General features: G+C 60.0%; 95 protein-coding genes, 1 pseudogene and 1 riboswitch (2 of these 97 running past the window's edge). Of the genes and pseudogenes, 36 read left to right on the forward strand and 60 right to left on the reverse strand.

Translation table 11 applies throughout. The annotated features are described in order from the left end of the window. Together rsxG and NPX02_RS00540 are read left to right on the forward strand one after the other, a co-directional pair. Positions 1 to 16: the final stretch of an electron transport complex subunit RsxG gene (gene rsxG, locus NPX02_RS00535; RefSeq protein ID WP_260291156.1), read on the forward strand. 635 nt of this gene lie to the left of the window's left edge; only the last 16 of its 651 coding nucleotides appear in the window; its start codon lies off the left edge, out of view; it ends in the stop codon at positions 14 to 16. Next, a complete protein-coding gene (locus tag NPX02_RS00540) occupies positions 9 to 707 on the forward strand; it encodes an electron transport complex subunit E (RefSeq protein ID WP_260291157.1) in 699 nt (232 codons plus the stop codon). The genes rsxG and NPX02_RS00540 overlap by 8 nt, the downstream gene beginning before the upstream one ends. Before the next feature lie 170 nt (positions 708 to 877). Here the strand turns inward: NPX02_RS00540 and NPX02_RS00545 are convergent, their stop codons facing one another. Continuing rightward, positions 878 to 2962, reverse strand: coding sequence for an ATP-binding protein (locus NPX02_RS00545; protein WP_260291158.1), 2085 nt, complete (start codon positions 2960 to 2962; stop codon positions 878 to 880). A 172-nt stretch (positions 2963 to 3134) separates the two neighbouring features. On the opposite strand from NPX02_RS00545, the gene nth reads away from it, so the two are divergent. Further along, on the forward strand, positions 3135 to 3770 hold the full coding sequence (gene nth / locus NPX02_RS00550; RefSeq protein WP_260291159.1) for an endonuclease III: 636 nt from the start codon (positions 3135 to 3137) through the stop codon (positions 3768 to 3770). A gap of 13 nt (positions 3771 to 3783) precedes the next feature. Then, positions 3784 to 4215: a DUF1841 family protein gene (locus NPX02_RS00555; RefSeq protein WP_260291160.1), complete on the forward strand. Its 432-nt coding sequence runs from the start codon at positions 3784 to 3786 to the stop codon at positions 4213 to 4215. Between the two features lie 7 nt (positions 4216 to 4222). Here the strand turns inward: NPX02_RS00555 and NPX02_RS00560 are convergent, their stop codons facing one another. Genes NPX02_RS00560 through pomA form a run of 3 tightly spaced genes read right to left on the reverse strand, consistent with a single transcriptional unit; the run spans position 4223 to position 6505 of the window. Then, positions 4223 to 4831 (reverse strand): PilZ domain-containing protein, encoded by a 609-nt coding sequence (locus NPX02_RS00560; RefSeq protein ID WP_260291161.1) that lies wholly within the window; start codon positions 4829 to 4831, stop codon positions 4223 to 4225. Positions 4832 to 4883: 52 nt separating this feature from the next. After that, on the reverse strand, positions 4884 to 5738 hold the full coding sequence (gene tssL / locus NPX02_RS00565; RefSeq protein WP_260291162.1) for a type VI secretion system protein TssL, long form: 855 nt from the start codon (positions 5736 to 5738) through the stop codon (positions 4884 to 4886). A gap of 5 nt (positions 5739 to 5743) precedes the next feature. Then, positions 5744 to 6505: a flagellar motor protein PomA gene (gene pomA / locus NPX02_RS00570; RefSeq protein WP_260291163.1), complete on the reverse strand. Its 762-nt coding sequence runs from the start codon at positions 6503 to 6505 to the stop codon at positions 5744 to 5746. Positions 6506 to 6689: 184 nt separating this feature from the next. On the opposite strand from pomA, the gene NPX02_RS00575 reads away from it, so the two are divergent. Further along, positions 6690 to 7568 (forward strand): SDR family oxidoreductase, encoded by an 879-nt coding sequence (locus NPX02_RS00575; protein ID WP_260291164.1) that lies wholly within the window; start codon positions 6690 to 6692, stop codon positions 7566 to 7568. Between the two features lie 283 nt (positions 7569 to 7851). Here NPX02_RS00575 and gshA read toward each other — a convergent pair whose 3' ends face one another. Further along, positions 7852 to 9426 (reverse strand): glutamate--cysteine ligase, encoded by a 1575-nt coding sequence (gshA, locus tag NPX02_RS00580; protein ID WP_260291165.1) that lies wholly within the window; start codon positions 9424 to 9426, stop codon positions 7852 to 7854. Between the two features lie 548 nt (positions 9427 to 9974). Here gshA and NPX02_RS00585 point away from each other — a divergent pair. Then, positions 9975 to 10877, forward strand: coding sequence for a serine hydrolase (locus tag NPX02_RS00585; protein WP_260291432.1), 903 nt, complete (start codon positions 9975 to 9977; stop codon positions 10875 to 10877). 346 nt (positions 10878 to 11223) lie between these two features. On the opposite strand, the gene NPX02_RS00590 is transcribed toward NPX02_RS00585, so the two are convergent. The 4 genes from NPX02_RS00590 to mazG all read right to left on the reverse strand — a co-directional run bounded on the left by NPX02_RS00590 (position 11224) and on the right by mazG (position 16782). Continuing rightward, complete coding sequence (locus NPX02_RS00590; RefSeq protein ID WP_260291166.1) at positions 11224 to 13314, reverse strand: carboxy terminal-processing peptidase; 2091 nt, start codon at positions 13312 to 13314, stop codon at positions 11224 to 11226. 88 nt (positions 13315 to 13402) lie between these two features. Beyond that, positions 13403 to 14278 carry a DUF4743 domain-containing protein gene (locus NPX02_RS00595; RefSeq protein ID WP_260291167.1) on the reverse strand — a complete coding sequence of 292 codons (876 nt, stop codon included), beginning with the start codon at positions 14276 to 14278 and terminating at the stop codon, positions 13403 to 13405. A 138-nt stretch (positions 14279 to 14416) separates the two neighbouring features. Next, positions 14417 to 15988: a M48 family metalloprotease gene (locus NPX02_RS00600; protein ID WP_260291168.1), complete on the reverse strand. Its 1572-nt coding sequence runs from the start codon at positions 15986 to 15988 to the stop codon at positions 14417 to 14419. Further along, positions 15985 to 16782: a nucleoside triphosphate pyrophosphohydrolase gene (mazG, locus tag NPX02_RS00605; RefSeq protein ID WP_260291169.1), complete on the reverse strand. Its 798-nt coding sequence runs from the start codon at positions 16780 to 16782 to the stop codon at positions 15985 to 15987. Before mazG ends, NPX02_RS00600 begins: the two co-directional genes overlap by 4 nt. A 336-nt stretch (positions 16783 to 17118) precedes the next feature. On the opposite strand from mazG, the gene NPX02_RS00610 reads away from it, so the two are divergent. The 9 genes from NPX02_RS00610 (at position 17119) to NPX02_RS00650 (ending at position 29771) form a co-directional block, all read left to right on the forward strand. After that, positions 17119 to 19041, forward strand: a complete 1923-nt coding sequence (locus NPX02_RS00610) for a PrkA family serine protein kinase (protein ID WP_260291170.1) — start codon at positions 17119 to 17121, stop codon at positions 19039 to 19041. A gap of 56 nt (positions 19042 to 19097) precedes the next feature. Further along, positions 19098 to 20363 carry a YeaH/YhbH family protein gene (locus tag NPX02_RS00615; RefSeq protein ID WP_260291171.1) on the forward strand — a complete coding sequence of 422 codons (1266 nt, stop codon included), beginning with the start codon at positions 19098 to 19100 and terminating at the stop codon, positions 20361 to 20363. A gap of 70 nt (positions 20364 to 20433) precedes the next feature. Then, a complete protein-coding gene (locus NPX02_RS00620; RefSeq protein ID WP_260291172.1) occupies positions 20434 to 22014 on the forward strand; it encodes a SpoVR family protein in 1581 nt (526 codons plus the stop codon). Between the two features lie 48 nt (positions 22015 to 22062). After that, a complete protein-coding gene (locus tag NPX02_RS00625; protein ID WP_260291173.1) occupies positions 22063 to 23256 on the forward strand; it encodes an MFS transporter in 1194 nt (397 codons plus the stop codon). Between the two features lie 98 nt (positions 23257 to 23354). Further along, entirely contained in the window at positions 23355 to 24089 is a 735-nt protein-coding gene (locus tag NPX02_RS00630; protein WP_260291174.1) for a TetR/AcrR family transcriptional regulator, read from the forward strand. A 109-nt stretch (positions 24090 to 24198) separates the two neighbouring features. Continuing rightward, positions 24199 to 26526 (forward strand): efflux RND transporter permease subunit, encoded by a 2328-nt coding sequence (locus NPX02_RS00635; RefSeq protein WP_260291175.1) that lies wholly within the window; start codon positions 24199 to 24201, stop codon positions 26524 to 26526. Further along, positions 26516 to 27310, forward strand: coding sequence for an outer membrane lipoprotein-sorting protein (locus tag NPX02_RS00640; RefSeq protein WP_260291176.1), 795 nt, complete (start codon positions 26516 to 26518; stop codon positions 27308 to 27310). Before NPX02_RS00635 ends, NPX02_RS00640 begins: the two co-directional genes overlap by 11 nt. Positions 27311 to 27431: 121 nt before the next feature. Further along, positions 27432 to 28685 carry a hypothetical protein gene (locus tag NPX02_RS00645; RefSeq protein ID WP_260291177.1) on the forward strand — a complete coding sequence of 418 codons (1254 nt, stop codon included), beginning with the start codon at positions 27432 to 27434 and terminating at the stop codon, positions 28683 to 28685. A gap of 339 nt (positions 28686 to 29024) precedes the next feature. Then, positions 29025 to 29771, forward strand: coding sequence for a DUF6901 family protein (locus tag NPX02_RS00650; RefSeq protein ID WP_260291178.1), 747 nt, complete (start codon positions 29025 to 29027; stop codon positions 29769 to 29771). Positions 29772 to 30153: 382 nt separating this feature from the next. Here the strand turns inward: NPX02_RS00650 and thiH are convergent, their stop codons facing one another. The 5 genes from thiH to NPX02_RS00675 form a co-directional block, all read right to left on the reverse strand. Further along, entirely contained in the window at positions 30154 to 31266 is a 1113-nt protein-coding gene (gene thiH / locus NPX02_RS00655) for a 2-iminoacetate synthase ThiH (RefSeq protein WP_260291179.1), read from the reverse strand. 7 nt (positions 31267 to 31273) lie between these two features. Next, a complete protein-coding gene (locus tag NPX02_RS00660) occupies positions 31274 to 32053 on the reverse strand; it encodes a thiazole synthase (protein WP_260291180.1) in 780 nt (259 codons plus the stop codon). A gap of 43 nt (positions 32054 to 32096) precedes the next feature. Then, entirely contained in the window at positions 32097 to 32294 is a 198-nt protein-coding gene (thiS, locus tag NPX02_RS00665; protein ID WP_260291181.1) for a sulfur carrier protein ThiS, read from the reverse strand. Positions 32295 to 32302: 8 nt separating this feature from the next. Beyond that, a complete protein-coding gene (thiC, locus tag NPX02_RS00670) occupies positions 32303 to 34186 on the reverse strand; it encodes a phosphomethylpyrimidine synthase ThiC (protein ID WP_305792682.1) in 1884 nt (627 codons plus the stop codon). Positions 34187 to 34270: 84 nt separating this feature from the next. Beyond that, positions 34271 to 34366: riboswitch (TPP riboswitch) on the reverse strand. Between the two features lie 278 nt (positions 34367 to 34644). Further along, the gene (locus tag NPX02_RS00675; RefSeq protein WP_260291182.1) at positions 34645 to 34980 is read right to left on the reverse strand and encodes an MGMT family protein; all 336 of its coding nucleotides are present in this window, start codon (positions 34978 to 34980) and stop codon (positions 34645 to 34647) included. Positions 34981 to 35540: 560 nt separating this feature from the next. On the opposite strand from NPX02_RS00675, the gene NPX02_RS00680 reads away from it, so the two are divergent. The 6 genes from NPX02_RS00680 (at position 35541) to NPX02_RS00705 (ending at position 40540) form a co-directional block, all read left to right on the forward strand. Next, a complete protein-coding gene (locus NPX02_RS00680; protein WP_470423636.1) occupies positions 35541 to 36314 on the forward strand; it encodes a ParA family protein in 774 nt (257 codons plus the stop codon). 238 nt (positions 36315 to 36552) lie between these two features. Then, the gene (locus NPX02_RS00685) at positions 36553 to 37233 is read left to right on the forward strand and encodes a thermostable hemolysin (RefSeq protein ID WP_260291183.1); all 681 of its coding nucleotides are present in this window, start codon (positions 36553 to 36555) and stop codon (positions 37231 to 37233) included. After that, positions 37224 to 38708 (forward strand): AMP-binding protein, encoded by a 1485-nt coding sequence (locus NPX02_RS00690; RefSeq protein ID WP_260291184.1) that lies wholly within the window; start codon positions 37224 to 37226, stop codon positions 38706 to 38708. Before NPX02_RS00685 ends, NPX02_RS00690 begins: the two co-directional genes overlap by 10 nt. After that, entirely contained in the window at positions 38705 to 39394 is a 690-nt protein-coding gene (locus NPX02_RS00695; RefSeq protein WP_260291185.1) for a TenA family transcriptional regulator, read from the forward strand. Before NPX02_RS00690 ends, NPX02_RS00695 begins: the two co-directional genes overlap by 4 nt. A 211-nt stretch (positions 39395 to 39605) precedes the next feature. Beyond that, positions 39606 to 39737 carry a hypothetical protein gene (locus NPX02_RS00700; protein ID WP_260291186.1) on the forward strand — a complete coding sequence of 44 codons (132 nt, stop codon included), beginning with the start codon at positions 39606 to 39608 and terminating at the stop codon, positions 39735 to 39737. Further along, positions 39734 to 40540 carry an SDR family oxidoreductase gene (locus NPX02_RS00705; protein WP_260291187.1) on the forward strand — a complete coding sequence of 269 codons (807 nt, stop codon included), beginning with the start codon at positions 39734 to 39736 and terminating at the stop codon, positions 40538 to 40540. The genes NPX02_RS00700 and NPX02_RS00705 overlap by 4 nt, the downstream gene beginning before the upstream one ends. A 274-nt stretch (positions 40541 to 40814) precedes the next feature. Here NPX02_RS00705 and NPX02_RS00710 read toward each other — a convergent pair whose 3' ends face one another. Both NPX02_RS00710 and htpX read right to left on the reverse strand, forming a co-directional pair. Next, a complete protein-coding gene (locus NPX02_RS00710; RefSeq protein WP_260291188.1) occupies positions 40815 to 41513 on the reverse strand; it encodes a tetratricopeptide repeat protein in 699 nt (232 codons plus the stop codon). 7 nt (positions 41514 to 41520) lie between these two features. Next, complete coding sequence (gene htpX, locus NPX02_RS00715; RefSeq protein WP_260291189.1) at positions 41521 to 42399, reverse strand: protease HtpX; 879 nt, start codon at positions 42397 to 42399, stop codon at positions 41521 to 41523. Positions 42400 to 42813: 414 nt separating this feature from the next. Between htpX and NPX02_RS00720 the strand changes: the two genes are divergently transcribed. Further along, a complete protein-coding gene (locus NPX02_RS00720) occupies positions 42814 to 43875 on the forward strand; it encodes a lipid A deacylase LpxR family protein (protein ID WP_260291190.1) in 1062 nt (353 codons plus the stop codon). 298 nt (positions 43876 to 44173) lie between these two features. Here NPX02_RS00720 and NPX02_RS00725 read toward each other — a convergent pair whose 3' ends face one another. Both NPX02_RS00725 and NPX02_RS00730 read right to left on the reverse strand, forming a co-directional pair. Next, entirely contained in the window at positions 44174 to 46765 is a 2592-nt protein-coding gene (locus NPX02_RS00725; RefSeq protein ID WP_260291191.1) for a putative bifunctional diguanylate cyclase/phosphodiesterase, read from the reverse strand. Positions 46766 to 47027: 262 nt separating this feature from the next. Continuing rightward, complete coding sequence (locus NPX02_RS00730; protein ID WP_260291192.1) at positions 47028 to 47477, reverse strand: CBS domain-containing protein; 450 nt, start codon at positions 47475 to 47477, stop codon at positions 47028 to 47030. A 263-nt stretch (positions 47478 to 47740) separates the two neighbouring features. On the opposite strand from NPX02_RS00730, the gene NPX02_RS00735 reads away from it, so the two are divergent. The 3 genes from NPX02_RS00735 to nuoI all read left to right on the forward strand — a co-directional run bounded on the left by NPX02_RS00735 (position 47741) and on the right by nuoI (position 49249). After that, on the forward strand, positions 47741 to 48145 hold the full coding sequence (locus tag NPX02_RS00735) for a hypothetical protein (protein WP_260291193.1): 405 nt from the start codon (positions 47741 to 47743) through the stop codon (positions 48143 to 48145). Between the two features lie 3 nt (positions 48146 to 48148). Then, positions 48149 to 48550 carry a hypothetical protein gene (locus NPX02_RS00740; RefSeq protein ID WP_260291194.1) on the forward strand — a complete coding sequence of 134 codons (402 nt, stop codon included), beginning with the start codon at positions 48149 to 48151 and terminating at the stop codon, positions 48548 to 48550. Between the two features lie 204 nt (positions 48551 to 48754). Continuing rightward, positions 48755 to 49249: an NADH-quinone oxidoreductase subunit NuoI gene (gene nuoI / locus NPX02_RS00745; protein ID WP_260291438.1), complete on the forward strand. Its 495-nt coding sequence runs from the start codon at positions 48755 to 48757 to the stop codon at positions 49247 to 49249. 263 nt (positions 49250 to 49512) lie between these two features. Here the strand turns inward: nuoI and NPX02_RS00750 are convergent, their stop codons facing one another. From NPX02_RS00750 to NPX02_RS00775, 6 genes are all read right to left on the reverse strand, one after another. Then, on the reverse strand, positions 49513 to 49806 hold the full coding sequence (locus NPX02_RS00750; protein ID WP_260291195.1) for a hypothetical protein: 294 nt from the start codon (positions 49804 to 49806) through the stop codon (positions 49513 to 49515). 303 nt (positions 49807 to 50109) lie between these two features. After that, entirely contained in the window at positions 50110 to 51540 is a 1431-nt protein-coding gene (locus NPX02_RS00755; protein ID WP_260291196.1) for a sigma-54-dependent transcriptional regulator, read from the reverse strand. 376 nt (positions 51541 to 51916) lie between these two features. Next, the gene (locus tag NPX02_RS00760; RefSeq protein ID WP_260291197.1) at positions 51917 to 52273 is read right to left on the reverse strand and encodes a PilZ domain-containing protein; all 357 of its coding nucleotides are present in this window, start codon (positions 52271 to 52273) and stop codon (positions 51917 to 51919) included. A 446-nt stretch (positions 52274 to 52719) separates the two neighbouring features. Further along, positions 52720 to 53895: a transaldolase family protein gene (locus NPX02_RS00765; protein ID WP_260291198.1), complete on the reverse strand. Its 1176-nt coding sequence runs from the start codon at positions 53893 to 53895 to the stop codon at positions 52720 to 52722. A gap of 416 nt (positions 53896 to 54311) precedes the next feature. Beyond that, positions 54312 to 54719, reverse strand: a complete 408-nt coding sequence (locus NPX02_RS00770; RefSeq protein WP_260291199.1) for a DUF5335 domain-containing protein — start codon at positions 54717 to 54719, stop codon at positions 54312 to 54314. 179 nt (positions 54720 to 54898) lie between these two features. Beyond that, positions 54899 to 55504 carry a DUF502 domain-containing protein gene (locus NPX02_RS00775; RefSeq protein WP_260291200.1) on the reverse strand — a complete coding sequence of 202 codons (606 nt, stop codon included), beginning with the start codon at positions 55502 to 55504 and terminating at the stop codon, positions 54899 to 54901. Between the two features lie 313 nt (positions 55505 to 55817). Here NPX02_RS00775 and NPX02_RS00780 point away from each other — a divergent pair, with 313 nt between their 5' ends. Both NPX02_RS00780 and NPX02_RS00785 read left to right on the forward strand, forming a co-directional pair. Beyond that, positions 55818 to 56090: a hypothetical protein gene (locus NPX02_RS00780; RefSeq protein ID WP_260291201.1), complete on the forward strand. Its 273-nt coding sequence runs from the start codon at positions 55818 to 55820 to the stop codon at positions 56088 to 56090. 541 nt (positions 56091 to 56631) lie between these two features. After that, positions 56632 to 56928: a DUF1540 domain-containing protein gene (locus NPX02_RS00785; RefSeq protein WP_260291202.1), complete on the forward strand. Its 297-nt coding sequence runs from the start codon at positions 56632 to 56634 to the stop codon at positions 56926 to 56928. A 202-nt stretch (positions 56929 to 57130) separates the two neighbouring features. On the opposite strand, the gene NPX02_RS00790 is transcribed toward NPX02_RS00785, so the two are convergent. Continuing rightward, complete coding sequence (locus NPX02_RS00790) at positions 57131 to 58327, reverse strand: methionine gamma-lyase (protein ID WP_260291203.1); 1197 nt, start codon at positions 58325 to 58327, stop codon at positions 57131 to 57133. 122 nt (positions 58328 to 58449) lie between these two features. On the opposite strand from NPX02_RS00790, the gene NPX02_RS00795 reads away from it, so the two are divergent. From NPX02_RS00795 to NPX02_RS00815, 5 genes are all read left to right on the forward strand, one after another. Further along, the gene (locus NPX02_RS00795) at positions 58450 to 58926 is read left to right on the forward strand and encodes an Lrp/AsnC family transcriptional regulator (RefSeq protein WP_260291204.1); all 477 of its coding nucleotides are present in this window, start codon (positions 58450 to 58452) and stop codon (positions 58924 to 58926) included. Between the two features lie 365 nt (positions 58927 to 59291). Then, positions 59292 to 59726 carry a heavy metal-responsive transcriptional regulator gene (locus NPX02_RS00800; RefSeq protein WP_260291205.1) on the forward strand — a complete coding sequence of 145 codons (435 nt, stop codon included), beginning with the start codon at positions 59292 to 59294 and terminating at the stop codon, positions 59724 to 59726. Between the two features lie 29 nt (positions 59727 to 59755). After that, entirely contained in the window at positions 59756 to 62278 is a 2523-nt protein-coding gene (locus NPX02_RS00805; protein WP_260291206.1) for a heavy metal translocating P-type ATPase, read from the forward strand. Positions 62279 to 62514: 236 nt separating this feature from the next. Then, a complete protein-coding gene (locus NPX02_RS00810) occupies positions 62515 to 62715 on the forward strand; it encodes a CopZ family metallochaperone (protein ID WP_260291208.1) in 201 nt (66 codons plus the stop codon). Between the two features lie 331 nt (positions 62716 to 63046). Next, positions 63047 to 64465, forward strand: coding sequence for a protein adenylyltransferase SelO (locus NPX02_RS00815; protein ID WP_260291210.1), 1419 nt, complete (start codon positions 63047 to 63049; stop codon positions 64463 to 64465). Positions 64466 to 64715: 250 nt separating this feature from the next. On the opposite strand, the gene NPX02_RS00820 is transcribed toward NPX02_RS00815, so the two are convergent. From NPX02_RS00820 to NPX02_RS00855, 9 genes are all read right to left on the reverse strand, one after another. Further along, complete coding sequence (locus NPX02_RS00820; protein WP_335342496.1) at positions 64716 to 65168, reverse strand: hypothetical protein; 453 nt, start codon at positions 65166 to 65168, stop codon at positions 64716 to 64718. Further along, complete coding sequence (locus NPX02_RS21435; protein ID WP_335342497.1) at positions 65153 to 65389, reverse strand: hypothetical protein; 237 nt, start codon at positions 65387 to 65389, stop codon at positions 65153 to 65155. Before NPX02_RS21435 ends, NPX02_RS00820 begins: the two co-directional genes overlap by 16 nt. A 17-nt stretch (positions 65390 to 65406) precedes the next feature. Continuing rightward, entirely contained in the window at positions 65407 to 65961 is a 555-nt protein-coding gene (locus tag NPX02_RS00825) for a hypothetical protein (protein ID WP_260291212.1), read from the reverse strand. Between the two features lie 410 nt (positions 65962 to 66371). Next, positions 66372 to 68255 (reverse strand): AsmA family protein, encoded by a 1884-nt coding sequence (locus NPX02_RS00830; RefSeq protein ID WP_260291213.1) that lies wholly within the window; start codon positions 68253 to 68255, stop codon positions 66372 to 66374. A gap of 373 nt (positions 68256 to 68628) precedes the next feature. Then, positions 68629 to 69651: a GSU2403 family nucleotidyltransferase fold protein gene (locus NPX02_RS00835; RefSeq protein WP_260291214.1), complete on the reverse strand. Its 1023-nt coding sequence runs from the start codon at positions 69649 to 69651 to the stop codon at positions 68629 to 68631. Between the two features lie 329 nt (positions 69652 to 69980). After that, positions 69981 to 70538, reverse strand: a complete 558-nt coding sequence (locus NPX02_RS00840) for a HipA domain-containing protein (protein ID WP_260291216.1) — start codon at positions 70536 to 70538, stop codon at positions 69981 to 69983. Beyond that, positions 70525 to 70782 (reverse strand): helix-turn-helix domain-containing protein, encoded by a 258-nt coding sequence (locus NPX02_RS00845; protein ID WP_260291217.1) that lies wholly within the window; start codon positions 70780 to 70782, stop codon positions 70525 to 70527. The genes NPX02_RS00840 and NPX02_RS00845 overlap by 14 nt, the downstream gene beginning before the upstream one ends. Before the next feature lie 206 nt (positions 70783 to 70988). Beyond that, on the reverse strand, positions 70989 to 71897 hold the full coding sequence (locus tag NPX02_RS00850) for a nucleotidyl transferase AbiEii/AbiGii toxin family protein (RefSeq protein WP_260291218.1): 909 nt from the start codon (positions 71895 to 71897) through the stop codon (positions 70989 to 70991). A gap of 16 nt (positions 71898 to 71913) precedes the next feature. Then, positions 71914 to 72525: a type IV toxin-antitoxin system AbiEi family antitoxin domain-containing protein gene (locus tag NPX02_RS00855; RefSeq protein WP_260291219.1), complete on the reverse strand. Its 612-nt coding sequence runs from the start codon at positions 72523 to 72525 to the stop codon at positions 71914 to 71916. Between the two features lie 75 nt (positions 72526 to 72600). Here NPX02_RS00855 and NPX02_RS21665 point away from each other — a divergent pair. Then, a pseudogene (locus tag NPX02_RS21665) lies at positions 72601 to 72774 on the forward strand (AAA family ATPase); the annotation flags it as partial. A 178-nt stretch (positions 72775 to 72952) separates the two neighbouring features. Further along, the gene (locus tag NPX02_RS00865; RefSeq protein WP_260291220.1) at positions 72953 to 74827 is read left to right on the forward strand and encodes a DNA phosphorothioation-associated putative methyltransferase; all 1875 of its coding nucleotides are present in this window, start codon (positions 72953 to 72955) and stop codon (positions 74825 to 74827) included. A gap of 104 nt (positions 74828 to 74931) precedes the next feature. Here NPX02_RS00865 and NPX02_RS00870 read toward each other — a convergent pair whose 3' ends face one another. The 6 genes from NPX02_RS00870 to NPX02_RS00895 all read right to left on the reverse strand — a co-directional run bounded on the left by NPX02_RS00870 (position 74932) and on the right by NPX02_RS00895 (position 84530). Then, positions 74932 to 75924, reverse strand: a complete 993-nt coding sequence (locus NPX02_RS00870; RefSeq protein ID WP_260291221.1) for a hypothetical protein — start codon at positions 75922 to 75924, stop codon at positions 74932 to 74934. An 11-nt stretch (positions 75925 to 75935) separates the two neighbouring features. Continuing rightward, positions 75936 to 77666 carry an ATP-binding protein gene (locus NPX02_RS00875; protein WP_260291222.1) on the reverse strand — a complete coding sequence of 577 codons (1731 nt, stop codon included), beginning with the start codon at positions 77664 to 77666 and terminating at the stop codon, positions 75936 to 75938. A 28-nt stretch (positions 77667 to 77694) separates the two neighbouring features. Further along, on the reverse strand, positions 77695 to 78561 hold the full coding sequence (locus NPX02_RS00880; protein WP_260291223.1) for a phosphoadenosine phosphosulfate reductase domain-containing protein: 867 nt from the start codon (positions 78559 to 78561) through the stop codon (positions 77695 to 77697). 2 nt (positions 78562 to 78563) lie between these two features. Then, positions 78564 to 82049 carry a glycoside hydrolase family protein gene (locus tag NPX02_RS00885; protein WP_260291224.1) on the reverse strand — a complete coding sequence of 1162 codons (3486 nt, stop codon included), beginning with the start codon at positions 82047 to 82049 and terminating at the stop codon, positions 78564 to 78566. Next, positions 82046 to 82969, reverse strand: coding sequence for a DUF4007 family protein (locus NPX02_RS00890; protein ID WP_260291225.1), 924 nt, complete (start codon positions 82967 to 82969; stop codon positions 82046 to 82048). The genes NPX02_RS00885 and NPX02_RS00890 overlap by 4 nt, the downstream gene beginning before the upstream one ends. Before the next feature lie 388 nt (positions 82970 to 83357). Beyond that, complete coding sequence (locus NPX02_RS00895; RefSeq protein ID WP_260291226.1) at positions 83358 to 84530, reverse strand: Fic family protein; 1173 nt, start codon at positions 84528 to 84530, stop codon at positions 83358 to 83360. Positions 84531 to 84741: 211 nt separating this feature from the next. On the opposite strand from NPX02_RS00895, the gene NPX02_RS00900 reads away from it, so the two are divergent. Continuing rightward, on the forward strand, positions 84742 to 85074 hold the full coding sequence (locus NPX02_RS00900) for a hypothetical protein (protein ID WP_260291227.1): 333 nt from the start codon (positions 84742 to 84744) through the stop codon (positions 85072 to 85074). A gap of 43 nt (positions 85075 to 85117) precedes the next feature. Here NPX02_RS00900 and NPX02_RS00905 read toward each other — a convergent pair whose 3' ends face one another. From NPX02_RS00905 to NPX02_RS01000, 19 genes are all read right to left on the reverse strand, one after another. Beyond that, positions 85118 to 86326, reverse strand: a complete 1209-nt coding sequence (locus NPX02_RS00905; protein ID WP_260291228.1) for a type II toxin-antitoxin system HipA family toxin — start codon at positions 86324 to 86326, stop codon at positions 85118 to 85120. Beyond that, positions 86323 to 86592, reverse strand: coding sequence for a helix-turn-helix domain-containing protein (locus tag NPX02_RS00910; protein WP_260291229.1), 270 nt, complete (start codon positions 86590 to 86592; stop codon positions 86323 to 86325). Before NPX02_RS00910 ends, NPX02_RS00905 begins: the two co-directional genes overlap by 4 nt. A 343-nt stretch (positions 86593 to 86935) precedes the next feature. Next, the gene (locus NPX02_RS00915; RefSeq protein ID WP_260291230.1) at positions 86936 to 88387 is read right to left on the reverse strand and encodes a nickel-dependent hydrogenase large subunit; all 1452 of its coding nucleotides are present in this window, start codon (positions 88385 to 88387) and stop codon (positions 86936 to 86938) included. A gap of 4 nt (positions 88388 to 88391) precedes the next feature. After that, the gene (locus NPX02_RS00920; protein WP_260291231.1) at positions 88392 to 89396 is read right to left on the reverse strand and encodes an NADH-quinone oxidoreductase subunit B family protein; all 1005 of its coding nucleotides are present in this window, start codon (positions 89394 to 89396) and stop codon (positions 88392 to 88394) included. Positions 89397 to 89849: 453 nt separating this feature from the next. After that, on the reverse strand, positions 89850 to 91208 hold the full coding sequence (locus NPX02_RS00925; protein ID WP_260291232.1) for an ATP-binding protein: 1359 nt from the start codon (positions 91206 to 91208) through the stop codon (positions 89850 to 89852). Between the two features lie 792 nt (positions 91209 to 92000). Next, on the reverse strand, positions 92001 to 93497 hold the full coding sequence (locus tag NPX02_RS00930; RefSeq protein ID WP_260291233.1) for a sigma-54-dependent transcriptional regulator: 1497 nt from the start codon (positions 93495 to 93497) through the stop codon (positions 92001 to 92003). Next, entirely contained in the window at positions 93494 to 95200 is a 1707-nt protein-coding gene (locus tag NPX02_RS00935; RefSeq protein ID WP_260291234.1) for a hydrogenase maturation protein, read from the reverse strand. Before NPX02_RS00935 ends, NPX02_RS00930 begins: the two co-directional genes overlap by 4 nt. Before the next feature lie 11 nt (positions 95201 to 95211). Beyond that, positions 95212 to 96255 (reverse strand): hydrogenase expression/formation protein HypE, encoded by a 1044-nt coding sequence (gene hypE / locus NPX02_RS00940; RefSeq protein WP_260291235.1) that lies wholly within the window; start codon positions 96253 to 96255, stop codon positions 95212 to 95214. Positions 96256 to 96550: 295 nt separating this feature from the next. Further along, positions 96551 to 97684: a hydrogenase formation protein HypD gene (hypD, locus tag NPX02_RS00945; protein ID WP_260291236.1), complete on the reverse strand. Its 1134-nt coding sequence runs from the start codon at positions 97682 to 97684 to the stop codon at positions 96551 to 96553. Positions 97685 to 97802: 118 nt separating this feature from the next. Beyond that, positions 97803 to 98039 carry a HypC/HybG/HupF family hydrogenase formation chaperone gene (locus NPX02_RS00950; RefSeq protein WP_260291237.1) on the reverse strand — a complete coding sequence of 79 codons (237 nt, stop codon included), beginning with the start codon at positions 98037 to 98039 and terminating at the stop codon, positions 97803 to 97805. A gap of 241 nt (positions 98040 to 98280) precedes the next feature. Then, positions 98281 to 99210, reverse strand: coding sequence for a hydrogenase nickel incorporation protein HypB (gene hypB / locus NPX02_RS00955; RefSeq protein WP_260291238.1), 930 nt, complete (start codon positions 99208 to 99210; stop codon positions 98281 to 98283). Then, positions 99210 to 99551: a hydrogenase maturation nickel metallochaperone HypA gene (gene hypA, locus NPX02_RS00960; RefSeq protein ID WP_260291240.1), complete on the reverse strand. Its 342-nt coding sequence runs from the start codon at positions 99549 to 99551 to the stop codon at positions 99210 to 99212. Before hypA ends, hypB begins: the two co-directional genes overlap by 1 nt. Positions 99552 to 100035: 484 nt before the next feature. Beyond that, the gene (locus tag NPX02_RS21310) at positions 100036 to 101241 is read right to left on the reverse strand and encodes a nickel-dependent hydrogenase large subunit (RefSeq protein ID WP_305792685.1); all 1206 of its coding nucleotides are present in this window, start codon (positions 101239 to 101241) and stop codon (positions 100036 to 100038) included. 734 nt (positions 101242 to 101975) lie between these two features. Beyond that, a complete protein-coding gene (locus tag NPX02_RS00975; protein WP_260291241.1) occupies positions 101976 to 102491 on the reverse strand; it encodes a winged helix DNA-binding protein in 516 nt (171 codons plus the stop codon). Positions 102492 to 102830: 339 nt separating this feature from the next. Beyond that, positions 102831 to 103454, reverse strand: a complete 624-nt coding sequence (locus NPX02_RS00980; RefSeq protein WP_260291242.1) for a LysE family translocator — start codon at positions 103452 to 103454, stop codon at positions 102831 to 102833. Positions 103455 to 103690: 236 nt separating this feature from the next. Next, a complete protein-coding gene (locus tag NPX02_RS00985; RefSeq protein WP_260291243.1) occupies positions 103691 to 107335 on the reverse strand; it encodes a hydantoinase B/oxoprolinase family protein in 3645 nt (1214 codons plus the stop codon). A gap of 26 nt (positions 107336 to 107361) precedes the next feature. Continuing rightward, complete coding sequence (locus NPX02_RS00990) at positions 107362 to 108666, reverse strand: TRAP transporter large permease (protein ID WP_260291244.1); 1305 nt, start codon at positions 108664 to 108666, stop codon at positions 107362 to 107364. 1 nt (position 108667) lies between these two features. Then, complete coding sequence (locus tag NPX02_RS00995) at positions 108668 to 109189, reverse strand: TRAP transporter small permease (protein ID WP_260291245.1); 522 nt, start codon at positions 109187 to 109189, stop codon at positions 108668 to 108670. Positions 109190 to 109236: 47 nt separating this feature from the next. Next, a complete protein-coding gene (locus NPX02_RS01000) occupies positions 109237 to 110214 on the reverse strand; it encodes a TRAP transporter substrate-binding protein (RefSeq protein ID WP_335342498.1) in 978 nt (325 codons plus the stop codon). A 185-nt stretch (positions 110215 to 110399) separates the two neighbouring features. On the opposite strand from NPX02_RS01000, the gene modA reads away from it, so the two are divergent. Then, positions 110400 to 111155, forward strand: a complete 756-nt coding sequence (gene modA, locus NPX02_RS01005) for a molybdate ABC transporter substrate-binding protein (protein WP_260291246.1) — start codon at positions 110400 to 110402, stop codon at positions 111153 to 111155. A gap of 79 nt (positions 111156 to 111234) precedes the next feature. Here the strand turns inward: modA and NPX02_RS01010 are convergent, their stop codons facing one another. Then, positions 111235 to 115343, reverse strand: partial view of a malto-oligosyltrehalose synthase gene (locus tag NPX02_RS01010; RefSeq protein WP_260291247.1) — the 3' portion only. 988 nt of this gene lie beyond the right edge of the window; 4109 of the gene's 5097 nt are visible here — the last part of the coding sequence; the start codon falls outside the window, past its right edge; it ends in the stop codon at positions 111235 to 111237.

Consider the following 115343-nt stretch of genomic DNA (forward strand, 5'->3'; position numbering starts at 1 on the left):
ACCCAAAGATGAGTGAGACAAGCTACGGCCGACTGATCCGTGATGGCCTCTGGAGCAACAACCAGGCCCTGGTGGCACTGCTGGGTCTGTGTCCGCTGCTGGCGGTGACCAATACCGCGATCAATGGCCTCGGCCTGGGCATCGCCACCACCGCGGTGCTGGTGCTGTCCAACGCCACCGTATCGTTGATCAGAAACCTGGTACGTCCGGAAGTCAGGCTGCCGGTGTTCGTCATCGTCATCGCCTCCTTCGTCACCGCCGTGGAACTGAGCATGAATGCCTGGTTCCATGACCTCTACAAGGTACTGGGCATCTTCATCCCGCTGATTGTCACCAACTGCGCCATCATCGGTCGCGCCGAGGCCTTCGCCTCGAAGAATCACCTGTTGCCGGCGATTGTCGATGGTCTCTCCATGGGCCTGGGATTTACCTGTGCACTGGTAGCGCTCGGTGCCATGCGGGAGTTGCTCGGTATGGGCACGCTGTTCTCACAGGCCGATCTGATGTTCGGCGCAATTGCTGCCGACTGGTCTTTCAGTCTCGGGGCGAATTTTCAGGGCATGCTACTGGCCATCCTGCCGCCCGGCGCCTTTCTGGGCATGGGTCTGATGATCGCGCTGAAGAACATCATCGACGGCAGACAGCGGAAAGCCCAACCGGCCAAGGCTGAGGCCGCGCCGGCCGGACTGGAGTCCGGGGCCACCTGATTCGAACCACGGATACACACAGATGGACACAGATGGGGTAGGTCACACAGCGCGTGGCCATGCACGTTCATGACCTCCAGCGTACGACAGTCGGGCTGTAGCGATGCTTGCTTAACCAAGAATCCGTGTTTATCCGTGGTTCTCCTTGAGAAAGTACTGAATCCGCAGCACTAACTCCTATAATCCTTAGGGCCGCCGATCGTGGTGTAGCGTTCTATGGCCTGGCGCAATAACGACTCGTCCACCGGCTTGGCGAGAAAATCATCCATACCCGCCTCGGCACAGGACTTGCGAATATTGGAGGTGGCATTGGCGGTCAAGGCGATGATCGGCAGCCGCCGGTCGCCCTGCTCCTGGCCCCGATATTCACGGGTAAACAGGATGCCGTCCATTTTCGGCATGCGCAGATCGACAAAGGCGATATCGAAACGCTGGCGCAACGCCAGCGCCAACGCCTCCTCGCCGTTCCGCGCCCAGCTTACCCGGCAGCCGATCCCGGCCAGCAGCGTACTCAGGACCCTGGCATTGATTTCATTGTCCTCGGCCATCAGCACATTGATCGGCAGCTCCAGCGGCGGCGATGAAACGCGCTGCCCGCCCTGCTCCGGACAACCGCCCCGCCGCAACAACCGGCCGACATGGTTCAGCAGCTCGGATGATATGAAGGGCTTGATCAGGAAGTGGCTGGCCGGGTGGTTATCCGACAGCTTCCGTTCCATGTAACCGAGATAGATGACGATCAGCTCACTCCCCAGGTGCTGGCGCAGAATCCTGCCGATTCGATAGACATCCTGCCCACCGGGAGAGTCCGCGATAATGGCAAAGTTCAGACCGCCCCCCCGCTCGGCACGTTGTATCAACTCGGAAAGCTCGCCAATATTGGATACACCATGGCAATGGATGCCCCGGGCAGCACACGACCGCCTGATGATTTCAAGAGAGCTCCTGTTGCGCTCGTATATCAGGGCACTGAAGCCGTCAAACCGGCATGTGCGATCGGTTGCCGGTGCGAGCGTCTGCCCAGCGAGCGGCAGTTGTACGCGAAATGTACTACCGGTTCCCGGACTGCTTTCCAAAGTAACCTCCCCATCCATCAGCTGGATCAGGCGCTTGGTGATCGTGGTGCCGAGCCCCAGCCCCCCATGGCCACGCGTTGAGGAGGCATCGGCCTGCCAAAACCGCTCAAACAGCTTCTGCTGCTGCTCCTGCGGGATACCGATGCCGGTATCCCTGACCGCGATCACCAGGCGCTGATGGCCCTCTTCGCGGTCATCCGCCAGGGTTGCCGACAACTCAATCTCACCCGACTCGGTGAACTTCAGGGCGTTGGAAAGCAGGTTGCAGAGTATCTGGCGTAATCGCAGTTCATCATAATAGAGCTGTGCCGGAACCGCTTCATCGACACGGCAGATGAGTTCCAGCCCCTTGTCCAGCGCCTGATGGGAATGGGTCAGGCTGATATCCCGGAGCAGTCCGCGGATATCGAACAGCTTTGGCTTCAGCACGAAACCCTCCGCGTCCATCTTGGAGAGGTCCAACACTTCGCTGATCAGGGAATCGAGAATATTTGCCGACGAGGCGATGGAGTCCAGATACTCCCGCTGTTCCAGATTCAGCGTGGTGTTCCCGAGCAGTTGCGACATCCCCACGATGCCGCTTAGCGGGGTGCGCAACTCATGGGTCATGCTGGAGAGGAAGATGCCCTTGGCCCGGTCGGACTGCTCCGCCTCCAGTCGTGCGGCATGCAGCTTGCGCAACAGGGAGTATTGATAGAGCGGCAGCAGAATCAGCAGCAGCAGAAAAAATATCACCTCGAAGGTGTATTTCTCCCACTGCCCCAGGACGGTCAGCAGCAGGGTGTAGGCGAGGATACTCAACAGCGAGGCCGCCTTCAGATGCCGTTTGCCATAGCGTGTTCCATAGGAGATGAAAATCCAGATATAGAGCAGGTAAAAAGGGCTCACCACCTCCTTGGTCAGATAGATACACAGGCTGGTGGCGGAGACGTCGAGCAGCAGGGAAAGATAGCGCCTGGCCTCCCACTCCGCCCGGTAGAATATGCTCACCAGCAGTAACAGAAACAGCAGCAGAAAACCGCCGAACAACAGGGAGTAGTCTCCCAGGTCGATGGCGTAATAATCCGACGCCGCGCCCAGGCCGATGTAGACGACGGCAAACAGCCAGATCGCCAGCCGCACCAGTGCGGACTGGAACTCGGGGTTCCTGAAAGTTGGAAGGTGCGGCCGACTGAGCATCCCATGCCTCGGTTGATGGTTCAGAATAAAGTTTCGCAAAGGGGGTATACTACTTTATATCTGTTGATTACTGAAATATGCTTATCCCCGAGCTTTCGGCGGGGTTGCGGAACGGCCAACCAGTGCACATTTAGCGGTCCCTGAAGCGGGTCGGCATGGTAAAATCCTCCCCATGAACCAGGCAACCAGACGCGCCATCTTTGAACGCTTTCGGGAACAGAACCCTCATCCCACCACCGAGTTGAATTACCGCTCCGCCTTTGAACTGCTGATTGCGGTGATCCTCTCCGCACAGGCCACCGACAAGGGGGTAAACAAGGCCACGGAAAAACTCTATGCCGTGGCCAACACCCCCGAGGCGATGCTCGCTCTCGGTGAAGCGGGACTCAAGAACTATATCAAGACCATCGGTCTGTTCAACGGCAAGGCGAGCAACATCATCAAGACCTGCGAACAGCTGCTGCGGCGCCATCACGGCCAGGTGCCACGGGACCGGGCGGCACTGGAAGCGTTGCCTGGCGTCGGCAGAAAGACCGCCAACGTGGTGCTCAATACCGTATTCAGGGAACCCACCATAGCGGTCGACACGCATATCTTCCGGGTGGCCAACCGCACCCGGATAGCCACCGGGAAAAATGTACTCGAAGTGGAAAAGAAGCTGCTGAGAAACATACCCGGGGAGTTTCTGCTGGATGCGCACCACTGGCTGATCCTGCATGGACGCTACACTTGCCTGGCTCGCAGCCCACGCTGTGGTTCATGCATCATCGAAGACCTGTGCGAATTCCGCGACAAGCGTCTGGACTGAGGGTTTCGGGATAATGTTTGGCAATGATCGAAATCAGATGCGCCGTTTCTATACCGAATCCTGGCGCAAAGCCCGTGCCGGGGAGGAACTCATCCCGCTGGAGCGGCTGCTGGCCGGAGTCATCCAGCAGCATCCGGAATATCACGCCCTGCTGGAGGCCCCGGAGAGCGCACTGGAGAAGGACTTCCTCCCCGATGCTGGCGAGACCAACCCCTTTCTGCACATGGGGATGCATATCAGCCTGCAGGAACAGATCGGCACTGACCGCCCGCCCGGAGTACGTCAGCTCTATCAGCAGGTGGTGCGGCGGATCGGTGACAGCCACGAGGCGGAACACCGGATGATGGAGTGTCTGGGCAGGATGCTCTGGGAGGCACAACGGGAAAACCGCCTGCCGGACGAACAGGCCTACCTGCGGTGCCTGCGGCGGCTGGCGGAAAAATAGCCGGCCATCAACCGCCGCCGTTCAACTCCAGCGCCTGGCGTGCCTTGCGTAGCTGTGCACCCTGTTTCTGGATGACATGCTGAATCAGTACATCCCGGTCCCGGCCCCGGATATTGAGGAAATTGGTGCGCAAACGGTGGGCACGCCCGGAAGCGTCGGCCTCCACGGCATCGCAGCCCACCACCTCGGCAAAGCAGAGGATGCCGGCATAGGAGGGCATCAACAGAATCTTCAGTTCCAGAATCGACCCGGGCTCAACAAATCGGGAAGTCTGGAAGGAGATACCCGAGGCACTGAGATTGACCGCCTGGGTCGGCTGACTCAACAGTTCGGTGCTCTGGGTCAACAGTGCGCGCCCCAGGATCTCGATCTTCTTGTCCAGCGACTTCAGATAGGCGGCAATCTCCGGGCGACTCAGCTCGATTTTATGCAGCGTCCCCGTCATCTCCTGGGTCACGGCGGTCAGGCTGCTGAGCACGGTGAAATCACTGTCCACTTCATTTTCCAGACGCTCAACAGCGGCCGGCAGGCTGTCCGCCGGAATCTGCCGATAACTCAGACTGAGGCTATCGTCGATACGAAAAAACTCTCTGCGCTCATCCCGCTTGTAATTCAACGCCCGCTCCCGAATAGACCATTCCTTAATTTAGGACCTGACGCCGTTTGTATCACCGCGCAAGCTCCAGCACCTCAGCACTCTCCCTATCCTCGCCCCGCTGAATGATCAGTTCAACCCGCCGGTTGATGGCCCGGTTTTCCCGGGAATCATTCGGCACCAGGGGAGCGGAATCCGCATGCCCCTCCACCGCGATGCGCTTGGGATCGATATTGGGATCATCCAGCAGGGCGTGGACCACGGTCACGGCGCGGGCGGATGAGAGCTCCCAGTTGGAGCGGAACCGATTGGTGGAGATCGGCACATCGTCGGTATGCCCCGCTACCACCACGTTGCCGGGGGTGCGTGCCACCGCCTCGCTGATGCGCACCATCACGCCATAGAAGTCGTCGTTCAGCTTGGCGCTGCCGGAAGGGAAGGAGCCCTTTTCGTTGATGCGGATAATGATCTTGGTCTGTTCCGTCTCCACGCTGACCAGACTCTCCTCGATTTCCAGCTTGAGTGCCTCGCGGATCTCCTCCGCCTGCCGGGCCACCTCTTCCAGCAATTTCTCCTTCTCGGCCTCGACCGCCGCCTCGGCCAAGCCGTCAGGCACCTCCAGATGCTGCTGCTCCACTTCCGTGGTCTGTTGCCTGACCTCATCGATAATGGCGGGGTCCGGAATGGTGGAGGGTGTGAACTCCTGCTTGATCACACTGGTGCCCATGACAATATCGGGTACCGGCACCTCACGCTGCACGCCAAAGGCGTCCTTCATCGATTCCGCCATCTTCTTGAAGCGGATCGCATCGATCTCGGCAAATGAGAGCAGCAGCACGAAAAAACACATCAGCAGAGACATCAGGTCGGCAAAGGTGGCCAGCCAGGGGGGCAGACCTGGATCACATTTTGGGCAATCGTCCGCCATATCGCTTACTCGGTCTCTTCCTTGGCGCGTTTATTCGAGGGCAGGTAGGTGGAGAGCAACTGCTCCAGTACCCGGGGGTTCATGCCTTCCTGGATCCCGGCAATGGTCTCGATGATCAGGGATTTATTGGTCTTCTCCAGGGCACTGGCCCGTGCCAGCTTGTCTGCCAGCGGCTGGGCAAAGGCGTTGGCGATAACCGCGCCGTAGAGCGTGGTCAGCAGCGCCACCGCCATGGCGGGGCCGATACTGGCCGGATCGGACATATTGGCCAGCATCTGTACCAGACCGATCAGGGTACCGATCATGCCCATGGCCGGGGCCATGGTGGCCATGTTCTTGAACATGGTCTGACCCACCTCATGACGATCTATCGTCAGATCGATATCCTTGCTCAGGAGCCGATTGACCAGGGCCGGATCATGCCCGTCGACACAGAGATTGATACCCTGTTTGAGAAAAGAGTTGCCGATCTCCTGCCCCTCCAGGGCCAGCAGACCGTTCTTGCGGGCCACATCGGCCAACCTGACCGCCTCCTCAATCAGCGTGGCCGCATCATCCGTTTTGTAGAAGAAGGCCTTCATGCCGATGGTGAAGGAACCGAGAAAATCCTTCAGTGAAACCTGCATCAGGGTCACCATGAAGGTGCCGCCCACCACAATCAGAATTGAGGGTATATTGACAAACAGCATGATATCACCGCCCGTCGCGATCGCGCCGATGATGATACCGATACCGCCAAGCAACCCGACCAGTGTCGCTATATCCACAAATACTTCCTCGTCACTCTACATAAAATCCAGGCACGCAATCCTGTAGCGGACAACCGCGGCGAAACTTTAGATATGGAGAGTGCAATATATTCGGTTAATTCGCTACAATCGGCCATCGATACCGCCCGCTTACAATTCCACGGGTTTCCGCCGGCAAATTGTCCAGACCCACCCGCGCTGGATGTCGCCAAACCCGCAAATCCACAACAGAAGGAAGGTTGAATTGAGTGCCCCATCCACGAAACCGATTCTGATCACCGGCTGTTCGAGCGGTATCGGCCTCTGTGTAGCCGAGGGTCTGAAACAGAGAGGTTACCGGGTGATCGCCAGCGCCAGAAAGAACCGGGATGTGAAGCGGCTTGCTGCAGCCGGGCTGGAAGCCGTGGAGCTGGATCTCGCCGACTCCGACAGTATCCAACGCGCAGTCGACCGGGTGCTGAGCATGACAGATAATCGGCTCTACGCGCTTTTCAATAATGGCGCCTATGGTCAGCCGGGGGCGGTCGAAGATTTGAGCCGTGAGGCGTTGCGCGCCCAGTTTGAAACCAACCTGTTTGGCTGGCACGACCTGACCTGCAAAATCATCCCGGTGATGCGCAGGCAGGGCGAGGGCCGGATCATTCAGAACAGTTCCGTGCTGGGTTTCGCCGCGTTGCCTTATCGCGGCGCCTATGTCGCCAGCAAGTATGCCCTGGAAGGTCTGAGCGATACCCTGCGGCTGGAACTGCAGGGCAGCGGGATATCGGTCAGCCTGATCGAACCGGGACCGATCGAAAGCCGTTTCCGGGCCAACGCCTACGTCATGTGGCAACGCCATGTCGATCCGACCGGCAGCCACCATCAGGCCGCCTACCGGGCGATGCAGGAACGGCTGACCCGGGATGGCCCGGCGGTGCCGTTTACCCTGCCACCGGAAGCGGTGCTGAAACGGGTGATCCATGCCCTGGAGAGTCCCCGGCCACAGATCCGTTATTACGTCACCTTTCCCACCTATCTGTTCGGCACCCTGAAACGACTGCTCCCGCATCGGCTCATGGACTGGGTGCTGAAGCGGGTGTGAGGATTCGGGAAGTCGCCCCTCGTTGGGGTTGCCTTGATTCGGAGCAGAGCCCCGGGGAATCTGTAGGATGCGGTGAGTGAAGCGAACCGCATCAAAGGGGCGCTGCCGTTTCCAGCGCGGTTTGGTGCGGTTCGCAAGCTCACCGGCACCCTACGTCCCACAAACACCCGCTGAATGACAGATGAGCTCCCGCCAAGGCACCAAGAGCGCGGAGTTTAAACTAGAGCACCTGCTTTCCCCGACACTCTTGGCATCGCTGCAGTCGTTGCCCGGAATACTCGATCTAACGCTGGGCGAAATAGTCCGCCAGGAACCGGGCAAAATCGCCCTTGTCCTGCTGTTCCATCTCCTGCTGGCGAATCAATGATGCCTCGGTTTCCTGCCGAAACATCCGATACCGCTCCGCATCCGGAATAAAACCGTTGAAATAGTCCCGGTGCTGCAGTGATTTACGCCGGGCAAAGTGAAAAAACCCCTCGCCCTGTTCGCGCATCTCCTGCAGCATCCGCGCGGAGGGTGTGCGATCCGGCTCCGCAACGCATGCCTGCTGCTGCAGAAGCGCCTGACGGTAGGGTTGGTCCGCGTCCCATTTATCCAGCAGTTCGCATACCGGCTCCATCGCCTGCAACAGCTCCCCGGCCCAGTCGTTCAGCCGGATATCCCGCCCCAGACGCGACAGGTAGAGCAACGGATCACGCCCCCGGTGAGCGGCGCCGCCAATGTTCTGATCGATCTCCCGGCGCTCCTGGACATTGATCGGCGGACTCTCAAGCAACAGGCAGAACACCATGAAGGCACGCAGGAAATGCAACTGCTCCTCGCTCACCCCCAGCGGGTCGAAGGCGTTGACATCCAGGGAGCGCAGCTCGATGTAGCGGACCCCGCGGCGACGCAGCGCCAGGGTGGGCTTCTCCAGCCCCTCCAGGACCTGTTTGGGTCGCACCGTGGAGTAGTACTCGTTTTCGATCTGCAAAATGTTGGCATTCAGTTGCTCGTAGCGGCCATTCACCTCCACGCCGATCTCCTCCCACATGGGGCAGGGCGTCTCGATGGCATGGGTCAGACTGCGGATATAACTCTCCAGGCTGTTGTAGTTGGCCTTGATGCCGACGCCCTTCTCCTTGCTGTTGGTGTAGCCGATGTCCCCCATGCGCAACGAGGTGGCGTAGGGTTCGTAATAGGTATGGCGATCGAACTCGAGCAAATCGGTCGGTTTGTCGCCCAGGAAGGATTTGCACACCGCCGGCGAGGCGCCGAACAGGTAGGGAATCAGCCAGCCGAAGCGCTGCAGGTTGCGGATCAACCCCAGGTAGGCGGCATCGGAGAACTCCCGCTGCGTCAGCCGGCTCCGCCGGAACTCCCGGTACAGGGGCCAGAAGGCCTCGTCGAAGGAGAAGTTGAAATGCACCCCGGCGATCACCTGCATGGTGCGGCCGTAGCGATGACCGAGGCCGCGACGATAGACATTCTTCATGATCCCGGCATTGGAGGTGCCGTAATAGGCCAGGGGGATATTATCCCCGCCATCCAGCACGCAGGGCATGCTGGTGGCCCACAGGTACTCGTTATCCAGGTGATCGTAGACGAATTTCTGGGTGTCGCGAAGAAAATCCAGCGCCTGCCCGGAACGCACGAAGGGCGGCGTTATCAGCTCGGCAAGGGCCTCGGAGTAGTCGGTGGTGATGTAGGGATGGGTGAGTGCCGAGCCCAGTGCCGGCGGGTGCGGCCGCTGCGAGATGCCGCCGTCCTCCGAGACCCGCAGGCTCTCCTTCTCAAGACCTACCGCCCCACCGCTGGCGAGATAGCGTCCAATATCATCCGGCAACTGGCGGATACGGTTTTCTACTGATTGATACAATCGCTTGGTCCCAGGTATGGTCTGTTCTGGTTGTTCGTCCCACCGGCACCGGAAACGACGCTGGATTGTCTGGCAGGGCGGCTGCTGGCATTATAAGGGCCTGTCAATAAATAACTACTACGTCTCGCTGGTCTTTTCGTCCGCCTTCGGCGTTACGGCAAGGCTTACATAGAGCGGCTATGCGCGCCTTGCCGTGCCTTGAAGGCAAACGAAAATCCGGCGCAATACATAGCAGTTATTTCTTTCCAGGCCCTAACCGGCGGGGCGGCCTTCTGTCCGATACGTGACCGCCACTGCCGCAGGACACCCCCTGGGTGTTATGTGTTCAGGGCTCGCGCAAGAATAATTTCGTAGTACCGAGGGCGTCACTGGACCACGCCGGCAAGGCACGCTTTGCAGGCAATGGCCGCTCCCTTGCCAAAAAGCGTAACGCCGGCGGCGGGGTGCAGTGGCGACCGAATACCGGAACTTATTCTTGCGCGAACCCTTAGCCTCAGGTTGGGCAAAGATAAGCGAAAATCAATAGCCAGGATAATCCAACTTTGAAGATGTCCATTTTTTTCGCCCTGCTTCTGGCCTTCAGTCAGTTGCAGGCAGGGGAGGAGCATCCCGGGCGAATCAAGCCGCAACCCGGGGCGCCAGGCCAAACATCCGCCACCCTCTCCCCAGCCGGCAGCGAAGCCTGGAACGGACTGGACCACAAGAAGCTGAAACTGCGCTCCGCCTCCGCGCTGATCGTGGACGGCAGTGGCAACAGAATCTACAGCAAACAGAGCCAGACCCCGCTGCCGATCGGTTCCATCACCAAGCTGATGACGGTCATGGTCATACTCGATGCCCAACTGCCCCTTGAGGAGAAGATCCGTATCACCAAGCAGGACCGGGACCTGATCCGGTTGACCGGTTCAAGGCTTCGCTATGGCGCCACCCTGAGTCGCGGCCGTCTGCTCGATCTGGCACTGATGGCTTCAGAGAACCGGGCCGCCAGCGCCCTGGCGCGGACCTATCCCGGCGGCACCGGGCGGTTTATCCAGGCGATGAATGCAAAGGCCAGGCAACTGGGAATGAGAGGTAGCCGGTTCACCGATGCCGCCGGACTGGATGCGGGTAATGTCGCCAGCCCCGAGGACCTAGTGAAAATGGTCAGGGCGGCCAGCAAATATCCGGAAATCGTGCAAGCCACCACCCGCCTAAAGCTGGATGTCCGTCCCTATCCCCGGCTTGGGCCGCTGACCTATGGCAATACCAATCGCCTGCTGAAGAACCAAGCCTGGGAGATCTCCCTCAGCAAGACCGGTTATATCAATGAGGCGGGACGCTGTCTGGTAATGCTGGCCAGGGTCAACGGACGTGAACTGATCTTTGTGCTGCTCAATTCATTCGGCAAGCTGACCCCGTTCGGCGATGCCAACAGGGTCAGGAAATGGATCGAACGGGGTGTTTCGGGATAGACTTAGGGCTCGCGCAAGGTAACTACTCACCCGGTCGGTAGGTGATTGGCCTGCCTTGTTGGCCGATCTTGATGGCGCCTCGAATCCGGCCCCTTTTTCAGATTCAAGCCTGCCCTTGTTTGAGCGAAGCGAGTTTGGGCAGGCGCTGAAAAAGGGGCCGGATTCGAGGAGGCAAGCCATCGTGTGAGGCCGGCAAGGCAGGCCAATCATCCCGTGAGCATTGGTGAGGAGTGGTACATGGATGTACCGTTTACGGACCTGAGGATGGCATGCGCCTACCGGCTTATCCACCCTACATCCTTACCCCGTGAGTAGTTACTACCGAAACTTATTTTTGCGCGAGCCCTTAGTTGACCATGGCCGCCCGGGTCTGCCCACCGATATAATCGGCCAGGATATGCGCCGCCTCGTTAAGCATGATGCGGGCGACCGGATCGTCCCGATCAGCCGCCGGATCGGCACGCTCGGCCTCCGCATCCACATCATCGGGTTCCGGATCGAGACCGATGGCCGTCAGGAAACGGTTCTTCTCCGCCTTGCGGCGTTGTTCCCTCTGGTTCCACTCGATCTCCCGATCCTTTTCCAGCAGCGACACCGTCTCCTGGGCCTTGATCTCCTTCAACATCGCTTCGACCTGCGAGAGGTAGATAAAGCCGGGATCCTCCTTGATCCGTAACTGATGCATCTGGCGATAGCGCTCCAACTGGTCCAGACCTTCCACCTGATAGTTCACCGCCGCAATTTTGGCCCAGGGGAGTGCATTCTCCAGGCTCCGCTCACCCTGGTCATCAGACTGCACCGCGGAAGGATAAACAATATCCGGGACAACGCCCTTGAACTGGGTGCTGCCGCCGTTCACCCGGAAAAACTGCGCCATGGTGAGGCGCAGACGGCCCAGGTTTTTGTCGCCGTAGCGGACAAACCGTCCGAGATCGACCAGGGTCTGCACCGTTCCCTTACCAAAGGTGGGCTCGCCGATGATAATCCCCCGGTGATAATCCTGAATCGCCCCGGCGAAGATCTCCGAGGCGGAAGCACTGTGCCGGTCGACCAGGACCGCCAACGGTCCGGCATAGACCAGACTCGGATCGGGATCGCGCTCGATATCCAGATCGCCGGTGGCATTCTTCACCTGCACCACTGGGCCGGACGGGATAAACAGCCCGGTCAACTCGGTGGCTTCAACCAGGGAACCACCGCCATTGCCACGCAAGTCGATGACAATACCGTCCACCCCTTCCGCTTCCAGTTCGTCGATCAACCGGCGTACATCGCGGGTGGTGCTGGTGAAATCCTCTTGCCCCTGGGAGTAGCCCTGGAAATCCCGGTAGAAGGCGGGGATATCAATCACCCCAATGCGCAGGTTTCCCGTGTTGCCCAGGTCCGGGATAATGAACTTCTTGGCCGCCTGATCCTCCAGCTTGATCTGATTGCGCACCAGCGTCACCTGTTTGGTGCGGCCCGCGGACCCTTCGTCCTCGGGTAACAGCTGTAATTGCACGGTGGTGCCCTTGGCGCCGCGGATAAGATCGACCACATCCTGCAGTCGCCAGCCGATCACGTCCTCTATCTCCCCGTCGGCACCCTGCCCGACCCCGACGATCCGGTCACCCGCACTGACCTGTCCACTCAGCGCTGCCGGGCCGCCGGCGACGGTACGTTGCACCACCGTATATTCGTTCTCATTACTCAGCACGGCGCCGATCCCTTCCAGGGAAAGCCGCATGCTGATATCAAAATTCTCCGACACCCGCGGCGACATATAAGAGGTATGGGGCTCCAGGCTCAGGGTGTAGGAGTTGATGAAGACCTGGAACACGTCATCCGCATCCATCTGCCGGGTACGGCGCTGTATGCCGGTATAACGTTTTTCCAGGGTACTCCTGATCTCATCCAGCGGTTTATCCTTCAGTTTCAGGTTGAGGATATCGCTCTTCACCTTCATGCGCCAAAGCTCATTCAGTTCCGCGGCATCGGCGGTCCACGGCGACTCCTCGCGATCGAATCGATAGTTTTCGTTGATGGTGAAATCGTAATCCCTCTCCAGCAGCTTCAGGGCGTATCCGACCCGTTCGTCGACCCGCTGACGATAGACCCGGAAGATATTGAAAGCGGAATCGAGCCGGGCATCCTTCAGATCGTCATCCAGCTGATCGCTGACCACGTTGAAGCGCTCTATATCGCTCTGGGTGAAGAAACTCTTGTTCGGGTCCAGCACCTCCAGATAGCGATTCATGATCGCCCGGGACATCTCGTCGTTGAGGTGCTGCTTCTTGTAATGATATTCGTTGATCACCTTAAGGATGATCAGTGTGGATTGTCGCTGCGAGCGATTCGGCTGCAGCTCGTCCAGCGGTACTTCCCGGACACTTGCCAGGACGGGCAGCAAGCCCAGGAGCAGGAGCAATGCCGAAAGCAGTAGATATCTGATTTTCATAGAGTTAGGTCACATTCGCTAATCACCCGTTGGACCCCGGTTCTGTCCATTAGGTTTCATCACATCTTTAATGCAGTGTAACACGACGTTATAAGAAGTGGCGGGGAAGTGGCGGCATTGAGGGATGCAGTGCCCCGAGCAGCGCCAGGTACTCCTCATCTTCGGGACCGATATAGCCGTGGCGAATGAGGAAATCGATTATCACCAGATTGCAGTTCAGCTTGAACTCACTGCTGTGCCTTACCAGCTCCATCACCTGTTCGACCGGCCAGAGATAGAATGACTGCACCTCGCCGTCCATGCAGTGAGGGACAAATTCCTCGGGCAATTCAAGGTCATAACAGAACAGGGTATCGGGCTTGAAGCCCGTTGCCGTATCCATATGGTAGGTTACCGTCCCCACCGACGTCGCCTGCCGGGCCAGCTGCGCGGGGATCCCCGCCTCTTCCCAGCACTCCTTGGCCAGGTTCTCGGCCAGCGAGAGGCCATAAGGCAGTCCCCCCGCCGCCAGATTGTCCAGCCGGCCGGGGGCGTGCCTGCGGTCGTCGGCGCGGCGGCCGATCCACATCTTCAGTCCCGCCCCGGTGCGCACGAATCCGTTGACATGCTGGCCGTAGGCGCGGATGCCGAAACAGGGTGCCATGGCGCGATCGATCAGCAGCAACGGCTCCCCTCTACCCTCCGCCACGGCCGCGTAGCGCTCGCCATGAAATTGACCCAACGCGCCCTGGGCGATCAGTTGTTCGAGGACCCCGGCCACCAGGGCGGAGCGTTCCTGCAGCCCGCCACCCCGGCAGTGGAGGGCGACAGCCTGCCCGGTGGTGGAAAAAATTTCCGGCCAGGATTGCAGCAACCCGGCAAACGCGGGCCGTACCCGCCCTACCGGTTGGTTCTCTATCGCAAAGGGGATAAAGCCGCTTGCGTCATGGTCGTTGCAGGCGGCCACATGATGCATAAAACCCATACGCATACTCCAGTGCTCCGTCAACGTGATAATTGCGAGTTCAGTAATTATCACGTTCACGGAGCACTAAACAGGCCGGCTTTTCATGCCGGCAAACTGGCTCGCAGCTTACCAACAAGCCGGATACAGGTCTGGTAATCACTCCACAACAACCGCACCGACGATGCGACTCTCCCAGCGGTTGAGCTGGCCGCCGTCGGTCAGCCGGATATCGGTGCGCAGCGCCGCCGTTTTTCCGGCGCCCAGCGTCCCCGGGAGCCGGTATTCCCCACGCACGGCTACCCCGCCGCCGCTCCCCCGCTCGCCCAACTGTATGCGAATATCCCGGGTCGCGACAGGGGTCGGATTTTGCAGCTGGATCACCACCACGCCCGACCTGTCGATCCCCAGCCGGCTCCTCAGATAGCGTTGCGGATTGGCCGGCAGGTCCAGCCGGACCAGCGCACTGGACGCCGCCTTGCCGGTCGCGGTCGAAGCCCCCGAGGCATGCTGAAAATGGGCGATGGCCGCCGGGCGATCCCCTCCCCGCAGCGCCAGTCCACCGAGCAGGTAATGGGCATCCGCCGTCGGCAGCAGTTCCAGGCTGCGATTGAGATCCTGGCGGGCGCCGGATCTGTCACCCAACTCGGCCCTGAGTGCGCCCCGTCTCAGGAAGTGACGGAAGAAACCATCATCCAGGGCGACCGCCTTGTCATAGGCGGCCAATGCCTTCGGATAGGCCTTCCGCTGCTCCAGGGCATCGCCCCTGAGTCCGTAAAACAGCGCCTCGCGCGGCTCCAGGGCAATCGCCTGGCCGGCCAGTTCCAGCGCCCTGTCAGGCTGCTTTTTGCTCAGCGCCGCCACTCCCTTGTCGTAGGCGTCGTAGGCCGGGGCGGTTTTTTTCAGCACATCGACTATCCGCCGATAACGCTCCGTCCCCAGCTCCCCGCCGTTACCGAGTTCCCGCGCCCGCTGGCGGTTCTTCTCCACCCGTTCGGCGGAGGGGGGATGGCTGGCGAACAGCCCGCTCAGCCAGTTCTCCTTGCGATCCTTGGAGAGGCGGACAAAGGTCTCCTGAAGCCCGACCGCGGCCAGCGGATCGTAACCCGCCCGGGCCATATAGCTCATGCCGTAATAATCGGCCTCCAGCTCGGCATCCCGGGAATAGCTCTGGTTGAGCAGGTTGGCCCCGATCGCCGCCCCCCCCACCGCCAGCTGCGAATAATCGCTGTCGCGGGTGGCAACCCCGGCCGCCAGCAGCACGCCCTGCAGCACCACCCCGCGCTCAATGCCCTTGGCGCCATGCCGCGCCGCCGCATGCACGATCTCATGCCCCAGCACGGAGGCCAGCTCCGCCTCATTGTTCAGCTCCAGCAGCAGCCCGCGGTTGACCGCGATCTTGCCCCCCGGCAGGGCCCAAGCATTGGGAGTGGAGTCGTTCAGCACCGCGAATTCGTAGGGGAGCTTGCGATCGCTGACGGCTCCCAGGCGCTGCCCCACCTGTTGCACATAGCGGGTCACCTCCGGTTCCAGCTTGTAATCACCGCCCTGCATCTGCCGACTCGGCGCATACTGCTCGCGGCCGATCTCCAGTTCGGTCCGTTCCGAGACCAGGGAGAGCTCACTCTTGCCGGTGACGGGATTGGTGGCACAGCCGGCGAGACCGGCCAGCAGCAGCGCGCCCCACACGCCCCGCGATACGATTTTAACGAGTTCCAATCGTCCGTTCATGTTTCGCCCTCCTTCCGTTTGGCCTCGTCCCAGGCCGCATCCATGACCGCCAAGTCCGCCGCCGCCAGTGGCGTTCCCTGCTCTTGCAGGATAGCCTCCATGACGTTGAAACGTGCCTCAAATTTATCGTTGGTCGCCCGCAGCAGGCTCTCGGCATCGAAACCGAGATGCCGCGACAGGTTGACACAGCTGAACAACAGGTCGCCCATCTCCTCCGCGACCCGCGCCTGCGCCGCCCCGGCCTGGTTGAGTTCGGCCTCCAGTTCCGCCAGCTCCTCCCGCACCTTGGCCAGCACACCTGCCCGGTCCGGCCAGTCAAAACCGACCTTGGCCGCCCGCTTCTGCAATTTGCTCGCGCGTAGCAGGGCCGGCAGGGCCTGGGCCACGCCCGCCAGGTGACCGATACGCCCTTCCGCGGCACCTTTGCGCCGCTCCTCGGCCTTCAGTTGTTCCCAGGCGACACTCTGCTCCTCGGCATCCGCCACCCGGGCATCGGCAAACACATGGGGGTGCCGCCGGACCATTTTTTCGCAAATGCCGCGGACCACATCATCGAAGTCGAACTGCCCCCGCTCACTGGCGATCCGGGCATAAAAAACCACCTGGAACAGCAGATCCCCCAGCTCCCCGCACAGCTCTCCCATATCACCCCTGGTGATGCTGTCGGCCACCTCGTACGCCTCCTCGATGGTATAGGGAACTATAGTCTCCAGGGTCTGCTCCCTATCCCACGGGCAGCCGCCTCGGGGGTCACGCAGTTGCGCCATGATCGCTACCAGTCGCTGTATGCTCATCTCTTTTCCGGATAATCGCCACGGATGGCGGAACGGATGGAAAACAGCCCGTTTCCAGGCCATTCATTGCGCTTGAAACTTATCCCGTCAAGCAGCGGTCTTTATATAAAACCCACGTTTTTTTTACAAACATTCGCGGCAGACCAAACAAACATAAACTAAGCTTCGTGTGTAAGGTAGTACCGAAAACAAATCGGATAATACTAACAACAAGGTTGCGCTGACTGCGCAAAAGGAAATCAGGCAGCGGACAATCTGGGCGAGGAGACTACTGACACCATACTGCGGTAAATGCGGATGGCGGTGCCGTATAACACTATCAGGAGGGACGACTCCATGACCATATTTGACCATTATCAGGGCCGCTACGAGGCCGTCCAGGAATCCGAAATACCACTTGAAACCTATCTCGATCTCTGCAGAGAGGATAAATCGGTATACGCCTCCGCGGCGGAACGGCTGCTTATCGCAATCGGCGACCCGGTTCTGGTCGACACCAGCAAACACCCGCGCCTCAGCCGCATTTTCTCAAATAAGGTAATCAAGACCTACCCCAGCTTCAACGGATTTTACGGTATGGAAGATGCCATCGAGTCGGTGGTCTCCTTCCTACGTCACGCAGCCCAGGGTCTGGAAGAGAAAAAACAGATCCTGTACCTGTTAGGCCCAGTGGGTGGTGGCAAGTCGTCCCTTGCCGAGCAACTCAAATACCTGATGGAGAAAGTTCCCTTTTATGCCTTAAAAGGTTCTCCGGTAAACGAGAGTCCACTGGGCCTATTCGACCCCGAGGAGGATGGCGAACTGATCCTCGAACGCTATGGCGTCCCGCGCAGATACCTGGACCATATCCCCAGTCCCTGGGCGGTCAAGCGCCTGCGCGAATATGGCGGCGACATCTCCAAGTTCAAGGTGGTCAAGCTGTGGCCGAGCCGGCTCAGCCAGACCGGTATCGCGAAAACCGAACCGGGCGATGAAAACAACCAGGATATCTCCAGCCTGACCGGCAAGGTGGATATCAGAAAGCTAGATGAGTTCTCGCAGGACGATCCGGACTGCTACAGCTTCTCGGGCGGGCTCTGCCAGGCCAACCAGGGTCTGCTCGAGTTTGTCGAGATGTTCAAGGCGCCGATCAAGGTGCTGCATCCGCTGCTCACCGCCACCCAGGAGGGCAATTACAAGGGCACCGAAGGGATTTCCGCGATCCCGTTCGAAGGTATCATCCTCGCCCACTCCAATGAATCCGAATGGCAGAGCTTCAAAAATAACAAGAATAATGAGGCATTTCTCGACCGGGTGAATATCGTCAAGGTGCCCTACTGCCTGCGGGTCACCGAAGAGATCGAAATCTATAAAAAACTGATTGCCAACTCCAGCCTGGCCGATGCCCCCTGCGCACCGGACACCCTGAAGATGATGGCCCAGTTCGCGGTCCTGACCCGACTGAAGGAGCCGGAGAACTCAAACATCTGGAGCAAGATGCGGGTCTACGATGGCGAGAATCTGAAGGATACCGATCCGAAGGCGAAAAGCCAGATGGAGTACAAAGACTACGCCGGTGTCAACGAGGGCATGAGCGGCCTCAGTACCCGCTTCTCCTACAAGATACTCTCCAAGGTATTCAACTTCGACAATACCGAGATCGCCGCCAACCCGGTACATCTGCTCTACGTGCTGGAGCAGCAGATCATGCAGGAGCAGTTTCCGCCGGAGTTGCAGGAGAAGTACCTGGAGTACATCAAGGGACATCTGGTACCCGAGTACATCAAGTTCATCGGCAAGGAGATCCAGACCTCCTACCTGGAGAGCTATTCCGAGTATGGCCAGAACATCTTCGACCGTTATGTCACCTATGTGGATTACTGGTTGCAGGATCAGGAGTTCCGCGACCCGGATACCGGCGAGTTCCTCAATCGGGCCGCCCTCAATGATGAGCTGGAGAAGATCGAGAAACCGGCCGGCATCTCCAATCCAAAGGATTTCCGCAACGAGATCGTCAATTTCGTACTGCGGGCCCGGGCCAACAACAACGGCAAGAACCCGAACTGGACCAGCTATGAGAAGCTGCGCACGGTGATCGAAAAGAAGATGTTCTCCAACACCGAAGAGCTGTTGCCGGTGATCAGTTTCAATGCCAAGGCCTCTACCGAGGATCAGCAGAAACATGAGGACTTCATCAACCGAATGATAACCAAGGGTTACACACGCAAGCAGGTCCGCCTGCTCTCCGAGTGGTACCTGCGGGTACGTAAATCGAACTAACCAGCGAGGTGGCGCAAGCGAACAGCCGATAATATTTCAGTGTAAGGAAGTAATCTATGGCCATGATCATTGACCGAAGACTTGACGGGCGCAACAAAAGTGCCGTAAACCGTCAGCGTCTGATGCGCCGGTACAAACAGCAGATAAAAAAATCCGTATCGGATGCCATCAATAAAAGATCCATCACCGACACCCAGTCCGGTGAAAAGATCAATATTCCCGCCCGGGACGTCAAGGAACCGATCATCCATCACGGTCGCGGCGGCATTCACGAGCATGTGCACCCGGGCAACAAGCAGTTCAGCCAGGGCGACCGGGTCAAGCGCCCGGAACAATCGGGCCAGGGCGGAGGCGGTAGCCAGGCATCCAACTCCGGTGAAGGCGAGGATGATTTCGGTTTCGAGATCTCCAAGGACGAGTATCTCGACCTGCTGTTTGAAGAGCTGGCACTGCCCAACCTGGTGAAGACCAAGGTGGTGGCGCAGTCCGCCAAGACGCTGGTCAGGGCCGGGTTCTCCAACACGGGTGTCGCATCAAACCTGAATCTGCTGCGCACCATGCGCCGCGCCAAGGGGCGTAAAATCGCCATTGCCTCGCCCTACAGCAAACGCTGCCGGGAGCTGGAGCAACTGCTGGAACAGGAGCTTGAAAGGAAGCCGCACAACGAAGAGAAGATCAAGAGCCTGCGGGAAGAGCTGGCACTGCTGCGCGCCCGCATCGAAACCATCCCCTTTATCGATACCTACGACCTGAAATTCAATCAGTTCATTCCGCAGCCCAAGCCGATCACCCAAGCGGTCATGTTCTGCATCATGGACGTCTCTGGCTCCATGAGCCAGGCCACCAAGGATATCGCCAAGCGGTTTTTCATCCTGCTCTATCTGTTTCTCAGCCGCAGCTATGAAAGGACCGATGTGGTGTTCATCCGTCATCACACCTCGGCCAAGGAGGTGGACGAAGAGGAGTTCTTCTACTCGCGGGAAACCGGCGGCACCATCGTCTCCAGCGCCCTGAAGCTGATGCGTGATATCGTCCGTGACCGCTACCCCACCGAGGACTGGAACATCTACGCCGCCCAGGCCAGTGATGGCGACAACTGGGAAGATGACAGCGCCACCTGTCGCGATCTCATGATCGACTCGATCATGCCTTATCTGCAGTACTACGCCTATGTGGAGATACACAATCAGGAGCATCAGGGTTTATGGAGAGAGTACGAGAAGGTCGGCGCGCTGTTCGAAACCTTCTCCATGAAACAGATCCGGGATACCGGCGAGATCTATCCGGTCTTCCATGAACTCTTTAAAAGGCAAGAGGCATGAAAAATTGGCAGGACAGGCAATTTTCACGGCCGCAGGCCGCCCGTCAGGGTGCGGCACAGGGAGGTGCCGCATGAACACCCCCAGCGGCAAACCGGGCGCCGATGGCAATAGGCGGACCGATACCCCTCCCGGGCGACGGGTCTTATCCACCGAGTCGGACTGGACCTTCGATCTGATCGAGGAGTACAACCAGGAGATCGAACGCATCGCCAAGGAGGTCTACCACCTGGACTGCTACCCGGTGCAACTGGAACTGATCTCCAGCGAACAGATGATGGATGCCTACGCCTCGGTGGGCATGCCGATCGGCTATAACCACTGGAGTTTCGGCAAACAGTTCGTCATTACGGAAAAGAACTATAAACGGGGCCAGATGAATCTGGCCTACGAGATCGTCATCAACTCCAATCCCTGCATCGCCTACCTGATGGAGGAGAACACCATGACCATGCAGGCGTTGGTGATCGCCCACGCCGCCTATGGCCATAACAGCTTTTTCAAGGGCAACTACCTGTTCAAGATCTGGACCGATGCCGAGGCGATCATCGATTATCTGATATTCGCCAAGAACTATGTCGCCGAATGCGAGGAGAAGTATGGCATCCAGGAGGTGGAGGAGATTCTCGATTCCTGCCACGCGCTGATGAATTTCGGTGTCGACCGCTACAAGCGCCGCGCCGGCGAGACCCTGGAGGATGAGCCCCGGGTTCAGTCGGACCGGGAACTGATACTGCAGCACCATGTGAATGAGTTATGGCGTCAGCTGAACATCAATGAGCCGGAAAAGAAGGAGAATCAAACCAAGCGGATTCCACCCGAGCCGCAGGAAAACATTCTCTACTTCCTGGAGAAAAACGCACCTCTGCTGAAACCGTGGCAGCGCGAGATCATACGCGTCGTGCGCAAGATCGCCCAGTATTTCTATCCGCAACGACAGACCCAGGTGATGAACGAGGGCTGGGCCTGCTTCTGGCACTACACCATCTTGAACCACATGTATGACGAAGGGCTGATCAACGATTCAGCCATGCTGGAATTCATGCACACCCATACCAATGTCATCTCCCAGCCGGATTTCGACAGCCCCTACTATTCCGGTATCAACCCCTACGCCCTGGGGTTCAAGATGATGATGGATATCCGGCGCATCTGCGAGGACCCGACGGAAGAGGATCTGCAGTGGTTCCCGGACATCGCCCATACGAACTGGCGGGAGACCCTCGACTTCGCCATGCGCAATTTCAAGGACGAGAGCTTTATCGGCCAATACCTGTCACCGCGGCTGATCCGCGAGTTCCGTCTCTTCTCGGTGCTGGATGACGACCGCGAGGAGACCCTGGGCATCTCGGCCATTCACGATGAAGTGGGCTATCGGGCGGTACGGGAAAAACTGAGCGCCCAGTACAATCTGAGCCATCGGGAGCCCAATCTTCAGGTGTTCAATGTGGATCATCAGGGGGACCGGACCCTGACACTCAGGTATTATCAGGATAAGAACCGACCACTCTCGGACACCACCGAAGAGGTAATCAAGCACCTGCACCGGCTATGGGGCTTCAAAGTGGAGATCGAAACGGTCGAGGAGGATGGCGGCACCGAGATCACCCACCGCTGTCCCAAACCGGTCAGCGAGGAACTGACCATCAATTAACGCCATTCTGCCGTAGCACGCCAATCCGGAATGGGCGACAATCTGCCCATGAACACCACGATCACCCGCCCTTGGCAACGCCCCGACATCCTGCTGATGCTGATGGCCGCCGCTGTGCCCATCAGTTTTGCCGCCTGGCAGGCACTGCTGAACAACTTCGCCATCGAGATGGCGGCCTTCACTGGCAAGGAGATGGGCATACTGCAGAGCCTGCGCGAAATTCCCGGCTTTCTCGCCTTCGGCGTCATCTTCCTGTTGCTGCTGTTCCGCGAGCAGACCCTGGCCTTTATCTCCCTGCTGCTGCTTGGCATCGGCACCGCCCTGACCGGCTTCTTCCCCTCGGTGATCGGCCTCTACCTCACCACCATCGTGATGTCGATCGGCTTCCACTATTACGAGACCCTGCAGACCTCGCTGGCCCTGCAGTGGCTGGACAAACAGGCCTCCGCCGAGGCCCTGGGACGGCTGATCGCCACCGGCTCTTTTGCCGCCATCCTCACCTTCGGCCTGATCTGGCTGGGCAACGACCTGTTGCAACTCGACTACCGCTGGCTCTACCTGCTGACCGGTGGCATCACGGTGGCCATCGGCCTCATCGCCTGGCGGGCCTTTCCACGCTTTCCGCAGCACACCGAGCAGCACAAGCACATGGTACTGCGGCGCCGTTACTGGCTCTTCTACGCCCTCACCTTCATGTCCGGCGCCCGGCGCCAGATCTTCGTGGTATTCGCCGGCTTTCTGATGGTGGAGAAATTCGGCTACTCGGTCAGCGATATCGCCCTGCTGTTCCTGCTCAACGCCTCGCTGAACGTGCTGTTCGCCCGGCGCATCGGCCGGCTGGTGGGACGGATCGGGGAGCGCAATGCCCTGCTGATCGAATATACCGGACTGATCCTGGTGTTTAGCGGCTACGCCCTAGTCGAGCAGGCCGGACTGGCGGCCGGGCTCTATGTCCTGGATCACCTGTTCTTCGCCATGGCCATCGCCCTCAAGACCTATTTCCAGAAGATCGCCGCCCCCCAGGATATCGCCGCCACCGCCGGGGTCAGCTTCTCCATCAACCATATCGCGGCGGTGGCAATTCCGGCCAGCTTTGGCCTGCTCTGGCTGGCCTCGCCGGCGCTGGTATTCTATGCCGGGGCGGCCATGGCCCTGGTCTCGCTGCTGCTCTCGCTGCTGATCCCGGATACCCCGGAGATCGGCTGCGAACACCGCTTCTCCCGCCTGGTGGCGGAACGCTGATCCGACGTCCGATCGATTGACAGATCTGTTTCTTTGACTAGAATTGACGATTCGTCAGTGACGAATCGTCAACTTACCAGCAGATACCAGGTTTTTTCATGGGCCCAAGAACGGTCAAATCGGAACAACTGCAGGCACGCGAGCGGGAACTGATCGAGACCGCCCTGGGCATCATGGAGCAGGAGGGTACTTCCGGGCTGACCATGGACAAGGTGGCCGCCCGGGTCCCCTACTCCAAGGGCACGGTCTACAACCACTTCCGCAGCCGCGAGGATCTGCTCACCAGCATCTGCAATGCCAGCATGGAGACCCTGGTGGAACTGTTCACCCGAGCCATCGGATTCCAGGGGAGTACCCGGGAGCGGCTGCTGGCGGTGCACTACGCCTATCTGTTGCACGCCCTGCTCGACCCCACCCAGTTCATGCTGGTGATCTCGGCCAAGACCGCCAACCTGATCGAGCGCACCTCGGAGCGCCGACTCGCCGCGCACCACGAACTGGAGGGACGGCTGATGGGTCCCATGCTCGAACTGGTGGACGAGGCCATTGCCGCGGGAGAGCTGACGCCCGCCCCGCACCTGGATCGCCGGCAGATCGTGTTCACCAACTGGGCGGGGAGTTTCGGTGTCATCTCCCTGCTGATCAACAGCCAGGACCAATGCAGCGCACGGGAAGACCTGGATGCCGGAACCGAACTGTTCAACCACGTCAACCTGCTGCTGGACGGCATGCAGTGGCGACCCATGAGCTCCGACTGGCACTATGACCAGACCCTGAAACGGATCGGGGCGGAGATATTTCCCGGAGAATCGACGCTGATCGACACGCCGTGAAGCCAATTGTCCCGGCAAGCCACCAGGGCCGAGTAGCGGCTCCCGGATCAACCCAAACCGCACAGGCGTGACCGCCGCATTCAGGTGCACATTCAAGGAGAAAGCGCATATGCACCAGAAGTTGACACAATTCATCCTGAAGCATCCGGTACGGGTTATCGTGGCCACCCTCCTGCTGGTCGCCCTGGCGGTACCCGGCGCCCAGCACCTGGTGTTCAAGAGTGACTACCGGGTGTTTTTCGGCCAGGACAATCCGCAGCTGAACGCCTACGAGGCGATCCAGAGGATCTACAGCAAAAGCGACAACGTGGCCTTCGTCATCGCCCCGAAGGATGGCCGGGTATTTACCGCCCGGCGGCTGGAGGCGATCAGGAAGCTCACCGAGGACTCCTGGCAGATTCCTTACTCCACCCGGGTCGACTCCATCACCAACTACCAGTACAGCTATGCCGACGGCGACGAACTGATCGTCGAGGACCTGGCCCTGGAGCCCCGGGCAATGGATGCGGCCGCGCTGGAACGGGTGCGCGAGATCGCCGTCAATGAACCGTTGCTGCGAAACAAGCTGATCTCGCCCCGGGCGCACGTGACCGTGGTCAACACCACGGTACAGCTGCCCGGAATATACCCGGTACAGGAGGTACCGGAGGTTGCCGCGAAGGTCCACGAACTGCGCGACCAGTTCGTTGCGCTGAATCCGGACCTGACGGTCCATCTCTCCGGCCTGGTGATGATGAACAACAGCTTTGCCGAGGCCTCCCTGAACGACAGCGCCACCCTGGTGCCGGTAATGTTCCTGATCGTGATACTGACCATCGGCCTGTTGCTGCGTACTATAACCGGTACCCTCTCCACGGTACTGGTCATCCTCTTCAGCATCGCCGTCACCATGGGGATTGCCGGCTGGACCGGCTTCTACCTGACCGGACCCTCCGCCAGCGCGCCGACCATGATCCTGACCCTGGCGGTGGCCGACTGCATCCATATACTCACCACCCTGTTCCACGAAATGCGCCAGGGGGTGGAGAAACGCCAGGCCATTCTCGACAGCCTGCGTATCAACTATCAGCCGATCTTCCTCACCAGCATCACCACCGCCATCGGTTTCCTGAGCATGAACTTCTCCGACTCCCCGCCGTTCCGGGATCTGGGCAATCTGGTCGCGTTGGGGGTGATGCTCGCGTTCGTCTTTTCCGTCACCCTGTTTCCGGCGCTGCTGGCGCTGCTGCCCCTGAAGGTGAAACCCCACCGCGCCCGCGGCGACCGGATGCTGCACTTTGCCGACTTCGTGGTGCGCGGCCGTCGCTGGCTGCTGCCAGCCACCTCCCTGGTCATGCTCTCCGTCATGCTGTTCCTGCCGCAGAACCAGCTCAACGACGACTTCGTAAAGTATTTCGACACCTCAGTGCCGTTCCGCCAGGCCACCGACTTCATGCAGGAGAACATCTCCGGCATGACCACCATGGAGATCTCCATCGACAGCGGCGAGTCCGGCGGTATCAACAACCCCGCCTTCTTGCGCAAGCTGGAACAGTTGAGCAGCTGGTTGCGCGCGCAACCGGAGACGGATCATGTCAATACCCTGAGTGACACCCTGAAACGGCTGAACCGCAACATGCACGGTGATGATCCGACCTGGTATCGCCTCCCCGACAGTCGGCAACTGGCAGCCCAGTACCTGCTGCTGTACGAGATGTCCCTGCCCTACGGTCTGGACCTCAATAATCAGCTCAACGTGGATAAATCCTCCACCCGACTGGTCGCCACCTTCGAAAACCTTACCAGCAACGGGCAGATCGAGTTGGAGCAACGGATCCGTCACTGGCTCGAACTCAACCTCCCCGAATACCGCGTGGACATCGCCAGCCCGTCCCTGATGTTCGCCCATATCGGTCAGCGCAATATCCAGAGCATGCTGCTGGGCGTCACCGTGGCGCTGGTATTGATCTCGCTGCTGCTGGGTATCGCCCTGCGCTCGGTCCGGTTCGGACTGATCAGCCTGCTGCCCAACCTGACACCGGCGGCGGTCGGCTTCGGTGCCTGGTATTTTATCGACGGACAGGTGGGCCTGGCACTGTCGGTGGTGGCCGGCATGACCCTCGGCATCGTGGTGGACGACACGGTGCATTTCCTCAGCAAGTACCTGCGCGCACGCCGCGAACGCAACGCCAATCCCCATGAAGCGGTACGCTACGCCTTCAGCAGCGTCGGCCGGGCGCTGTGGATCACCACCCTGGTGCTGGTGTGCGGCTTCATGGTGCTGGCCCAGTCCACCTTCAAGCTCAACGCCGACATGGGACTACTGACGGCCCTGACCATCCTGATCGCACTGGCCATCGACTTTCTGTTCCTGCCGCCGCTGCTGATGAAACTCGACACCCATCCTCTCACCACCAAAGGAGCAATAGAGCATGAGGAGGCAAAGAATGCCGCTTAGAATGATCCCGGGAATTTTCCTGGCACTGGCGCTGCTCGCCGTACAACCGCTGCTGCATGCCGAGACCGCGGAACAGAAAGGCCGCGCCATCGCCGCCGAGAGTATCGCCCGCGATAGCGGCTGGGGCGACATGGAGGCGGACATGCAGATGATCCTGCGCAACCAGCAAGGCGAGGAGAGCCTGCGGGAGATCCGCATGCAGTCGCTGGAACAGGCCAACGACGGCGACAAGAGCCTGACCGTCTTCGACAAGCCCCTGGACGTCAACGGGACGGCGTTCCTCAGCTTCTCCCACGCCCTGGGCGCGGATGACCAGTGGCTCTACCTGCCGGCCCTGAAACGGGTCAAGCGCATCTCCTCACGCAACAAGTCCGGCCCCTTCATGGGCTCCGAGTTTGCCTACGAGGACCTCAGCTCCTTCGAGATCGAGAAGTACAACTACAAATACCTCCGGGACGAGCAGATCAGCGGTGTGGACTGCTTCGTGGTGGAACAGTACCCGGTGGATAAAAACTCCGGCTACACGCGCCGCGTGGTGTGGAACGACAAGGCGGAGTACCGGGTTCAACGCATCGAGTTCTACGATAGAAAGAATAGTCTGCTGAAGACCCTCGATTACTCCGGCTACCGGCAATATCTTGGCAAATACTGGAGACCCGACCGCATGGATGTGGTCAATCACCAGACCGGCAAGAGCACCGAACTGCGCTGGACGAACTACCGCTTCGGCAACGGCCTGAGCGACGCCGATTTCAACAAGAACAGCCTGAAACGTGCCCGCTGACATGGGGCGTCATCCCGGAGCAAGGCACTGGCTTAGGGCTCGCACAAGAATAATTTCGCAGTACCGAGGGCGTAACTGGGTCACGCTGGCAAGGCACGCTTTGCCGGCAATGGCCGTTCCCTTGCCAAAAAGCGTAACGCCGCCAGCGGGGTCCAGTTGCGACCGAATACCGAAACTTATTTTTGCGCGAGCCCTTACCCTCGCCCTGCTGCTGTTCCCGGCCGTCGGTGCCGCGGATAACCGGCTGGAGACCAGCGGCAAGGCGGGTATCGAGTTGCGCCTGTTCCCCCAGTCGCCGCAGTTCGCCGGACAGTACGACACAGCCAATCTCTCCGGATTCATCGAGCCACAGTTTTTCTACAGCTGGAACGATGAGGCGGACTACGTGAAATTCATCCCCTACCTGCGCTGGGACCAGCACGACCGGGAACGTCGCCACGGTGACATCCGCCAGCTGACCTGGAGCCATGTCGGCGAGGGCTGGGAGGTGCACAGCGGCATCAGCAAGGTGTTCTGGGGCGTCGCCGAGTTTCAGCACCTGGTGGACACCATCAACCAGACGGACGGGGTCGAGGATGTCGATGGCGAGGACAAGCTGGGGCAGCCCATGGTCCATCTCTCCCTGGCGCGGTCGTGGGGCATCCTGGATCTGTTCGCCCTACCCGGATTCCGCGAACGCACCTTCCCCGGGGCCGACGGGCGCCTGCGTAGCGGCCTGGTGGTGGACACTGACCAGGCGGCCTACGAGTCCGCGGCCGGCGACAGCCATCTGGACCTGGCGGCGCGCTGGAGCCGCACCCTGGGGGACTATGATATCGGCCTGCACTGGTTCCGCGGCACCAACCGGGAGCCGCTGCTGCGCGCCGGCACCGATACCGGCGGCAACCCGGTCCTGACCCCCTATTATGAGCAGATCAACCAGTTTGGCATGGACCTGCAAGCCACCCTGGATGACTGGCTGTGGAAACTGGAACTGCGCTGGCGCGACGGCCAGGACGACCCTTTCTGGGCGCTGCAGGGTGGCTTCGAGTACACCCTGTACGGCATCGCCGAAAGTGACACCGATCTCGGCCTGCTGCTGGAGTACGGCTGGGACGAACGCGGCCGCGACGCCACCGCCCAGGTGCAGAACGACCTCTTTTTCGGTACCCGCCTCGTCCTCAATGATGCCGACGGCAGCGAGCTGCTGGCCGGTATCGGCTATGACCTGGATTACCACAGCCACAGTCTGCAGGTGGAAGCCAGCCGTCGCCTCGGCAGCGGCTGGAAGGCCAGTCTCGACCTGCGACTGTTCTCCGGTGACGAGGCCAATGACCCGATCTCGGCGCTGCGCCGCGACGATCACCTTCAGCTTACCCTGGAACGCTATTTCTGATTTCCCACCGCGGAACAGGCTACAAGCCGCAAAACCCAGGGTAGGATGCCGGTGAGGCACGAACCGCATCAAGCCAGACCTGGAATGATGCGGTTCGCAAGCTCACCGGCATCCTACATCGCGGGGGAGCCCGGGAAAACCCCGGCCTACTCGCGGAAATCCCGCCGATTTTGTGAATTCACACAGGAAAATATTCAGCTCCGCCACACTTCAGCCGCTAAATTTAAAACAGAGAGACAGGGATCCACTACGGGGCCGGAGTCAAACCACGCATACACATGGACACATATGCTGGTGCCGAACGGTTTGACTCCGACTCCCTGATCATCGGGAGCCGCCATGGGCACCATTGATATCCAATACCGGTTTGGTCTGAAGAACGGGCACTCCGAGACCATTGATATCCGGCTGGATGACCGGACACTGGACCGGATCAATCTCGACGGGACGCCCCCGCCGGAATGGGCCGCGCTGGGCTTCCAACAGTGCCCGCACTGTCCGTTGGCGGGCCCGGAACATGCCCACTGTCCGGTGGCCGTCGGGCTGGCGGACATCGCCCACCGCTTCGACCACACCGTCTCCTACGACGAAATCGATCTGGAGGTGATCACCCAGGAGCGGCGGGTCACGCAGCACACCACGGTTCAGCGCGCCATCAGCTCGCTGCTGGGGCTGATCATCGCCACCTCCGGCTGCCCGCACACCGCCTATTTCAAACCCATGGCGCGCTTCCATCTCCCGCTCGCCTCGGAGGAGAACACCATCTACCGGGCGGCGGGCATGTACCTGCTGGCCCAGTTCTTCCTCAGAAAGGAGGATTCGCCCAACGACCCGGGGCTGCAGGGCCTGCGCCGGATCTATGAAAACCTGCACCAGGTGAATCTGCATATCGCCCGGCGCCTGAAGAGCGCGACCCTCACCGATTCCTCGGTCAACGCCATCGTGCTGCTCGACAGCTTCACCAGCACCCTGCCCTATGTGATCGAGGACCACCTCGACGAAATCACCTACCTGTTCACCGCCTATCACAGCGAGGCGTACCAGCAGATCCTGGCCGAGATCCATCCGGACACCGATCCGGAATAACCCTACATTCCTCGATTCAACCGCGAAGAACGCAAAGTGCGCAAAGAGATACAACGGCTAACTAATCACCCCATCCGCACAACGGAGACAGAGAGCACGGAGAAATCATAAAATTGCCTACTCCCTCGTCCGCGGGTCCGTAAACGGTGCATTGCCTCCTCAACTCCGTAAGCGGTACATCCTTGTACCACTCCTCCTGCACCACTCCTCCGGTCCAACCCGGCAGGTGAAGGACCAGAGGAATACGAGCCGGTATGTTCCTTCGCGTTCCTTGCGTCCTTGGCGGTTGAAATAAAGTTTTCAGGATAACGGGTTCGAGGTTCGAGCTACGGAACCCGCTACCTGCATCGCGGCGGGCATGACCCTACATAGATTGGACAGGTCAACCCAGCACCGAATCCCAGTCCTTCCATACCGGCTCGAATCCCTGCCGGCGGATCATCGCCGCCACCTCTTCGGGGGTGCGTTCATCGCTGATCTCGAACTGCTCCAGCGCCTCCTCCTCGATGGCGTAACCACCCGGTTCGGTCTTGGAGCCGGCACTCATGGAGGTGACCCCAAGCTTCAGCAGTTGATCACGGAACTCGGGCCGCTCCCGGGTGGAGAGGGAGATCTCCACATTTTCGCTATAGATCCGGTAAGCGCAGATCAGCTGCACAAAATCCCGGTCCGTGACGTCCACGTTGGGCGCCTGCACCCCGGCCGCCGGGCGCAGGCGCGGCAGCGAGACCGAGTACCTGGTCTGCCAGTACTGGCGCTCCAGATAACCCAGATGCAGGGCGACAAAGCCGGCGTCGGTGCGCCAATCCTCCAACCCCAGCAGGGTCCCCAGGCCGATCCGGTGAATCCCGGCCCGGCCCAGCCGGTCGGGGGTCTCCAGCCGGTAGACGAAGTTGCCCTTCTTGCCCTTGGGGTGGTACTGCCTGTAGTTGTCCCGGTGGTAGGTCTCCTGGTACAGCAGCACGCTGTTGAGGCCCTTTTGGATCAGCCGCTCGTAGTCGGCCTGCTCCAGCGCCTGCACCTCCATGGTGAGGTTGGCGAAATGGGGCCGGATCCACTCCAGCACCTGCTCGAAATAGTCCACCCCTACCGTGCGGTTGGCCTCGCCGGTCACCAGCAGCAGGTGCTCGAAGCCGTGGGCCTTGATCGCCGCCACCTCCTGCATGATCTGAAATCGATCCAGGGTGCGCCGCTCCAGCTTGTTGTGCACGCTGAAGCCGCAGTAGGTGCAGATGTTGTGACACTCGTTGGAGAGGTACATTGGGATATAGAGCTGGGTGGTGTTGCCGAAACGCTTGCGCGTCAGCCGGTAGCTGAGCTGCGCCATCTGCTCCAGGTAGGGTACCGCCGCCGGCGAGACCAGGGCACAGAAGTCATCCAGGTCACGCTTCCCTGGCCGGTTCAGCGCCCGCTCCACATCGGCGGCCTGCTTGCCGTTGATGCGCTCCGCCATCCCCTCCCAGCTATGCTGCTCAAAGATCGGTAAAAAGCTCATCACGTTCTCACTCCTGGCCGAGGAAGGCGGTCAACGGGCTGCTCGCCCTGGCTGCCTTGCCGACGCTGCCCAACCGGGCCTCGTAGGCCATGCGCCCGCACAGGGTGGCCATTCTGAACGCCGCGGCCATGGCCACCGGATCGCCGGCCACGGCAATGGCGGTATTCACCAGCACCGCGTCGGCGCCCATCTCCATCGCCTCAGCGGCCTGGGAGGGCGCGCCGATACCGGCATCCACCACCACCGGTACGCCGCTCTGCTCGATAATGATCTCCAGCATGGCGCGGGTCTGCAGCCCCTGATTGCTGCCGATGGGCGCCCCCAGGGGCATCACGGCGGCGGCACCGGCATCTTCCAGGCGCTTGCACAGCACCGGGTCGGCGTTGATATAGGGCAGCACGATGAAGCCCTCCCTGGCCAGGATCTCGGTGGCGGCCAGGGTCTCGATCGGATCCGGCAGCAGATAGCGCGGGTCGGGGTGGATCTCCAGCTTGAGCAGATTGGTCTGCAGCGCCTCGCGCGCCAGTTGCGCCGCCAGCACCGCCTCCTTGGCGGTGCGTACCCCCGAGGTGTTGGGCAGCAGCTTGACGCCGGGGATCTGCAGGTGGGAGACCACCTCGTCCTCCTGCTCCTGCAGCCGCACCCGGCGCAGCGCCACCGTCACCAGTTCGCTGCCGGAGGCGACCACCGCGTCGTGCATCAGTTGATTCGAGCCGAACTTGCCGGTACCGAGAAACAGCCGGGACTGAAAGGTGTGCCCGGCAATGTGTAAAGGTTCAGTTTTCATGGTTTACCCGTTCCTTGAATAACGAGAGAGACGTCGTCCCCGCTCAGCCGCCCTGCACTGGGGCGATCACCAGCACCCGATCCCGGTCCTGCAAGCGGTAATCGGACCATGCATCCTGACGGATCACGGTGTCGTTAACCGCCACCGCCACCTGGCGGCCGCCGGTCAGGCTGGCGAGTAGCGACGCAAGGGTCTGCCCGGAATCGATCCGGGTCTCTTCGTCATTCACATAGATATTCATACCCAGCCTCAGGCCTCTTTGTAGATCTCGCTGCCACCGGCGGTGAACTCCTGCGACTTCTCGCTCATGCCCACCTCGACGGCCATCGCCAGGTCGTCCAGCCCCTTCTTGTTGGTGTACTCGCGCACATCCTGGGAGATCTTCATGGAGCAGAACTTGGGCCCGCACATGGAGCAGAAGTGAGCCACCTTGGCAGAATCCTTGGGCAGGGTGGCGTCGTGATATTCCCGCGCCCGCTCCGGATCCAGGCCCAGGTTGAACTGGTCCTCCCAACGGAACTCGAAGCGCGCCTTGGACATGGCGTTGTCGCGGATCTGCGCGCCGGGATGCCCCTTGGCCAGATCCGCCGCGTGGGCGGCGATCTTGTAAGTAATGATGCCCACGCGCACGTCCTCCTTGTCCGGCAGGCCCAGGTGCTCCTTGGGGGTGACGTAGCAGAGCATGGCGCAGCCGTACCAGCCGATCATGGCGGCGCCGATGCCGGAGGTGATGTGGTCGTAGCCGGGGGCGATATCGGTCACCAGCGGACCGAGGGTGTAGAAGGGCGCCTCGTAGCACTCCTGCAACTCCTTGTCCATGTTCTCCTTGATCATCTGCATCGGCACGTGGCCCGGACCCTCGATCATCACCTGGACATCGTGCTCCCAGGCCTTCTTGGTCAGCTCGCCCAGGGTCTCCAGTTCGGCGAACTGGGCCTGGTCGTTGCCGTCGGCAATGGAGCCGGGGCGCAGCCCGTCACCCAGGGAGAAGGCGACGTCATAGGCCTTCATGATCTCGCAGATCTCGTCATAGCGGGTGTAGAGGAAGTTCTCCTGGTGGTGGGCCAGGCACCACTTGGCCATGATGGAGCCGCCACGGGAGACGATGCCGGTAACCCGCTGTGCGGTCATCGGCACGTAGCGCAGCAGCACCCCGGCGTGGATGGTGAAGTAGTCCACCCCCTGCTCCGCCTGCTCGATCAGGGTGTCGCGCATCACCTCCCAGGTCAGATCCTCGGCGATCCCGCCCACCTTCTCCAGCGCCTGGTAGATCGGCACGGTACCGATCGGCACCGGTGAGTTGCGCAGGATCCACTCCCGGGTCTCGTGGATATTCTTGCCGGTGGAGAGGTCCATGATGGTATCGGCGCCCCAGCGGATGCCCCAGGCCATCTTCTCCACCTCCTCCTCGATACTGGAGCCGAGCGCGGAGTTGCCGATATTGCCGTTGATCTTGACCAGGAAGTTGCGGCCGATGATCATCGGCTCCAGCTCGGTGTGGTTGATGTTGGCGGGGATGATGGCGCGGCCGCGCGCCACCTCGTCACGGACAAATTCCGCGGTGATCTCTTTTGGAATGGCCGCACCGAAGCTGAAACCGGGATGCTGTTGCTTGAGCAGCCCCTGCTCCCGCGCCTCCTGCAGGCGCATGTTCTCGCGCAGGGCGATGAACTCCATCTCCGGCGTGACGATGCCTTTCCGGGCATAGTGCATCTGGGTCACGTTGGCGCCGGATTTCGCCCGGCGCGGTTCACGCAAATGCTCGAAACGCAACGCATCCAACTCCGGGTTGGCTTTGCGCTGGCGGGTGAACTGGGAGCTGACCCCGGTCAGCCGTTCGGTGTCGCCCCGCTCCTCGATCCAGGTGCGACGAATCTCCGGCAGGCCGGAGCGCAGGTCGATGCTGACATCGGGATCGGTATAGATGCCGGAGGTGTCGTAGACCAGCACCGGAGCGTTCTTTTCGGCACCGAAACTGGCCGGGGTATCGGTGAGGGAGATCTCACGCATCGGCACCCGGATATCGGGGCGACTCCCCTGCAGATAGATCTTGCGGGAGCCGGGAAACGGCTCGACCGCCATGTTGGCGGTATCGACGGCGTGCACGGACTGCGTGTTGTCTTTGGATTGCATGGCGTTGCGTCCTCCACTAAGGATGGGTCAGACGAAACGGGGGAACTTGAATAAATAAGGAAGGAGTGTCGCTCTTGTTGAATCTGCCTAACAGAGCCAGCTTCCCTACGCCGGTATGACCCGGATCAGGTTCAAAGGGTATTTCTCAGCCACCTCCCGGTGGCACCCCCGCTTCTATCAGGACGGAGTATCCGCCCACATGCGGCACATGGTACAGCAAACCGCCGCGGCGCGGCAATGTGCAAACAACCCGGGCATCCGCGTGGGCACACACGATCGGGAGGGGTCGGAGTGACTCGTTCCCACGCTCAGAGACTGTGCAAGAATTCAGCGATCTCGCAGAAGCGGGTAGAATACGCAGAGAATTGTAGCCTGCCATAGGGTGGGCCGTGCCCGCCGACGGCGCCCGCAGGGCGCCCTATACCTGAATTGACTCCGACCCCTGAGTATATAGTCCATCAGAACTCCAGCCGCATCAGCAGTTCCGCCAGATCCGGCCGCCAGCCGAACTCCCTCAGTTTGACCCGGTTGTTCAGCACCACCACATCCTCCTCCTGCAGCCGCTGCTTCTGCCGCTCAGCCTGGGGCGACCCGGCCGGGAAGGCAATCCGCCCGTCACTCCGGAGCACCCGGTACCAGGGCACGGTCATGTCGTCCGGCACCTCGCCCAGGGCACGACCCACCAGGCGGGCGCGCCCCGGCAGACCGGCCAGATCCGCCACCTGCCCGTAACTGGCCACCCGCCCTTCCGGTATCGCCTCCACGGTGCGCCAGATACGTTGATAGTTATTCACCTGCCTACCCATTCCCGGTTCCATTCAGGTCGATAATATTAGCCGCGAGGAGTGGTGCAAGGAAGCACCGTTCGCGGACCTAAGGATGGAATGAACGCAAATCTGGACAATTCGCTCCACGAGGTCTCCTCCCGGTCCCGGATTGGTAAAGGATCATTACTCTCGCCATCTGTGAGCGGGTATAGTCGCGTAGGGTGGTCACCTGGCACCTTCCGCATCCGGGCGTAGGATGGGTGGAGCGCCCCCATGAACTCTCCGCCGGCTCCCACTCCGGCGCGCAACCCATCGCGCACCTGCATCCGCACCCGAAGATGGGTTACGGCGCGCCCGACCGCCGCGAACAGCCGTCAACAAGGGTGCCGCGCCTCCACCCATCCTACACGCTCAGTTGCAGACACCGGGCAGAGCCGGGGAATTAGCCCAGGAATTTATTCGCGTTCATTTGCGTTCATTCGCGGCTAACAAAGGGCCATGGAACACCCAACGGCTCTTTTGTTGCAGCGCACAAACATAGGCGATACACTCACCGGAACAAGACTAACCGTTCGCTGGGAGCGACTATGATGCGTCGAGTGGTGTTCAATCAGAAGGGCGGCGTGGGCAAATCCACCATCACCTGCAACCTGGCCGCCATCAGCGCGGCCCGCGGCAAGCGCACCCTGGTGATCGACCTGGACCCGCAGGGCAATTCGACCCGCTACCTGATGGGCACCCATCCGGCCGAACTGAGCGACACCCTGGTGGATTTTTTCAAGGAGATCCTCTCCTACACCTTCAAGCCCAAGGGGCCCGCCGGGTACATCCATGAGACGCCGTTCGAGCATCTCTACCTGATGCCGGCCCATCCGGAACTGGAGGAGCAGCAGGGAAAGCTGGAGTCGCGCTATAAAATGTTCAAACTGCGGGACGCCCTGCAGACGCTGGAGGGGTTCGATGAGATTTACATCGACACGCCACCGGCCCTCAACTTCTACACCCGTTCCGCGCTGATCGCCGCCAATGCCTGCCTGATACCATTCGATTGCGACGACTTCTCCCGCCATGCACTCTATACCCTGCTCGGCAATGTGCGGGAGATCCAGGATGACCACAACGGCGAGCTGGCGATCGAAGGTATCGTGGTCAACCAGTTCCAGGCCCGCGCCCGGCTGCCCCAGACCCTGGTCGATGAACTGGTCGCCGAGGGGCTGCCGATCCTGCACACCTATCTCTCCCCATCCATACGCATCCGGGAATCCCACCAGAGTGCGCGCCCCATGATCCACTTTGATCCGCGCCACAAGCTGACCCGGGAGTATGAAGCGCTCTACGCCGCACTCGCCCAGGAGGGGTGATAGCAACCGGCTTCCCAAAATGTCAGCCTGACCACGGGAGCCACCCTCCGACACCGTATCGGCCCGGTTTTAGCGATCATTATAAGTGACCGGCCTCACACCCTCGAACCGTTCGACTCCCGGGGTTTGTGACGCGTCACAAAATACGGCCTCCTGCCCGCGGACCTGACCCGGGGTTAAGTTTTTCTTAAGTTTGTTTCTTTAGAGTGCCTCGCGACACAGCAGAGAGGTACCAGCCATGAAACAGACTCTACGGGACTATCGCTCACCCGGCTCGGCCGTACCGACCCAGATCGGACTCAGGAAGCACCAGGACAAAGGTCGTGTGGAGGCCGAACAGTTCGTCCGGGACATTTTTTATCGACTGCACAATGCCCGGGTGACCCAATTCATGCCGATCCTGATGGATCTGCGCGATGACGCCGGCGAGTTGCTCGGGGTATTGGGACTTCGCGAGGCAACCGACACGGAACTGTTCCTGGAGCATTACCTGGAGCAGCCGGTGGAGCGGGTGTTGGGCGTCGTGCTGGATGAACCGGTGGAACGCCACGACATCGTCGAAGTGGGCAACCTCGCTGTGGCCTCGAGCGGTGGCGGTCGCTGGTTGATCACGGCCCTGACATCATTCCTGTATGCCATGCACCGGGGCTGGGTGGTATTTACCTGCGGTCCGACACTGCGCAACTCCTTCCGGCGCATGGGAATCCGGTTGCACGATCTGGGTCCCGCCAACCCGGACCGCCTCTCCGCCACCGAGGCGGCGCGCTGGGGACGCTACTATGAGCAGTCTCCCCGCGTCATGGCCAGCCGGGTATCCCAGGCCTACCAGGTGCTGGCAGTGCTGTTCGACCGGGAGTGCGCCTTGAACGCCCTGTGGCAATGCGCGGCGGTGACAGGCGGGCGTACCCGGTGGATCTGATCGCCCGCATTCGCCAGCATGCCGCTGAAACCCCACAGCGCAACGCGCTTGAAGGGCCGGAAGGCCACATCGGTTACGCGGAATTGGCCCGGCGCATCGAGCACCTGGCTGGGGAACTGCGCCAGCGGCGGGTCATTACTCTCGCCCTGGCCCTGGAAAACGGACCCGCCTGGGTGCTGCTTGACCTGGCCGCCCTGCTGGCCGGTGTCTGCCTGGTGCCACTACCACCGTTCTTCTCCACCGGCCAGATGCGCCATGCCCTGAGCCTCTCCGGTGCCCAGGCGCTGGTCACCGACCGGCCGGAACTCCTGTGCGGACGTCTCGACCTGCCCCCGGCCGGGGATCCGCTGAACTTGACCGGCCCGCCACTGACCTGGATCAACCTGCCCGGCAACGGGGATCTGGTGCCTGCGGGGATATGCAAGATCACCTTCACCTCCGGCACCACCGGCGAACCCAAGGGGGTGATGCTGGGTTGGCAACACATTCAGCCGGTGGTGCGTTCGCTGGCCGAGGCGGTGGAGGTAACCAGGGATGACCGCCATCTGGCGCTGACCCCGCTTGCCGTGTTGCTGGAAAACATCGCCGGCGTCTACGTCCCGCTCTGGAGCGGGGCTACCGTCGTCGTACCGGATGGCGCCGCGGTGGGACTGGCCGGTTCCTCCCGCCTGAACGCGGCGGCCATGATCGGTGCCCTGCAACAACACCGCGCCAGCACCGCCATCTTCTCGCCACAAACCCTGCAGGGGATGGTCGAGGCGATTGAGTCCGGCCTGCCGGCACCGGACCGGCTGCGCTTTGCTGCCATTGGCGGCGCCCCCCTGTCCCCCAGACTGCTGCAACGGGCCACCCGACTCGGTCTGCCGATATACGAGGGTTACGGTTTGTCCGAATGCGCCTCGGTGGTCTGCCTGAATACCCCGAAACACAACCGGCCGGGAACGGTTGGTCGCGCCCTGCCGCACGCCCGCATCAGAATTACCGGAGATGGCGAGGTGCGGATTGCGGGGGCGGGATTTGCCGGCTACCTGGGAGACACAACCACGCCCCCTGCTCCCTGGCCCAGCGGTGATATCGGCGCTCTGGATGCCGACGGGTTTCTCCGTTTACGCGGCCGGCGGCGAGATGTATTCATCACCGCCTTCGGCCGCAATATCTCGCCGGAGTGGGTGGAACGCGAGTTGACCCTGGAGTCGCCCATCCATCAGGCGGTGATTTTCGGCGAAGCCAGACCCCGCAACATGGCAATCATCCATCCCGCCCCGGGCGCCACCCCGGACGCCCTGACCGACGCTATTGGAAAGGTCAACGCCGACCTCCCCGATTATGCCCGCATCGCCGGCTGGATCACGGCATCCGAATCCTTCACCCCGGCCAATGGCCTGCTGACCGGAACCGGGCGGGTTCGCCGCCAGGCGATCTACAACCAGTACCGACAACAGATTGAAAATCTCTATGAGGAGCACGCAACATGAGCGACTTTTATCAACGACTGCTGACCGAGACAGAGCAGGAACGCGAGGAATTGCTGGCCATCCCCTTCGTGCAGCACGGCTGGAGAGGCGAGCTGTCGCTGGAGAGCTATGTCGCCTTCCTCACCCAGGCCTACCACCATGTAAAGCAGACCACACCGCTGCTGATGGCCTGCGGCTCACGCATTCCCCACGACAGCGAATGGCTGCGTGACGCCATGGCGGAATATATCGAGGAGGAACTGGGCCATCAGGAGTGGATTCTCAACGACATCCGCGCTTGCGGCGACGATCCCGAGACGGTGCGCCACGGCGCACCGGGCATGGCCGCGGAGCTCATGTGCGCCTATGCCTATCACATCATTGACCGCCTCAATCCGGTCGGTTTTCTGGGCATGGTACTGGTGCTGGAGGGCACCAGCGTGCGCCTGGCCACGGAGGCGGCCGCGGCGCTGCAAGAGAACCTCGGGCTGCCAAAAGAGGCATTCAGCTATCTCAACAGCCATGGCTCGCTGGATATCTCGCACATGAATTTCTACCAGGGGTTGATGAACCGCCTGGAGAACAGCGCCGATCAGGCATTTGTCATCCACACCGCGAAACGCTTTTACAAACTGTACGGCGACCTGTTCCGCACCCTGCCCCTGTCGCTGAATCCGCGAACCCGGGCCCATGCGGGCGTCGCATGATGGATACGGGCATTTTTCCATCCCTATTCCTGCATCACCTCCTGTCCGATCCGGCATCCTGGAGTGGACTCTCAACCGCCCTGCTGCAAAGCCTGCAGGTGGTGGTGATAGTGGCAGGCCTGTGCGGACTGGTTTTACCGCCGTTCAGGCGAGCCGCATCCCGGTGATGCCGAAAAGCGAATCGCATCCACAACCACAGGAAGTAGGGAACATGATGGACAAGAACTTGAAAACCGTCCGCCCCGGCCCGGGACTGGTCCTGCTGACACGGCTGTTCCATCTGCCGTTCGGTTTCGGCTCGGTCGCTGTGGCAGGAAGCGAGCTGCAGGATGTCACCACATGAAGCTCACGGGGAAGAATGTACTGCTCACCGGGGCGGCCGGTGGTATCGGCGCTCGGCTGGCGCAGGAGTTGGTCAGACGCGGTGCACGGGTGGCCCTGGTCGGTCGCAAGGCAAATGCCCTGGCGCAACTGCAGGCGCGGATAGCGGACAGTGGTGGAGAGGCGGTTGTGGTGACGGCCGATCTGTCGGACACAGCCCGGCTTGGCGAAGTGGTGGCCCGCTGCCACGACGCCCTGGGTGGCATCGACCTCCTGATCAATGTAGCCGGCCAGCTCAGCTTCCGCCCGTTCGACGAAGAGGACCCGGCGGTGCTGGAACGGATCATCCGCCTCAACCTGGTCACCCCCATGCTGCTGACCCGCGCGCTGCTACCGCAACTGCGGGAGCGGGGCGGCCGGATTATCAATATCGGATCGACCTTCGGCGCGATCGGGTTCGCCTGGTTCAGCGCCTACTCGGCAAGCAAATTCGGCCTGCGCGGTTTCTCCGAGGCGCTGCGGCGTGAACTGGAGGGGAGCGGCGTGGGGGTTAGCTATATCGCCCCCCGGGCCGTGCGTACCCCGTTCAACACGGGAGCCATCTACCGCATGGCCGAGGCGGTGGGGATGCATATGGATGAGCCGGCCTGGGTGGTGAAGCAGATCGTTAGCGCCATTGAGCGCGATACGCCGGAGGCGCACCTGGGCTTTCCGGAGAAGCTGTTTGCCCGCATCAACGCCGTACTACCGCGCCTGGTGGATGCCGCCCTGCGCAAGCAGAACCGGGCCATGGAGGCCTTTGCCAGGGGCGTCGATCAGGAATGAGCGGATCGGCGTCCGCGGGGGTGATAAATGCGGGTTCACTGCTGTCCCATAAACTCCCTCTCCCTCCGGGAGACGGTTGGGGTGAGGGGATTGGATAAGGTAACTCGTTGATTATTTGAACCCCCTCATCCTGTCCTTCTCCCTGGGGAAGAAGGGACGCACTCATTGCCTTTGCCTGTCTTCGAGTTTCGTTGTTGATTTCAATATCATTCATAAACAACGGGGCGTAATGGCACAATGCAGGATTTTGTGGGACAGCAGTGATGCGGGTTAATTAATGGACCGGTTCCGGAAAACGGGCGGACAGCGTCTGGATAAAATCCCTGGAAAACCGGTCCACACCCAGCTGCCTGGCCTGCCGTATCGTCTCCCAGGCGGCCGCATAATCCCCCTGCCGATAGAGCGACCACGCCCAGCGTTGCCAGATCGGGGCAAAGCGGTCATCAAGCGCCACGGCCTCGGCAAACCGGGCGTTGGCCGCGGCGAACAGGGTTGTGGCCTCGCCCGATCCGGCACGCTCACCCAGCAGTGAATAGACCGTTCCCAGGTCGCCCAGCAGCGCCGGCTTCGGGTAGGGGTCATCGAGTATCGCCAGGGCCTTTTGCAGATGCGGCAACGCCTCCGCCGGCTGCTCCCTGACCACCAGCACCTGGGCGAAGCCCCAGTAGACCTGGTAGTTGTCCGGGTTCAGCAGCCAGGCCTGGTTGAGACGTCGCATGGCGCCATCGGCATCGCCCAGCCCCAGGAGATCGAATGCCTGTTGCGACCACTCCCGGCCGGCCCGTGTCAGGTCGCCCCGGTAACGGTATGAAATCTGTCTGATAAAGGCCGCATCCTCCCGTTGCAGATAATCGGAGCGCACCAACTCGGGCTGACCGTACATCGGCAGGGCCTCGATCGCCTCCTTCTCCGCCACCGTCATGCAGCCGGCCAACAGCAGCACGATCAGCAGCCAGGCAGGGTTTCCATGCATGCTCAACTCAAGCCTGTTCGCGCAGGCGCGCGATACGGTCTTCTATTTTCGGATGGGTGCGGAACAGATCGCTCAGCCCCTTGCCGCCGGAGATGCCGAAGGCCGCCAACTGGTCCGGCAACCCCTCGGTCTGCTGTACCCCCCCGAGCCGGGCCAGGGAGTTGATCATACTGTTGCGGCCGGCCAGTTTGGCACCCCCCGCATCGGCCCGGTACTCGCGCTGGCGCGAAAACCAGAAGACAATGATGCTGGCCAGGATGCCCAGCACCAGTTCGGCCACGATGGTGGTGATCCAGAAGGCCGGCCCGTGACCACGTTCGGTCTTGAACACTACCCGGTCCACCAGGTGCCCCACCACCCGCGAGAGCACGATCACGAAGGTGTTCACCACCCCCTGGATCAGCGCCATGGTCACCATGTCGCCGTTGGCCACGTGGCTCACCTCGTGCCCCAGCACCGCCTCCACCTCGGCGCGGTCCATCTGTTGCAGCAGCCCGCTGCTGACCGCCACCAGGGCCTTGTTGCGGTTCCAGCCGGTGGCGAAGGCATTCATCTCCGCCCCGTCATAGATCGCCACCTCCGGCATGCCGATGCCGGCCTGTTGCGCCTGACGTTGCACCGTGCTTACCAGCCACTGCTCGGACGGGGACGCGGGGGTCTCGATCACCCGCAGCCCCATCATGCGCTTGGCGGTCCACTTGGAGATGAACAGCGAGATCAGCGAACCGCCAAATCCCAGCACGGCGGCAAAAATGATCAGGGCGTTCATATCCAGGCCCACCCCCTGCTGGTCCAGGATCCGCTCCACGCCCAACAGGCGCAAGGTCACGGACAGCACCGCGAGCACGGCCAGGTTGGTGGCGAGAAAAAGAACAATGCGCTTCATCTGTCGGAACTCCATGTTATCAAGGACGACACAGCAAATAGGGCTTGAGCCGGGTGTTCGCAAGAATGTATCAGGGGCTTGCCGCAGGAGGCAACGGTTTGCGTTTGGATTCAGGGGGTGGGTTGGTATGTTGGGGTGCAAAAAACATTGACTGCTTATGAGAAATAACACCGGCGGTTAACCCGGTCCGCCCCCTGCCCCCGCGGGCCGGTAAAGCGGCAAACTCCGAAGGATCATTTCGATGCCTCAAACGCTATGCTATGCTGCCGTAAGATCGCAAAATCGGTGTCGATATGGAATGTTGCTCAAGGAGACCGTCCGGGATCACCCGCCACTCGTATGCCCCTTGCCTCAAGCGTCGGGCCTGTGCGCACCTCAATAACCAGCCCGGCCTGTCGCCCCGGGGATTGAACAATGGTGGCTGATACCGGTTCGACCCCGGCCAGTCGCGCAAGCACCGATCGCGGTGCGCGGCTCCTGGCGCTCATCCTGTGCCTGCCTTTCGCCACCGCCGCCCAGGCGGCCGCCCCACCCGAGGCGTTGAAGAACGGCGGTTTCTGGAGCATCCAGTTCGAGAACGACCTCTGGGGTAGTGGCGGCGACCAGTCATACAGCCACGGTACCGAGATCGCCTACCTCTCCCTCGACGGCCCGCCGGACTGGCTGACGCGCCTGGGAAGGGGGCTCCCGTTCTTCCGCATGGGAGATGTGACCGCGGTGCAGTACGCCGTGGGGCAGAAAATATTCACCCCCGAGAATATCGAGAGCCGGGAATTGCTGGTCGATGACCGGCCCTATGCCGGCTGGCTGTACGGCCACGCCACGCTGTTGTCACGCTACGTGGATGAGCCCGATCTGCAGGTGGGCAACATGCTCGGCATCACGCTGGGTATGGTGGGTCCCAGCGCCCAGGCCGGTGACGTGCAGAAGGGTTTTCACGAACTGATCGGCAGCAACAAACCCAATGGCTGGCATAACCAGTTGAAGGACGAACCGGGCATCCTGCTCACCTACACCCGCCGCTGGCAGTATTTCCACCGCTTTCCGGGGGGACTCGAATTCGAGACCTCGCCCCACCTGGTCGGCGCCCTGGGCAATGTCTACACCTATGCGGGCGGCGGCATGATGCTGCGGCTTGGCAAGGGATTGCGCAACGATATCGGCCCGCCCAACATCGGCCCCGGGTTCCCCGGCATCCCCTACCTGCGACCATCCCGGGAGGCCAACTGGTACCTCTTCGCCGGGATCGAGGGCCGCGCCGTGGCGCGTAATATATTCCTCGATGGCAACAGTTTCAGGGACAGCCACAGCGTCGACAAGAAGCCCCTGGTGGCCGATCTGCAGTTCGGCTTCGCCTTCCATATCGACAATATCCGCCTGGCCATCAGCAATGTCTGGCGCAGCCGTGAATTCGAGGGGCAGCCGGAGCACGTGCGCTTCGGTGCAATCAATATTTCTTTTTTCGTGCCTTATTGATCCCCGGGCGTAACTACTCACGGGGTGATTGACCTACCTTGCCGGCCTCACGTGATGGCTTTTCTCCTCGAATCCGGCCCCTTTTTCAGCGCCTGCCCAAGCCGCTCCCGGCCATCCATGGCCTCCGCGGCATAAGTCCATCCGTGGACAAAACTCGCTTCGCTCAAACAAGGGCAGGCTTGAATCTGAAAAAGAGGCCGGATTCGAGGCGCCATCAAGATCGGCCAACAAGGCAGGCCCATCACTTGCTACAGACCGGATGAGTAGTTACCCCCGGGCGACACACCGCGAAATATGCTCAGGCGTCGTCGGCGACCACCACGCTATCCGGCTGGAGCAGCGGCGACGGCTTGCCGATATGGTAGCCCTGGGAGTAATCGATTCCGGCATCCGCCACCGCGGCCATCACTTCGGCACTCTCGACAAATTCACCAATGGTGCGGATACCCAGCTGCCGCGCCAGCAGCGCAATGCTCTGTACAAACGCCATATCCCGATGGTCGTTGATCATATTGGCGATGAAATCGCCCTCGATCTTGATGTAGTCGACCGGGAAGCGCTTAATGTAGTGGAATGAGGAGAAACCGGAGCCGAAGTCATCGATGGCAAACTTGTAACCGTCGATGTGCAGGCGGTTGACAAACTGCTCCAGCATACCGACATTGCGCACGGTATCGCGCTCGGTCAGCTCGAATACGATCTGATCCGTACGCAGCCCCGAGGCCTCAACCAGACCACGAATGCCGTCGAAAAACTCATTCAGCACCAGCGCCTTGGGCGACAGGTTGACAAACAGGAGCCCGTCGTAGCCCTGTGCGGCGGCCAGGCTGAAGGCCTTCTCCATGACGATCAGGTCCAGCTTGTGGATGATCCCGAGCCGCTCTGCCACTTCGATAAATTCACCCGCGGCGACCAGGCGCCCATCCGGCAGGCGGATCCGGCTCAGCACCTCATAGGCGTGGATAGTGCCATCGCCCGACTCCACGATGGGCTGGAAGAAGGGCACCACCCAGCGCTCCTCCACCGCCTGGGTGACCAGCTGGGTCTTCTCGCTGATCTCGCGGAACGTCTCCAGCAGGTCATCCTGATCGGGAATGGCCAGCCGGTGCTTACCCTGGGCCTTGGCCTTGTACATCATGTGATCGGCGAACAGGAACAGGTCGTTGGCGTTGTCGGCATGATCCGGATAGATACCCACGCCGATGGAGACGGATGCGCGCACCGGCTCATTCTCATCCGTGGTATAGAGCACGCTGTCGGCCGCCTCCAGGATGCGTTCGGCCGCCACGTAGGGACTGTCCTCATCCAGCTCGTTGAGCAGGATGACGAACTCGTCGCCACCGTATCGGGCGAAGACATCACCTACCCGCAGGCCACTTTTGATGGTGTCGGCAAAACGCTGCAGAAACTTGTCGCCCACCAGGTGCCCGTAGCTGTCGTTGATCGACTTGAAGTTGTCCAGATCGATCACCAGCAGGGCAAAGCGGTGACCGTGGCGTTCGGCGCGCCCGGTCTCGTATTCCAGCAGCTCGCGGAACACGCGCTGGTTGTAGAGGTTGGTCAGGGGGTCACGGGTGGCGTAGTACTCCAGATCCTTGGTGTACTTGGAGATCACCTTCACCGAACCGATCACATTCAGCAGGGTGGAAAGGATGCTGTCCACCACCAGGGCGCGGGTCGGGTCATCCGCCAGTTCGGCATGTACCCCGACACCGACAATACCGCCGATCTTGGGTTCATCCACGATCAGCGACTTGACCTGGACCCGCAGATCTTCCGCCGTCAGCTGGAGCGGCTCCACATGGGTACGCGCCACGTGGTGATTCACCCGATCGATGGGCGAACCGACAAAACGCGGGTGCCCGTCCAGCGCCTCCCGGGCAACATGCTCCAGCACATCCCGGGTATCGCCCCCGGGCGGTGAATACCAGAACACCTCCAGGTCGAACACCTCGCTGTCCACCTTGAACACGGAAAACAGCGCATAGGTGGGGATGATCTGGTTGATCTCCAGCAGCAGCTGCCGCACATAGTCCTGCCAGTCGCGCACCACGTCGGAGGTGATCACAAAACGTTCCAGCAGACGGATCTCAAATTCCAGCAGATCCTTGTCCACCGCCACGTCGCGCAGCTTGGTAACCAGGGTGGTGACCTCGTCGAACACCTGGCGCAACTCCTTAAAGGCGGGACGCGGCGCGGCGTCGCTCAGCGCCCGCAGATCGGCCACCCGGTTGATATTGCCGATATGATTGCGCAGCCCGGCCAGCGGCTCCTCGATGCGCCGGGTGATGAACAGGGTGACCAGAAACGCCACCACCAGGGGCAGGGGCGCGAGCAGGGCAAACACAGTCAGGAACTGGGAGCGTGCCTTCTCCAGGGTCGGCCTCAGGTCCTGGCGGAATTCGATGACGCCGAGCGTATCACCGACCTCCGCGTTGCCATGACACTTCAGACAGACCTCGCTCGCCTGCAGCGGAAACAGGTCCCTGATACCGCCGGTCTGGTGCAGCGTGAGCCGCTGGCCGTCACGGAACAGGGTCTCCAGCGAGGCATCGAATGCCGGCTGTTCGATCTCACCATAGCGGGCGCTCACCAGGGGGCCGCGGTATATCTCCAGGCTGTAGCTGGTGTCGTCGGTGCTGTCGCGCAGCCCGGCCAGGAACTGTTCCAACTCCTCCCGTGACCAGCCCCGGCTCATCACCTGGTACATGGCGGAAAAGACCTGGCCGGAGACGATACGCGCCACCTGCCGGGCATCCTGACGCAACGACTGGTCATAGACCTTGGAGACCACCAGATAGGAGACCCCGAACAGGGCCAGCGAGACCAGCACCGCCGCGGTAAGAATAAAACTTTTTATCGACCGGGCCGGATTGAAGAGTGCACGCACAGCAGGAGTTATCCGTTGTTGAAGGGATCAATGGATTCCCTATCGGTCGGCTGGGGAATTTCTTTAGTGCTTTTTCGGCCCGGGCTGTTCGCAGCGTGGGATGGCGTGACGACCCACCCGGCAACTCCACGCCCGGGAGCCTGACGGGCTTCATACCAATGGGTCGGTCAGGCCGTCCCATACCAAGGGGTCAGAGTCAGGCCGCCCCGTCCTGCCGGCCTATTCTGCAGGTTTGCGCGGTCTGACTCCGACCCCTCTTATTCTAGAACGAAGTACTCTGGTCTCCACGGACCCGGTGCACGTACTCCATCTCCGGCCCGGCGGCTTCTTCCGGCACCAGCTCGAGCAACAGATCAATCAGTTCCAGCGCCGTAATCAGGCCGGTAAACTCTCCCTCGCGGTCAGACACCAGCAACCAGCTTTGCTGATGCTGCTGCATCAGCTGCAGTGCGGTCTTCAGTTGAACCTGCCTGGAACAGACCAGCGGATTCCGCCGGTAGAGATCGGCCACCCGGGCATTTTCCGAGTCGGCCGGGGAGCGGCTGCCGTTGAGCAGGATGTCACGCTCGCTCAAGGTGCCGGCCAGGCGCCCCCCTTCGATCACCGGCAGAACCCCGGCATTGGACTTGCGCATCGCCGTAACGGCCTCCTGCAGCGTGTCGGTGGCGTCAATGGTCGGGACCCTGCGTATCGCGATATCGGTAATTTTCATGATCTCTGCTCGTTGACCGATGCCATATTCCGTGCCGGGTGGATCTCCGCATGGCCCGCTCCTTGCCTGATAATTATCCTCATACCAAGCATACCAAGGGGTCGTAGTCAGGCCGCCCCGTCCTGCCGACCTTGCCTGTGGGCTTGTGCGGCCTGACTCCGACCCCTCGCTATTATCCAATTTTCGCAGGTCTGCGGTTGAGATCCACCATCTCTGGTTGATTTGGACCGCCCCCGCAGAGAAAAACCACGGGAGGAGATGTCATGATGCTTGTGCAAAGATTAGCACCGATCTTTTTGGTCAGTGGCATCTTATTGACCACCACAGCGGTCCAGGCGGTATATCACGGCACTTCGGGCGGCAGCAGGCCGGAGACCGGCGGCGAGATGGAAGACGCAGCCTCGGTGACCATCCACGCACCCAAGGACGGTAGCGAACTGCAGGCTGACCAGCCCGTGAAGATCAGCTACCAGGTGACTCCCGGCCCCCGGGGGGACCATGTGCATTTGTATGTGAACGGAAAAGAGGTGGCCATTCTGCGCCGCCTGGAGGGCACCCATGAGACCAGTCCCCTGAGTGCCGGGCGCCATGAAATCGCCATCAAGGTCGTGAACCGGGCGCATGTGCCGATCGGCGTGGAGGCCTCGGTCACGGTGGATCTGTTTTGACCGGTGGCGATCGATAGCCTGATCTATTCCCTGATCCAGGTGCTGCATAACCTTGGGGCGGCGCTGGTACTCGGCGCCCCGGTGTTCTGGCTGCTGCTCGCGCCGCCGCTTCAACGGGCCCGCCCGGCGCTGCTGATCCTGGCGGCGGCATGGGCCTTACAGGGCATTACCGGCGCCGGGTTCGGCGGTGCAAGCTGGTGGCTTTACGGTCGCTTGCCCGATCTTCATCCCATCGCATTCGTGGCACTGCTGATCAAGATCGGCTGCATGACCTCCGGACTGTTGTTCACGCTTTACCTGATCTTCACAGCGCACGGCGCACCCGGACGCCTCGCCTGGGGGGCGCTCGCGGCGTTGTCGGCCATTGCCTTGTCCGCCGCGGCGGTGCTGCGTTGGAATGCCTGAGCGTGCTCACGACCTACCACTTGCTTCCTTCGGCCGGCGGTGAATAGGGCGCGATGGGGCAACCAACACTCGACACCATTCGCGTCGCTGTTCACCTGGCCGGTTGTTGAAAAAACGCACAGGGAACAGTCGTTTGTTCCCTGTGCTGGAACCACCCGGCCGATTTCCAATCATAACCAATGGAGAAACCGTGTAATGCACAGTCTGATCAAACAGCTCAAGGATTTCCTGAACACCTACCTGCTGGTGGAGCTGTGGCGTGGCCTGCGGGTTACCGGGCGCTACCTGTTCAAAGAAAAATTCACCGTCCAGTACCCGGAGGAGAAGATTCCCAAGTCCCCACGCTTCCGGGGGTTGCACGCACTGCGCCGCTACCCGAATGGCGAGGAGCGCTGCATCGCCTGCAAACTCTGTGAGGCGACCTGCCCGGCGTGCTGCATCTATATTGAAGCGGGACCGCAGGGCGAGGACGGTATGCGCCGCACCACCCGCTACGACATCGACCTGTTCGTCTGTATCTACTGCGGCTATTGTGAGGAGGCCTGCCCGGTGGATGCCATCGTCCTGACCCGTTTCAGCGAATTCTGTTTCGAGAGTCGCGAAGGTACGCTGATCCATAAACAGCAGCTGCTGGAGATGGGCGACCGGTTCGAGGCGGAGATCGCCGCCGACCGGGCCGCCGACGCCCGCTACCGTTAGGAGTTTGCCGGGCTTGACGCTGATCTACGCGAAAACCCGACAGACTCCTGGTACTACTTCAATTTGATAAAGTACTTTTGTAGGGTGGAGAAGCCGGTAGGCGCATCCACCATTGCTGCGGTGAGGAGTGGTACATGGACGTACCGTTTACAGACCGGAGGATGGCATGCGCTGTCGCTTATCCACCCTACGAAACTGAAACAGCTTTACCCGGCAATATTAACTTGGAAGATTCCCGGCGCGGAAACCGCCCCGACAGCTGTTCATCCAGGGTACGGCTGCTCCTGCCGCTCATCCCGCGGTTTCATGCACAACGTGGATTCCAGCTGGCCATGATGATCCGCCGGGAGGATATCGCCGATAACAATCACCCTGACCTCGAACTCCCGTAACTTGTTTGTCAGGAGCATCAACAGCGCGCGTCCCGAATCGAACACCCGGACCACCCGGCTGCAATCAATCACGCACACCAGCAGGTTGTCATCCACCTGGGCACAGACCCCCAGCATCGGTCTCGTCAGCGTCAGGTCGAGATTACCGTCCACTGTGATTTGCAAGCCTTCCCCATGCGAAACATATGAAATATCCATTCCCATAATAACGTCCTCTGTTGTAGTCGGATTTACCTAGTTAGTGCCTATCCAGAAACTACAGAAATCGTCATTCCGGCGAATGCCGGAATCCAGTAGCTTGTTGAATCCTCTGGACCCCGGCCTTCGCCGGGGTGACGACAATTTAAATTACGTGCGTTTCTGGATGGACACCAGTTATGCTCATTTCCCTTGCTGGGCGGCGTTATTGAACCAGGAGTGACTTTGCCGCGAATTCGGCCCCGGGTGGGCCTCCTGCATTCCCTGGATTCATTGATGAACCCCGGTTTCATTGACCACATCGAGCTTCGGTGGTTCAGTGCTCAGGTGGTATTTGTGGATTCGATACCTGAGGGTCTCGCGCGTGGTTCCCAGCACACGCGCGGTGGCGGTGACATTGTAACCGTACCGCTGCAGGGCGGTCTGGATGATAAAGCTATCCATCTCATCCAACGCCATCGATCCATCCAGGGGAATGGTCAGACGGGCGCCATCGATGCACGGCTGGTCGGGTGCGCCGCCGGGTGCGCTGTCGAGCTGCAGCCAACGGTCGGGAAACAGCTCCCCGTCGGATAGCAGCACCGCCCGCTCGATCACGTTGCGCAACTCGCGCACATTGCCCGGCCAATCATAACTGCGCAACTTGCGATAGATTTTCTCGGGAACGATCTTTACATGGCGCCCGGCCGAGGCATTGAACTCAGCAATTATCAGGGGCAGCAGATCATCAAGATCTTCAAGTCGTTCACGCAATGGCGGAAGGTCCAGCCGAAACACACTCAGACGATGGTAGAGATCACTGCGGAAGCGGTTCTCCTTCACCTGCCGCTCCAGGTCACGGTTGCTGGCGGCCACCACCTGCACGTTCACCCTAACCTGTTGCTCGCCCCCCAGTCGGTGCAGGGTCTTGCCCTCGATCGCGGTCAACAGTTTCGCCTGAAGATCCATATCCATCTCACCGATCTCGTCAAGAAACAGCGTACCGCCATCCGCCTGTTCAAGAAACCCGCGGTGACGCCCCTTGGCGCCGGTAAATGCACCGGCCTCATGTCCGAACAGTTCCGACTCCAGCAGATCCCGCGGTAACGCGGCACAGTTGACTTCGATAAACGGTCCATCCGCGCGGGGGCCGGAGTGGTGGAGTATGCGCGCCACCAACCCCTTGCCGGTGCCGGTCTCGCCGGTGATGACCAGGGCACTGAAGGGGACTTCAACAATACGACACAACATCCTGCGAACCTGTTGCGCGATCTTGCCGCGGCCGACAAAGGCATCCGGCGGATAGGCGCGCCCGCCCATCTTCGGTTGATCATGCAGCAGTTGCTGGACACGCGCGCTGCGCCGGGCGTCATTCACTATGGTCCTCAACCGCTCCGGGTCACAGGGTTTTTCCAGGAAATCATAGGCTCCCAAACGCAATGCCCTGACCGACTCCGGGACGCCGCCGAAGCCACTCAGGAATATCCATTCACCGGTATGCCCCTGCTGGCGCGCCAGTTCGAAAAGATCGATCGAATTGCCGTCGGGCAAGAGGGTATCTGCCAAGGTAACCAGGGGATCGAGGTCCTGATCGATGAGCTTGTGTCGCGCCTGCTCGAAGTCGGTCGCCAGATCCACCTCCCAATCCAGATGGCGGAAATATCGTGCCAGTTCTGCTCCCAATAATTGATCGTCTTCGATAATCATGAGCAAATCAGTCATATCTCTCCTCCTGAGGCAGGAGCACCGAAACGTGGATGATCGGGCTCGCCCTGGGTCAGTGGTTTTACTGGGGCATACCCTGTTGCAATCGGTATCGCAACACCAAGCGATTCGGCTCCTCACTCTCCATTGTAATCGATCAACACCATCCCCCTTTGCAACGGGGACAAGAACCTCCCGTAATGATTGCAGGGATAGATCGCTGAAGCGGATTGCCCTTGGGACGGATGGGTCCGGGTCCATGCCCGCCGCATGCCGCAGCCGGGCGGTATATCCATTCACCGGCGGGGACACTATCGCAGTTCAGCGAACCCGTTCGCCTCGCTATCGAATGGTGACCGCCTGGCTGAAAGCACGACCCATTAATGTGGGTTGGTTATGACCCGGTACGGGCCAGAGATTCCCGTTGCCAATGATCTCCTGACTTGGTTGAACTGGATCGCAGGCGCCGAACAAGCTTGACCATCTCCTTCATGAACATTACTCCGATCAGGCCTTTTTGCAGTCGCACCACAAATCCCTGAATCCTGAACTTTTCCGGTTCTCTGCCATCACCGGATTCAAGCAGGACTTCAACGGGAGTATAGGCATTAAAGACATTCCAATCCTTGCACTTGATCGCCGCGCCCGAGAGGCTGATATCCATTAACCGGCCATCAATCCGGCACCGATCCGTTAGCCTTAAGACCACTTTTCGATCCACTTCAATGCGTTGACCTATTCTGTGTTCCATTCACTCCTCCTACTACTCGGTTATTTCTTATATAGTTATTGGGGCTATAAAAGGACACCCTTCAATAATTATAAGTCAGCTGCGGATTTTTCAACCCCGGACTCGCCGATATTGTGATGCGTCTATCTCTTGCACCAATAAAAAACCGGCGGATAAAAACGACGGGGAGAAGCAACCGAGGCCGACCAATAAACATTACTACTCACCATAGGCGACGGCCGGACACTCTGCTGGATTTTTTCACTTCGAGCGGGTCATATTGGCAACATGACAAGCCAGGAGTCGGACGGCTTCACAGAAGATTTTTTCGCCTGTTCCGGACCCATCCGCGACTTGGCGACAAAGCGCGCACGCCCCCCCCCGGGCCCGGACAAGGGGGAATTCTTCATTAGTGTCCTGAACAGGGTTGGCCGGCGCTACCGGCGGCCACCCGGGTGAGCCGGTCATCAGCCGAAGAGACCAGAGTCTTGCCGCCACCCACCACCCTGAAGCTGCGCCAGCATCCGGTCGTACTGTTCGGTAAAGTCCCGCACCCCCTGGTCAACGAGTCCGGCGGTGATGCGATTGAAATCGATGCCCAGCTGATCGAACTCCTTAATGACCCAGCGCGCATCGTCCCGCCCTTCCTCGATGGTCGCCGCCGGCGTGCCGTGATCGGCAAACCCCTCCGCGGTCGCCGCCGCCATGCGCGAGATCGTGAGGGGTCCGATCAGGGGCTCCACGTACCGCACATCCGCAGCGACGCTATCCCCGGCGTCCTTGTCGGTACCCTTGTCAGCACGGGTGTCGGCAGCGGTATCAGCCCAGGCGATGCGTTGGGGTCGGGCCCCGTGAGACTCCAGGCGGTTCCAGCGGTCACTGCTCAGCAGTGCCAGGCAGGAGGCATAGGCGAGCTTGGCATTGGCCACGGCCGTCCTGCCGAGCAGTGCCGCCGCCACATCGCCAGCCTTCGACGCGGCCCCCTCCTCGCTCAATTTTTCAAGCTGTCGGTCAACCGCCAGATCGATACGATGGAGGAAGAAACTCGCCACCGAGATCACTTCGTTCAGGGACTTGCCCTCGGCGAACCGGCGCTCCAGTGCGCGCATGTAGGCATGGAAGGCATCCCAATAATCCTGCAGTCCGAACAGCAGCGTGATATTGACATTGATGCCGCGATAGAGCAGTTCCTCGATTGTCGGCATGCATTCACTGGTGGCGGGCAACTCGATCAACAGATTGGGCCTGTCCACCAGACCCCACAACTCCTGTGCCTGCTGCAGACTGCCCGAGGGATCACGGGCGAGGTGGGGGGAGATCTGCAGGCTCGCATACCCCTCCTCTCCCTTGCTCGCCAGGTAGACCGGGCTGAGTAGATCGCAGGCCGCCGCCACATCCTCGATGACCAGGTCACGATAAATGCTCTCCGCCGAACCCCCACGTTCCCAGCCGTCGAGTATGCGCGCCTGGTACATCGGCGAATCGCTGATATTCGCGAGATAAACCGCGGCATTGGCGGCCACGCCGCCGAGCCGCTGCTGGGCGATACGCTGCTGCAGGGAACCATCCTCGAGCATGGCCCGCGACAGGCCATCCAGCCAGAAGCTCTGTCCGTATTTATGCAGTTGAGATAGCCGAGACATGTGTACCCCTCGGTTGAGTGGTATTTTTAACCGGTATTCGGCAAGACAGTCCGTTATGTAATCTGCAATTCAAATGCCAAGCACCGCCGCACCGGGTCAGCGTTTCGCCAAGCGGATCAAGCGGACCCGAATCCAGGAAAACCGGGGCTTAGGACCCGCGCAAGGATAATTCCGTAGTACCGAGGGCGTTCCTGGGCCACGCTGGCAAGGCACGCTTTGCAGGCAATGGCTGTTCCCTTGGCAAAAAGCGTAACGCCGCCAGCGGGGTCCAGGGGCGACCGAATACAGGAACTTATTCTTGCGCGGGTCCTTTTACACCATATCCGGTTGAAAATAACCCAAGCCCTCGGGAACCCAATATCCGACTGAAATCCGCCGCCTGTTTGATTTTTTGGCGGCGCCTGGTGGAGCGTCTGTCAGGGAAGCTCCCCCGGGGCCAGGCCGTCGAGGGACTCGGGATTGGCCGGTACGCGGAAACGCACCAGGGCGGTCTTGTTATCATCCGAATCGATACGCAGGCCGTTCGCCCTGCCATCCGTATCCCGTTCCACGCTCACTGCGACAACCCCCCTGATAATGTGATCGGCATGGGTCTGATCGCCTCGTGTCATTACCACCATATCGGTCCGTTGGCCGTGTCGTTCAACGGTGATTTCACCCAGTTCGAGATCGCGTATGGCCTTGTCGGTATTGTCCGCCAAGCCTGCCTCCAGGTTTCCGGTATCGACCACCCAGAGACAGATCAACCAGCCGCGGTGGGTGCGGCTGAAGCCTTCACATACATTTCGCCACTGCTCATGCGGTATGATTTCGAATTCTTCCACGATGTTTACCTCCTTCGGCTGGAAGTGAATGGGGTTCCGGTGAGATCCCGGCATCAGATCCGGAACGGGCTGACTCGATTCCGTTACGCTTTTCGCCGGCGTTTCCCGCTATAGTGCCATTTGGATACCCGGGCGCCGTACCCGGTTCCACAATCCTCCGACCGGCACGGATCCGGGCGTCAACCGGGCGGTGCGCCCGTCGACCCCGAATCGTTCAGTCCGGCCGTCAATGCCAGGCGGAAAGCGTCCTCAAAGGGGATATCGATCGGCTCCACCCATGAGCTGGGTACATACACAGTGTAGCCCCCCACCTGATAGCTCAACGGCAGGTAGACCGCCACCATCCCTTCCGGCAGTGACAGCAGCTCCATTGCGGCGGCCTGGTCGGCCGTCTGGAAGCCGATCAGACGCAGCTCGGTTATGGATACCATGACCACCCGGTGCAGATTTTCCTGCCGTTTATCGACCGAAAAATAGTTGGTGAAATCACGCAACGAGCGGTAAACAAACTTCACCAGGGGTATTCGCACCAACAGCCGTTCACCCAACCGGAACACCTGCTGGAACAGCCAGACATCGGCGACCAGGCCGATCAGATAGAGCAGGACCAGGCCGAACCCCAGGCCAACCCCCGGCAGGTAGTAGCTCTCTGAAACCACGGAAACGATGACCGACCGGATGCCGGTTTCTATGCTGATGACCAGCCAATAGATCAGGTAGAGTGTCAACGCCACCGGCAACAGCGTCGCCAGGCCCTTGAGCAGGATATTGGATAGATGGTGCATGTCACGCTCTCATCGATGGAAGATGCCTGTGCGTGGAGGCATCGGTCGGCCTGGCGGAAGCTGCCGTTGGCAGGCCGGGTCGGGATTCAGATCGGGCAACCGCCGCCGCGCACCCCGTTCAACCTGCATATAGCCTGCCAGCCATCGCGGTCGGGAAAGGCCTGTCCGGTGCGTCCCGCTCCCCGAGGACGCGGGCGTCTCGTTGGGCCCGTTGCGTGCTGGCATGAAACTTGATGCTCGTTTAATCGGTGATCCGGAAAAAGGAGTGCCACCCGGTATCCGGGTGGACAGGGTATGGAACCGAGGAGGAGATATGAAAAACACCGACCAGATGCGACGTAGTGTGCTCAAGGGCATCGCCGTTACTGTCTGCTATTGTGGCGCACCGCAACTGCTGATCGCCCAGGGGGCATCGAACGAAGCAAAAGTACCCAAGGAACAGGCCAAGTACCAATCCAGTCCCAACGGCGAGATGCGCTGTGGCAACTGCATGCATTTCCTCGCCGACACCAGTACCTGTCGCCTGGTCGAGGGACCGGTGGAAGAGTCGGGTTACTGTACCCTGTGGGGCTCCGCCACCAAATAACCCGATCGTTGCAAAAATCAACCTGTAGGAGCGGCGCCTCACCGCGAAATCGGCCCGGGGGCGGGCCTCCTACAGGGTGCAATGCTGGACTCCACCAGCAGTGCATTCCAGGAAACCATGCAACCTATCTATTTCATCCGGCAGATAACGGGGTGAAACAAATCATTGGGTCATGATCAATGCAACTATTGGGTTAATACCTGGGACTTGGATTAGCCGTCCCGCGCGGACCGGGGTCGCCAACCGACGACGGCCAGCACCCCGATCGAGAGCGGAGGCGGTGGATATGCTCCGGGACTTGGGTGATTTAAACCGCTCTGCGGCGTGGGACGGGTTTGCCCGGCGTCACGCCGCCCCGCCCGGGCTATCCGCAACAGCCTGAAATACCCGCACTTGCCCTGGGTCGATCCGGCCCGGATGAGAACGCCGCCAGCGCGGAACAGGGTTGGCACAAATAACGCAGGAATAGGCCACCGCAATAATCCGGAATGGTGAATCTCCGTTCCGGTTTATCTCGCTAAAGGCCATAGGAGGAACGATCATGAAAGTGACTATTGATATGCCGATGGTGCAGCGCTGCTCTGTAGATGAGTGCGCCTATAACCAGGATTCCTGTTGTCATGCCAAGGCCATCACCATCGGTGATGGAGTGCATCCCGGTTGCGATACCTTCCTGAACGGATCCGCCGGCCATACCCGGGCATCGATCATGGCCGGGGTCGGAGCCTGCAAGGTCAGCGATTGCGAATACAATGACGATTTGGAATGTTCGGCCGACAGCATCGAGGTGGCTATTACCGGTGACACGGCTGAGTGTATGACCTGTAAGCTGCATTAAACCCGCACGGGAAAGCGTCAGGGTTGTCGCGTCCGTGACCCCGTAGGGGCAACCCCTCGTGGTTGCCCGGCTCGCCGTCGTGCATCCCATCCCCGGGCAGGCACGGGGGCCTGCCCCTACATGGCCCCGCCATCGTTCCCGGTTGCGGCATCCGTGACCCCGTAGGGGCAACCCCCCGTGGTTGTCCGTTTCGTCGTCGCTCTCAGACTTTCGACAGCGCCCCGTCAACATCCCCAAGTAGATCGTCGAGATCCTCCAGCCCCGCCGACAACCGGACCAACCCCTCGCTGATCAGGTGCTCGGCCCGCTCCTCGGGGGTGTACACGGAATGGGTCATGCTGGCCGGGTGCTGCGCCAGGCTTTCCGCATCACCCAGACTGACCGCGCGGGTAATCAGGCGCAGCGCATTCATGAATCGACAACCGGCCTGCAGACCGCCCTTGAGTTCGAAGGCCACCATCCCGCCCGGCGCCGCCATCTGGCGCTCGGCCAGTTCGCGCTGCGGAAACGTCTCCAGTCCCGGGTAGTGACAGAGCTCCACCTTGGGGTGTGCCGCCAGCAACCCGGCGATCCCCCGGGCGTTCCGGCAATGCCTGTCCATGCGCAACGCGAGCGTCTTCAACCCGCGCAGGATGAGGAAGGCATCCTGCGACGACAGCACCGCCCCGGTCATGTCCTTGAGGCCGGAGAAGCGCACCTGATTAAGCGACTCCGCGGGTCCGACGATGGCGCCGGCGATCAGGTCACCGTGCCCGCCCAGATACTTGGTGGCGGAGTGCACCACGTAGTCGGCGCCAAGTTCGAGCGGCCGCTGCAGGTAGGGGGTGCAGTAGGTGTTATCCACCACGACCCTGGCATCATAGGGCCTGGCGATAGCCGAGATGGCTGCGATATCGACCAGCCGCATATTGGGATTGGCCGGCGACTCGAAGAAGACCAGGCGGGTCCTGTCGCTGATCGCATTGGCCAGGTTTTCAGGCTCGGTCAGATCGACATGGGTGATCTTTACGCCAAACCGGGCCAAGCCGTGATTGAAATAGGCATAGGTGCAACCGTAGAGCGTCTTGTCCGCGATCACCTCATCGCCCGGCTGGAGCAGGGTCCACAGCAGCGAGGTGGTGGCCCCCATGCCCGAGGCGGTGACCAGCGCCGCCTCCCCACCCTCGAGATCGGCAATGCGCTGTTCCAGCAGCGCCGTGGTCGGGTTGCCGACGCGGGAATAGACATACCCCGCCTGCTCGCCGGCAAAGCGGGCGCTGCCGTCGCCCACGGTCGGGAAGGTGTAGGTCGAACTCAGATAGAGGGGGGGATTCAGGGCCCCGTGGCCCGCGTACGGGTCATAACCGAGATGAATCGCCCGGGTGGAAAAGCCCGCTTTGCCTTGTGTTGATCCGCTCATGGGTCTGCATCATTCCTAAGTTTGTCTGATCAAAATAATATTCGTCTATCTGACGAGTAATCAGTATATTACTCGTCAATCTTTGATTACCATGAAATGGTTTTCGGCAAATAGGGATCGAAATGACACTCGACCGAATCGACATCGAAATTATCAGGCTGTTACAGAACAATGCTCGACTGTCCAACAAACAGATCGCCGCCGAGGTGGGACTGGCGCCCTCCAGCGTGCATGAACGGTTGAAGCGGTTGTGGGAAAACGGGGTGTTGCGCGGAACCCATGCCGAGGTGGACCCGGCGAGCCTGGGCATTGGGCTTGAGGCCCTGTTCATGATCGAGCTGGCCAAACACGAACGAACGACCGTCGATCAGTTCATGGATGACATGTTAACCATCCCCGAGGTGCGCTCGGCCCACCTGATCACCGGCCGGTATGACCTGGTCATCCACGTGGCGGTGCGCGATACCCGCCACCTGAAGAACCTCGCCCTGGACCAGTTCACCAACCGGCCTGGCGTCACCCGCATCGAGACCTCCATCATCTATGACACCCGGGTGAATCATGAACTGCCGGACCTGCGGAATAGCCATCAGGAGTAGTACCCGCCGCATGCCCTCCGGCAACCGTTAGCGGTTGCGGCACAGGACCACAGGTGTCGCGGACCAAGACCACAGGTGTCGCGGACCAAGACCACAGGTGTCGCGGACCAAGACCACAGGTGTCGGAGTCAAACCGGCCCCCTGCCGTGCGTCGGTTCACCGGATCAAGCCCGGTTTGACTCCGACACCTCCATAGACCGAGCCCGGTTTGACTCCGACACCTCCGTGGACCCGACGCCTCCGTGGCTCAGGGATATTAATTTCTCCACACAAACCCTTGACCCTGTAGTCGACTACAGGGTTTATACTGTCGTAAAATTGGCACAGGGCGCTGCCCATCGCGACCCATTTCACGGGGACAGATCATGGAAAACCTCACCATCGGCAAACTGGCCAGGCAGGTAGACCTGGGGGTCGAAACCCTGCGCTACTACGAGCGCAGGGGACTCATCGAGCCCCAGAGCCGCACCGATTCCGGTTACCGGCTCTACAAGGAAGATGCCCGGCAACGCCTGCAGTTCATTCGCCGCGCCCAGGTGCTCGGCTTCTCGCTGGACGAGGTGGCGGAGCTGCTCTCCCTGAGCGACCGCCCGGAGCAGAGCGCCGCCGAGGTGAAACGGCTCACCCGCGCCAAGATCGCCGACATCGAGACCCGCATACTCGATCTGGAAAGAATGAAGTCCGCCCTGTCGGCGCTTGAGGAGCAGTGTCCCGGTCACGCCGGCACCACCGCGGAATGTCCCATCCTCTCCGCCCTGAATCAGCAAGCGCCCGAACCAGAGCAAGGAGAGCCCGCATGAAAAATTGGGATCCCACAGGGAGGTGCCGTATGAACCAGCTTGAACTCGGCATCAAAGGAATGACCTGCGCCAACTGCTCGGCACGGGTGGAGCGCACGCTCGGCAAGCTGGAGGGGGTAAGCGAAGCCCCGGTCAACCTGGCCACCGAGCGGGCCAGCATCCGCTACGACGCATCACTGATAACACAAGCCGCACTGATTGACGCGGTACGTGACGCCGGCTATACGCCGGTGGTCGATGAACTGGAGATCGGGGTCGGCGGCATGACCTGCGCCAACTGTTCCGCGCGGGTGGAACGCATCCTCAACAAACTGCCCGGGGTCATCCAGGCCAGCGTCAACCTGGCCACCGAACGGGCCACGGTGCGTTTCGTGCCGGCCACCCTGGGAGCGGACGAGATCGCCGGCGCCATCCAGGAGGCGGGCTACGAGCCGCGCCCCCTGGAGGAGGATGGCGACGCCGAGGAGCGGGAGGAGGCAGCCCGTGAGGCAGGCCGCCGGGCGATGCGCCACGACCTGTGGCTGGCGGTAGCCCTGACCCTGCCGGTAGTGATTCTGGCTATGGGCCCCCACTTCCTGCCCGGCTTCCAGGAGATCCTTGACGCGCTGGCGCCCAAGGGTCTGTGGGAGTGGCTCCAGGCGCTGTTGACCACGGTGATCATCCTCGGCCCGGGCCGACGCTTCTTCCGTCCCGGCTGGATCGCCTACCGTCACCTGTCACCCGACATGAACAGCCTGGTGATGACCGGCACCGGCGCCGCCTGGCTCTACAGCCTGCTGGTATTGCTGCAACCCGGACTGTTCCCGCCGGACGCCCGCAACCTCTACTTTGAATCGGCGGCGGTGGTCCTGACGGCGATTCTGATGGGCAAGTACCTGGAGGAGCTGGCCAAGGGGCGCACCTCCGCCGCGATCCGCAAGCTGGTGGGACTGCAGGCCAAGACCGCCCGCGTGCTGCGGGACGGCATAGAGGAGGAGGTGCCGCTGGGCCAGGTGCAGCGCGGTGACCGGGTGGTGATCCGGCCGGGCGAGCGGATCCCGGTGGATGGCGATGTACTGGAGGGCGAGAGTTACGTCGACGAGTCGATGCTCACCGGCGAACCGGTGCCCGTCGCCAAGCACCCGGGCGACAGCGTGGTGGGCGGTACGGTGAACCAGCACGGCCAGTTACAGGTCACGGCCACCCAGGTGGGCAAGGGGACCGTACTGGCGCAGATCATCCGCCTGGTGGAACGAGCCCAGGGGGCCAAACTGCCGATCCAGGGGCTGGCCGACCGGGTGGTACGGGTATTCACGCCGGTCGTCCTGGTCATCGCGGCCGTCACCTTCGCGGCCTGGCTGGCGCTGGGGCCCGACCCGTCGATCACCCTGGCGCTGGTGAGCGCGGTGGCGGTGCTGGTGGTTGCCTGTCCCTGTGCCATGGGCCTGGCCACGCCGGCCGCCATCATGGTGGGCACCGGCCGGGCCGCCGAACTGGGAGTGCTCTACCGCAAGGGCGAGGCGCTGGAACGCCTCTCCCACGTGACCCGGGTGGTATTCGACAAGACCGGCACCCTGACAGCGGGCCACCCCGAACTCACCGACCTGGAGGCGGTGGATGGCGACCGGGATACGGCCCTGCGCCTCGCCGCGGCCGTCGAGGCGGGCAGCGAACACCCGCTCGCCACCGCCATTGTGAACGCGGCGCGGGAGCGCTTCCCCACCCTGCCGGCGGTGGAGGCATTTAGCGCGATCCCCGGCTATGGCGTCACCGCCCGGGTGGAGGGGCAGCTGGTTCAGCTCGGCGCGTTGCGCTACATGACGCGCGAAGGGATCGATGTCGGCGCCCTGGCCGCCAATGCGGACGGCTACTCAAGCGACGGAAAAACCCCCATCTACCTCGCGGTGGACGGCAACGTGCGCGCCGTGCTGGCGGTCGCCGACCCGCTGAAGGCCGAGGCGGCGGCGATGGTGGTGGAGCTGCACCGGCGGGGGCTGCAGGTAGCCATGATCACCGGCGACACCCGCAAGACCGCCGAGGCGATCGCCCGCCAGGTCGGCATCGAGGAGGTGCACGCCGAGATCCTGCCGGACGGCAAGGCCAACACCGTCCAGGAGATGCAGGCCCAGGGCCAGAAAGTGGTGTTCGTCGGTGACGGCATCAACGACGCGCCGGCACTGGCCCAGGCGGATGTAGGTATCGCGGTCGGCTCGGGAACCGATATCGCCATCGAGGCGGCGGACGTCACCCTCACCCGCGGCGATCTCGGCGGGGTGGTTACCGCCCTGGATGTGGCCCGGCGCACCCTCTCCACCATCCGTGGCAACCTGTTCTGGGCCTTCATCTACAACATTCTGCTGATCCCGGTGGCCACCGGGATCTTCTACCCGGCCTTCGGCCTGCACCTCGATCCGATGGTGGCGGGCCTGGCGATGGGGCTCTCCAGCGTCTTCGTGGTCGCCAACAGCCTGCGGCTGCGCCGCTTGCGCGCCACCCGGCTGGACGACCCATCCCCGTCGGCCACCCAGGCAACGCAGGGGAACATCCCCCGCGCCAACGAGGCGACTACCTAGTGTTCATCCAGAAACGCACGCAATTTAAATTGTCGTCACCCCGGCGAAGGCCGGGGTCCAGGGGATTCAACAAGTTACTGGATGATTCGCTTCGCTCGCCCTTCGGGCCGACTTTCAGTCGTTCAACGCGCTTCGCGCTTTTGTCCGGCATTCCCGAAAATGACGATTTCTGTAGTTTCTGGGTAGGCACTACCTAGTCAATTCAATGTAACAACCCCTAAGCGGAGGCAATAACGATGGAAACAAAACTGAAGGTAACCGGCATGACCTGCATGCACTGCGTCGGCGCGGTAAAGAAGGCCCTGGAACAGATTCCAGGCGTCGAGGCGGCGGACGTCAGCCTGGAGCAGGCCCAGGCCGTGGTGACCGGGAGTGCCGATGTCGCATCCCTGGTGGCGGCGATCACGGAGGAGGGATACAGCGCCGAGGCGCAATAACACCCCGGCCGCAAGCCGGGCGGAGGGCCCTCCCGGTTCCGGGAAGGGCCCTCCCGGTTCCGGGAAGGGCCCTCCGTTCAGCGGGGGTTTGCACAATTGTTCAGAATTCGCGGTAGAGGGGCTGGCACCTTCTGTCGAGGGACGCCGTTAACCCATCCATGGGGGCTCGCTGCCGCCATCCCTGGCGGCAGACGCCCTCGGCAGAAGGCACCAGCCCCTCTGGACAAACGTGTAATGCTCCCCGTTCAGCGCCCCTCCCATCGCTCCCCCCCAGGCAACTCCCCAAATTTCAGAGGGTTGTCTCTTCGCCCGGCCGTGCGACACTGGGCCCATGAAGCTCAGCAACAGCTATTCCGAACTGCCCGGGAATTTTTACGCCCACGTCCAAACCGCCCCGGCCCCCAAGCCCCACCTACTGGCCTGGAATGAGGACCTTGCCCGGCACCTCGACCTGGATGAACTGACGCAGGACAGAGCGCACCTGGCGCGTATCTTCAGCGGCAGCGAACCCCTGCCCGGTGGCGTCACCATCGCCATCGCCTATGCCGGCCACCAGTTCGGCAATTTCGTGCCCCAACTGGGCGATGGACGGGCCGCCCTGATCGCGGAGGCGATCAGCCCCGTCGATGGTCGCGCCTACGATATCCAGCTCAAGGGGTCCGGCCTGACCCCCTTCTCGCGCAATGGCGATGGCAAGTCTCCGCTGGGACCGGTGATCCGCGAGTACCTGGTCAGCGAGGCCATGCACCGGCTGGGCGTTCCCACCACCCGCTCCCTGGCCGCCGTCGCCAGTGGTGGGAGGGTCATGCGCGACCGGATCCATCCCGGTGGTGTTCTGACCCGGGTGGCCGCCAGCCACCTCCGGGTGGGTACCTTTGAATACTTCGCCGCGCGCAACGACCGGGACGCACTGCAAAGTCTCGCCGACTACGCCATGGCACGCCACTATCCCGAAGCCGTAGCGGCCGAACGCCCGCTGCTGGCCTTCTTCTCGGCGGTGGTTGCCGCCCAGGCCAGGCTTGTCGCGCACTGGATGGCGCTGGGATTTATTCACGGCGTCATGAATACCGACAACACGGCCATCTCGGGGGAGACCCTGGACTACGGCCCCTGCGCCTTCATGGACGAATTCCATATCGACAAGGTGTTCAGCTCGATCGATCACAGCGGCCGCTACGCCTACGGCCGGCAGGCGCACATGGCGCAATGGAACCTGGCTCGACTGGCCGAATGCCTGATGCTGCTGGATGGCACGGTGGATGAGTATGAAACCCTCCTGTCGGCCTTTCAGGGGGATTTCGAGGCCCGCTACGCGGCGTTGATGTGCCGGAAACTGGGTTTCCCGGAGCCCATCGAAGAACATCAGGAATTGGTGACTGCCTGGCTGCAACGACTGCAGAACGAACAACTGGATTACACCCAAAGCTTCCGTCAACTGGCCTCAAGACTGGACGCCAATGACCCACCCCTGTTTGATGATTTTGAGGCGCGTTGGCTGCAACAGATCGACCGGCAGCCCGGAGGCCGCGAGCAGGCGGCCCGGATCATGGCGACCAGCAACCCCCGGTTCATCCCGCGCAACCACCAGGTGGAGCGTGCCATCCAGGCCGCCTATGAGGATGACTTGAGCATATTCAACGAACTTCAACAGGTACTGTCGGCTCCGTTCCAGGAACACCCCGGTCTTGAGCACTACGCCCTGCCGCCCGAGAATCATGAACGGGTGCTGGCGACCTTTTGTGGAACCTAAGAATGCTTCAATTTGATGTCGCCCAATTCCAAACCGCTTTTGTAGGGTGGATAAGCCGGTAGGCGCATGCCATCCTCAGGTCCGTAAACGGTACATCCATGTACCACTCCTCACCATTGCTTGGTACATCAATGCACCGTTCACGGACCCGAGCCAAGGGTGGGTACGCTTTTAGTGCCCACGCGGAAGGTATTGAGGGGCAGAAAGGTGGGCAAAAACACGTACCCACCCTACGCGCTGGCTTTAACACTCAGCTAATGGTCGCGATCCATTCCCAACGCTGGAAGAACTGACTACTCCGGTTGCTATCCTGCAAGTTGCCCTGAACGGCATAATCAAAATCACGGTGGCCCTGCAGAATATTGAACTGCTCCGCGATGTAGCGCCGGACATCCGGTTCCGCCTCCGCAATCTCACTGGCCAGCGTCTCGCGGCCATCGACCAGATTGATAATATCTTCCATATCATGACTACTCATCGGATCATTGCCGCCGCGGCCCCGATAGGCTTCAAGCTTGGTGGCTACGAAATAGGCTGGTGCCAACAAATTGATGGTTATCGATGCATTCAGTGGAAACAGCTCGGCATGCTCGATGGCCTTGCGGTACCAGCGGTTGCTGAAACCGAGTATGCGCTCATCATCAGGCATGAAGTCCACTTTCAATGCTCCCAGCCGCATTCGGCAGATCACATCGTCCTGCATGCTCGCCCTGAATCCACGAGCATGCAGCTTCCTCTGCCATGCTTGCCACTGGGCCTGCCCCCCACATGGACAATAAGATCCACGTCCTCGGTGAATCGCACCGCCTGTCGGGTAATGGGATCGGTGATCAGAAATGCCGTCGTGCTGCCACCGACGAAGGCTACATGCGCCAACAACTCCTGCCCCAGGGCTTCCGCCACCGGCAACAGCATTTCCAACATTTGTTGAGGTACATCCCTCATGCCTCAAGCCGCTTTTTCAACAACTGTTGCGCTACCCGGGATTCACGCGGTTTACCCAGGCGAATGGCATCCACCAGCGCCAGTAGGTCGTAAAGATCCGGGTCGCGCCGGGCGGCATCGGGGACACTCCTGAACAGCGGTTTCAATTCCTGACCCCGTTTATCCCCCTGGGGATCGGGCCATACGAAGATGTGTTCATCCATACTCACCAACTCTCCCTTCAACACCGGCGCCGCTGTCGCTGTGGGCATCCCCCGTACCAGCGGGCCGGGTTTGACCGGAAATACGTACTTCAAACCATGAACAATAAACTCCGCCAATGCACCAACATTTGCCCTTGGCACACCACTTTTGTGATCCTTGACAATCAGGCCGGCATCAACGCTGCGATTGATGGAAGCGTTTACCTCACTTTTGCTAATACCCAATGCGCTCTCCAGCCCGCGCGCGCTGAACAGATCGGCCCTGCCCTTTTCAGGCGGCACGAGGGTATCACCCCTCCTATGGAGGAGCGCCAATTTCAGGAGAATCACAATATCCTGGCTTTTCAAAGGATCGCCTCATTATATCCCGTGTCCACGGACAGAGGACACTTTAGTACAGAAATGGCCAACGAGGCAAGTTTCAAAATTCGGCCATCTGGGCCATCACGAACTGGCGGTCTGTTCAATCCAGGACAGGGGTCGGAGTCAAATGGCACTTACTTAAGCCAAGAACCACCGTCATCCCGGCGCAGGCCGGGATCCAGATTACTAAATGGTAGCGGTATTCCTGGATTATTCGCTTCGCTCACCCTTCGGGCCGACTTTCAGTCGTTCAAAGCGCTTCGCGCTTTAGTCCGGCCTGCGCCGGAATGACGAAAACCCTGCAATTCGCCTTAAGTAAGTACCATTCGGGTCGGAGCCCACGCATGCCGGCACTGCCCTCAACCGCTGCAACGGGGACGCAGACGCCCGCCGAATCAATTACCAAACACGCCCTTGAGCTTGTCCATAAAGCCACCCACTTCGCTCCCCTTCTGGTCCGACGGCTTCGAGCCGCCACCGGAACCACCCCCGGCCAACGCTGTTTGGCACGGATTGTCATCGGAGGTAGCCTTGTTCCAGAGTCCCTCCAGCAGCAGCGAGGTGCCGCCGGTGGCGATCGCCCCGTACAGTTTCAGGCCGGCCTTGGCGGTGCCCTTGGCATCCAGTCCCATCTCGGGCCGGCTGAGGGGCCCCGTCAACCGGGCCGCGCTGACCAGGTCGCCGGCGGTAATCCCCAGGTCCGCGGTATCGCCCCGGGGCATCGGCTTGAACCCGACGTCCAGCAGCTCGTTTTTCAGGTCGATGGTGCCGGCACTGACGATACTCATCTGCCGGGTCAGTATGGCGACCCGCTTGTCATATTCGGCCACGCCATTGCTGAATTGCAGGTTGACCACCGCGCACTCCATTTCGGTGTAGGGCTCTTTATCGGCTAACGGGTTAAGCGCCCTGAAAAGCTGGTTCAGCAGGTCGCCGCCCACCAGGTCGAGATGGCGGTTATTGATATTTCCCTCGCCGACACTGATCAACAGTCGACCGTTCAGGCCCCCCATCAGGGCGGCGACGGATTCGCCCCGGGCCTTCAGGTCGATATCGATAGAGGCCGGCCCCTGCTGCAGTGGCGCCTCTTCGCGGGAGCCGAGCAGTAGCGTCCCGAGCACCACATCCTTACCTTCAAGACGCAGGGCCAGAGAAGCGGGACTGCGGCTGCCGTTCAACTCGGCACTTCCGGTCACCCGGCCGCCACCGGCCAGCATTGCCAGCGGCTGGATGGTGAGCACGCCGCCTTCAAGTCGCAGGGTGGCATCCAGATCGTTCAGCGTATAGCGATTACCCAATACCTGCTTGCTACTGAAGCGGACATCGGCCGTGAGACCCTGCGGCGCATCCAGCGGCAGGGGTGCGGCCGAGAAGAGCTTGCCACCGGCCTCCTGTTTATCCTCCTCCTTCTCGTCGCGGCGCAGATCCAGCCGGTCGGTGGCCAGGGTTGCCTCCAGATGGGGTGGCTGCGCGAGCCGGTCGAACATGAGCGACCCGGTCAAGCTGTCCTGGTTGTGGGTGAGCTGGAACCGCTCCAGGGTGATCCGGGATAGCGCCCCGGCAACCTCACCCTCCCCCTGCCACTGCACCTTGCGCTCACCGAGGGCGAGCTTCAGATCGAACCGCAAATCACCCCCGGAGGTCATCGCCGCCAGGCTCTCCAGCTCACCCTCCACGACCACGGGCTCACCGTTGTAGACACCTTCAATGGAGAGGTCAAAGGGAGCGACCAGGGTGTCGGCCGAGGCGTGCAGCCGGTCGATGGTCAGCTCGAGCGGATCGCCCGCCGCCGACAGAAAACGGATCCGGGCAGTCTCGATCAACAGATCGCTAATTTCGGGAAGGGCGACGCCAGCGGACGGCGCGGCCTCACCGGGATCACTTTTCTTGAATTGCCAGTTGGCCTCCCCCTTGGCGTTGCTCTCCAGGAGGATATCGGCCTGCCGCGCGATCAGCCGGGTCACCCGGACATCACCGCCCAGCAGCGGCAACAACTCCACCTGCACCGCCAACTGTCCAATCGAAGCCATCCGCTCCGTCGAACCCCAGGGCGCGTTGGCGAGCGACACCCCGCTGACCTCGATACTGGGGCGGAGCGAAATCGACAGCTCCAGGTCCCCGTCGATCGTCAGCGTGCGCCCGGTCAGCGCCTCCACCTGCGCCACCACCTGGGGCTTGTACTGGTTGAAATCGAGCGACATCAGGATGCCAATCAGCACCAGCGGTGTCAGTATCAGCAGGAGGATCAGGATGCGGAGGATGGTTGTCTTGGTATTCATGGGGGATTCACATTATATTGAATGGTGTTTAATACGCGTAGGGTGGATAAGCTTGCGCATCCACCGGAACATGTTGGAAGCGCCGATACCGTTCTCGGCACGCAGAGTGATGGAAGAACCGGGAACGACGCAATCCATACTTAGGACCTGTCAAGAAATAAAGGTCACATCTTGCTGGTCTTTTCGTCCGCCTTCGGCGTTACGGCAAGACTTACATAGAACGACTATGCGCGCCTTGCCGCGCCTTGAAGGCAAACGAAAATCCGGCGCAATCTGTAACCTTTATTTCTTTCCAGACCCTTACTCGCTCAAATCAATGTCAACAAGGCACTCATGGGCACGCTGCACCCGTGGGCTCTGACAGGGAATAAGGTTAGCGCATGACATCCACTAGTGCTTTTTGCAGTGTCTCAGGCAGCAACTTTGCAGCCGCCTGGTAGTGACGCATAAACTTTCCACCAACACGCTCTGCCGCATCCATGGCTGCCACCACGGCCCCCGGACGAACATCCAGCAGAACCTCCAGTACCTGTCGCGCCTGATCAATATCCTTGGCGGATTTTGCAGCAAATGCCGTCGCACGACGCTGACTGATGACCAGCTTGTGTACGGCAAACCGCGCCGGATCCGGCACGTTGACCAGAATACCCACATCGAACGGAATAACCGCCGGCTGTGGGTCTTCGATCAGGTAGTCGAGATAGCGCAGAGGCTCCGCCACGGCGTTAAAGGCAGGAATCCTGACCGGCCCGGTTCTGGGCTTTCCTCTCTCAGGGGTGAGCAGTTCGACACGGAATTCACCCCCACGCATTTTGTAGCTTGTCGCGGGCTGCTTGGGATTGAGCATGGGAACTTCAACAAATCCCATACCTGAAGTTTCCAACAGCTCCCTTAGATCCACCCTGTTCGAATCTATTGCCACTGGCAACCGGTTATCCACAGCGATATCTACATCACGGGTTGAAAACTGCCCATCCCAGGCAACGCCCAACAATGCGCCCAGGGTTCGAAAGGCAGGCGTACCAACAAGCACACCACCGGCCAGAAACACGCCCCCCCGCTCGAGCATGCGAAGTATGCGACCTTCCTGCGGCGTGGGGCCAGCCACGCCACCAGCCAGTACCATGTTGACAAGACGGGCCCGGGTCGGCCGCGAGGCCGCAGCCTCTGTCCACAATGCCTTTTCCTTGTCGATCAGTGCCTGGGTATTCTCATCATCAGGCCCCAGGTATCGCTGCATCGGTACGCTACCCACCTTTGCCGACACATAAACATAGCTGCGGCCGTTGATTTTCTTGCGGGTAAACGAGAGTCCCTTGCCATCGAACGCCGGACTGAGACTGGCCCCAAGCAGATCGCTGTAGGCATTGACTACCGCTTGATCAAGTAATTGCACCAACCTTTATACTCCATTTGTCACCAAACAGGAGTATAGCAACAGGAAACGAGGAGACCCAGCACTCCTTGAGGGTACCAAAAATCGCCTGCCGCGCTTACCAACTATCGCCAATCCGGTCGTCCCGGTAACGCCTGACGATATCTCCGGGCCGGAGCTTAGGGCTCGCGCAAGAATAATTTCGCAGTACCGAGGACGTAACTGGGCCACGCTGGCAAGGCATGCTTTGCAGGCAATGGCCGCTCCCTTGCCAAAAAGCGTAACGCCGCCAGCGGGGTCCAGTTGCGACCGAATACCGAAACTTATTCTTGCGCGAGCCCTTAAGCCCATCATGCGACTGAACGGTCACGCACGCTTCGCATACCATCGAAAACCGGGCCGGCAATGCTATCCGGAAAATCTCCCGGTATAAGGCCCGATACTTGCCTGATAACCTCATCCACCGAATCCATCATCTCGACAACCAGCCGCTGTGCCGTCTTTTCATTGAAACCTACCCGCCTGGCTGTACTGGCGAAGTGCCGCGGCTGAATATCTGCCCAACGATAGTGACGGTTACGCCCGCTCAGCGCCATTGCCATCCTGATCTTCTGTCTCTGCAACTGCCTGGAGGCCAACAGGGGGTGAGCCGACATGATGTCGTAGAGCGGCGTCAGACGGAATCGTCCCTCCGCTTCAATAAACACACTGAAATTTTTCGCATGCCCGTCGATGCCCGCCAATAACCAGAACAGCACCTGGCTTTTGAAGAACAGTGCCCGGTCGCGCTTCGGCTCCCGTGATTGCTGGAGAAACCGCATGATCCGCTCAATGCCCGGCCCGCCATCACTTTCATACTTGATGTTGGGTGAAACACCAGCGACCGGGTCTTGCTCACCACGGCTCACTCCATTGTTCCTTATCCCCGTCGACCACGGATTCACTTTTCGACACGAGATGCAGCTCAAGATCCAGTGTGGAAAGGAGTCGAAACAGGGTATTCAGGCGCACGTTATCGGGCCTGGTCTCAAATTTTGAGACGGTATCCTGGCGAATAACCACTTCTTCCGCCACCTCGGTTTGCGACAGGCCACGCGCCTTACGCAGGTCCCGGTAGTATGCCGCCAGATCTTTCGGGGAATGAATCAGCATGATGGGCTTCTCCGTGCCGGAAGACTCGGCACCATTTTACACGCGACTGCAGGTATTGATGAATATATACGCTATTGCGTGTAAAAACAATAATACACGCTTTTGCGTGTATTAAGTGGATTGCGGGGGCCTTGGCGATCCGCGCGCTACCCCCATCGACTTCAATTGGGTGACAAGGGGCGCGCTACAAACTGATATTCCAACATCTAGGGTTCCCTCCACATAAATTCATCCGGTGACCAGTTCGCGTCGAACGCTTGATCTTGGGCGATGGCCTCATAGGCCGGCAGGAGCAGCTGGATCAAATCCGCAATGACTACTTTAAATTCAACTGCAGGCTCCATTTCGTTCTTCTTTTCAAAGGCCTGCCACTGAGTTTGCTTGTCGGTGTCCGTGGCGAACGTCTCACTCAACACGAACAACGGCGCATTACGGATCCCGGTTTTGCGACGCTCAAAGGTAGCGGCAATAGCCTGGCACAGTAGGCCACCCTCCAATGGCATGGTCTTGGCAATGGTGCGGATATCGAAGAAGTCCTTCATGCGGCTGTTGGCCTGCCCCAACATCACCATGGCCTGAAACTTTTCGGCAATCACACTATAGACGGAGTAGATCCGCAGCTGTGGCGCGGGCAGATCGAGAAAACTCGGCAGTTGTGCCTTTTCGGCGGGCGGCACCACCGCGTCGCCATAGCCGACATCGGCCTGAAAAGGAACACGTGCTGTGCCCAGGTTGGCAACTCCGGTAACACGCACCCCCGGATACTCGGCATCCCCTTTGATCTCCACGCCGGCAACCGAAGCACCATCAAAGTCAAGGCCATCGTCTTCCCCGATCGCGGTAATACGCCGGAACACCTCCACCAGGAGTGGGACATCGTGTGCATCGAAGCTGAGCAGGTCTATATCGCGTGTTGGGCGATGAGATTCCTCGTTCCATATCCGGAAGAGCAGCGCCCCCTTGAGCAGAAACTGATCGGCATATTCACTGCGACTGAGACGATAGAGCAGACGCTGCATCACATACTGGCGCAGCACATAGTCGAAATCCTCGCCCCGTGCACGGGCCAGCGTCAGCAGTCGAGCCCTAACCGAAGCGGCCATATTCTTGGGCATCAGCAGGTTCCCTCCATCACACCAGGCTCTCCAGATAGGGCTGCATCACTCTCTTGACACGGCAGATCTCCGCATAGCGCATTAGCTCGTCCATGGTGAATTTGCGAGCAGACCACCCCTCGCGCAGGGCCTCCAGAGCGACATCCAGACCGATCTTATTACGGTACTTGAAGCAATCGGCCACAGTTTTGGCGGGAGTGAAGACCTTGATCTCCACGCCCCCGATATCGTGGCTCTCCACACCAGCCCGAAGCGCTTCGCCCGACATGGTAACAAAGCGCACCGGGGGGTAGCTGATCTCGGGTCGCCAAGCCTTGCGGTCGATGGCCAGCCAAATCTTGCTGGGGTTTTGGGTGGTCAGGTCATGAAAACTTAGCGCCGACAGCAGCGCCACAACCGACTTGGGGGCCTTCTTGGCGACCTCGACCAGGGAGTGAAAACGCCCAAGATCTTTCTCCGGCCACTGGTACAGCCCACGACCTATTTTTTCGATAATACCTTGATTAGCCAGACGATTAAGATAGGAGCGCGGCAGCCCAAGCCGGTCCATATCCCTGGGCCGCACCACGGAGTGGGCCTTTAGATAGGCCACCACTTGCTGCATTTTGGTATCTGAGGAAGCTCGCATGTCACATTACCTAGGCTCATGTGATTATATGCCTATGTTTTGTGACATTCTAGTGTTCTTAGGAACACTTCTTTAGCTGCCATCAGCCAGCAGCCCACCGATCACTGGTATGCCAGCATCGGTAACAACACCCGCGCCGACGCCATCCTCAACCGGCTGATGTACTTCGCCAACCGCCTCCAACGCAAGGGTGAGTCGACGCACAAGATCCTTTGGAACTTGACCGCAGATGACCACTTGGACTCATAATCCATCAGTATGATGCGTTAGAGAAACCGGTGTTCATGTTCATCCGGAATCGGTGTTCAACTTCACCGGAATACGCGATACCACCAAGAGCAAACAGCATCGGAGTTCATTATTGTTGTATAGGTATATTTCTATGCCATATATTTAGTCACCAGGGCTGAGATTAATAGTAAATAGAGTGGATTATCCAGAGTTCAAAAAACTAGTTTTGGCGCTCGAAGCCGGAAAACAGTTACCTGATGCAGTGTATTTGCACAAAACCGCATTAGAGACAGCCTCCAATGCCCTGTTCAACCTGACTTACACTATGGCGACGGGATTAAAGATCGCCGATAATTCGTGGAATATCGCGAAGTTTAACAAACGCGATTTCAAGATCACGTTACTCCACTACCCGCAATTCGATAGCTATGCCTATCCGGCATTACATGAAAGTCATACGATTGACTTGTCGAAGTTTTCAGTACGAAAAGCCAACTACTCCTCTTCAGATAATCCTCCCATCCTGCACCGAAAGGAAACCTTTGTCTTAAAAGACTACCCCCTCTTCAAATACTTTGAGGAGATTACCAAGGAGGGAGAAGCCGCCAACCTTTATGAAAAACCACGCACGATCGGCTTTAAGACAAGTTGGGAAAGACTTATCAGAAGCAAGGGGTATTTTCTGGATGACTCAGGGCGTCTACACCGGCGCACCGAGTTAGCCAATCAAAATATTGATGTTGCTCTTCCATCCAACAAAATAGAGCGACATAAAACCGCCATTGATCGCAATCAACTCTCTGCGCCCATGCAGATCCTAGCTCGCCATGGCTATTTTTATGGAGAACACTCAGTACTCGATTACGGTTGCGGCAAAGGTGACGATGTGAGGGAACTTGAGGCCCATGGGATTGATGCATCGGGCTGGGATCCAGTGCACAATCCTGAGGGCGACCTAGAAACCAGCGACATTGTAAACCTGGGCTTTGTACTCAATGTAATTGAAGACATAGAAGAGCGGAATGAAACCCTCAGACGCGCCTATGGGTATGCAACCAAAATATTGATCGTCTCAGTGATGGTCGCAGGTGAAAGCACCATTCAGCAATTTACCCCCTATAAAGATGGCATTATCACCTCCCGCAATACCTTCCAACGTTACTACGCCCAAGCCGAGTTCAAAGAGTATGTGGAATCCACGCTCAATGTAAACGCCATTGCTGTTGGTCAAGGCATTTTTATTGTCTTTAGAGATGAGCTGGAAGAACAACATTTTCTGCTTGAGCGTCAACACGTCAAGCGGGATTGGCAGCAGAAGACCCAGCGCGAACTAAAGACTGACACAAATACCATCACAATTGACACCATCGAAAAGCACCAGGAGTTGTTTGATCACTTCTGGGATACCACACTTGACCTCGGGCGTATCCCAGCAAACTCAGAGTTTGAGTTCAGTGTGAGAATTCGCACAGTTGCCGGATCACATAAAAAAGCCATCGAAGCATTACTAGAACAGCGAGGAAAGAATCTTTATCTTGAGGCACAACAGGCACGCATCAATGATCTCCTTGTCTATTTCGCGCTTTCACAGTTTGAGAAGCGCAAGCCCTACTCTCAAATGCCAGAAGGATTAAAACGCGACATCAAAGTCTTTTTTGAAAATTATAAAGAAGCACTAGATGAAGCCACACGACTGCTCTTTAGTGTAGGAGAACCCTACGTCATAGAAGAAGTTGCAAACAGGGCCTATAAACTATTTCTAATAGGCGAGTTCAATGAGGGACATTCATGGATCATCCCTAAAGAGTTATTGACAGAATTACCCCCAGAACTCCGTATATACGTTGGCTGCGCATGCCAAATCTACGGTGATCTAGAGGGAATTCATCTAATCAAGATTCACTTCACATCAGGGAAAGTATCTCTGCTGCGTTATGATGATTTCGAAAAAAAGGAACCTTTGCTAATTCAACGAATAAAAATAAAAATCAGAGATCTTGATGTTGACTTTTTTGAATATGTGGATAACTTCGCCCCTCCGCCTCTAATGAACAAAAGCGTTTTCTATTGATACCCTTTGATCATTGGCCGACACGGAGTTTGAACACCTTCAAACCGTGTTGAATGAGATGACGTATTATCACTTTAATGATCGAATCAGAGACCCATCATTCGTTATTTAATTGCCTCTAACAATCTCTTCTTCTTTTTTCGTAAATAAACAGCATTTGACGGATCACGCTCTACAAATATCTGTTTTATTGGATGAGCCCATAGTTTTCTCAGCTCGTTTAGTTTTACAATCCAAGCTGTGGCCCTTTCTTTCCCGCTTTCTTCCGAAACCTGTTCCATGAGATCTCCGCATAGATTCCAGTTATTTTTTACTACCTCTTTAAAATCAATAAGAGTCATATAGGCTTCTGGCGGCAAATTCTCTCTAGCCCCCTCTTCTTCCCTTCTACTTTGGCACTGAATTCGAATTCGTTGAGGAATACCATCTGTCCACCATTTTTCAGAATAACATTCCTTTAGGGTATCCAATAACCACTCAAAAAGTAGAACTTCAATTTCTTCAATTATTTTCCCATCATTTACTGATGCCTCCCGGTCACTTTCTTGATCATCAATGTCGAGTAACATCATATTCAGAGGGGAAGCTTTACTAAGTTGCTCAAACGTATTGTAACCTTGCATAAAACACTTATAGATGCTTTCACATGCTTGTTCTACGCCGGGCGGTATTTTTATGCTAGGAGGTACAAATGATGAAACTATATTCCAATTAGGATCTAAAGCTAAATACTGCTCTGTCAATAACTGAGATATTAAAGCTTCAAATAGTTGACGAACTTTCTTTGTCTCTCCATCAAATCCAAAGTCATCCTCACTCCCTGGGAGCTTTGCTGCAACAACAAAATATGGTGCAGTGAGTCGTTGGATACCTGCTAATTTCTGGGCATTTTGCCGCAACGTACTCGTGCTGTATGGCCCGAAATGTCTGCCTAACCTAACTATCAGACCTCCTAAATCATAGGTTTCCCCAACGTAAACCACTTTCTGTTTTTGGGCAGCAATGATGTAGAGCCAAGGCATTTGGGCCGTAATATCCAAATACTTAGATACTGAACCACTGTAATGCACTACAGGTTTATATACGTGTCCGTTCAATACAAACTTCCTTATTCTTCAGGCAGATTACCGTTCTCTATTGATTTTAACTCAATACTTAGAGTCTCTGCCAAATCCTCCCCAATTGCACTGGCTTTCCTTCGAAAACGCTCGAATACTTTATCCATAGCTGTTGAACTCACATCTTGCCAAGTAGTAGATCTCATCTCTAGCTCCGCCCTAGCAAGAATCGCAAAAAGCTGATAAACAATCAGGGCTATTTTTGGATCTTCCTCAGATTGTGAAGCGGCTTCAGATACCCAAGAATGCATCTTATTAACCAACGTTTCCGCTCGGCCCAATTCGGTCGCAGCGTAAGGCAACCACATTGAGTTTGCCTTAAGCCCCTCAACAAACACAATCGCATTCTTTTCTTCAGCTCTTTTGCATAAATCTTCAATAGAGATTGATTTATCTTGAATTGCTTCTTCTGTCATCTTGCTTAACTTCTGCTGCAATTCCTTCCTTGTTTGAATTTGTTCCTCCGAAGTCAAAGTAGTGCCTGGAGAATAAGATAAATCAGCTACGGGTGTGGAAGCGATGCTCTTATTAGCAATGTCGTCTTTTGTATCCTTTTTCCATTCAGAATATCTTTTCCCCGCTGCTTTCCATGCATCAATACTTTTTGTTTGATAGTTACTTATTAATGTCTTTAGCTTATTACGAGCTGCTTTTGGAAGGCGTACATGACGTTTTTTAACATCTAATGCAAGTACACTATCTGCCTTTTCATCGAACATCAGCCTCCCTCTAAATGCCCAAGCTTGGGTTTGTCTTGAAATTAACCCATGAAATCTTTCTGCCATTACAATAATTCGTTTATTTCTATATATAAAAAACCCATGCCTTGGCTTAGCGGTATATGGTTCCGATTCAATTTGGTACTTTTCTCGAGCTGATTCTCTACTCTCTCCAATTATCTCGAATGTAGGAGGATGAACTAAGTGTGTCGCAGCAATTTCGCAAACAGCATTATCACCAAGAGCTAATGTTTGATGTGCTAGTAACGTCTTCGGGCTACGTCCATCCCAATCTGATGGAACAGTCAGAGATCCATTCTCAGAAGCTTCCTTGAAAAAAAGTGGGTCAATAGGGTCCAGTACTTTCCCGTTAACACTAATGGAAATAGACTTCTCCTCCAATAACATGTGATAGATATTCGAAAAGTACCGCTGCAAGTACTTAACAAAATTAGCGAAAGCTGGTTGAGATTCTACTAATTCAGAAATAAAAAGAACGGTCCCGCTTTCAGAATCATCAACTGAATATTTTTTCCATACTTCCAGCTCACTATCCTGAGCCTCACCCAAGAGTATGTTATACTCCCCTGTATCCTCGACCTCACTACAAGATAAAATTGCACATAATACTTGGTCACAACCTGCTGTCTTGGAGACAAGAGTAATTTTGTCACCAAGCGACAAACCAGCTGATTTTAATCCAATCCCAAATTTTCCCAATGACCCTTTTGGATACGTACGATTACTTCCAAGTGAAAATGCATTAATCAGATTTTCACGATCCATCCCGCAGCCATCATCACTGATAATAAATCCACCCACAGAATCAGATTCACCTTCGATATCGTGCAAGTCCTCCAATATATGAACACATACATTCTCAGATCTAGCATCAATCGAGTTATCTAAAAGATCTGCCAACGCCACTTCCGGATCATAGCCTATACTTGCGATAGCATTTATAAGCCTTCCAGGCTGAGCAGGAACATCTACCTTCTCCATTGTTATCTCCGTGTTCATTGTTGTCAGATTAAAGTGCACAAATCAGGCACGCCTGATCTTCTGGATCATCATCATCCATTTCATTTTTTAATATTTCTTGCCAACTCGAATTACCTTTCTGATTTCCCTTCTTCTCGAAGCGTTCCCGCTCTTCCGCCCGCTTAACAATTTCTTCTAACGTACCAGACTGATGCCACGTATAACCTTTTCCAGATTCAATACGAACACCCGTACTCCAATCAAACTTTCTTTGAGCTACATTTTGCTCCATTTCCAGCGCTTTCTGGAAGAGGTCAGGATGCCGACGCTTGAGGCCAAGCCACTCTTCCTGGCGCTGGAAAAAACAGAAATAGCAGCCTGAGCGACTGCGCCACTTGTAATAGGCTGGGATTCCAACGCTCTCTTCGAGCATCCGGAAAACATCTTCCCGTACAATGCCATCTTCTGCAAAGGGAAACACCGCTGCTATCGTTGATTTCTTGCTGATGTAGCCTTCGCGATTCTCGTCGGCGCGAATTCCAACATAGCTAATGACGGAGTCATCACCGACAAAGGCTTCAAAGGGCTTTATCTTCATAACTCGCGTGCACCATCTTGCACGCACAGATGGAAGCATGTTGTCATGCAGGGTCAGCCAATGTTCGAAATCGCGTCCACTCCCCAGTCGCGTAATGGATTTACCAAGGTAGCCTTCTAATAGATCCAGCGTATCGTAAACCTCTTGAAGCTCCGCACCCGTATCGGTGAAGAAGTACTCCATCTTATCGGCAATCTCCGGGTAGTTGTCCTTAATATAGATAGCTAATGCCGCACTGTCTTTACCACCTGAAATACCCAACACATGGCGGGTATCTTCAGGGGCTTCCAATGCTAATTCATGCCATTTTTTAGCCATAGTTATTTTGCTCTTATTAGTTCGACTGATTGCTTAGATGCTTTACTTTTGTTAGCTGATTTATTTTTCTCGACTAACACTTCATCAACAATCTCGGCCAATGCCGCCATTTTCAATGCCTCATCGGTTCCTTTGAATACAGAGGCAATCTGATCCTTGATAGATTTGATTGCATCATGTCGACTTTTATCAACAACAATCACTTCATCATAATCTGGTGCGCCTTTTTTAACACTGCGCAGTAGGTAGACATCAAAATCCGTATCAAAATTATCGGCCACAGATTTATAATGTATACGCAGTTTTTCCAGTTCACTCAATTTCCTAGAAAATAGCGTGAGCCGGTATTCAGCTGCATCCCTATCCGCATCATTCCATTTCTCCACCGGTTTCTGGCCCAAGAAGTTCAAAATTTCGCAAAGCCATGCCTCTGCAACCTTTGTGCTCTTAAGTGTACGCAAAATAAAGGCCTTTAGGCCATCACGATCGATGGTGTAGTCTTCGAGTCCCCGACAGCGCCCGGCGACGACATCCTTGAGATCGTCCAGATCAATCTCTTTATCAAGCATAAATGCCTGTGCGAGCAATGCTCTGAACTCGTCCTTTAGATTGGGCAGGCAATATTTAAGATCACGGAGTGTATCTGTCAGATTTCGCGATAACTTGGCAACCTCATTGGTATTATTCTTTGCCTTGACCAGATCGACCCCGAGCGCCTGGGGCAGCTCTGTCATCATTAAGTCCATAGGTGATTTGGACAGCTTAAAGATGTTCCTTACCTTTTGAGCGCGCAACGATAACCGTGTCGTATCGTTTGTAGTTTGAGTATATTGAGGAAGATTCAACACCATCTGAGCGATAGGACGTGCAAGCTCCAAAATTGAACGCTGTTTCCCATCATTGTAAAGTGTATTGGAATAAGCCTCGTAAATAGAGAAGTTTACCCCGGTGATATGAAATCGCTGAACAGTGAAGTCGTCAGGTTTCTTGAGAAAACGCTCAACCTGTTCTTCAGAAAAATAAGGGGTATAGATTTTATCTTCAAAGATAGCAAGATCTTGTTTATTGGCCATTAATGAGGCGATATAGAGAATCGGCAGCATACCCTCTTTGATGCCATAGGGTGGTTCCATCAGCTCCCCATTAAGCTCAACAAAAGTCTTGGGTCTTTGCTCGGTGGAGTCCAAGAATTTTTCAATGCGCCGCCAGACAGGCAAAATATTACATGGGTCATTTGCCTTGGTCGGCGCTTGGAAACGCCACTCACCATCGCGCCCCTTGACGTGAAGTCGTGTCTCGCGAAGAGCTGCACGATAGATGGCCTTTTCCGGTGGAAATTTTTCGATTCCAAGATCCGTCATTTGTTCATTGTTAAACATGGCTAAAACAAGCTTGTTTTTCGCGGCATTGGCTTGAGCGGATGGCTTATCTCTATTGATTAGCTCGTTGTATATTCGAGGGCTATCTGAATAGACAGTTTCCAAAACCGTTGATAGTACTTCCTGCAAGCCCCGTTTACTCGACACCATATATTCATGATCTGCCGAGAACCACCTGCTAATTTCTGGCTCGTCGGTCAATCGGCCAAGTAATTCTTCTTCCCGTTGAACCGCATTATTATACCGGTCATTAAACTCTCGCTGGGCTACCGGATCAGAGTTGAGCTCCTGTGCGTTGTGCTGTACCCGTTCTAGGGCAATCACCTCTGAGACGCTTTCTCTCAATTGTTCGCCATTAAAACTAAGGACGGTGATATCACGCGTTGAATAGTTAGTCCTCACAAAAGCGTGGAAAAACTCATCATCATTCTTTTCCTCGGCAAGAAAGAAGATAATGCGCGCATCGGCACTTTTCGCTTCTATCGTTCGGTAGCTATCCCTATCAACGAAAATCGGTAAAAAATAACGTAGCGCCCCCGTTTTGATACTGTACTTACGCGCGACTATAGGCGCGATACTGTGACGTGCATTAAGCGTCTGTGCCAGCTTAAGGTTCTTTAGCTTTGCCCGCTCTTCTTCTACAGCCGCATCAATATCAAAGTCACTGCCCTGCCAAACACGGAATTCAGAGCTAAACTTTCGGTACTGTAGAACCGCTTTCTTTTTTAGTCGGCTTATGACCGATTGTATTTGGCCGCCATTTGGCAAGCATAATTCAATCACCTCATTCGAAGCCTTAAATCCACCTTGGGCACCCACAATGTTCAAAAGTCCGATAGTCTTAAGCAGTTGAACTTCTTCAGTAGACGCGTCACCAATCCGTTCCACCGCAGTGACCACCTCCGCCCAACGACGGTGGGTAAAATGATCAGTCAGCGCAGCAGACTGATTTAAAATGAAGTATTCATAGATCTCCCAGGGATAGATCCAGTCGCTAGCCTCAACACAGCGACTTAAACCATCTTGAAAGCCATGAACCTCGCGTGAACCTAGATAACTAAAGAGTGTCCGCTCATTTTGCGCAACCTTTTGGCACAATATGGGCAAAAGCAATGCACTAACAGGGTGTAATGGGTAGCACTGAGTGAATAAATCAGCCGCCGTAACCTCATCCATCGTGCCTGGAATTGCTTTGGCTTTGTGCAGTACGTTGGCCATTTTTCTGGCTACGCGATTTACTTTATTGGACTCGTCCGGAGTAAAATCATGGGTAAGAGCTGCACCCACAATGCGTAAAGTCTGCTCAGCTGATTCGAGGAATGGGATATTTTCGAACCGTCCCTGAACCTTAGCCCACTCGTTTTTCAGTGATTCGCCAAGACCGCGCGCATACCGCTCAAAGGCCTGGTGTAACATCACAACCAATGAGAGTTTGACCGAATGGTCAGCCAGCGCATGTTCGGCAAGCGCCTGCAATAGAAAAATGTCGTTGGCCCCGTAGTGCCTAGCTTCGTATTCGAGGAATTTACCCAGCTCATCTATAACAATTAGCAATCCAGAGTATTTGCTAGCAAGTGCATCTTGCAATGCTCGAATAGACGAAATGATCTCACTGGTAGTAGGTTGTTCGTCGCGCTGAGCTAAGTCAGCTAGCTCCTGGATGATCTTACAACGCCCATGTAATAATTGGCTGGCCTTCTCGGCTAATGCCCGCACAAGACGTCGACTTAATGATTCTGGGCTTCCGGTAAGCAGCACAGTGCCGTAACCCGCACTATCACGCGTCAAATTGCGAAACTTAAGCCCGAGCCCTCGGTCCGATTTTCCAAGCTTTTTTAATGCTAACTCTGTCGCATCCTCGCTGGGGTCACTAAGGAGATGAGCTAGAAATACGGCAAAGGATGACTTCCCTGATCCGTAAGGTCCAACAAGAGACCAAGCGCGCGGACTTTCCATAGACTTGAGAGCAACAGCCATGCTATCAAGTGTTCGAATAGCCCGGGTTGTCGGTATATAGGCACCTACAACCGAGCTTGATTCCGCATCGCGCTCAAGATTAATCGAACGGGTGTAATACGTATTGACGGAGATCTTGTCATGGATACTCATGCCACCATCTCCTTATACTCCCCTTGATAGTGATATGCTAAATACCCCATGGGATCAATCCCATCGCCCAATAGATAAACTTGATGAATACCCGCAGATTCACGCACTTCGAATATTCCCGGAATTGCTGTCACCAGTTTCTCCAATTTGGTTAGTAAGGCATTCTCAGTGAGACGAAAAATTGCCCCCGGGGACGGATGGCCCGCTTTGGAGTACATCAAATCTTCAATGGGCAGCTCACTCGCACCCAATTCGTTAAACAAATCGGCTACCACGTAGCCAAAGATACCAATAGGTAATCCATCCCGTTCCGCAGGAACTGAGGAATACCCCCGGCCGACAGATGACTGCGTTATCAATCTCAGCTGAATGAGCGGCGAATCAAGCGTATCTTCTAAGGGTGTGCGGGTGTTGCCACGAGCGCGTGCATACATGCGCAATACCATAGCTGCATCTTTCTCAACGGTGGTGGCTGCACATTTGGTGGTAATTTTTTGTTCAGTAAAATCCAACAATGCGGCCACGACATCACCTGTTTCAAACTCCGGTTTATGGAAGGAGTTGAAAAACCAAAACCATGCTGTAGCCTGCTCCGAATTGGACGCAATTAACCAATGGATTAACCAAATGGTCGCTTCATCCTCTAGATATTCGTCGTAACCATTAACCCCAAAGATTGCTTCACCAATAGCTGTCGTTTTAAAGCCTTTATCGGCAGGTTCAATTAGGCGAGACGCTAAAAGCCAGTAGCGGATGGCATTAACCATATTTTTTCCAACGCCCAACGTGACCGTGGCATCCTCATCATTGAAAATCGATGGGTTATCAGAAAGAGCCTTTATACCTTTTGTCAGCCAGCTATACCGCAACGCAAAGGTTTCATGGCGACCAAAACCAACTTTTTTGGGATTAAATCTCATCGGCTAGCTTCCTTGCCTTTGGTGTCTACGCCAAACAGAGGTAGTTTGGGCTGGGTCCTCTCTTTTAGGAATGTTTCTACATTCTCTAGAAACCATTGCTTTAAATGCCTTCCATCCTGAGCTAACGCCGAATATAGTTCCTGTTTCAGATCCGGATCAATTTCGACAACAATCCGCCCACTAGCACCCACAGCCATAATTTCACCGTTAACTAGGATTAAATGTTATGTAACATAACATGTGTGATATGACATAAACCACCACTGGATTATAGTGGCTATACCCTTGATCTCGGTGTATTAAATAGCACAATTGTTCTATTTATGTTCTATTCTAATCGAATTCAACCAAATGTCTAGATAGTTAAGTAAAGATAGTGCTCGAACTACTAATCATCGGCCGTAGGCGTATTTAAAAATCCAGCCCAAAGACTGTTTGTATCATCCTGTCTCAAAATACCTAACTCCCGCAATCCTTTTAAATCGCGCTGCTTGGTTTTATCTGTCAGTTTGACGTAAAGCGCTTGATACCAGGGCGCTTTTCTCAGGTCCGACAGCGACACCGGCTTACCTGCTTCCATTATCTGGCTGACGATGGCGTATTGTCTGGCGTTGATCGCTTTTTCGTCATGCAGGCGTTTTACTTCGTTTTCAAACAGGATCTGGGCGATCAGGGCATTGACCCGATCATGCAGCGCATTGATGCTGACCAGCATCCCATCCAGGAAAAAGGCGACAAAATCGGTATTGGGTGCTTCGGTGTTTTTCTCCGCCTTTTTGCGGGTCGTATTGAACAGGGTGAAGTAGGCGTGGATATGTTCCAGGTAGTAGCGAGCCTGGGCAAAGGGGGCATATTTGTAGCCCTCCGCCTGAAGCAAGGTTGCTTCCAGCACCCGGCCTACGCGGCCATTTCCGTCCCAGAAGGGGTGAATCAGTTCGTAATAGAGATGCACCAGTGGTGCGCGGATCAGTATGGGGACTCTGTGCTCCACCAATTGTTGATGCCACTCAACCAGACCATTGAGCAGCCGTTCCACGTCTTTTCCATACTGTGGTGGCTTGTATATCCCTCCATGCTCCTGGCTGCCCACACGGGTGGTTATTCGCTTGGGATTATCCCTAAGCAGTCCCGGGCGGTTGTGTTCGTGCGGAAGCTGATCGGTAACGGCGGCATGGATCTGTCTGATGAACGCTATATCTAACTGCCAGCCTGGTTGCGCGGCCGCTCGTTGAGTCAGTTCATAAGCATTTTTAAGATTGATGGCGCGTCGTTGTTCTATATCCTTCACCTGGGCCGGCGTGAGATCCAGAGCCTGTTCCGTCTCCTCAACCGAAAGGGTGCCACCTTCAATAGAATTGGTGCCGTAGATACTGCTGACCACCACCTCTTTCGCCAGGCGACTCGCCACCCGGGATAAAGGCGAGGCTTTGAAGCGCTTGTGGGCATCGTCGACACGCAGCAGCAGACTGTCCAGACGAGGCCTGTCCACGCCGAGCTGAAAGGTGAAGGGACCAAACCGGTCGGTTTCGATCCTAAGTTGGAATTGGTTATCCCCCGCCACGCAAAAAGTCCTTAAAAATGTCCACCAGTAAAATTACTTTATTAGTTTAATATCAACTAGTTAAGTATCTTTACTATTTAACCATGTCTTGATTTATGTCCACTTAGCATACCCATGGCGTAGCGTAAATACCAGTAGATGTGGTGGATGCGCCTACCGGCTTATCCACCCTACACAAATACCGCCCGTTGTTCTGGGGAATGCGCACATCATGGAAATAGCTGATACAAGAGCGGTTTCGTGCCGATCAGTGCCCCCTCCAGGGGGCCAGGTACGCCATGGCGACGAGTTCGACATCAGCAAGGTACGGGCCTTCGACTGGGCTGAACTTGTCGGAAAGTGCGGGCTGGAACGCCGCCTGATGGCGCGGGAAATACGGCGCATGACCAAGGCGCTTGGCAAGGTGTTGCCCGACCTGCAAGCCTGGTCTGGTTATACCGATGTTGAACGTTCAGTCATCGGGAAGATCGCCGCGTTCACTCTCGAACAGGCAGACAGGCTTGAAGGCGTTGCCGGTGAGTTGCCTCACATGAGCATGGATTGATTGGGTTGTTACAGCAAAAGTTGTAACCAGCGTCCAGCCCGATTTATCCAGGACCCGGCAGCCTCATTCTCGCTACCAGGGTATCTATCTCTTTAGCCGGGACACCGTATTCATCGCCGATGCGTGGAAACTGCTCGACGGCCTCCCTCACCTCGTTCATGATATTTTTCACCGCACCCGCTGCAATGCCAAACTGACGGCCAAGAAGATTAAGTGAACTCAGCGTTGGCGTATTGCCCACAGTACCGAAATGCAGAACGTGCTCCCGGTTGTTTGCGGTGTCGGGCATCAAATCGTACGCTGGGGTCAGGTGCCAGCCGTGCCGATCCCGCATCATGGAGAAATTCTTCAGGTGATCATCCGTGTTGGCGACCAGCGCGTTGAAGACCGCCTGCCGGTAGAGCATTTGAAGATCATGCCGCGGCCGGTCCGAGACGATCCTCACCGTGTCCGCCATGTCGGCATAACCAAGAAAATAATAATCCCCTGCCGCAAGCAAACTTTTCATCGAGATGATGTGATTACGGCCACCTTCCGCTGTCACATCAAAGCGTTTGACCAGCAGCGCTGAACGAGCCCCCAGTTCAACCACCTGAAACTCGGGCACCTCGATACCGGCAAGTCTGGCCGTGGCCAGTGTCGCCGCCTCGATCCGTACCATGTCGAAGGTATCCCGGATCGACGGGAACTTTGCCAACCACGACTTGGCATCCTCGACCAGCACCTTGGGCCGCGCCCCGCCCGGAGAACTGCCAGCCTTGAACAGACGCATCAACTCATCCATGGGTGCATCCGGATCCCGTTCGAATCGCTCGGACGCTTCCAGCAACTGTTTGAGATCAGGTAGGCGGGCCGGTTCGCTGACTTCCACCCATTCGGGTGTCGGGGTGTAGGCCAGGGCGCCCAGGGCCTCTGCGCCGATCAATGCCAGCAGATCCGGCGCCCGGCGCCTGGCCCTGGACAACTGGTAGCGCTGACAGAGCATGGCCCGTCCCCATGCATCGGGCAAGCTGTCCTCGAATACTGCATGGAGTCCGGTGGCCGGGTCGGTCGCTGCAATAGAATCAGGTCCCAGGGGCAAATGCCGAGGATCCAGTGCATAGGCGCCCGGTGTTTCAATAAAGGAGCGTGTATAGCGAAACTCCCCCCGGACGCGTCCCCCGCGCGCCGTATCGGGATCAGCCACCACGATTTCCCCTGCCAGAATGGGTTCGCCCACCGGAGGACGCAGCCAGACATGAAGATGTATCACGCTCCACCCCCCGGCAACCGGTCAAAAAGTGAGCCGCTAAAGAGTGCTTCGAGTTGCTCCAGGTCTCCGTACAGGCGGATGGCCCGAACCCAGCAGCCCACAGCTGTCCCTGGATTGCCCCGCTCCATCTGGCGAAAGGTTTCCCGACTGACGCTACACCGGGCGGCCGCGTCCAGCTGGCTGTCTCCGCGACGCTTGCGCTGGACCCTGAGCCCCTCACCGAGGCGCTCAAGCACACCTGCCTCATGCTCTGTAATGCCAATCATACTAGGCATACTAGTCTATATAATGCAATTATGACTAGTATTTTTGGCAACATGCTTATTCAAGTTTCGGAGTTCGCGGTATTTGCGGGTCGCGTTAGCCAAAGGCGTAACCCGACGGACCGGGTGTGTGCGTCGGATTACGCTGCGCTAATGCGACCTACGGCTCTTCCACCCTTCGGCGGCAGTCCGCAGGCACTTTGGGTGGGCACGTTATTTGTGCCCACGCTGTTATAGCGTGGTATGCAACGAGTCAGGAGTCCAGCATTGCACCCTGTAGGAGGCCCGCCCCCGGGCCGATTTCGCGGCGGGGCGCCGCTCCTACAATTGCCCGGATGGTTGCGGATCAATGCACCGTACAGACCATGCAGGGATCAAACGACCGCACGATGTGCTGTACCGCCACCGGCTCCTTTTCGCCCTCACGGACCGGCGCGCCGATCAGCGCCTGTTCCAGCGGACCGGAGACGCCGTGGCGGTCGCGGGGTGAGAAGTTCCAGGTGGTGGGGGCGACGATCTGGTAGTTGAGGATGCGGCCGTTCTTGATCCGCACCCAGTGGCCGAGGCTGCCGCGCGCCGCCTCGGTGAGGCCGAAGCCCTGGGACTCCTTTTTCACGCCACTGTCGTTGCAGAAGGGTTCTTTCGGCTGCAGCATGCGCACCCACTGCTCCATCTCGATCAGCACCCGGGGCAGTTCCAGCAGGCGGGCGATGACCCGGTTGCGCACGTTGCTGCCGCTGCTGGTTACCAAGTCGTTGACCAGCGACTGGCCGTCGATCAGCTGACGGGCCAGCGCGCCCACCTCCACCACCTCGCCGTCCAGGCGCGGCGCCTTGCACCAGGTGTAGCCGGCCTTGGCGTCGGCGTCCGGCAGGGTGACGCCGTGGTAGGGGTGCTGCGGCTCGGCCTGCCCCTCCATCCAGCTGTGGCTGATATCCTCGGTGATGCGATCCGCATTCAGCGTCTTGCGCTTGCCCTGGCGCCAGACACCGGAGCGGAAGGTGCGCTCCCCCTCCAGGGAGTAGACGCCGTAGCTCATGAAGCGGCCTCCGGTCTTGCCCAGCTGCTCCAGTTGCAGGTCTCTGGACAGCTGCAGCAGGCGGCGGAAGTCGCTCTCTGCCGGATCGCCGGCCGCCAGCCAGTCGTCCAGCTGTTGTAGATTGGCGATCTCCAGGATCTGCTCCAGCGGCGCGCCGAACAGGCGCTGTTCCAGAAAGCGCCGGAAGCCGCCGAGGATGGTGAGCAGCCGCACCTTCTCCTTGGCCTCGATGCCGCGCGTGCTACCACCGGGCTGGATGCCCAGGGTGTGGGGCCACTTGCCGGCCATGATGCCCATCAGGTGCATGAACTCGGCGCGCGCCTGCATCACGTCTCCGGCGGCCCGGCCCTTGACCGCCTTGAAACGGTTCTGCACCGGCTCGAACCAGGGCTCGCCGCGATAGATCTCGCGGGCGAAGTCGGGCATGAAGAAGAGGTAGAAGTGGGTGAAGTGGTCGGCCAGGTTCTCGCAGGCGTGGATCAGGTTCAGCGCCAGTTCGCCGTTGCGCGGACGCTCCACCCCGGCCGCCCGGGCCAGGGCCTCGGCCGAGGCGATGGACTGGGAGACCGAACAGATGCCGCAGATGCGCGGGGTGTAGATCAGCGCATCGCGCGGGTCCTTGCCGTGCAGGATCTGCTCGAAGCCGCGGTACATGGGAGAGACCACCCAGGCCTCCTTCACCTCACCCTGGGCGATCTCGATCTGTACCTCCAGGTCGCCCTCGACCCGGTTGAAGGGTCCGACTATGGTTCTACTCATCTGCTCACTTCTTCCTGGTATGGGGTGGAACGATGATATGGTCGGCGACCGCGTTCTGGCGCAGCCGTTTCGGGGTGGCCGCCTTGGAGAGCGAGGCCAGCGCCACGAACCACGCCTTGGGCATGTCCGACGGCAGGCCGATGGGGATGCCGGCGATCTTTGGCGTCTCCTGGAAGCGGTGCCCCGGCTCCTGGAAACCGGGCGCGGTGCAGTTGATGCAGGCGTAGCCACCACGCAGGCAGGAGCCCTCGCCGTTCCACAGCCGGGTGTTGCAGTCGGCGTGGGCCTGGGTGCCGAGGCAGCCCATGTGCTCCATCATGCAACCGAGCTGGGACGGCCCCTCGGCGCTCGCCTTGAACTCGTAGAACTCGTTGCGCGGACAGCCGTGATGCACCAGGTGGTCGGCATAGCCCCGGGGGCGCTGCCACTCGTCCATGTCGTCCTCGGTGAAATCCCCCAGGGCCAGTTGCATCAGGGTCTCGGTGATCCAGTTGGGATGGGTGGGACAGCCGGCCACGTTGATCACCGGCAGGCCGCTGGTGGCGCGGTACTCCTCGCCCAGTGCGCCGCCGCGCTCGGTCTCGGCGAACTGCAGGCCGCAGGCGTCGGTGGGATTGCCGCCGCCGGCGGTGATGCCGCCGTAGCTGGCGCCGGTGCCGATACCCAGGGTGTAGCGGGCCACGCCCGCGAGATCCCGCACCCAGTCGAGCATGGCACGTCCGGTGCCGGCCATGATGTGGAAGCGCCCGCTGTCCCGGGGGCCGCGCAGGATGGCGCCCTCGATACAGAGGGCATCGAGCCGCAGCGTGCCGGCCACCGCCGCCTCCAGCAGGGCGACCATTTCGGAGCCGGTCTCCTCGCTCAGCATCGGGTGCCACAGCAGGTTGATGCCGGCGTCTTCCAGGGTGTGCAGCAGGCTGGGCGATTCGGCATTCAGCAGCGACAGGCTGCAGCCGCCGCAACCGCCCGACTGCAGCCAGAGCACGTTGAAACCCGTCTGTGTGTTCATCGGTTGCTCCTTCGTTTGGAAGTGCTCATGTCAAGATTCCTAATTAGGGGTCGGAGTCAAATTTGATGGATATCATCGTGTGAAATATCTCGATTGCTTGATCAAATTTGACTCCGACCCCTATCCGCCATTTGTGGGAGGCCCGCCCCCGGGCCGATTGGTCGAGGTGCCACCGCCGGTTCGATCATCGCGGCGAGGCGCCGCTCTTACGGGGAGGAGCATCACCACCGGGGTGGAAACCCGGTCTGTAGGAAGCCCGCCCCCGGGCCGATTGGTCGCGGCACCACCGCCGGTTCGATCATCGCGGCGAGGCGCCGCTCCTACAGCACCGTAGGGTGGGCACGTTTTCTGTGCCCACGCCGTCACTCCGCGTTGATGCAACCGCGTGGGCACAAAGGGCGTGCCCACCCTACCCGGTTTACTCATCCCGTGGTGGGTACCGCACCACATCACTCAGGCCGCCCGCAGGGTCAGGGTGAACATGGCACCGCCGTCCGGGTGGTTGGAGGCCAGCAGCGAACCGCCCTGGTCGTTGGCCAGGCCGTAGCTGATATAGAGTCCCAGGCCGGTCCCCTTGCCCACGTCCTTGGTGGTGAAGAAGGGATCGAACACCCGCATCAGGTCCTGCTTGGGGATACCTGGCCCGAAGTCCCGCACCTCGATCCGCACCTGGTCCCAGTCGCGCCAGCCGCGGATCACCAGGCGCGGCTCGTCCTGGTCGTCCATCACGTCGATGGCGTTCTGCACCAGGTTGACCAGGATCTGGTGCACCAGTCCCTTGATGCCCACCGCCTCCAGGCCTTCCGGAAGCTCCAGGGTCACGTCGGGCTTGCGCCGCGCCGCCTTCACCACCCAGTCCACCGCGGTGGTCACCACCGGGGCCAGCATGAAGGGCTGGATATCCTCCTGCTGATTGCCGGAGAAACGGCGCAGGTCCAGTACGATATCGCTGACCCGCTCAGCCCCCTCCAGCGTGCCGTCGATCAGCGAGCCGATATCCGCCAGGATGTGGTCGATCTTGAGCTGTTTGCGCAGCGCCTCGCGCGTCTCCTCGTCGGTTCCCTTGTGGATCGCCTCCAGATAGCGGGTGATGCGCTCGCCGTAGCGTTTCAGGGCGTGCATGTTGCCGAATACGAAACTGATCGGGTTGTTCAGTTCATGGGCCACGCCCGCCACCAGGCGCCCCAGGGAGGCCATCTTCTCCGAGTGGACCAGCTGCTCCTGGGCCTGTTTCAGCTCCTTGTGCGTGGCGTTCAGCTCCTCGTAGGCGCGCCGCAGCTCACCCACCGGCCGGCCGATCAGCACCATGCCCACCAGGCGCCCATTCGGGTCGTAGCGGGAGCTGCAGTTCATCGCCAGGGGGGTCGGCGTACCGTCCGCCCGGATCAGGTTGACCTCGCAGTCGTACACCGTCTCGGAGCGGATCTTGTCGGCAAATCCGTCCACCAGGGACTGCGAGGACTCGCCGAACAGCTCCTTGAACGAGCGGTTCAACAGCTCCTGCTCGCGGCGCCCGGTGATCCGTTCCAGGGCGGTGTTGGCCTGCTGGATGCGGCCGCGGATATCGCACACGATGAGCACGTCGGTCATCGCCGCCTGCACGCTCTCGATAAAGCGCTGTGCCTCTTCCAGGGCGCTGTTCTTCTCTTCCAGCTCCACCTGGTAACGCACCAGGTCGGCGTACACCTGATCCATCTTCTGGATCACCTCGATCCACGCCTCTTCGCTGCTGCTGGCCAGCGGCATCTGCTCGTCCGATCCCAGCCGGGACATCAGGCTGCCGGCGCCCTTGACGCCCTGATCAATTACCATGGTATCCATCCCCCCGCTGGCGCGGCTTTGGTTGCGATGTTCGCGGCTGAAGCCGCTCCTACCCCACCTGTAGGAGGCCCGCCCCCGGGCCGATGGGCCGGGGCACTGGCCTCTGATCGATCATCGCGGCGGGGCGCCGCTCCTACAAGGGTGCGATCAGGTCTCACAGGGTGGATAAGCGACAGCGCATCCACCGTGGTATTGGTGAGGAGTGGTGCATGGATGTACCGTTTACGGACCTGAGGATGGCATGCGCCTACCGGCTTATCCACCCTACATCCAGCTACCCCACCTGTAGGAGGCCCGCCCCCGGGCCGATTGGCCGGGGCACTGGCCTCTGAACGTTCATCGCGGCGGGGCGCCGCTCCTACACGGGTGCGATCAGGTCTCACAGGGTGGATAAGCGACAGCGCATCCACCGTGGCAGTGTCGTAGGGTGGGTTAGCGGCGCACTGGCACTGCATTTCCAGACCCCGATAAAACCCGGGCGCCGCGTAACCCACCGACTCCCCAACCGCCAAACGGTGGGTTACGGCGCGCGCAAGGTTCCATGCAAACGGCCACCTACTGCGCAGGGCGCGCCTAACCCACCCTACAAAACTACGCAGCTCCGTAGGGTGGATAAGCGACAGCGCATCCACCGTGGTATTGGTGAGGAGTGGTGCAGTGTCGTAGGGTGGGCACGCTTTTTGTGCCCACGCGGGTGCAACGGATGCCAGCGTGGGCACACAAGACGTGCCCACCCTACCTTGTCTAACCCAGCCTAGGTTCCTGGCCATTGAAAACCCCGTATCAGAGATCGACTTCACTCTCGGCATCCTCATTGCAAAGCACATCCTCCCCGTTGGTCTGTTCCAGGCCGTAGCGCTCCAGCTTGCTGCGCAGGCCGACCCGCGACAGCCCCAGGTCGCGTGCCGCCTGGCTCTTGTTCCAGCGGTGGCGGATCAGCGACTCGCGCAGGATACGCGCCTCGATCGACTCGATCCGCTCCTTCAGCGAACCGTCCAGGGTGGCCAGCAGATCGAGCTGCGCCTCGTCCTCGTGGGGCGCGGCACGCAGCACCCGGGGTGACAGCAGGTCGGCACCGAGCACCGGCTCGTTGCTCATCACCAGCATGTGCTGGATCTCGTTCTGCAGCTCGCGCACATTGCCCGGCCAGTGATAGGCCTGCATGCAGGCGAGGGTCTCGTGGGTGAAGCCCTCCACCTGCTTGTTGAGCGCGCGCATGGCCGACTGCAGCAGGGCGTGGGCGATGGGCGGGATGTCCATCTTGCGATCACGCAGCGGCGGCAGGTGGATGGCGATGGTGGAGAGGCGGTAATAGAGATCCTGGCGGAAACGCCGCGCCCGGACTTCAGTCTCCAGGTCCTTGTTGGTAGCGGCGATGATGCGCACATCCACCTTGCGCCGGCGCGCGCAGCCCAGGGGGCGGATCTCCCCCTCCTGGATCACCCGCAGCAGTTTCACCTGGAACGCCGGCGACACCTCGCCGATCTCGTCGAGGAAGATGGTGCCGCCGTCGGCGCGCTCGAACAGACCGGCCCGGTCCTCCACCGCGCCGGTGAAGGCGCCGCGCTTGTAGCCGAACAGCTCGCTCTCCAGCAGCTCGTCCGGCAGCGCGGCGCAGTTCTCCACCACGAACGGCTTGTCGCCGCGCAGGCTGTTGTAGTGCAGGGCGCGGGCGCACAGCTCCTTGCCGGTGCCCGACTCGCCGGAGAGCAACACCGTCACGTCGAAGGGCGAGACCCGGTTGACCTTGGCGCACACCTTGTCCATCGGACTGCCGTCGGCGCGCACGATACCGTCATCGCTGTGGTGTTGCTGCTTGAGCTGGCGGCGCTTGTCGCTGACCTTCTTCTCCAGCACATCGGGATTGCGTTTCAACTCGATATTCAGCAGCTCGTTCTCGCGCTGCAGATCGAACAGGTGGGCGGCGTTCTTCAGAGTCAGCAGCAGGCTGTCGGGATGCCACGGCTTGGTGATGTACTGGTAGATGCCCGCCTCGTTGACCCCCTGAATGATGTCCTCGGCGTCGGTATAGCCGGAGAGGATCATGCGCACCACATCGGGCCACTGCCGCCGCACCTTGGTAAGGAACTCCACCCCGGTGGTCTCCGGCATGCGCTGGTCGCAGAGCACGATATGCACCCACTCCCGCTCCAGGATCTGCTCCGCGTCGCGCGCGTTGGTGGCGGTCTTCACATCGAAGTCGTCCTCCAGAATACGCACCAGCGCCTCCAGGCCGCGTACCTCGTCATCCACAATCAGCAGGGTGGGTTGTTCATTCATGACGCCTGACTCCAGTCATCCTCCGCGCGTCGGGTGATGTCGCGGTGTTGGGCAATGGTGATCGGGGTTCTCGATTTGGGTACCTTGTAGACGAAGTTGTAACGCGCCACATGGTAGCTGGGATCGAAGCCGTAGAAGTTCAGGTTCATCCGCTCCAGCTCCTCGCGGCGATACTCGTCCAGCGGTTTTTCGCGCTCGTCGGCCTCGCGGGTCGCCACCTTGTCCGCCAGCAGGCGCGCGAAATCGGCATCCTCGGCCAGGGCCGTGGCCCGCTGTTCCAGTTGCTCGAGGAACTGCCGTTTATCGCCGCCGAAATAGTCGTCCAGCAGTCCCAGCTCACACCCCTCCCCGGTGCCCATGGGCAGGCGTGCCTGGGTGATGCGCCGCGCCCGCTCCGCGCCGACCCGCTTCGGCAGCAGGTAGGTCCAGTACTCGGAGCCGTACAGGTTGCCCATGTCCTTGTAGTGCGGGTTGAGTACCACGCCGCTGCGCGCCCAGACATAATCGGCGGCGCGCGCCAGGAACACCCCGCCGGCGCCGGCATTGCCCTGCAGGGCGGAGACGGTCAGGTGGCTCCCGGTGGTGATGATCTCGCGCGCCAGGTCGTTGATGGCGTTGATGTTGGCCCAGGACTCGTCGGCCGGGCTCTCCGCCGCCTCGATGGTGTTGAGATGGATGCCGTTGGACCAGAAGTCCGGCCCGCCCATCAGCACGATCACCCGGGTATCGCGCTCACGCGCCGTGCAGTAGGCTTCGCGCAGCCGCCGGCACTGGTCGGTGCTCATGGCGCCGTTGTAGAACGGGAAGTGCAGGTAACCGACCCGACCCCGCTCCTCGTAGCGGATGTCGCTGTAGCCCGCATTGATCTCCGGCAGGTCGGCCAGCAGATGGTGCAGCACCTGGGTGGCCGGCAGCTTGAACGGGTGCGCGCCTTGCTTGTCGCGCAGGTGGCCGATCCACACCGCGCCGTCCACCGTGGCACGGCAGATCGCCTGGCCGCTGTGACCGAGCAGCGCTCCCGGTTCGCCGGCCAACCCCTCGGCGGGATGGGCGTCGTAGAGCATCACCTCCTGGCCGAAGATCCAGTCACGCACGCCGGGAAAGCCGTCGGCACAGCGGATCTTGCGCAGCACGGTGGTGGTGTCGTCGCGTTGCCAGTCAATGCGCCGGTCGGTCTGCTGCATCAGCGGCCGCAGGCGGCCTTTGACATCGGCCCGGTCATAGTCCAGCGCCTCCGGGACGAAGCCCGGCTGTTGCATATTGTCCACGGCCTGCAGCACCCCCTGCAGCGCCGCCTCGGTCACCTCGTTGCGGTACAGGCTCGCCTTGCTGGCGTCGCGCAGGGGGAAGTTGACGCTGGCCCAGATATCGCCGGCATCCATCTCGGCATCGGCCTGCAGCACGGTGACGCCCCACTCCGTCTGGCCGTTGAGGATCGCCCAGTCCAGCGCCGAGGGTCCGCGGTCGCCCTTGATGCCGGGGTGCACGATCAGGCAGGTGTGGTGACGCCAGATCGACTCGGGGATGGCGCGTTTGAGGAATGGCGCCACGATCAGCTCGGGCCGGAACAGATCCACCGACTGCGCGGTCACCGCGTCGTTGATATCGAACTCCACCGAGACCCTGTGGCCGCGTTGCTTCAGTTCGATATGCAGCCGCTGGCTGAGGCTGTTGAAGGCGTGGGTCAGTAACAGGATCTTCATCGTTTAATCACTCAGCAGATTCTCGGCAACTGTTCGCCGGCCAACCAGTCGACGATGCGGCTACCGCCGAAACTGGTCTCCATCTGGATAAAGTTGTGCTCGTCCTCGATCACCTCGCCGATGATGGCGGCCTCCGCCCCCTTGGGGTGGGCGCGCATCACCGCCAGCAGCCGGTCCGCATCCGCGGCCGCGCAGATGGCGATCAGCTTGCCCTCGTTGGCCACGTAGAGCGGATCAAGTCCCAGCAGTTCGCAGGCGGCATGCACCTCCGGCTTGACCGGGATTTCCTCCTCCCGCAACTGCATGCCGACGCCGGACTGCTGGGCCATCTCGTTCAGGGTCGAGGCGAGACCGCCGCGGGTCGGATCGCGCAGGCAGTGGATATCCGGCACCGCCTCCACCATGGCGGCCACCAGGTCGTGCAGCGACTGGGAGTCCGATTCGATGGTGGTCTCGAAGGTGAGGTTCTCGCGCTTCGACATGATGGCGACGCCGTGATCGCCCATGCTGCCGGAGACCAGGATCCGGTCGCCCGGCCGCGCCCGGTCGCCGGAGATGTTGATCCCCTCGGGCACCATGCCGATGCCGGTGGTGGTAATGAAGACGCCGTCCCCCTTGCCCTTCTCCACCACCTTGGTGTCGCCGGTCACCACCGGTACACCGGCCAGGTTGGCGGCCGCCGCCATGCTCTCGACAATGCGCTTGAGATCGGCCAGCGGGAAGCCTTCCTCCAGGATAAAACCGGCCGAGAGGTAGAGCGGCCTGGCGCCGGACATGGCCACGTCGTTGACGGTGCCGTGCACCGACAGGGAGCCGATATCGCCGCCGGGAAAGAACAGCGGCGAGATCACGTGACCGTCCACGCTCATCACCATGCGCCCCCGGGGTACGTCGAAGGCCGCCTGATCATTGCCCTGGCGCAGCAGCTCGTTGTCCAGGCTGCCGACGAACAGCTCGTCGATCAGCTGGGCCATGGCGCGGCCGCCGGCTCCGTGGGTCATGTCGACGGTACCGTTTTTCAGGTCCAGTCGGCTGGTGTATCTTTTTTTATTCATGCGTTTCGATTCATCTGCCAAAAAAATTCATCGGTCCGTAGGGGCAACCCCCCGTGGTTGCCCGAGCAACCGTAGGGTGGGCACGTTTTTTGTGGCCACGCGGATGCGATCCTGTCAAGTAACACCGGGGGCGCAGACGGCGTGCCCACCCTTCAAGCTTGGTGGATGCGCTTCGCTTATCCACCCTACATCCTGCATCCTTTTCAACAGCGGCTTAAAACGTAGGGTGGATAAGCTTGCGCATCCACCATGAAATCCTGAACAAGACGGGATTCTTGCGTCCATCCGCGGAAGCCTACGACGCCGCCTGCTCGCGGAACCGCCCGTAGGTCCAATAAGCGGCGCAAGCCCCCTCGGAGCTGACCATGCACGAACCCATGGGATTCTCCGGGGTGCAGACGGTGCCGAACAGCTTGCAGTCGGTGGGCCGCTTCACGCCGCGCAGGATGGCCGGGCACTCGCAGCCTTTGACGTCGGCGGCCCGCACCTCCTCCACCGGAAAGCGCAACTCCGCATCGAACTCGGCAAACGGTTTTTTAATCCGCAACGCGCTGTACGGCACCAGCCCCAGGCCGCGCCACTCGAAGCTGCGGCGCAGTTCGAAGATCTCCGCCACCAGTCTTTTCGCCTTGAGGTTGCCCTCGGGCGAGACCACCCGGGTGTATTCGTTCTCCACGTCGTGCCGCCCCTCGTTGAGCTGGCGCACCAGCATCAGGATTGACTGCATCACGTCCAGCGGCTCGAAGCCGGCAATCACCACCGGGCGCTGGAACTCCTCGGCAAAGAACTCGTAGGGCTGGCTGCCGATGATGGAGCTGACGTGGGAGGGGCCTAGGAAACCGTCCAGGGAGACGGTGCCCAGCTCGCGCACCTCGGGCGACTCCAGGATGTTCTGGATCGCCGCCGGGGTGAGTACGTGGTTGCAGAACACGGAGAAGTTTTTCAGTCCCAGCGCCTGGGCCTGCTTGATGGCGACCGCGGTGGGTGGGGTGGTGGTCTCGAAACCGATGCCGAAAAACACCACCTGTTTATCCGGCTGCTCTTTGGCGATATTGAGCGCGTCCTGGGTGGAGTAGACCATGCGGATATCCGCCCCCTGCGCCTTGGCCTTGAGCAGGCTCTTGCGCTGCGAGGCCGGCACCCGCAGCATGTCGCCGTAGGAGCAGAGGGTGACGCCGTGCTGCTCGGCCATGGCGATTGCCATATCGATTCGGGCAATGGGCAGCACGCAGACCGGGCAGCCGGGGCCATGCACTAGGCGCACGTTCTCCGGCAGCAGATCCTGCACCCCGTAGCGGAAGATGGCGTGGGTGTGGCCGCCACAGAACTCCATCAGGTGATAGCGGCGCTCGGGATCGGCCTCTGCGGTGATCGCCCGGGAGAGCTTCTGTGCCGTCGACTTGGCGCGGAACTCGTCGACGTATTTCATGCGGCACATCCCTCGGCAACTGCTCCCTGCGTTGCTCTACCTCCTGCATCCATGCAGTCGTGTGCCGCACCCTGACGGGCGGCCTGCGGCCGTGAATATTGGCTCTCCTGCCAATTTTTCATAACACCTCCTCCGCCAGCATGCCCGCCTCTTCGAACAGCTTGAGGGTATTAGCCGCCTCCTCCTCGCTGATCTTGTTGAGGGCGTAGCCGACATGGATCAGCAGGTAGTCGCCGAGGGCGACATCCTCCACCAGCGCGGTGGAGACTTCCTTCCTCACGTTGCCCACCGAGACGGTGGCCATGTCGGCGGCTTCGTCGATTTCGACCACCTTGCCGGGAATCGCCAGACACATTGTAGTAATACCTCTATATCGTTCGCGGCTGAAGCCGCCCCTACAACTGTTTCGTAGAGTGGATAAGCCCGAGGGGCGCATGCCATCCTCAGCTCCGTAAACGGTACATCCCTGTTCCACTCCTCATGTACCACTCCTCACCGTTGCCGGTGGGTATGCATTCCCACGCAGAGCGTGGGAACGAGGAACCTCAAGCGACGCCGGGTGGGCTCGTAGTCTGTGCCCACGCCGTTGCCGCGGGTTATGCCATGCGTGACCGGATCCACTGGTACCAGGCCTCCATCCCCTCGCCGCTCTTGGCCGAGAGCTGCAGCACCTCGATATCGGGATTGACCCGCCGGGCAAACCCGATGCACTTCTCCACATCGAAATCGAGATAGGGCAGCAGGTCGGTCTTGTTCAGGATCATCAGGTCGGCGGCATGGAACATGTCCGGGTATTTCAGCGGCTTGTCCTCGCCCTCGGTGACCGACAGGATCGCCACCTTGTGTGCCTCGCCCAGGTCGAAGGCGGCCGGACAGACCAGGTTGCCCACGTTCTCGATGAACAGCAGGCTGTTGTCGGCCGGCTGCAGGCTCTCCATGGCGTGACCGATCATGTGGGCATCCAGGTGACACCCCTTGCCGGTGTTGATCTGCAGCGCCGGCACCCCGGTTTCACGGATCCGGTCGGCGTCGTTGGCGGTCTGCTGGTCCCCCTCGATGACGCTGATCGGCAACTCCCCTTTCAGGTCATCGATGCTGCGGGTCAACAGGGTGGTCTTGCCGGAACCGGGGCTGGAGACCAGATTCAGCGCCAGGATCGACTGATCCTGGAACAGCTGCCGGTTGGCGGTGGCGTACTGGTTGTTCTTGCCCAGTATATCCTGCTCGATCTGCACCATGCGCGACTGGCTCATGCCCGGGGCATGGGCGTGGGCCGGCCCCTGGCCGTAGTCGTGGTGATGGTGGCCGTGGGTGTGGTGCTGGTGCCCGGCATGGTCGTGGTCATGGCTGTGCTCATGATCATGATCATGGTCATGGTCATGGTCATGGTCATGGTCGTGTTCGTGGCCATGCGCATGGGAATGATCGCCATGGTGATGATGAGGGTGGTGATGATCATGGGCATGACCCACGTCCTGCCCCTCGATACGGGTCTCGCCCTCGCCGCAGCCGCATACGGTACACATCAGTCCACCTCCAGTTCTTTGATTCGCAGCTCATCGCCGCCGGTAATCTGTAATTGAAAACTGCCGCACTCCGGGCAGGCGTCGAAACGCTGCCGGATCGGTACGCTCTTCGAGCACTCCAGGCACCAGGCGGTCCCGGGCAGCTCGATAATCTCCAGTCGCGCCCCCTCGGCCAAACTGTGGCTCGTCACCACATCGAAACCGAATCGCAGCGCCTCCAGCTCCACCCCCGCCAGCGGGCCGATCTCCAGCCAGACCGACTTGACCCGGCTGAACTGCTGGGCGGCGGCCTGCTCCTCCATGACCTGCAGTATCCCTTCACAAATTGACATTTCGTGCATGCATCAATGCCTGTTGCTGTCTGTAAAAAACACTTTTTAAGCCGCGAATGGACGCGAATAAACGCAAATGTTTTGTGTTACACGGCTCTTCATAAAGCAACCGTAGGGTGGGCACGTTGTGTGTGCCCACGCGCCTGCACGGAAACAACAAACCGCGTGGGCACAAAAAGCGTGCCCACCCTACCGACTTAATCCTGTTCGATGCGTAGCACCGTAGCCTGGATGGAGCCGCTACCCCCCGACAGGGAAATCGTATGCGCCAGCGGCGGCGGAATCCGGGGAGCAGGCTTCGACCGACACCATCCCGGATTTCGCCCGTCCGGGGCTGTGCGCCCGTTAGGCTCCCATGGAGTGGGCTTCATCCGGGCTACAAACTACGGGGCTCGATGTGGGATGCCGGTGATGCACGAACCGCATCAAGCCTATACAGCCCGCGAACGATGCGGTTCGCAAGCTCACCAGCATCCTACCCATTCCTGTGTACTCAATCCTGTTCGATGCGTAGTTCATACCCCACACAGGGGTCGATGGCATTGATCAACAGGGCGGCCTGTTGGTGCAGATCGTCCATTGAATCCGCCTGCAACCCCTTCAACCCCTCGGCCAGCACCCCGTCCGGATGAAAATTCCACTCGGTCGGGGCCAGGATCTGGTAGCGGGCGATCCGCTCCTCCTGCAACACCACCCGGTGAACCAGCAGGCCACGGGCCGCCTCCACCTGAGCGATGCCGTTGCCCGCCGGCAGCACCGGCTCCCGGGCAGGATCGGCATCCGCGGTCTCTTCTTGAGACAGTCCAAGCGCACGCAACCGGCCGGGGATTCCGGCCAGTTCCACCAGCCGGGCCGTTAACCGGGCCAACAGCCCGGAACCGTCCGCTGCCACCACGGCCGCCACCAGCGGGTGCCCCAGGGCGCGGGTGAAGGGGGTGGTTTCCCGGCATTCACCCGCCAGTTGCGGGGCGGCGATGAAGCGCTGCGCATCGGCCCGCTGCAACTGCTCCAGCAGAAATGGCGTCTCCAGCCGGGGCAGCGCACCGACCGGGCAGCAACCCAGCCCGCTCCAGCCGTTGTCGTGTACCCGCTGCAGCATCCGCGCCGCCGGCGAGGCGTTATCCTCCGCCCAGCGCAACAACCCGGCAACATCTTCCAGTTCCAGCCACTGGGCGGGGGGTAGCCCAAACACCTGTTCCCGCAGCAACCGATCGAACTCCGCGATCACCGTCTCCGCCGTGCCGTCGCCCGCCGCCACCGGTCGAGCACCTGGCATGAACGGACGCCCCTGGGGAAAGAGCGCGACGCGAAAACGCTGGATCAGCTGCATTACCTCGCCCACCCCGGTTGTCGCCGGCGGCAGGCCGAGCAACCCGGGCCACTCCAGCAGCACCCGCCACAGATGCTCCTTGGCGGTCTCCAGCCAGACCAGGGCCTCCCGGGCGCCGTGTGTTGATTCCGGCTCCGCCAGTCCGAGTGCCTGTTCACAGGCACTCACGGCGGCATGGGCCTGGGCGGTGCCGCAGACGCTGTAGAGCAGCGGCAACGTCTGCAGCAGCTCCTCCACACGCTTGCCGATAAAGATCCTCGGCGTCTGTAGCGGGCGGGATGAGCGGATATCGACCCCTGTCACGATCCCTTCGGACAGTTGCAGGCCGATATCCAGCCGTCCCTCTATGTTGCCAACCGCGTTACCCATCAGACCAACCACGCCCTCCAGATTTCAGATCGTCATTACCCAACCGGGGCAGATGACGGGACAGCTGGCAGGATGAGAGCAAAATACAGGCCAGCAGACCCAAATCGGCGGGTCACCCGACGCCCCGCCAGCGCCAGCGCTTGTTGCGCCATCGCCCCCGCGCCCCAAGACGCCACCAGGCATCCGAAAATAACTCCGTTATTTCAAATGGTTAAACAACCATCCCGCGGCCAGGGCCGGTTCCGTGGGAGACCATCCCCCCTGCCGGCAGCGGTGGATCTCCGCATCGACGGCGGCCGGCCTGAGGGAATAACGCCCCGCGAGCCCAGCCAAGAACGGAAACATGGTGACCAGTCTAGAGTAAAAAGTGGAAGGTTTATTTGCTCTAGCGCAATTCCATCCCTGTTTCATCCCTGCCACATTCCCACATCACGCAAGCGGATTAACCAGAACAGGAGAACGACTAGAAAGCGTCTATGCAGAGATAAGCGTCGGTTTGCGCCCGTGCCTGCCCGGGCGACCCATTCGTAGGGGCAGGCCCCCGTGCCTGCCCGGGTCGGTTGCAACCCGGAGGGTCGGGCAACCACGGGGGGTTGCCCCTACGGTTGTTTTCAACCCTGGGAGATGATGAATCGGGAGGGGTCGGAGTCAAGCCGCACCGCTTCGGGGAACATACCGCTCCACTCCGAGCGGCTTGACTCCGATCCCTCGGTGCCCACTGGTCCCGCCCGAATCTAGAGCGAAGAGGCGGCGCGAGCCGCCTGGTCGTAGAGCCCCGACAGGGAACGCAGCACCCGGGCCAGCTCGCCGATCTCCTGGTTGCCGGCGCCGAGGATACCGAGGGCGTCCACCAGGCAGTCCTCGCGGATCTCCCGGTAGCGCAGGCAGAGCGTCTCGCCGCGCTCACTGGTGGAGAAGAAGTTCTCCTTGCCCTGCTTTTCGGGTTCCACCAATCCCAGCTTGACCAGTTTACGCAGCGAGTAGGTGGCGGTGTGGGTGTCCTCGATATTCAGGTTGAAGCAGATATCCGCCACCTTCTTGGCCCGTCCGCGATGATTGACGTTGTGCAGGATCAGGATATCGGTGGGATTGAGATCGGGCATGCCGCTGGCGGTCATGCAGCGCTCGATCCAGCGATTGAAGGCGTTGCTGGCGATGATCAGGCCATACTCCAGCTCGCTCAGCTCGACACTCTTGTCCGAGACCAGATGGGAGGAGGAGACGATGGGTTGTTTCTTTTTTTCCGACATCTTGTGCTACCTGCTAAGTATTGTTCAGCCGCGAGGAGTGGTGCAAGGACGCACCGCTTACGGACCTAAGGATGGAATCAACGCGCACCACGGGGTCGGAGTCAATCAACGCCATTGCGTCCAGGATTGAAACCGCGAAACAGATTGACTCCGACCCCTTCCCGTTTAAATAAATGCAAATTCGTAACTACTCATCCGGTCTGTAAGCGATTGGCCTGCCTTGTTGGCCGATCTTGGTCCAGCCATCGTGTGAGGTCGGCAAGGCAGGCCAATCACCCGGTGAGTAGCTACGCAAATTCCTTGTTTCCGGTTCCACCTGCGGTGGCTTCCCCCTGGCGATCAACGCTCCGCGGTGATAAGCAGCGAACCGAGGCCAACGAACAGACCACCGGTGATCCGGTTGAACCGCATACTCCAGTCCGTGTTTTGCAACCAGCCGCTGGAGCGGCTGGCCAGAAAGGCATAACCGAACAGGAAAGTGAACGAGAGCAGGCCGAAAGTAGCGGCCAACAGGGCGAACTGCGGCAGCATGGCGGCCGTGGGCTCGACAAATTGCGGAAACAGGGCGGTGCAGAAGGCAATGGCCTTGGGATTGCTAACCGCCACCGTAAAGGCCTGGAAAAAGAGTTTTACCGGGCTGCGGGAGACAACCGCCACCCCCTTCGCCGGGAAGCGCCCCAACCCGCTGCGCCAGAGACGCACCCCCAGATAGATCAGATAGAGCCCCCCGCTCCACTTGACCAGCTGGAAAACGGTCTCCGAGGTGTGGAGCAGCGCCCCCAGCCCGACGGACGAGAGGGCCGCCAGCAGCACGATGCCGGTCACGTTGCCCAGGATGGCGATCAGGGTGCGCCGCATGCCCAGTGTGAGCGCGTTGGTGACCGCCAGCAGCACCGCCGGGCCGGGTGTTGCCGTGGCCACCAGTGCAATCAGTAGAAAGGTCAAATATTCGGTCAATCCCATGGTTCGTTCCCTGCCTGATTAAGTTGGTTCACCGTAACTACCCACCCGGCCTGTAAGTGATTGGCCTGGCTTGTTGGCCGATCTTGATGGCGCCTCGAATCCGGCCCCTTTTTCAGATTCAAGCCTGCCCTTGTCTGAGCGAAGCGAGTTTGGGCAGGCGCTGAAAATGGGGCCGGATTCGAGGAAACAAGCCATCGTGTGAGGCCGGCGAGGCAGGCCATTCACCCCGTGAGCAATTACGGCTCACCATAGCCCCCGCCTCCCGGAGTTTCAATAATAAACAGATCCCCCGCCGCCATCTCCACCTGCCCCTGGTGGCCCAGCTCGGTGACCCGGCCGTCGGCGTGTTCCACCCAGTTGCGGCCCACCTGCCCCGGCTGGCCACCGGCCAGGCCGTAGGGTGGCACGCGGCGGTGCCCGGCGAGGATGTTGGCGCTCATCGGCTGCAGGAAGCGCAGCCGGCGGACGGTGCCGTCGCCACCCCGCTGGCGCCCCGCCCCGCCGGAACCCCGGCGGATGGCGAAGGACTCCAGGCGTACCGGGAAGCGCCACTCCAGCACCTCCGGATCGGTCAGTCGCGAGTTGGTCATGTGGGTGTGCACCGCCGAGGCGCCGTCGCGCTGCCGGGTCGCCCCGGCGCCGCCGCAAATCGTTTCATAATACTGGTACTGGCGATTACCCCAGGTGAAATTGTTCATAGTCCCCTGGGAGCCGGCCGCCACCCCGAGCGCCCCCAGCAGGGTGTCGACGATCACCTGGGAGGTCTCCACGTTGCCGGCCACCACCGCGGCCGGGTAGTCGGGGTTGATCATAGACCCCGCCGGGATGATCACCTGCAACGGCTTCAGGCAGCCCTCGTTGAGCGGGATCATGTCGGCCACCAGGCAGCGGAACACGTACAGCACCGCCGCCCGGCAGACCGCCGCCGGCGCGTTGTAGTTGCCGGGGTGCTGCGGACTGGTGCCGGTGAAGTCGATGGTGGCGCGGCGCGCCTCGCGCTGCAGGGTGATCCTGACGCAGACCCGGTGGCCGTCGTCCATCTCATAACAGAACTCGCCGTCGTGCAGCACATCCAGCACCCGGCGCACCGACTCCTCGGCGTTGTCCTGCACGTGCTGCATGTAGGCATGTACCACCTCCAGGCCGAAGTGATCCACCATGCGCAGCAGCTCCTGCACCCCCTTCTCGCAGGCCGCCAGCTGGGCCTGGAAATCGGCCACGTTGGTGTCGATATTGCGCGCCGGCCAGGGGCCGCCGGCGAGCAAGGCGCGGATCTCCGCTTCGCAGAAGCGGCCCCGATCCACCAGGGTGAAGTTGTCGATCAGTATCCCCTCCTCGGCCACCGAACGGGAGTCCGGCGGCATGGAGCCGGGAGTGGTGCCGCCGATATCGGCATGGTGTCCGCGCGAGGCGACATAGAAGATCACCGTCTCGCCGGCCGGATCGAACACCGGCTTGATCAGGGTGACATCCGGCAGGTGGGTGCCGCCGTTGTAGGGGTCGTTGAGCAGGTAGGCGTCACCGGGCCGCATGCGGCCGGCGCGCTCGCGGATCACTGTCTTGATGCTCTCGCTCATGGAGCCGAGATGCACCGGCATGTGCGGTGCGTTGGCGATCAGGTCGCCCTGCTGGTCGAACACCGCGCAGGAAAAGTCCAGCCGCTCCTTGATGTTCACCGAGGCGGCGGTGTTCTCCAGCACCATGCCCATCTGCTCGGCGATGGACATGAACAGGTTGTTGAAGATCTCCAGCATCACCGGATCGACCCGGGTGCCGATGGCCACCCGCTCCGGCAGCGGCTGGTAGCGCTCCAGCACCACGTTGTCGTCACGGGTGCGGGTCGCCTGCCAGCCCGGCTCCACCACGATGGTGCCGGTCGGCTCGATCACCACCGCCGGACCCTGTACCGGCCGTTCCGCCGGCAGGGCCTCACGGGCGTAGAACGGGGTCTCGAAGGTCTCGCCGTTCATTACCGTGGGATGGGTCGCCAACGGCTGCAGCGCGCTATCGACCGCTACTCCTCCGGTGATGAGTGCGGGATGCTCGCCGGCGCCGATCACCTCCACCTGGATCGCCTCCACAATCAGCGGTTTCTCCGGCGAGATGAAACCAAAGCGCTGTTGGTGGGCTTGCTCGAATGCCCGTTGAATCTCCGGCAGCGCGTCAAACGGGACCAGCAGGGCGGTGTCTGAGCCGAGATAGCGCAGGTGCAGCTTGCGCTCGCAACGGATCGCCGCGGCACGCACCCCCTGGGCCCGCATCTCCGCCACCCCGTCGCGCTCCAGCCGCTCCAGACCGGTCACCAGTTCCGCCAGCAGTTCCGCTGCCAGGCGCGCCTCCACCGCTTGGTCGCGCATCAAGCGTCGATCCGCCAGCCCCATGCCGAAGGCGGAGAGCACCCCGGCGTGGGGGTGCAGGTAGACCTGCTTCATGCCCAGGGAGTCGGCCACCAGGCAGGCGTGCTGGCCGCCGGCGCCGCCGAAACAGCAGAGGGTGTATTCCGAGACGTCGTAACCGCGTTGCACCGAGATGCGCTTGATGGCGTTGGCCATGTTGACCACGGCGATGGCCAGGAACCCATCCGCCACCTGCTCCGGGCTGCGCCGTTCGCCGGTGGCCCGGTTGATCCGCTCGGTCAGCTCGCGGAAGCGCTCGCGCACCACCGCCGCATCCAGCGGCTGGTCGGCGCGGGGGCCGAACACCTGGGGAAAGTGTTGTGGTTGCAGTTTGCCCAGCATGACGTTGCAGTCGGTGACGGTAAGCGGCCCGCCGTTGCGGTAGCAGGCGGGACCGGGATTGGCCCCGGCCGACTCCGGCCCGACGCGGAAACGGGCGCCGTCGAACTGCAGCATGGAGCCGCCGCCGGCCGCCACGGTGTGGATCAGCATCATCGGCGCGCGCAGCCGCACCCCGGCCACCTGGGTCTCGAAGGCGCGCTCGTACTCCCCGGCATAGTGGCTCACGTCGGTGGAGGTGCCGCCCATGTCGAAGCCGATCAGCTTGGCGAAGCCGGCCGCCTCGGCGGTGCGCACCATGCCCACCACCCCGCCGGCCGGACCGGAGAGGATCGCGTCCTTGCCCTGGAAGCGGTAGGCGTCGGTCAGCCCGCCGTTGGACTGCATGAACAGCAGCCGGCCGCCCGCCTCCTGCATGCCGTCCAGTTCCGCGGAGACCTGCTCCACGTAGCGACGCAGGATGGGCGAGAGGTAGGCGTCCACCACCGTGGTATCGCCGCGGCTCACCAGTTTCATCAGCGGACTCACCTCGGAACTGATGGAGATCTGGCTGAAGCCGATCTCCCGCGCCAGTTCCGCCACCCGCTGTTCATGGGCCGGGTAGCGGTAGCTGTGCATGAACAGCACCGCCAGACTGCGCAGCCCCTGGTCATGGGCGGACTGCAGGCCGGCGCGTGCCGCGGCCTCGTCCAGCGGCCGGATCAGCTCCCCCTGGGCGCCGACCCGTTCGTCCACCTCAACGACCTGGCTGTAGAGCATCTCCGACAGCTCGATATCCAGGGTGAACAGCTCCGGCCGGGTCTGGTAGCCGATGCGCAGGGCATCGCCGAAGCCGCGGGTCACCAGCAGCAGGGTCGGCTCGCCGTGGCGCTCCAGCAGGGCGTTGGTGGCCACCGTGGTGCCCATCTTCACCGCATCGATCCGTTCCGCCGGCAGCGGTTCATCCCTGCCCACACCCAGCAGATCCCGCATGCCCTGAATCGCCGCGTCGCGGTACTGGGCCGGGTTCTCGGACAGCAGCTTGTGGGTCACCAGGCTGCCGTCGGGACGCTGCGCCACAACGTCGGTGAAGGTGCCGCCGCGGTCGATCCAGAACTGCCACTTGGGCGTCACACCCCGATCTTCACTCGCTAACACTTCTCTCATTGACTGATCATTCCAATAAAAATGGGTTAACCCCGGGTCATCATCGACGGCAGCCAGGTGGCAATCTGGGGAAACGCGGTCACCAGCACCACGGCCAGCACCAGCAGCAGAAAAAACGGCAGGGCGTAGACGGCAATACGCAGGATGTTGCGCCCGGTCAGCCCCTGCAGCACGAACAGGTTGAAACCGACCGGCGGCGTGATCTGCGACATCTCCACCACCAATACCAGATAGATACCGAACCAGAGCAGATCGATCCCCGCCTGCTGCACCATTGGCAACACCACCGAGGTGGTCAGCACCACCACCGAAATACCATCGAGAAAACAGCCCAGCAGGATAAAGAACAGGGTCAGCACCCCGATCAGGCCGAGCGGACCGAGCCCCAGGGTGGCGATATACTCGGCCAGCGCCCGGGGGATGCCGGTAAAGCCCATGGCGATGGTGAGAAAGGCGGCACCGGCCAGGATAAAGGCGATCATGCAGCTGGTGCGGGTCGCCCCCATCAGGCTCGCCACGAAGGTTTGTCGGCTCAGGGTCCCGGTCAGCGCGGCGATGACCAGCGCTCCGAACACGCCGAACACCGCCGCCTCAGTGGCGGTGGCCAGCCCGCCGTAGATGGAACCGAGCACAAACAGGATCAGCCCGATCACCGGAAACAGCGACAGCGAGGCGCGCAGCTTGCGGCGCAGCGGCACGTCCGGTTCCGCCGGCGGCATGCGTTTAGGGTTGAAGGTCGCCCAGAGCATGGTGTAACCCATGAACAGCAGGATCAGCAGCAGCCCCGGCAGGGCGCCGGCGATAAACAGCCGGGCGATGGAGACCTCGGCCGAGACGCCGTAGACGATCAGGATGATCGAAGGCGGAATCAGCAGTCCCAGGGTGCCGGAGCCGGCCAGGGTGCCGAGGGACATGCGCTCGTCGTAGCCGCGCTTCTCCAGTTCCGGCGCGGTCATGCGGCCGATGGTGGCGGCGGTGGCGGCGGAGGAGCCGGAGACCGCGGCAAAGATCCCGCAGCCGAGGATATTCACATGCAGCAGCCGTCCCGGCAGGTGGTTGAGCCAGGGGGCCAGGCCGCTGAACAGGTCCTCCGACAGACGGGTGCGGAACAGGATCTCGCCCATCCAGATAAACAGCGGCAGGGCGGTCAGGCTCCAGCTGGCGGAGGCGCCCCAGGTGGTGGTGGCCATGATCAGTCCCATGTTGCCGGTATCGTTCAGCAGCAGCCCGACGAAGGCGATCAGGAACAGGGTAACGGCCACCCAGAGCCCGGCGGCGAGCAGACCGAACAGCAGCAGGGTCAGTAGCAGGGTCATCTGCAGCGGATCCATCTCACTCTCCCCTGCCGATCACCGAGATCTCGTCATGGCGCATGTAGTGGGGCTCATCCCCGCGCAACAGCAGCACCCACTCATCCAGCAGCGCGATCTCCAGGATCAGCAGGCCCGCCGCCATAGGGGTCTGGGGGATCCACAGCGGCACCGGGATATAGCCCTGGCTCAGTTCGTTGAATTGGTAGGATTCGATCACCAGCAGCAGCGCCGACCAGGCGGCATAGCCCACCAGCAGCAGGCCCAGCAGCAGCACCGCGCCCTCGATCAGGCGGCGCGGCCCGTCGTGCAGGTGGCTGATCAGCAGATTCACCCGGATGTGCCCGCCGCTGCGCAGGGTGTAGGCGAGGGCCAGGAAACTGGCCGCCGCCAGCAGGAAGCCGGAGAAGTCCTCGGTCGAGGGGATCACCACCCCGAACCAGCGGCCGACGATCTGCGCCAGGATCAGCAGCGCCATGAGCACCAGGCAGAGGCCGGCGGCGGCACCGGCGGTGAGATAAAGCCTGTCGAGCAGTCTGCGCATTAGCGAAGCCGGGGAACCGGCAAGGGCGAGGCCGGCTCCCCGCTCCATTACTGCATCGCCTTGAGGATTTCGGCTCCGGTGGCACCGGCCTCCTGGGCCCACTCGTCACTCATGATGCCACCGATCTCCCGCAACTCGGACTTGAAGCGGTCGGCCGGGGAACTCACCTGCATCCCCTGCGCCTTCAGGGTGGCGGTCTTCTCCACGGTCTCGCTCTCGGCGATCTCCCAGCCGCGCGCCTCGGCCTTGGCGGCGGCCGCCAGCAGCGCATCCTGCACCGCCGCCGGCAGGCGCTTGAACGCCCGGGTGTTGACAAACACCATGTTCTTGGGGATCCACGCCTGGGTATCGGTGTAGTGGCCGACAAAATCCCACGCCTGGCTGCTCACTCCGGTGGTGGGCGAGGTCACCATGGCGTCGATAATACCGGTACTGAATGCCTGGGGGATCTCCGGGGTCTGTACCGTGGTGGGGGACGCCTTCAGCAGCACCGCCAGACGCGAGGTGGTGGGGCTGTAGGCGCGCATCTTCATGCCGGCGAAGTCCTCGACCGAAGCGACGGCCGACTTGGTATAGAACCCCTGCGGCGGCCAGGGGATGGCGTAGAGCAGCATCAGGCCGTCCTTCGCCAGGCTCTTCTCCACGTGCGGGCGGCTGACCTGCCACAATTTTTTCGCACTGGCGAAATCGCTGGCCAGAAACGGGATGTTGTCCACCTTGAACAGCGGATCCTGGTTGCCCAGCAGGGCCATCAGCATCTCGCCGATATTGACCTGGCCGCTACGCACGGCGCGATGGATCTCGGGATGTTTGAACAGCGAGGCGCCGGAGTGGACGGTAATCACCAGCTCACCATTGGTGGCGCTCTTCACATCCTCGGCAAACTGGCGAACATTCTGGGTGTGGTGTACCCCATCGCCGTAAGGGGTCGGCATGTCCCACGAGGTGGCGGCAGTGGCGGTGCCGGCAAACAGCGCCGAGCAGATCAGTGGGGCCAGCCATCGTTTCAAGAGAATCTTCTTCACGAGCAACTCCTCCTTTTCAAACATTATGATTTCGTTATATATACGATTTATAGATAAATCGTACGAATAGACCTTAGTTAACGCGGAACCCGATGTCAAGGGCACCCTGTGAGCCGCCAATTTTTGGCCTTCCGCGCGTTTACCCATAAGATAGGCCCATTTCAGTAACAGAGATTCAGCTTGATATGAAAATCCCTGGGGTGACCCACCTGCTGCTCATCACCTGCCTGCTGCTGGCAAACATGGGCACGACCCTGGCCGATACCGTCAACATTGCGGTGGCCAGCAACTTCACCGATCCGATCAAGGAGATCGCCGCCCGCTTCACGGCGCAAAACGGACAACGGATCAACCTGATATTCGGTTCCACCGGCAAACACTATGCCCAGATCAAAAACGGCGCGCCCTTCGCCGCCTTTTTTGCCGCCGACGAGCGCCGCCCGGAGCTGCTGGAGCAGGAGGGAGTGGCCATATCGGGGAGCCGTTTCACCTATGCGGTGGGCCGGATCGTGCTGTGGAGTCCCAAGGCGGGACTGGTGGATTCACAGGGCAAGGTGCTGGAGGGGCAGGCGTTTCAACACCTGGCCATCGCCAACCCGCGGCTGGCGCCCTATGGCAAGGCCGCCGAGCAGTTCCTGCAGAACCGGGGACTCTGGGAGGGCCTGCAGGGGCGCCTGGTGCGCGGCGAGAACATCGGCCAGACCTACCAGTTCATCAGAAGCGGCAACGCCGAACTGGGCCTGGTCGCCTACTCCCAGGTAAAAAGCCCCGGTCATCCGCCCGCAGGATCGCTGTGGGAGGTCCCCCCCGCCGAGTACGACCCGATTGCCCAGCAGGCGGTGCTGCTGCAGGACCATCCGGTGGCCCGCGCCTTTCTCGACTACGTCAAAAGCCCCGAGGCCGTGGCCATTATCCGCGGGTTCGGCTATGCCATGCCTTGATGCCCTTGCCCGGACCGTAGTCCTGGTAACATAGACAGGGCGGTATGGGCGGCTATGCGCTTGAGCTCCGCGGCCCGGATCACAACCGCACCAACGCCACCGGAAAGGATTGCAGCAGGGTCGCCACCGGCAGCACCGCCAGACCCTCCTGCAGCACGACCTCAACCGGCTCACCGGTCAGCAGGTTGCGGCCGCCCTCGCCCGCCAAACGCTCCGGCAGCACAATCGAGCTATCCCCCCACACCCCGGGCCCGAGGGGCAGATCCCCGGCCCCGGGGGCAAGCCGGCTGTACCAGCGCGGGGCGACGCTGATCAGGCTGGTCTCCCCGGCACTACGGGCGAACGCGCAGAGATGCTCCGCCGCGGCTCCGCTCACCACCAGCGGCACATAGGCCCCCTCCTGATAAACCGTCTTCCAGTGCAGGCGAATCCTCAGCAGCCGCCAGATCAGATAGAGTCGTGCACGACCGTCGGCCAGGGTCTCCAGCAGCTGCCGCACACGCCCCGCCAGCTCGGCCTGGGGTACAGCGGTGTACCGTTCCAGTTCGGCCAGCAGGCGCTGACGCCGGGGGAAGTCCACCGGGCGGCGATTGTCGGGATCGACCAGGTTGAATTCCCATAGTTCGCTGCCCTGGAACAGGTCCGGCACCCCCGGCGAGGTCAGCTTGAGCAGCTGCTGCGACAGGGCGTTGAACAGGCCCCAGCGCGCCACCTCCCGCTGGAACGGCAGAAATTCACTGAGGAAGAGATTGTTTTCACCGCTCTGCAACAGCCGCCGGATGAAGTGACAGAGCGCCTCCTCGTACTCCGGCACCGGATTGACCCAGCTGGTGTGCTGTTTGGCCTCGCGTACCGCCTTCAGCATATAGCGTTCGATACGCGCCACATAGGCTTCATGACCGGCAGCATCCATCGACTGCAGCGGCCAGGTGCCGAGCAGGGTCTGATAGAGCAGATACTCGTCATTGTCGGACGGCGCCTTGCCCTGCTCCAGGCGGCGCTTGCGGTGGCGGTTGATCTGTTTCCAACGACGGCTCTGCTGCTGCCAGCGCTCGGGGATCTCGGACAGCACGTTGATGCGCATGCGTACATCCTCGCTGCGCTTGCTGTCATGGGTCGAGCTGTTCAGCATGGTATGCGGCCACTGCGCCAGACGCTGGGCATTTTCGGCATGGAACTCATGCAGCGGGACCGCGAAGTGCGCCGGATCGCCGCCCACCTCATTGAGCGAGATCAGGCGATGATAGCGATAGAGCGCGGTGTCCTCCACCCCCTTCGCCATCACCGGGCTGGAGACCTGCTGGAAATTCATCGCCAGCGCCGTCATCGCCGCGCAGGCACGCTCATCGGTGGCCGCGGCACTCTCCATCAGCAGCACCGAGGCGATAAAATCGAATATGGTCACATCCAGCCCCCGGTTGGCCTTCTTGGCCAGGGCCACCGCCCACTCCACATAGCGGCGATCCAGGCTGCCGACCTGTCCCTGGCGGACGTAGGTGCGGTAAACCGGGAAGTGCGCGATCACCTCGATCAGGGCCAAACGCAGGTTGTTGTGGGTGTAATCCCGGGTGTGCGGACTGGACTCGCAGATGCGGCTCAGCTGCCCCGCCAGCACATTCAGCTCGCTGGCCATGGCGTGCTCCATGGTATGGCGTTTGCCCCGGTACACCAGCTGGCTGAAATCGAGCGCCTCGTGGATGAACCGGCGATAGGCACGGTTCAGGCCGCGTTCGCCCCGCGGATCGACCAGCAGGCGCGTCAGCAGATTGCAGAAATCGTAGCCGGTGCTGCCCTGCACCGCCCAGTCGTCACGCAGGGGCTCGGAGCGGGCGAGGATCTTCTCCACCACCACGTAGAGCGCGGCGTCCCCTTCCAGGGCATCCAGACCCGCCCGCCGCTGCAGGCGGGCAAAATACTGGGCCGGATCATAGAGTCCATCGGGATGATCGATACGCAGGCCATCCAGCCGCCCGTCGGCAAGCAGGTCGAACACAAACCGGTGGGTCATATCGAAGACGCGGCGGTCTTCCATGCGCAGGGCGGCGAGATCGTTGATATCGAAGAAGCGACGATAATTGATCTCGTCGGAGGCGACATGCCAGTCCGCCAGCCGCCACGCCTGGGCATCGAGCAGCCGGTGCAATAGCTGGAACGAGTCTGGATCGCCCAGCCGTCCATTGAAGTCGTTGACCGTCTCCTGCACCATCCCCGCGATCTCCGGGCTGCCGGCGGTCAGCTGCAGCAGGCGGTGCTTGAACAGGCCGGCATCGCGCTGCCTGTCCAGAATCGCCTCGCGCGCGCCGGTCTGCCGCGACGGCAGGTTTTCGAACGCCGTGATCAGGCTCCCCAGTTCCAGGTAATCGGGATGGTCGGGGCCCAGCAGACCGGCCAGCAGGTCGAAACGGTGCCGCAACAGGCGCGGGTATTCGCCGGGATCGATCGGCAACCGGTGCTGGTGATACCAGACACTGAAGCTGCCGCCGCCGGCGTCGAATTCCAGCTTCAGCTCCCCGCCCTCCAGGGCCATGCCATAGCGTTGCGCCAGGATCGGCAGCAGCACCTTGCCGTGCAGTTCGAGCTTCTTCGGCTGCCAGTCGATATCGAAAAAAGCGGCGAATACCGACGCCTGGCCGTGCTCCAGCACATCCAGCCACCAGGCATTGTCGGCCCCCATCACCCCCATGTGATTGGGCACCATATCCAGGATCTGCCCCATGCCATGGAACTTGAGCGAATTGCAGAAGACGGCAAACTCTTCCGCCGTGCCGATCTCCGGATTGAGGCTGTTGTGATCGATAATGTCATAGCCATGGCTGCTGCCGGAACGCGCCCGGAGATAGGGCGAGCAGTACACGTGGCTGATGCCGAGCCGCGCCAGATAGGGGATCAGCTCGGTCGCCTGCGGGAAGGTGAAGTCGCGACTGAACTGCAGCCGATAGGTGGACGTCGGCACGCGCGCCTGGCGGGGGACGAGCGGGGGACGCTGGAGCGGGCGTTCCCGGCGCAGCGCCGCCGACAGCGAGAAGGGACGCGGGTCGCTGGCCCAACTCTCCAGGTGCAGCGGCAGCTTGCGCCGCCAGTTGGGGTGCTGGGTGGTGGTGGCGGGGATATTGACCTGATCCGCCACCCCGAACAGATCCTCCAGCTGCACCATCAGCAGTCGCGCCGGACTGCGCGCGAGCAGGACGTATACCGCCTCGGCAAACGCCGCGCTCACCGCCGGCAGTGATATCGAATTGACCGTCACCCCCTCCGGCAGCAGCCCCTCCTGCTCCAGCAGCAACAACAGTTCGGCGCGTTCACGGGCGCGCTGGATAACCTGCCCATGACGCGCCTCGGCAGTGGCGAACAGCCCCAGTTCGCTGCGCCGCAGGATATCGCGCCCCTCCCAGTAACCGCTCAGGGTCGGCATGTCATGAGTGGCGAGCACCGCCAGCGCCTGGGGCGGATAGTCGGCCGGCGGCAGCAGGCGGCCATCGGCCGTCTTGGCGTCGATCAGGACGCGGTAGGAGAGTACCTGCATCGCGGCCAGCGCACTGCGCACCTCCTGCGGGACGGTCCCCAGGTCCTCGCCGATGACCACGCACTGATTGCGTTGGCTCTCCAGCGCGAGGATGCCCAACAGGTCCGCGAAGGGATAAGCGACATAGGCACCCGCGGCGGGCGGCGAGCCGGCGGGCACCCAGTACTGGCGCATCAGCCCCATGACATGATCGAGCCGCAGCGCCCCGGCGTGGCGCATGTTGTGGCGCAGGGTGGCGATGAAGGGGGCATAGGCCGCCTCGAACAGCCGCGATGGCACCAGCGGGGGCAGGCCCCAGTCCTGGCCCAGCTGATTGTGCAGTTCGGGCGGCGCGCCGACCCCGACGCCGATGGCATACAGTGCCTGGTTGGCCCACGACTCGGCGCCGCCGCCATCCACCGAGACGGCTAGATCGAGATAGATGCCCACCCCGAGCCCCAGCTCCATGGAACGCCAGCCGGCGGCGGCGAGTTGCAGGCTGGCCTGCCACTGCAGGTAGCTGAAAAACTCGATGCGTTCACGATGCTGTGCGGCAAACGCCTGCACCTCCGGCGCCTGCGGCTGGCGAAAGGGCTCCGGCCACACCGGCCAGCCCCACACCTCCGGGTCCTGTTGATGAAAATGTTCCTGCAGCGCCTCGAACAGGGTGTGGTGATAGAGCCGCT

It is taken from the genome of Sedimenticola hydrogenitrophicus (assembly GCF_025175675.1).
GTDB lineage: Bacteria > Pseudomonadota > Gammaproteobacteria > Chromatiales > Chromatiaceae > Sedimenticola > Sedimenticola hydrogenitrophicus.

Bases quoted from the DNA above. Each gene is read 5' to 3' on its own strand.
- NPX02_RS00540 (WP_260291157.1), top strand. From the start codon at position 9: ATGAGTGAGACAAGCTACGGCCGACTGATCCGTGATGGCCTCTGGAGC.
- NPX02_RS00545 (WP_260291158.1), bottom strand. From the start codon at position 2,962: ATGCTCAGTCGGCCGCACCTTCCAACTTTCAGGAACCCCGAGTTCCAG.
- nth (WP_260291159.1), top strand. From the start codon at position 3,135: ATGAACCAGGCAACCAGACGCGCCATCTTTGAACGCTTTCGGGAACAG.
- NPX02_RS00555 (WP_260291160.1), top strand. From the start codon at position 3,784: ATGTTTGGCAATGATCGAAATCAGATGCGCCGTTTCTATACCGAATCC.
- tssL (WP_260291162.1), bottom strand. From the start codon at position 5,738: ATGGCGGACGATTGCCCAAAATGTGATCCAGGTCTGCCCCCCTGGCTG.
- NPX02_RS00575 (WP_260291164.1), top strand. From the start codon at position 6,690: ATGTCGCCAAACCCGCAAATCCACAACAGAAGGAAGGTTGAATTGAGT.
- NPX02_RS00585 (WP_260291432.1), top strand. From the start codon at position 9,975: ATGTCCATTTTTTTCGCCCTGCTTCTGGCCTTCAGTCAGTTGCAGGCA.
- NPX02_RS00590 (WP_260291166.1), bottom strand. From the start codon at position 13,314: ATGAAAATCAGATATCTACTGCTTTCGGCATTGCTCCTGCTCCTGGGC.
- NPX02_RS00595 (WP_260291167.1), bottom strand. From the start codon at position 14,278: ATGGGTTTTATGCATCATGTGGCCGCCTGCAACGACCATGACGCAAGC.
- NPX02_RS00600 (WP_260291168.1), bottom strand. From the start codon at position 15,988: ATGAACGGACGATTGGAACTCGTTAAAATCGTATCGCGGGGCGTGTGG.
- mazG (WP_260291169.1), bottom strand. From the start codon at position 16,782: ATGAGCATACAGCGACTGGTAGCGATCATGGCGCAACTGCGTGACCCC.
- NPX02_RS00610 (WP_260291170.1), top strand. From the start codon at position 17,119: ATGACCATATTTGACCATTATCAGGGCCGCTACGAGGCCGTCCAGGAA.
- NPX02_RS00615 (WP_260291171.1), top strand. From the start codon at position 19,098: ATGGCCATGATCATTGACCGAAGACTTGACGGGCGCAACAAAAGTGCC.
- NPX02_RS00620 (WP_260291172.1), top strand. From the start codon at position 20,434: ATGAACACCCCCAGCGGCAAACCGGGCGCCGATGGCAATAGGCGGACC.
- NPX02_RS00625 (WP_260291173.1), top strand. From the start codon at position 22,063: ATGAACACCACGATCACCCGCCCTTGGCAACGCCCCGACATCCTGCTG.
- NPX02_RS00630 (WP_260291174.1), top strand. From the start codon at position 23,355: ATGGGCCCAAGAACGGTCAAATCGGAACAACTGCAGGCACGCGAGCGG.
- NPX02_RS00635 (WP_260291175.1), top strand. From the start codon at position 24,199: ATGCACCAGAAGTTGACACAATTCATCCTGAAGCATCCGGTACGGGTT.
- NPX02_RS00640 (WP_260291176.1), top strand. From the start codon at position 26,516: ATGCCGCTTAGAATGATCCCGGGAATTTTCCTGGCACTGGCGCTGCTC.
- NPX02_RS00650 (WP_260291178.1), top strand. From the start codon at position 29,025: ATGGGCACCATTGATATCCAATACCGGTTTGGTCTGAAGAACGGGCAC.
- thiH (WP_260291179.1), bottom strand. From the start codon at position 31,266: ATGAGCTTTTTACCGATCTTTGAGCAGCATAGCTGGGAGGGGATGGCG.
- NPX02_RS00660 (WP_260291180.1), bottom strand. From the start codon at position 32,053: ATGAAAACTGAACCTTTACACATTGCCGGGCACACCTTTCAGTCCCGG.
- thiS (WP_260291181.1), bottom strand. From the start codon at position 32,294: ATGAATATCTATGTGAATGACGAAGAGACCCGGATCGATTCCGGGCAG.
- thiC (WP_305792682.1), bottom strand. From the start codon at position 34,186: ATGCAATCCAAAGACAACACGCAGTCCGTGCACGCCGTCGATACCGCC.
- NPX02_RS00680 (WP_470423636.1), top strand. From the start codon at position 35,541: ATGATGCGTCGAGTGGTGTTCAATCAGAAGGGCGGCGTGGGCAAATCC.
- NPX02_RS00685 (WP_260291183.1), top strand. From the start codon at position 36,553: ATGAAACAGACTCTACGGGACTATCGCTCACCCGGCTCGGCCGTACCG.
- NPX02_RS00695 (WP_260291185.1), top strand. From the start codon at position 38,705: ATGAGCGACTTTTATCAACGACTGCTGACCGAGACAGAGCAGGAACGC.
- NPX02_RS00700 (WP_260291186.1), top strand. From the start codon at position 39,606: ATGATGGACAAGAACTTGAAAACCGTCCGCCCCGGCCCGGGACTGGTC.
- NPX02_RS00705 (WP_260291187.1), top strand. From the start codon at position 39,734: ATGAAGCTCACGGGGAAGAATGTACTGCTCACCGGGGCGGCCGGTGGT.
- NPX02_RS00710 (WP_260291188.1), bottom strand. From the start codon at position 41,513: ATGCATGGAAACCCTGCCTGGCTGCTGATCGTGCTGCTGTTGGCCGGC.
- htpX (WP_260291189.1), bottom strand. From the start codon at position 42,399: ATGAAGCGCATTGTTCTTTTTCTCGCCACCAACCTGGCCGTGCTCGCG.
- NPX02_RS00720 (WP_260291190.1), top strand. From the start codon at position 42,814: ATGGTGGCTGATACCGGTTCGACCCCGGCCAGTCGCGCAAGCACCGAT.
- NPX02_RS00730 (WP_260291192.1), bottom strand. From the start codon at position 47,477: ATGAAAATTACCGATATCGCGATACGCAGGGTCCCGACCATTGACGCC.
- NPX02_RS00735 (WP_260291193.1), top strand. From the start codon at position 47,741: ATGATGCTTGTGCAAAGATTAGCACCGATCTTTTTGGTCAGTGGCATC.
- NPX02_RS00755 (WP_260291196.1), bottom strand. From the start codon at position 51,540: ATGACTGATTTGCTCATGATTATCGAAGACGATCAATTATTGGGAGCA.
- NPX02_RS00760 (WP_260291197.1), bottom strand. From the start codon at position 52,273: ATGGAACACAGAATAGGTCAACGCATTGAAGTGGATCGAAAAGTGGTC.
- NPX02_RS00765 (WP_260291198.1), bottom strand. From the start codon at position 53,895: ATGTCTCGGCTATCTCAACTGCATAAATACGGACAGAGCTTCTGGCTG.
- NPX02_RS00775 (WP_260291200.1), bottom strand. From the start codon at position 55,504: ATGCACCATCTATCCAATATCCTGCTCAAGGGCCTGGCGACGCTGTTG.
- NPX02_RS00780 (WP_260291201.1), top strand. From the start codon at position 55,818: ATGAAAAACACCGACCAGATGCGACGTAGTGTGCTCAAGGGCATCGCC.
- NPX02_RS00785 (WP_260291202.1), top strand. From the start codon at position 56,632: ATGAAAGTGACTATTGATATGCCGATGGTGCAGCGCTGCTCTGTAGAT.
- NPX02_RS00790 (WP_260291203.1), bottom strand. From the start codon at position 58,327: ATGAGCGGATCAACACAAGGCAAAGCGGGCTTTTCCACCCGGGCGATT.
- NPX02_RS00795 (WP_260291204.1), top strand. From the start codon at position 58,450: ATGACACTCGACCGAATCGACATCGAAATTATCAGGCTGTTACAGAAC.
- NPX02_RS00800 (WP_260291205.1), top strand. From the start codon at position 59,292: ATGGAAAACCTCACCATCGGCAAACTGGCCAGGCAGGTAGACCTGGGG.
- NPX02_RS00805 (WP_260291206.1), top strand. From the start codon at position 59,756: ATGAACCAGCTTGAACTCGGCATCAAAGGAATGACCTGCGCCAACTGC.
- NPX02_RS00810 (WP_260291208.1), top strand. From the start codon at position 62,515: ATGGAAACAAAACTGAAGGTAACCGGCATGACCTGCATGCACTGCGTC.
- NPX02_RS00815 (WP_260291210.1), top strand. From the start codon at position 63,047: ATGAAGCTCAGCAACAGCTATTCCGAACTGCCCGGGAATTTTTACGCC.
- NPX02_RS00820 (WP_335342496.1), bottom strand. From the start codon at position 65,168: ATGCAGGACGATGTGATCTGCCGAATGCGGCTGGGAGCATTGAAAGTG.
- NPX02_RS21435 (WP_335342497.1), bottom strand. From the start codon at position 65,389: ATGTTGGAAATGCTGTTGCCGGTGGCGGAAGCCCTGGGGCAGGAGTTG.
- NPX02_RS00830 (WP_260291213.1), bottom strand. From the start codon at position 68,255: ATGAATACCAAGACAACCATCCTCCGCATCCTGATCCTCCTGCTGATA.
- NPX02_RS00845 (WP_260291217.1), bottom strand. From the start codon at position 70,782: ATGCTGATTCATTCCCCGAAAGATCTGGCGGCATACTACCGGGACCTG.
- NPX02_RS00850 (WP_260291218.1), bottom strand. From the start codon at position 71,897: ATGCCCAAGAATATGGCCGCTTCGGTTAGGGCTCGACTGCTGACGCTG.
- NPX02_RS00855 (WP_260291219.1), bottom strand. From the start codon at position 72,525: ATGCGAGCTTCCTCAGATACCAAAATGCAGCAAGTGGTGGCCTATCTA.
- NPX02_RS00875 (WP_260291222.1), bottom strand. From the start codon at position 77,666: ATGGAGAAGGTAGATGTTCCTGCTCAGCCTGGAAGGCTTATAAATGCT.
- NPX02_RS00880 (WP_260291223.1), bottom strand. From the start codon at position 78,561: ATGGCTAAAAAATGGCATGAATTAGCATTGGAAGCCCCTGAAGATACC.
- NPX02_RS00885 (WP_260291224.1), bottom strand. From the start codon at position 82,049: ATGAGTATCCATGACAAGATCTCCGTCAATACGTATTACACCCGTTCG.
- NPX02_RS00890 (WP_260291225.1), bottom strand. From the start codon at position 82,969: ATGAGATTTAATCCCAAAAAAGTTGGTTTTGGTCGCCATGAAACCTTT.
- NPX02_RS00900 (WP_260291227.1), top strand. From the start codon at position 84,742: ATGGAAATAGCTGATACAAGAGCGGTTTCGTGCCGATCAGTGCCCCCT.
- NPX02_RS00910 (WP_260291229.1), bottom strand. From the start codon at position 86,592: ATGATTGGCATTACAGAGCATGAGGCAGGTGTGCTTGAGCGCCTCGGT.
- NPX02_RS00915 (WP_260291230.1), bottom strand. From the start codon at position 88,387: ATGAGTAGAACCATAGTCGGACCCTTCAACCGGGTCGAGGGCGACCTG.
- NPX02_RS00920 (WP_260291231.1), bottom strand. From the start codon at position 89,396: ATGAACACACAGACGGGTTTCAACGTGCTCTGGCTGCAGTCGGGCGGT.
- NPX02_RS00925 (WP_260291232.1), bottom strand. From the start codon at position 91,208: ATGGTAATTGATCAGGGCGTCAAGGGCGCCGGCAGCCTGATGTCCCGG.
- NPX02_RS00930 (WP_260291233.1), bottom strand. From the start codon at position 93,497: ATGAATGAACAACCCACCCTGCTGATTGTGGATGACGAGGTACGCGGC.
- NPX02_RS00935 (WP_260291234.1), bottom strand. From the start codon at position 95,200: ATGAAGATCCTGTTACTGACCCACGCCTTCAACAGCCTCAGCCAGCGG.
- hypE (WP_260291235.1), bottom strand. From the start codon at position 96,255: ATGAATAAAAAAAGATACACCAGCCGACTGGACCTGAAAAACGGTACC.
- hypD (WP_260291236.1), bottom strand. From the start codon at position 97,684: ATGAAATACGTCGACGAGTTCCGCGCCAAGTCGACGGCACAGAAGCTC.
- NPX02_RS00950 (WP_260291237.1), bottom strand. From the start codon at position 98,039: ATGTGTCTGGCGATTCCCGGCAAGGTGGTCGAAATCGACGAAGCCGCC.
- hypB (WP_260291238.1), bottom strand. From the start codon at position 99,210: ATGTGTACCGTATGCGGCTGCGGCGAGGGCGAGACCCGTATCGAGGGG.
- hypA (WP_260291240.1), bottom strand. From the start codon at position 99,551: ATGCACGAAATGTCAATTTGTGAAGGGATACTGCAGGTCATGGAGGAG.
- NPX02_RS21310 (WP_305792685.1), bottom strand. From the start codon at position 101,241: ATGGGTAACGCGGTTGGCAACATAGAGGGACGGCTGGATATCGGCCTG.
- NPX02_RS00975 (WP_260291241.1), bottom strand. From the start codon at position 102,491: ATGTCGGAAAAAAAGAAACAACCCATCGTCTCCTCCTCCCATCTGGTC.
- NPX02_RS00980 (WP_260291242.1), bottom strand. From the start codon at position 103,454: ATGGGATTGACCGAATATTTGACCTTTCTACTGATTGCACTGGTGGCC.
- NPX02_RS00985 (WP_260291243.1), bottom strand. From the start codon at position 107,335: ATGAGAGAAGTGTTAGCGAGTGAAGATCGGGGTGTGACGCCCAAGTGG.
- NPX02_RS00990 (WP_260291244.1), bottom strand. From the start codon at position 108,666: ATGGATCCGCTGCAGATGACCCTGCTACTGACCCTGCTGCTGTTCGGT.
- NPX02_RS00995 (WP_260291245.1), bottom strand. From the start codon at position 109,189: ATGCGCAGACTGCTCGACAGGCTTTATCTCACCGCCGGTGCCGCCGCC.
- modA (WP_260291246.1), top strand. From the start codon at position 110,400: ATGAAAATCCCTGGGGTGACCCACCTGCTGCTCATCACCTGCCTGCTG.